The organism is Arcticibacterium sp. GJ41-1 (genome assembly GCF_055808875.1).
This window is the reverse complement of sequence record NZ_CM147888.1, coordinates 526,545-641,887: the sequence shown is the minus strand read 5'-3', so window position 1 is coordinate 641,887 and position 115,343 is coordinate 526,545. Positions and strand designations below refer to the sequence as shown.

At 38.0% G+C, this 115,343-nt stretch carries 92 protein-coding genes and 1 riboswitch (2 of these 93 cut by a window edge); of the genes, 42 read left to right on the top strand and 50 right to left on the bottom strand.

Going from position 1 to position 115,343, the window contains the following annotated elements:
* Positions 1–157, top strand: partial view of a pyridoxal phosphate-dependent aminotransferase gene (locus AC0L6O_RS02660; protein WP_473306120.1) — the end only. It extends 1,046 nt beyond the left edge of the window; only the last 157 of its 1,203 coding nucleotides appear in the window; its start codon lies beyond the left edge, outside the window; its stop codon occupies positions 155–157.
* A gap of 43 nt (positions 158–200) precedes the next feature.
* On the opposite strand, the gene AC0L6O_RS02655 is transcribed toward AC0L6O_RS02660, so the two are convergent.
* Positions 201–1,790: a phytoene desaturase family protein gene (locus AC0L6O_RS02655; protein ID WP_473306119.1), complete on the bottom strand. Its 1,590-nt coding sequence runs from the start codon at positions 1,788–1,790 to the stop codon at positions 201–203.
* 53 nt (positions 1,791–1,843) lie between these two features.
* Here AC0L6O_RS02655 and AC0L6O_RS02650 point away from each other — a divergent pair, with 53 nt between their 5' ends.
* Positions 1,844–2,530 carry a DsbA family oxidoreductase gene (locus tag AC0L6O_RS02650; protein WP_473306117.1) on the top strand — a complete coding sequence of 229 codons (687 nt, stop codon included), beginning with the start codon at positions 1,844–1,846 and terminating at the stop codon, positions 2,528–2,530.
* A 23-nt stretch (positions 2,531–2,553) separates the two neighbouring features.
* The gene (locus tag AC0L6O_RS02645; protein WP_473306115.1) at positions 2,554–3,786 is read left to right on the top strand and encodes a D-alanyl-D-alanine carboxypeptidase; all 1,233 of its coding nucleotides are present in this window, start codon (positions 2,554–2,556) and stop codon (positions 3,784–3,786) included.
* A gap of 350 nt (positions 3,787–4,136) precedes the next feature.
* Here the strand turns inward: AC0L6O_RS02645 and AC0L6O_RS02640 are convergent, their stop codons facing one another.
* The 5 genes from AC0L6O_RS02640 to rsmH all read right to left on the bottom strand — a co-directional run bounded on the left by AC0L6O_RS02640 (position 4,137) and on the right by rsmH (position 9,658).
* Positions 4,137–4,904: a peptidase associated/transthyretin-like domain-containing protein gene (locus AC0L6O_RS02640; protein ID WP_473306113.1), complete on the bottom strand. Its 768-nt coding sequence runs from the start codon at positions 4,902–4,904 to the stop codon at positions 4,137–4,139.
* A gap of 5 nt (positions 4,905–4,909) precedes the next feature.
* Positions 4,910–6,130 carry a M14 family zinc carboxypeptidase gene (locus AC0L6O_RS02635; protein ID WP_473306112.1) on the bottom strand — a complete coding sequence of 407 codons (1,221 nt, stop codon included), beginning with the start codon at positions 6,128–6,130 and terminating at the stop codon, positions 4,910–4,912.
* A gap of 2 nt (positions 6,131–6,132) precedes the next feature.
* Entirely contained in the window at positions 6,133–8,226 is a 2,094-nt protein-coding gene (locus AC0L6O_RS02630) for a peptidoglycan D,D-transpeptidase FtsI family protein (RefSeq protein WP_473306110.1), read from the bottom strand.
* 14 nt (positions 8,227–8,240) lie between these two features.
* Positions 8,241–8,612, bottom strand: coding sequence for an FtsL-like putative cell division protein (locus tag AC0L6O_RS02625; RefSeq protein WP_473306109.1), 372 nt, complete (start codon positions 8,610–8,612; stop codon positions 8,241–8,243).
* Positions 8,613–8,740: 128 nt separating this feature from the next.
* A complete protein-coding gene (rsmH, locus tag AC0L6O_RS02620; protein ID WP_473306107.1) occupies positions 8,741–9,658 on the bottom strand; it encodes a 16S rRNA (cytosine(1402)-N(4))-methyltransferase RsmH in 918 nt (305 codons plus the stop codon).
* A gap of 94 nt (positions 9,659–9,752) precedes the next feature.
* Between rsmH and AC0L6O_RS02615 the strand changes: the two genes are divergently transcribed.
* Together AC0L6O_RS02615 and AC0L6O_RS02610 are read left to right on the top strand one after the other, a co-directional pair.
* Positions 9,753–10,973 carry a peroxiredoxin family protein gene (locus AC0L6O_RS02615; protein ID WP_473306106.1) on the top strand — a complete coding sequence of 407 codons (1,221 nt, stop codon included), beginning with the start codon at positions 9,753–9,755 and terminating at the stop codon, positions 10,971–10,973.
* Positions 10,974–11,059: 86 nt separating this feature from the next.
* Positions 11,060–12,250 (top strand): MFS transporter, encoded by a 1,191-nt coding sequence (locus tag AC0L6O_RS02610; protein ID WP_473306104.1) that lies wholly within the window; start codon positions 11,060–11,062, stop codon positions 12,248–12,250.
* Positions 12,251–12,384: 134 nt separating this feature from the next.
* On the opposite strand, the gene AC0L6O_RS02605 is transcribed toward AC0L6O_RS02610, so the two are convergent.
* From AC0L6O_RS02605 to nirB, 8 genes are all read right to left on the bottom strand, one after another.
* Positions 12,385–13,122, bottom strand: coding sequence for an L-ribulose-5-phosphate 4-epimerase (locus AC0L6O_RS02605; protein ID WP_473306102.1), 738 nt, complete (start codon positions 13,120–13,122; stop codon positions 12,385–12,387).
* Between the two features lie 124 nt (positions 13,123–13,246).
* Positions 13,247–14,677, bottom strand: a complete 1,431-nt coding sequence (araA, locus tag AC0L6O_RS02600; protein WP_473306101.1) for an L-arabinose isomerase — start codon at positions 14,675–14,677, stop codon at positions 13,247–13,249.
* 19 nt (positions 14,678–14,696) lie between these two features.
* A complete protein-coding gene (gene moaA / locus AC0L6O_RS02595) occupies positions 14,697–15,677 on the bottom strand; it encodes a GTP 3',8-cyclase MoaA (protein ID WP_473306099.1) in 981 nt (326 codons plus the stop codon).
* Positions 15,664–16,779, bottom strand: a complete 1,116-nt coding sequence (locus tag AC0L6O_RS02590; protein WP_473306098.1) for a cysteine desulfurase family protein — start codon at positions 16,777–16,779, stop codon at positions 15,664–15,666. The genes moaA and AC0L6O_RS02590 overlap by 14 nt, the downstream gene beginning before the upstream one ends.
* Positions 16,780–16,788: 9 nt before the next feature.
* Positions 16,789–17,442 carry a response regulator transcription factor gene (locus tag AC0L6O_RS02585; protein ID WP_473306097.1) on the bottom strand — a complete coding sequence of 218 codons (654 nt, stop codon included), beginning with the start codon at positions 17,440–17,442 and terminating at the stop codon, positions 16,789–16,791.
* Between the two features lie 3 nt (positions 17,443–17,445).
* Positions 17,446–18,879, bottom strand: coding sequence for an ATP-binding protein (locus tag AC0L6O_RS02580; protein WP_473306096.1), 1,434 nt, complete (start codon positions 18,877–18,879; stop codon positions 17,446–17,448).
* A 70-nt stretch (positions 18,880–18,949) separates the two neighbouring features.
* The gene (nirD, locus tag AC0L6O_RS02575; protein ID WP_341226708.1) at positions 18,950–19,294 is read right to left on the bottom strand and encodes a nitrite reductase small subunit NirD; all 345 of its coding nucleotides are present in this window, start codon (positions 19,292–19,294) and stop codon (positions 18,950–18,952) included.
* A 27-nt stretch (positions 19,295–19,321) separates the two neighbouring features.
* Positions 19,322–21,850, bottom strand: a complete 2,529-nt coding sequence (gene nirB, locus AC0L6O_RS02570) for a nitrite reductase large subunit NirB (RefSeq protein ID WP_473306094.1) — start codon at positions 21,848–21,850, stop codon at positions 19,322–19,324.
* A gap of 238 nt (positions 21,851–22,088) precedes the next feature.
* Here nirB and cobA point away from each other — a divergent pair, with 238 nt between their 5' ends.
* The 5 genes from cobA to AC0L6O_RS02545 all read left to right on the top strand — a co-directional run bounded on the left by cobA (position 22,089) and on the right by AC0L6O_RS02545 (position 30,773).
* Entirely contained in the window at positions 22,089–22,865 is a 777-nt protein-coding gene (gene cobA, locus AC0L6O_RS02565) for a uroporphyrinogen-III C-methyltransferase (RefSeq protein WP_473306093.1), read from the top strand.
* Entirely contained in the window at positions 22,858–26,370 is a 3,513-nt protein-coding gene (locus AC0L6O_RS02560) for a molybdopterin-dependent oxidoreductase (protein ID WP_473306091.1), read from the top strand. The genes cobA and AC0L6O_RS02560 overlap by 8 nt, the downstream gene beginning before the upstream one ends.
* A 9-nt stretch (positions 26,371–26,379) precedes the next feature.
* Positions 26,380–27,807 (top strand): rubredoxin, encoded by a 1,428-nt coding sequence (locus AC0L6O_RS02555; RefSeq protein ID WP_473306089.1) that lies wholly within the window; start codon positions 26,380–26,382, stop codon positions 27,805–27,807.
* Between the two features lie 303 nt (positions 27,808–28,110).
* Positions 28,111–29,400, top strand: coding sequence for an alginate export family protein (locus AC0L6O_RS02550; protein ID WP_473306088.1), 1,290 nt, complete (start codon positions 28,111–28,113; stop codon positions 29,398–29,400).
* Positions 29,401–29,438: 38 nt separating this feature from the next.
* On the top strand, positions 29,439–30,773 hold the full coding sequence (locus tag AC0L6O_RS02545; protein ID WP_473306086.1) for an MFS transporter: 1,335 nt from the start codon (positions 29,439–29,441) through the stop codon (positions 30,771–30,773).
* Between the two features lie 57 nt (positions 30,774–30,830).
* Here the strand turns inward: AC0L6O_RS02545 and AC0L6O_RS02540 are convergent, their stop codons facing one another.
* The 8 genes from AC0L6O_RS02540 to AC0L6O_RS02505 all read right to left on the bottom strand — a co-directional run bounded on the left by AC0L6O_RS02540 (position 30,831) and on the right by AC0L6O_RS02505 (position 53,336).
* A complete protein-coding gene (locus AC0L6O_RS02540; protein ID WP_473306084.1) occupies positions 30,831–33,002 on the bottom strand; it encodes a PepSY domain-containing protein in 2,172 nt (723 codons plus the stop codon).
* Position 33,003: 1 nt separating this feature from the next.
* Positions 33,004–33,495, bottom strand: coding sequence for a DUF2271 domain-containing protein (locus tag AC0L6O_RS02535; protein WP_473306082.1), 492 nt, complete (start codon positions 33,493–33,495; stop codon positions 33,004–33,006).
* Between the two features lie 13 nt (positions 33,496–33,508).
* The gene (locus AC0L6O_RS02530; RefSeq protein ID WP_473306080.1) at positions 33,509–35,002 is read right to left on the bottom strand and encodes an ankyrin repeat domain-containing protein; all 1,494 of its coding nucleotides are present in this window, start codon (positions 35,000–35,002) and stop codon (positions 33,509–33,511) included.
* 288 nt (positions 35,003–35,290) lie between these two features.
* Positions 35,291–35,797 (bottom strand): lipocalin family protein, encoded by a 507-nt coding sequence (locus AC0L6O_RS02525; protein WP_473306079.1) that lies wholly within the window; start codon positions 35,795–35,797, stop codon positions 35,291–35,293.
* 212 nt (positions 35,798–36,009) lie between these two features.
* A complete protein-coding gene (locus tag AC0L6O_RS02520) occupies positions 36,010–41,634 on the bottom strand; it encodes a T9SS type A sorting domain-containing protein (protein ID WP_473306077.1) in 5,625 nt (1,874 codons plus the stop codon).
* A gap of 193 nt (positions 41,635–41,827) precedes the next feature.
* A complete protein-coding gene (locus AC0L6O_RS02515; RefSeq protein ID WP_473306075.1) occupies positions 41,828–46,993 on the bottom strand; it encodes a T9SS type A sorting domain-containing protein in 5,166 nt (1,721 codons plus the stop codon).
* A 19-nt stretch (positions 46,994–47,012) separates the two neighbouring features.
* On the bottom strand, positions 47,013–52,637 hold the full coding sequence (locus AC0L6O_RS02510) for a T9SS type A sorting domain-containing protein (protein WP_473306073.1): 5,625 nt from the start codon (positions 52,635–52,637) through the stop codon (positions 47,013–47,015).
* A gap of 39 nt (positions 52,638–52,676) precedes the next feature.
* Positions 52,677–53,336, bottom strand: a complete 660-nt coding sequence (locus tag AC0L6O_RS02505) for a phosphatidylserine decarboxylase family protein (protein ID WP_473306071.1) — start codon at positions 53,334–53,336, stop codon at positions 52,677–52,679.
* Positions 53,337–53,442: 106 nt separating this feature from the next.
* Here AC0L6O_RS02505 and AC0L6O_RS02500 point away from each other — a divergent pair, with 106 nt between their 5' ends.
* The 4 genes from AC0L6O_RS02500 (at position 53,443) to corA (ending at position 58,655) form a co-directional block, all read left to right on the top strand.
* Entirely contained in the window at positions 53,443–55,995 is a 2,553-nt protein-coding gene (locus AC0L6O_RS02500) for a hypothetical protein (RefSeq protein ID WP_473306069.1), read from the top strand.
* 131 nt (positions 55,996–56,126) lie between these two features.
* Entirely contained in the window at positions 56,127–56,861 is a 735-nt protein-coding gene (locus AC0L6O_RS02495) for an ABC transporter ATP-binding protein (RefSeq protein WP_473306068.1), read from the top strand.
* A gap of 149 nt (positions 56,862–57,010) precedes the next feature.
* On the top strand, positions 57,011–57,502 hold the full coding sequence (locus AC0L6O_RS02490) for a DUF2911 domain-containing protein (protein WP_473306066.1): 492 nt from the start codon (positions 57,011–57,013) through the stop codon (positions 57,500–57,502).
* Between the two features lie 106 nt (positions 57,503–57,608).
* Positions 57,609–58,655 (top strand): magnesium/cobalt transporter CorA, encoded by a 1,047-nt coding sequence (corA, locus tag AC0L6O_RS02485; RefSeq protein WP_473306064.1) that lies wholly within the window; start codon positions 57,609–57,611, stop codon positions 58,653–58,655.
* Positions 58,656–58,747: 92 nt separating this feature from the next.
* On the opposite strand, the gene AC0L6O_RS02480 is transcribed toward corA, so the two are convergent.
* Positions 58,748–59,689, bottom strand: a complete 942-nt coding sequence (locus AC0L6O_RS02480) for a D-2-hydroxyacid dehydrogenase (RefSeq protein WP_473306063.1) — start codon at positions 59,687–59,689, stop codon at positions 58,748–58,750.
* A 49-nt stretch (positions 59,690–59,738) separates the two neighbouring features.
* Here AC0L6O_RS02480 and murB point away from each other — a divergent pair, with 49 nt between their 5' ends.
* Both murB and AC0L6O_RS02470 read left to right on the top strand, forming a co-directional pair.
* Complete coding sequence (murB, locus tag AC0L6O_RS02475) at positions 59,739–60,758, top strand: UDP-N-acetylmuramate dehydrogenase (RefSeq protein ID WP_473306062.1); 1,020 nt, start codon at positions 59,739–59,741, stop codon at positions 60,756–60,758.
* A 31-nt stretch (positions 60,759–60,789) separates the two neighbouring features.
* A complete protein-coding gene (locus tag AC0L6O_RS02470; RefSeq protein ID WP_473306060.1) occupies positions 60,790–61,383 on the top strand; it encodes a DUF6962 family protein in 594 nt (197 codons plus the stop codon).
* Here AC0L6O_RS02470 and trpD read toward each other — a convergent pair.
* From trpD to AC0L6O_RS02430, 8 genes are all read right to left on the bottom strand, one after another.
* The gene (gene trpD, locus AC0L6O_RS02465) at positions 61,380–62,375 is read right to left on the bottom strand and encodes an anthranilate phosphoribosyltransferase (RefSeq protein WP_473306058.1); all 996 of its coding nucleotides are present in this window, start codon (positions 62,373–62,375) and stop codon (positions 61,380–61,382) included. The two genes, AC0L6O_RS02470 and trpD, sit on opposite strands and share 4 nt — an antisense overlap.
* A gap of 16 nt (positions 62,376–62,391) precedes the next feature.
* Entirely contained in the window at positions 62,392–63,468 is a 1,077-nt protein-coding gene (locus AC0L6O_RS02460) for an AbiH family protein (RefSeq protein ID WP_473306056.1), read from the bottom strand.
* Positions 63,469–63,539: 71 nt separating this feature from the next.
* Positions 63,540–64,106, bottom strand: a complete 567-nt coding sequence (locus tag AC0L6O_RS02455) for an anthranilate synthase component II (protein WP_473306055.1) — start codon at positions 64,104–64,106, stop codon at positions 63,540–63,542.
* Positions 64,103–64,558: a hypothetical protein gene (locus AC0L6O_RS02450; RefSeq protein WP_473306054.1), complete on the bottom strand. Its 456-nt coding sequence runs from the start codon at positions 64,556–64,558 to the stop codon at positions 64,103–64,105. The genes AC0L6O_RS02455 and AC0L6O_RS02450 overlap by 4 nt, the downstream gene beginning before the upstream one ends.
* A 54-nt stretch (positions 64,559–64,612) precedes the next feature.
* A complete protein-coding gene (locus AC0L6O_RS02445; protein ID WP_473306052.1) occupies positions 64,613–66,031 on the bottom strand; it encodes an anthranilate synthase component I family protein in 1,419 nt (472 codons plus the stop codon).
* A 226-nt stretch (positions 66,032–66,257) separates the two neighbouring features.
* Positions 66,258–66,572, bottom strand: a complete 315-nt coding sequence (locus AC0L6O_RS02440) for a hypothetical protein (RefSeq protein WP_473306050.1) — start codon at positions 66,570–66,572, stop codon at positions 66,258–66,260.
* Positions 66,573–66,591: 19 nt separating this feature from the next.
* Positions 66,592–67,206 carry a superoxide dismutase gene (locus AC0L6O_RS02435; RefSeq protein WP_473306049.1) on the bottom strand — a complete coding sequence of 205 codons (615 nt, stop codon included), beginning with the start codon at positions 67,204–67,206 and terminating at the stop codon, positions 66,592–66,594.
* Positions 67,207–67,267: 61 nt separating this feature from the next.
* Complete coding sequence (locus tag AC0L6O_RS02430; protein WP_473306048.1) at positions 67,268–67,726, bottom strand: nucleoside deaminase; 459 nt, start codon at positions 67,724–67,726, stop codon at positions 67,268–67,270.
* A gap of 125 nt (positions 67,727–67,851) precedes the next feature.
* On the opposite strand from AC0L6O_RS02430, the gene nadC reads away from it, so the two are divergent.
* The 3 genes from nadC (at position 67,852) to AC0L6O_RS02415 (ending at position 69,331) form a co-directional block, all read left to right on the top strand.
* Complete coding sequence (nadC, locus tag AC0L6O_RS02425) at positions 67,852–68,703, top strand: carboxylating nicotinate-nucleotide diphosphorylase (RefSeq protein WP_473306046.1); 852 nt, start codon at positions 67,852–67,854, stop codon at positions 68,701–68,703.
* 69 nt (positions 68,704–68,772) lie between these two features.
* Entirely contained in the window at positions 68,773–69,048 is a 276-nt protein-coding gene (locus AC0L6O_RS02420) for a hypothetical protein (protein WP_473306044.1), read from the top strand.
* A 25-nt stretch (positions 69,049–69,073) separates the two neighbouring features.
* The gene (locus AC0L6O_RS02415) at positions 69,074–69,331 is read left to right on the top strand and encodes a hypothetical protein (RefSeq protein ID WP_473306043.1); all 258 of its coding nucleotides are present in this window, start codon (positions 69,074–69,076) and stop codon (positions 69,329–69,331) included.
* On the opposite strand, the gene AC0L6O_RS02410 is transcribed toward AC0L6O_RS02415, so the two are convergent.
* Positions 69,328–69,909 carry an LOG family protein gene (locus AC0L6O_RS02410; protein WP_473306042.1) on the bottom strand — a complete coding sequence of 194 codons (582 nt, stop codon included), beginning with the start codon at positions 69,907–69,909 and terminating at the stop codon, positions 69,328–69,330. The two genes, AC0L6O_RS02415 and AC0L6O_RS02410, sit on opposite strands and share 4 nt — an antisense overlap.
* 95 nt (positions 69,910–70,004) lie before the next feature.
* Between AC0L6O_RS02410 and AC0L6O_RS02405 the strand changes: the two genes are divergently transcribed.
* On the top strand, positions 70,005–71,117 hold the full coding sequence (locus AC0L6O_RS02405; protein ID WP_473306040.1) for a Gfo/Idh/MocA family protein: 1,113 nt from the start codon (positions 70,005–70,007) through the stop codon (positions 71,115–71,117).
* Between the two features lie 89 nt (positions 71,118–71,206).
* Here the strand turns inward: AC0L6O_RS02405 and AC0L6O_RS02400 are convergent, their stop codons facing one another.
* The 3 genes from AC0L6O_RS02400 to AC0L6O_RS02390 are packed head-to-tail and all read right to left on the bottom strand — an operon-like array spanning position 71,207 to position 73,162.
* Complete coding sequence (locus AC0L6O_RS02400) at positions 71,207–71,869, bottom strand: SCO family protein (protein ID WP_473306039.1); 663 nt, start codon at positions 71,867–71,869, stop codon at positions 71,207–71,209.
* Entirely contained in the window at positions 71,850–72,413 is a 564-nt protein-coding gene (locus tag AC0L6O_RS02395) for a toxin-antitoxin system YwqK family antitoxin (RefSeq protein WP_473306037.1), read from the bottom strand. The genes AC0L6O_RS02400 and AC0L6O_RS02395 overlap by 20 nt, the downstream gene beginning before the upstream one ends.
* A 2-nt stretch (positions 72,414–72,415) precedes the next feature.
* The gene (locus tag AC0L6O_RS02390; protein ID WP_473306036.1) at positions 72,416–73,162 is read right to left on the bottom strand and encodes a YHYH protein; all 747 of its coding nucleotides are present in this window, start codon (positions 73,160–73,162) and stop codon (positions 72,416–72,418) included.
* Positions 73,163–73,913: 751 nt separating this feature from the next.
* On the opposite strand from AC0L6O_RS02390, the gene AC0L6O_RS02385 reads away from it, so the two are divergent.
* The 6 genes from AC0L6O_RS02385 to AC0L6O_RS02360 all read left to right on the top strand — a co-directional run bounded on the left by AC0L6O_RS02385 (position 73,914) and on the right by AC0L6O_RS02360 (position 79,587).
* Positions 73,914–74,525 carry a hypothetical protein gene (locus tag AC0L6O_RS02385; RefSeq protein ID WP_473306035.1) on the top strand — a complete coding sequence of 204 codons (612 nt, stop codon included), beginning with the start codon at positions 73,914–73,916 and terminating at the stop codon, positions 74,523–74,525.
* Between the two features lie 101 nt (positions 74,526–74,626).
* Positions 74,627–75,511 carry a glycoside hydrolase family 16 protein gene (locus AC0L6O_RS02380; RefSeq protein WP_473306033.1) on the top strand — a complete coding sequence of 295 codons (885 nt, stop codon included), beginning with the start codon at positions 74,627–74,629 and terminating at the stop codon, positions 75,509–75,511.
* Positions 75,512–75,695: 184 nt separating this feature from the next.
* Positions 75,696–76,547, top strand: coding sequence for an alpha/beta hydrolase (locus AC0L6O_RS02375; RefSeq protein ID WP_473306031.1), 852 nt, complete (start codon positions 75,696–75,698; stop codon positions 76,545–76,547).
* 43 nt (positions 76,548–76,590) lie between these two features.
* Entirely contained in the window at positions 76,591–77,109 is a 519-nt protein-coding gene (locus AC0L6O_RS02370; RefSeq protein WP_473306029.1) for a gluconate 2-dehydrogenase subunit 3 family protein, read from the top strand.
* Positions 77,110–77,123: 14 nt separating this feature from the next.
* Complete coding sequence (locus AC0L6O_RS02365) at positions 77,124–78,836, top strand: GMC oxidoreductase (RefSeq protein ID WP_473306028.1); 1,713 nt, start codon at positions 77,124–77,126, stop codon at positions 78,834–78,836.
* A 190-nt stretch (positions 78,837–79,026) separates the two neighbouring features.
* Positions 79,027–79,587 carry a hypothetical protein gene (locus AC0L6O_RS02360; protein ID WP_473306026.1) on the top strand — a complete coding sequence of 187 codons (561 nt, stop codon included), beginning with the start codon at positions 79,027–79,029 and terminating at the stop codon, positions 79,585–79,587.
* Positions 79,588–79,723: 136 nt separating this feature from the next.
* Here AC0L6O_RS02360 and AC0L6O_RS02355 read toward each other — a convergent pair whose 3' ends face one another.
* Entirely contained in the window at positions 79,724–80,371 is a 648-nt protein-coding gene (locus tag AC0L6O_RS02355; RefSeq protein ID WP_473306024.1) for a hypothetical protein, read from the bottom strand.
* Between the two features lie 279 nt (positions 80,372–80,650).
* Between AC0L6O_RS02355 and AC0L6O_RS02350 the strand changes: the two genes are divergently transcribed.
* The 5 genes from AC0L6O_RS02350 to tyrS all read left to right on the top strand — a co-directional run bounded on the left by AC0L6O_RS02350 (position 80,651) and on the right by tyrS (position 85,345).
* Complete coding sequence (locus AC0L6O_RS02350; protein ID WP_473306023.1) at positions 80,651–81,229, top strand: RNA polymerase sigma factor; 579 nt, start codon at positions 80,651–80,653, stop codon at positions 81,227–81,229.
* The gene (locus tag AC0L6O_RS02345; RefSeq protein ID WP_473306022.1) at positions 81,219–82,646 is read left to right on the top strand and encodes a porin family protein; all 1,428 of its coding nucleotides are present in this window, start codon (positions 81,219–81,221) and stop codon (positions 82,644–82,646) included. Before AC0L6O_RS02350 ends, AC0L6O_RS02345 begins: the two co-directional genes overlap by 11 nt.
* A gap of 48 nt (positions 82,647–82,694) precedes the next feature.
* Complete coding sequence (locus tag AC0L6O_RS02340; RefSeq protein WP_473306021.1) at positions 82,695–83,111, top strand: VOC family protein; 417 nt, start codon at positions 82,695–82,697, stop codon at positions 83,109–83,111.
* 224 nt (positions 83,112–83,335) lie between these two features.
* Complete coding sequence (locus tag AC0L6O_RS02335) at positions 83,336–83,986, top strand: outer membrane beta-barrel protein (RefSeq protein WP_473306019.1); 651 nt, start codon at positions 83,336–83,338, stop codon at positions 83,984–83,986.
* A gap of 48 nt (positions 83,987–84,034) precedes the next feature.
* Positions 84,035–85,345 carry a tyrosine--tRNA ligase gene (gene tyrS, locus AC0L6O_RS02330; RefSeq protein WP_473306018.1) on the top strand — a complete coding sequence of 437 codons (1,311 nt, stop codon included), beginning with the start codon at positions 84,035–84,037 and terminating at the stop codon, positions 85,343–85,345.
* A gap of 13 nt (positions 85,346–85,358) precedes the next feature.
* Here tyrS and AC0L6O_RS02325 read toward each other — a convergent pair whose 3' ends face one another.
* From AC0L6O_RS02325 to fbp, 4 genes are all read right to left on the bottom strand, one after another.
* The gene (locus AC0L6O_RS02325) at positions 85,359–87,893 is read right to left on the bottom strand and encodes a tetratricopeptide repeat protein (RefSeq protein WP_473306016.1); all 2,535 of its coding nucleotides are present in this window, start codon (positions 87,891–87,893) and stop codon (positions 85,359–85,361) included.
* 86 nt (positions 87,894–87,979) lie between these two features.
* Positions 87,980–88,189, bottom strand: a complete 210-nt coding sequence (locus AC0L6O_RS02320; protein WP_473306014.1) for a helix-turn-helix transcriptional regulator — start codon at positions 88,187–88,189, stop codon at positions 87,980–87,982.
* A gap of 1 nt (position 88,190) precedes the next feature.
* Entirely contained in the window at positions 88,191–88,592 is a 402-nt protein-coding gene (locus AC0L6O_RS02315; RefSeq protein ID WP_473306012.1) for a hypothetical protein, read from the bottom strand.
* A 76-nt stretch (positions 88,593–88,668) separates the two neighbouring features.
* Positions 88,669–89,676, bottom strand: a complete 1,008-nt coding sequence (fbp, locus tag AC0L6O_RS02310) for a class 1 fructose-bisphosphatase (RefSeq protein WP_473306010.1) — start codon at positions 89,674–89,676, stop codon at positions 88,669–88,671.
* Between the two features lie 249 nt (positions 89,677–89,925).
* On the opposite strand from fbp, the gene AC0L6O_RS02305 reads away from it, so the two are divergent.
* The 4 genes from AC0L6O_RS02305 (at position 89,926) to AC0L6O_RS02290 (ending at position 95,895) form a co-directional block, all read left to right on the top strand.
* Positions 89,926–92,589, top strand: a complete 2,664-nt coding sequence (locus AC0L6O_RS02305; RefSeq protein WP_473306008.1) for a DUF1553 domain-containing protein — start codon at positions 89,926–89,928, stop codon at positions 92,587–92,589.
* Entirely contained in the window at positions 92,589–94,088 is a 1,500-nt protein-coding gene (locus AC0L6O_RS02300; RefSeq protein WP_473306007.1) for a DUF1501 domain-containing protein, read from the top strand. Before AC0L6O_RS02305 ends, AC0L6O_RS02300 begins: the two co-directional genes overlap by 1 nt.
* A 230-nt stretch (positions 94,089–94,318) precedes the next feature.
* Positions 94,319–94,507 carry a hypothetical protein gene (locus tag AC0L6O_RS02295; RefSeq protein WP_473306005.1) on the top strand — a complete coding sequence of 63 codons (189 nt, stop codon included), beginning with the start codon at positions 94,319–94,321 and terminating at the stop codon, positions 94,505–94,507.
* Positions 94,507–95,895: a c-type cytochrome domain-containing protein gene (locus AC0L6O_RS02290; RefSeq protein ID WP_473306003.1), complete on the top strand. Its 1,389-nt coding sequence runs from the start codon at positions 94,507–94,509 to the stop codon at positions 95,893–95,895. Before AC0L6O_RS02295 ends, AC0L6O_RS02290 begins: the two co-directional genes overlap by 1 nt.
* Here AC0L6O_RS02290 and araD1 read toward each other — a convergent pair.
* The 8 genes from araD1 to AC0L6O_RS02250 all read right to left on the bottom strand — a co-directional run bounded on the left by araD1 (position 95,879) and on the right by AC0L6O_RS02250 (position 106,978).
* Positions 95,879–96,880: an AraD1 family protein gene (gene araD1, locus AC0L6O_RS02285; protein ID WP_473306001.1), complete on the bottom strand. Its 1,002-nt coding sequence runs from the start codon at positions 96,878–96,880 to the stop codon at positions 95,879–95,881. The genes AC0L6O_RS02290 and araD1 overlap by 17 nt on opposite strands.
* 99 nt (positions 96,881–96,979) lie before the next feature.
* Positions 96,980–98,650: a RagB/SusD family nutrient uptake outer membrane protein gene (locus tag AC0L6O_RS02280; RefSeq protein WP_473305999.1), complete on the bottom strand. Its 1,671-nt coding sequence runs from the start codon at positions 98,648–98,650 to the stop codon at positions 96,980–96,982.
* 12 nt (positions 98,651–98,662) lie between these two features.
* Positions 98,663–101,794 (bottom strand): SusC/RagA family TonB-linked outer membrane protein, encoded by a 3,132-nt coding sequence (locus AC0L6O_RS02275; RefSeq protein WP_473305997.1) that lies wholly within the window; start codon positions 101,792–101,794, stop codon positions 98,663–98,665.
* Positions 101,795–101,959: 165 nt separating this feature from the next.
* Positions 101,960–102,964 (bottom strand): LacI family DNA-binding transcriptional regulator, encoded by a 1,005-nt coding sequence (locus AC0L6O_RS02270; RefSeq protein WP_473305996.1) that lies wholly within the window; start codon positions 102,962–102,964, stop codon positions 101,960–101,962.
* Between the two features lie 138 nt (positions 102,965–103,102).
* Positions 103,103–104,032: a 2-dehydro-3-deoxygalactonokinase gene (locus AC0L6O_RS02265; protein WP_473305994.1), complete on the bottom strand. Its 930-nt coding sequence runs from the start codon at positions 104,030–104,032 to the stop codon at positions 103,103–103,105.
* A complete protein-coding gene (locus tag AC0L6O_RS02260; RefSeq protein WP_473305992.1) occupies positions 104,025–104,663 on the bottom strand; it encodes a bifunctional 4-hydroxy-2-oxoglutarate aldolase/2-dehydro-3-deoxy-phosphogluconate aldolase in 639 nt (212 codons plus the stop codon). Before AC0L6O_RS02260 ends, AC0L6O_RS02265 begins: the two co-directional genes overlap by 8 nt.
* Positions 104,664–104,668: 5 nt before the next feature.
* The gene (locus AC0L6O_RS02255; RefSeq protein WP_473305990.1) at positions 104,669–105,640 is read right to left on the bottom strand and encodes a polyprenyl synthetase family protein; all 972 of its coding nucleotides are present in this window, start codon (positions 105,638–105,640) and stop codon (positions 104,669–104,671) included.
* Positions 105,641–106,978 (bottom strand): APC family permease, encoded by a 1,338-nt coding sequence (locus tag AC0L6O_RS02250; RefSeq protein WP_473305989.1) that lies wholly within the window; start codon positions 106,976–106,978, stop codon positions 105,641–105,643.
* Positions 106,979–107,023: 45 nt separating this feature from the next.
* On the opposite strand from AC0L6O_RS02250, the gene AC0L6O_RS02245 reads away from it, so the two are divergent.
* The gene (locus AC0L6O_RS02245) at positions 107,024–107,386 is read left to right on the top strand and encodes a fluoride efflux transporter FluC (RefSeq protein ID WP_473305987.1); all 363 of its coding nucleotides are present in this window, start codon (positions 107,024–107,026) and stop codon (positions 107,384–107,386) included.
* Between the two features lie 243 nt (positions 107,387–107,629).
* Here the strand turns inward: AC0L6O_RS02245 and AC0L6O_RS02240 are convergent, their stop codons facing one another.
* Positions 107,630–109,858, bottom strand: coding sequence for a TonB-dependent receptor (locus AC0L6O_RS02240; RefSeq protein ID WP_473305985.1), 2,229 nt, complete (start codon positions 109,856–109,858; stop codon positions 107,630–107,632).
* A 100-nt stretch (positions 109,859–109,958) separates the two neighbouring features.
* Positions 109,959–110,051, bottom strand: a riboswitch (TPP riboswitch).
* A gap of 194 nt (positions 110,052–110,245) precedes the next feature.
* Between AC0L6O_RS02240 and AC0L6O_RS02235 the strand changes: the two genes are divergently transcribed.
* Genes AC0L6O_RS02235 through AC0L6O_RS02225 form a run of 3 tightly spaced genes read left to right on the top strand, consistent with a single transcriptional unit; the run spans position 110,246 to position 111,333 of the window.
* The gene (locus AC0L6O_RS02235; protein WP_473305984.1) at positions 110,246–110,464 is read left to right on the top strand and encodes a hypothetical protein; all 219 of its coding nucleotides are present in this window, start codon (positions 110,246–110,248) and stop codon (positions 110,462–110,464) included.
* A gap of 2 nt (positions 110,465–110,466) precedes the next feature.
* On the top strand, positions 110,467–110,829 hold the full coding sequence (locus tag AC0L6O_RS02230) for a guanyl-specific ribonuclease (RefSeq protein ID WP_473305982.1): 363 nt from the start codon (positions 110,467–110,469) through the stop codon (positions 110,827–110,829).
* 51 nt (positions 110,830–110,880) lie between these two features.
* On the top strand, positions 110,881–111,333 hold the full coding sequence (locus AC0L6O_RS02225) for a barstar family protein (RefSeq protein WP_473305981.1): 453 nt from the start codon (positions 110,881–110,883) through the stop codon (positions 111,331–111,333).
* A 59-nt stretch (positions 111,334–111,392) separates the two neighbouring features.
* Here AC0L6O_RS02225 and AC0L6O_RS02220 read toward each other — a convergent pair whose 3' ends face one another.
* Positions 111,393–111,917: a DUF2911 domain-containing protein gene (locus AC0L6O_RS02220; RefSeq protein WP_473305980.1), complete on the bottom strand. Its 525-nt coding sequence runs from the start codon at positions 111,915–111,917 to the stop codon at positions 111,393–111,395.
* Between the two features lie 131 nt (positions 111,918–112,048).
* Between AC0L6O_RS02220 and mutL the strand changes: the two genes are divergently transcribed.
* The 3 genes in view from mutL to AC0L6O_RS02205 are tightly spaced (at most 25 nt apart) and all read left to right on the top strand, a layout consistent with a single transcriptional unit that may run on beyond the window.
* Entirely contained in the window at positions 112,049–113,887 is a 1,839-nt protein-coding gene (gene mutL / locus AC0L6O_RS02215) for a DNA mismatch repair endonuclease MutL (RefSeq protein ID WP_473305978.1), read from the top strand.
* 14 nt (positions 113,888–113,901) lie between these two features.
* Complete coding sequence (locus AC0L6O_RS02210) at positions 113,902–114,573, top strand: rhomboid family intramembrane serine protease (protein WP_473305976.1); 672 nt, start codon at positions 113,902–113,904, stop codon at positions 114,571–114,573.
* Between the two features lie 25 nt (positions 114,574–114,598).
* On the top strand, positions 114,599–115,343 hold the 5' portion of the coding sequence (locus AC0L6O_RS02205; RefSeq protein WP_473305974.1) for a rhomboid family intramembrane serine protease. 173 nt of this gene lie beyond the right edge of the window; only the first 745 of its 918 coding nucleotides appear in the window; it begins with the start codon at positions 114,599–114,601; its stop codon lies off the right edge, out of view.

The following is a 115,343-nucleotide window of genomic DNA, read 5'->3' as shown; positions in this document are numbered from 1 at the left end:
TTTTAGCATGTACCTACTTCTTAATGCTCACGTAGCTACTGTAGCTGGTGAAAGCTTTGGTGCACCTAACTGTATCAGAATTTCTACTGCAGCATCTGACGAAGCATTAGAAGAAGCAATTGCAAGAATTAAAAAAGTATGTGCTGAGTTGAAATAATCTCACGCAGGACTTAGTATTTGATATTCATAAGCTCCCAAGTTCACGCTTGGGAGTTTATTATTTTTAGGGCTGCATTTCTACCAGGCACGCCACTTACAGCCCCACCTCTTTTAGCCCCTGAGCCACAAATAAAAATATCCGGAAACACTGTTTCCACACCCCAGTCTCCTTCTTCGCGTTCATTTTCAGCGAAAAACCAACTTAGGTCATTATGGAAAATATTGCCTTTGGGTAAACCCAAATCTTTTTCTAAGTCTAGTGCACTTTTACACTCAACACATAAATTCCCAGAAACATCTTTAGCAATACAAGACTCAAAAGGCTCATCCAAATACTTATTAATTCCTGTCAAAAACTTTCCCCAAACTACCTTTTTAACACCTTCATTATCTTCCACAAAGAGGTAATAAGGCATATCTAAACCAAAAACTGTAATGGTATGAAAACCTTTTTCTACCAATTCTTTTGACATAATAGAAGTATCTGTCAATGTATGACAATACATCTCGCATGGAAACTCTTCCGGAATATCACCATTTATGGCTTGCTCATAAGAATTAGCCTGCTGTCCATAGTTTTGATTAATATGAAATGTGCCGGCAAAAGCTTCTTCAGGCGTCACGCTCTTATCTTTCAATTTTGGCAATCGCTCTAACAAGACATTTATCTTAAATGCCGTCCCGTCTAAAGCCTTATACTGTTCCCCCGAAAACCCAAATTCACTTTTAACCTCTTCCGGTACTAGTTTTTCTAATAATTGTGGAGCTGCATTTAGTAAAATATACTCGGCATTTATTCTTTCTTCATTGGCATTGACCGATTGATTGTCAATCTTTTCTACTTCTGTGTTTGTTTGAAACTCAACACCTAAATCGACAGCCTTTTGATGAAGTTGCTTTGCCAAATTTCCCATACCGCCTTTTGGCACACGCCACTCGCCCGTTTTATTGCCAATAATGTGATAGATAAAGGTTTTGTTTTGTAGTAATGATTTATCAAAAGCATGAGTATAAGCTCCTATTTTACCGTCGGTCAATAATACACCACGGAGCACATCAGATTTGACGTATTTTTCTATCAATTCGCCAATGGGCTTCTCGACAAAAAACTCCCATATTTCCATTTTACCCTTTGCTTTGAAAAGAGACTTCCAATCGCTCCTTGACCGTAAGGGCTCCAAAAGAGAATCCCATACCAAATCAGCAAAATCAGCCTGCAATTCAAGTAACTTTTGATAGCCTTCCCATTCTTCTTCTCCATAGCCCAATGCTAAAACGGAGGCCTTTGAAATACTATTATTTTCATTGCTAAGTAACAAACCTTGATTCATATTGTAAGGAGTATATGAAGCGGTTTTTCTTGTCATTAACTCTAATTCAAGCCCTAACTCTTCCATTATTTGCTTTGGGAAAAGACTTATCAAATAAGAGTATCTTGACAAATAAGCCTCAAAATCCGGAAAGGTCCTCTGCGAGGTAGTTGCCCCGCCGATGTAGTTGTTCTTTTCTAAAACCAACACTTTTTTGCCAGCTTTCGCCAAATAAGAGGCCGCCACCAAGCCATTATGACCGCTGCCCACTATTATCACATCATAGTTTCTCATTCTGTAAATATCAAAATTTTGTTTCAAATAGTGCATTTGGACACAATTGAACTATTCAAATCTTAAAATGTTTAAGAGGTATGAAAAAGAAAATCAACATTGACATAGTTTCGGACATAGCTTGTCCGTGGTGTTACGTCGGAAAAAGACGACTAGAAGAAGCAATAAAATCATTAGACGAATACGACCTAAATATAAATTGGCATCCATTCCAGTTAGACCCAAACATTCCAAAAGAAGGGGCAAACAAAGAAGAATACATGGCCAATAAGTTTGGTAGCATGGAACGCTACGAAATGTTAGCAGAAAACTTAGTAAGTGCTGGTAACGGTGTTGGAATTAACTTTGACTTTATGTCAAGTAAAACTATTCCCAATACCATGAAAATGCACCAACTACTGCATGTGGCCACTAAGGAAGGTTTTGCGGACAGCTTAAAAGAAAGACTTTTTAAAGCCAATTTTGAAGAGGTTTTAGATTTAAGCAAAGATGAGACTTTGGTTAAAATCATGCAGGAATTTGATTGGTCAGAAGAATACACGCTTTCTGTAATAAACGACCAAGAAATAGCATACTGGGTAACCCAAGAAATCAGGAATTACCAACAAATGGGCGTCACAGGTGTCCCTTTCTTCATTTTCAATAACAAATATGCCTTTAGCGGTGCCCAACCTGCTCAGGTTTTTATTGATACTATAAAAGATGTAAGTCAAAAAATGGAAGTTACTCAGGCAGAAGCTTGCGACATTAACGATCCTAATTGCTAAATTAGATTTCATTTTAGCAGTTTATGAAGAACATCCTTCTCTCCTTTTTTTTAATAGCCTTTTTAGGGGCATGTCAGGTTCAAAAGATATCTAACAAGGTAATACGCCCAAATGATGTTTCTAATCATTTGGGCTATCTTTTTATTGACACAGCCACGGGTGACACGCTATTCCAACAAAACGCCAATAGATACTTCAGCCCTGCTAGTACCACAAAGCTATTTACCTGGTACAGTAGCCTAAGTTTATTAGGTGAAAACATACCTGCCTTAAAGTACTATGAAACCCCAGACTCTCTATTCTTTTGGGGAACTGGTGACCCTACTTTTTTAAGAGCAGACTTCCCTACCAACAGCACTTTAGCATTTTTAAAAAGTAAGTCAAACAAAAGGCTAATCTTTTCTGATGCCAATTTCCATGGCAAACATTACGGACAAGGCTGGATGTGGGATGATTATTCAGAAGACTATCAAACAGAAGTCTCTACCCTTCCTATTTATGGCAACTTGGCGACTTTCACTAGTGACAAAATTGAACCTAGTTACTTCAAAGCCTTTACTGAAAAGTCACCTAATTTAAAGTCAAAAGTATTTAGAGAAGAAAGTCAAAACCAATTCATTATTACGGAAAACACTAAGCTTCAAAATGTCAGAATTCCCTTCAAAACAGATGGGGAAACCTTGGCGTCTCTACTTTCGGATACGCTACACGTGCCAGTAACATACCAAAAAGAACAAGTGTATAATTATCGGTATGCAACCCTGTACTCTGAACCTAGAGGCAGCCTGATAATACCTATGTTAAAATACAGCGATAACATGCTGGCAGAACAATTGATGCTGATGGCTAGTAGTCAAATTTCTGATTCGTTATCTGTTTCTTCGGCTATTGCATATATGCTGAAAAATAAACTTTCTGACTTACCACAAAAACCACGATGGGTGGACGGCTCTGGGCTTTCTAGGTATAATATGTTTACACCGAATGACCTCGTTTTCTTGCTTCAAAAAGTCAAAAACGAAATTGGGCTTAGCAAAGCTTTTTTCTATTTGCCCAAAGTTGCTCAAGACCCAGAAACATACATTTGGGCAAAATCGGGTTCTATGAGCGGGGTTTATAATTTGGCTGGTTTTATAAAAACCAAAAAAGGAAGAACACTAACTTTTGCTCTTATGAATAATAATTTCACCAAACCTGTAAGTGCTGTTCGCAATGAAATGGCGGACTTTTTGGAAGGGATAAGAGAGGCTTATTGAAATGTTGTATAATTTTCAACCGATATTGTGTCCCTACGAGACAATGTATTTCGATAAGCGATATATAATTATTTCTTCCTGCATATTATCATATCGGACATCCTTATTTTGGAAATTCAACGATACCGATGTCGCGTCCCTAAGGGACTCACTATATTCACCAAAAAACCTATTTCTACCGATATGTCGTCCCTACGGGACTCAACTAGATAGAATTAAATTCCCAGAATCTGTTGTCACTGCGGGACAAAACATTGGTGAAAAATAAAACCGATACCAATCGCTTCGAAATTAATTCTAGCTATGAGGAAACCCCTAAGCAAATATTGGTAGAGAAAAATTATTGATGCTTAATTAGATTTTAAAACAGGGAAACTTGCGGTATTATTAAATTCCCTCAGGCAGACCATGATTTGATAGGTTAAATCATAATCGCTCGCGTTTAGGATAAACTCATCGCCGAGCTTACAATACTCCATAAACTCTGTGAGGTCTGGGTCTTTTAGATTGGTAATGGTAGCTACTTTACCCTTATTATAACGCAACTCTATATAAAAACGTCGTAGGTCTTGATACTCTAATTCGGCCGCCTTTCTTTTTGACTTGCCATCTTTACTCCATAAATCATAAAGTGCATCAATAGACAATCCCGCTCCACCGCCTAGCCCACCTGCCGCTGTAGTTTTCACCAAATTTCCTACTATGTCACGCTTCATGCTCTGGGCATTTCTAGGGTTTTCCAGAAAAGCCTTTATTTCCCGTTCAATGGTTTCGGAGCGTTTATCTCTTACTACTACTTCTTCTAAAGCAATGGCTTGCTGTTCCAGCCCGATGGTAGGATGCCCCACAGATTTGTCCCAATAAATGGCTGTTTCACCAAAACCAATACCCTTAATAATTAACGAATCACCTTCTGCGGCTCTTATAAAAAAGTCACCAGACTTATTAGTCACCACTACGTGTTCTGTTCTTTGATTAGTTACCGTAAGCGAAGAAAGCGGTCTTTGATTTTGACTATTTAAAACTTTGCCATAAACCGACCACAGTTTCTGCCCATTGCTTTGAAAAGCAACAAGAGAAATTAAAAAAACGAATAAAATTCTAAATTTGACAGTCAATATTTTCAGGACGGCACAGCAATAAATTCACCATTTAAAACCAAATAGCATAATTCACCGTTTTTCGTCAATGCGAAATTAGCCTTTTTCTCAAACTCTAAACGCCCTAAATCTTCTTTCTTGACTTTATAAGATGTTAATAATTGTGAAAACTCCGATAATGGACTTAGTACGAAACCTGTAGCATCAAACTCTTCAATGCCCCAAAAGGTTGATAAGTCGCCCATATCTTCCACCGTACTTTTAAATTCGAAGTCTGTAGCATTATCAATATTAACCTCGTCTTTATTGATTCCTATGTCTAGTATTTCACCATCCATTTTGATATTTCTAATCAGCAAGTCAAAAAGGTATTTCTGATTAGTAGGAATGGCATTATAGTCGGCCAATGTTCTGGTTTTATATGTATCGTTTTTGATACTTTCTAGAGCCTTTAAGATTATAAGAAAGTTAAGCTTCCTGAGGTACATTTTTTCATGGTCAGAGTCATAACCACCCGACTCTATCAAAATAAGGCTACTGCCCCATTTTTGAATATTGTCGCCAAAAGCTCTTGGTTCAAACTCATCAGAAAAACGTCCTACTTTGTTCGGTATTATGTCTTGCAAAACGGCATTCATTTCACAAATAACCTGCATCGCTTTTGTTCTATTCTCGTTCCAATCTGTGGCCTCGTTATAGGCTGTTGCCAAAAATGAAATAGCGGCTTGGTTCTTTGTGGCACCGGCAGAATACCTCACGTTTTGATCATGAAGATTGAAAGAAAAGGCTGGCTTAAGCTTCTCTTGAAGCTTTTTCAGGAGCTTGCTCTCTGGGCAAACCAAAGCAAGGGCATCCCTGTTCATGTCAATCTGTTGAGCCGTTCTTCTGGTAAATCTTTCCGCCCCATCAGGATTAAGCATGGGCACAAAGTGCAAAGTAAGCCCAGTCAAAATATCTTCTACAAAACTATTCGAAGAGGCTGCAAAAAAGTTTAAAATGTCAAAAATAGCCATGGTAGCCGTAGCCTCATTCCCATGCATTTGCGACCATAGCAGCACTTGTGTTTTGCCTGCCCCAAGCTTAATTTTATAAATAGCTCTTCCTTCAAAAGATTGACCTATTTCTTCTTTTTGAAAAGAACACTTGTCAAGCAATTTTACTAAGTCGGCATGTTTGAACCTTCTCTTTGTAAAAAAAGGCTCTTTAATACGTTCGTAGGCTAATAAAAGGTCTGATTCTGTCAATACTAATTCAATATTAAATTAACTACTCCACTATTAACTAAGCCATAGTCGGCCACTTTACCAAAGCCTTGATGGCGAACCACGTAGCCTTTATTTTCTAAAATAGGTAAGGCATCTTTAAGCGTCATTCCAGATACATTAGGTATGCCGTCTGTGGCTTTAATAGGTTTCCAATACACCGAATCATTATCGGTAACTCCAAACTTCACCATTCCATCTACCTGAATAGGTTCCATGTCAATAGAAAGTTCGTCTGCAATTTCTTGAAAATCTCCTGCCATTCCAGTCTTTTGCTGTTTAGCTATTAAATTCTTCTGCTGCGACTTCTTAGAAGCAGGGTGAATAGCCACATCATAAGCAAAAATCTTATCGGCAATGTCTCTAAAAACTGGTGCACATACTTGTGAAGCGTAAACCAAATTTCCTCTTGGCTCATCTATCACCACAGCAGCTGTGTATTTAGGATTATCTGCAGGAAAATAGCCAATGAAAGACGTAAAGTATCTTCCTTTATTATAGCCTTTGGCGTCTAGCTTTTGAGCCGTTCCAGTTTTACCAGCCACTTTACAAAAGCCACTGCTGATTCCTTTTGCGGTTCCATCTGTCACCACGCCTTTCATCATCTGCTGAGCTAGCTCAATAACATCATCTGGAGCTATTCGCTTTGATATTTTGACATTACTGTACTGTTCTATTTGCTTATTACCTTCTTTGATTTCTCTTACCAAAAAAGGCTCTACCCAATAGCCGTCATTTGCCACGGCATTATAAAACGCGAGCATTTGAATAGGTGAAATTTGACTTTCATAACCAATGCTCATCCAAGGCAAAGTAAACTTACTATAGGTTTTATCTGACCCGTTTTTGAAGTAAGGATTTTTCTCTCCTTTGAGCTGGAAGCCTATCGGTTTATCTAATCTGTATTTTGAGATATAGGTCAAATAATCATCAATCCCGTTTGAGCCAAAAACACGTTCTATTAATTTGTAAACACCAATATTACAGGATTTTTCAAAGACCTCTTTTACTGTAATGTTTCCATGTTCGTGGTCACAAGTAAACTTTTTGCCACGGTGCATAATAGTACCTGTACAGTTGGCTGCCCAATCGTTTCCACTCATGTTTCCTTTTTCCAAAATAGCCATCATAGAGGCCAGTTTAAAGGTAGAGCCAGGGTCTGTAGCAGCCAAAACCGCATAATTCATATCTTCAATATAAGACGTACTATTGTTTCTGGTTCTTCTACTAAGATTTGCCAAGGCTTTAATTTCGCCCGTAGCTATTTCCATCACTATAGCCGTACCGAAGTTTGCATTTGTTTGCGTTACTTTTTCTCTCAAAGCATGTTCTACAATGTCCTGAAAATTAACATCCAAGGTGGTCACCACATCTTGACCAGGAATAGCCTCTTCATTAATTTCAGAATCTAGTGGCTGGTTTACGCCTCCGGCCAATCTCTTAAACAAAGATTTACCATTTTTCCCTGCCAAATAATTATTGTAACTAAACTCTATTCCAAAAAGCCCTCTGGTTTTTGTGTCTCTATCTAAACTCCCGATAGTTCTTTTCGCCATATCATTAAATGGCAATGAGCGGGTTGATATTTTTTCAAAAACTCCGCCGCCTCTATATGGTCCTTCTTTAAAAAGTGGAAACTCTGAAATTTCCATCTTTTCTTGGTGAGATATTCTTCTACCCGTCAATCTTAAATAGCGACTTCTTTTCGACTTTCTTTTGCTTACAATTTGAGATTTGTACTCGTTCCAAGTTTTGTCCTGAAAGTGAGCCGATAGTTTTTTGGCTAGTTCATCTATTCCTGCATTAAAAACAGCGTCCGAAGCCTGCTTTACATCAAGACCAACATAATAATAAGGTACAGATGTAGCCAACAAGCTTTTCCCATCAGAGCCATAAATATTACCTCGCATGGCAGGTATTTCTTTCTCATAAATGAGATTTCTCTCTACGGTTGAATTCTTATATTTCTCATTGTTTTGGACACTTAATATTCCCCAAACAATAGTCACCGCTATAAGCCCCATGAATGCAAACATCCATAAAGACCTGTTCTGAATTTGCCCTTTTATACTGCTCATTTTCTTCTTCGGTTTTACTGGGCTACTACAATTTTGACTGGCGGCTCAATGTTCCTCAAAAGACCTCTTTTCTCTAAGGCTGTAGAAACCTGAGAATGCTTGCTTTTAAACATGTAAGAAGATTTGTGAGAGATATACTCTGCTCTTTTTTCTTTAATTTCCCGCTCGGCTTTATCCAAACCTCTGATAAGGGTTTCAAAATTATGCTGAAAAAAGATGTAGGTAAGAACTAGCAAAAACGCAAACCCAACCTTCTTAAGCATGGAAGTGGGGAGTTCTTCGGAAATGTTTAGGGTGTCAGAAATCCATTCTCCAAAATTGAACTTATTGGCCAATCTAGACATTAATGGCTCTTTCCGCTGACCTTTAGGTACGTTGAAAGACATGATTATTAGGAATTTTTATATTAAAGCACTTAATCAAAGTTAAGTATTACTATTCCAAAAAACCAAAATCATTTCTGAGATAAACTCGACGCTTTTTAAACCTTAAAACAAATCGGGTGTTTCGCTGCCTATTTTTCGGGTTTCTCTGCTATACGTAACTTTGCACTTCGTGACCTTGGGTTGGCTTGAAGTTCATCATCACTGGCGGTAACTGGCTTACGTGTGACGCCATTAATCGGCTTAAGCACATTACCAAAAAAGTCTTTTTCAAGGTGCCCATCTAGGTAACCACTTTTGATGTAATTTTTCACCATTCTGTCTTCTAAAGAATGATAAGACATCACCACCAATCTACCTCCAGGGTTCAGTAAATCAGGAACTTGGAACAAAAACTCTTCAAGAGCTTTCATTTCTTCATTAACCTCTATTCTTAAAGCTTGAAAAACCTGAGCGTAGTATTTAAACTCTTTAAATTTTGGAGCTACCGTATCCAAAACCTTCTTTAGTTCTTCTATGGTTTCTATTGACCCTCCAGTTCTGGCCATGTCAATAGTTTGAGCAGCAGTTTTAGCGTTTTTTATTTCACCATACATACCTAAAATTTTATGCAATTCGGCTACCTCATAGTTATTGATAACATCTTTAGCGGTAGGCCCAGTTTTTCTGTTCATTCGCATGTCAAGGTCTGCGTCAAAGCGTGTAGAAAAACCACGCTCTGGCGTGTCAATTTGATAGGACGATACGCCTAAATCTGCCAAAATGCCATCTACTTTTTTGACACCGTGCACTCTTAAGAACTTTCTTATGTGACGAAAATTAGCCTGAATGAATGTGAATTTGTTTTTGTCAAACCCCTCTGCATTCTTTTTTGCGTCCTCATCTTGGTCAAAACTGTATAGTTTGCCATTCTCAAGTTTATCTACAATAGCTTTAGAATGACCTCCGCCACCAAAAGTAATGTCAACATAAATACCATCAGGATTAATATTTAAGCCTTCCAAGCATTCAGGAAGCATTACAGGAACATGATAATCAAGATTTGACATGAACTTAAAAGCGAGTTTTTTGATTTACAAAAGTAGTTAATTGTCCGCTGAGAAGCGATTTTACATTCAGTCTTTAGAAATTACAATAACATAGATGAGAAAACTCCTTTTGATAGTTTCTGCCTTTTTGCTTTGGCAATGTGAAAGCGAAGAAAAACCATCGATTGACGGTATCTGGCGAGCAGAAGTGCCAACCCTTATTGGGCCTATTCCATTTAATTTAGAAATTGAAACTTCTGGCGACCTGATAAAAGTATTTGCCATAAATGGCGAAGAAAAGCTGGAATTAGACAACGCTTTTTTCAAAAATGACTCGCTGCATATTACGATGGAGGTTTTTGATGCCAAAATAGTAGCACATGTTGACGACAAAAAAATGACTGGGATTTATACCAAAAAACTGGACAACAACAGTAATAGGTCTGGTGTATTTTCGGCAAGCCTAGGAGACTCTTATAGGTTTATACCAAGCTCTGAAACTGCCGAGTACGACGTTTCTGGCAAGTGGCAGGTTTCTTTCACAGAACCAGAAGGCAAAGTTTACCCGGCAATTGGTGTATTTACGCAAGAGGGTAACAAAGTAAATGGAACATTTTTGACCAGTACTGGCGACTATCGATTTTTAAATGGAAACGTGGTTGGCGACAGCCTTAAGCTTTCATGTTTTGATGGTACGCACATATTTCTTTTCAAAGCTAAAATCAACAAAAATAGGTTAGAAGGAGGCCGATTTACTTCCAGTTTGCTCTACAAAGAAACTTGGGAAGGCGTAAAAGATGAAAACGCAAAACTTCCCGACCCAGATAGTTTGACTTATATAAAAGGAGGTTTTGACAAGTTTGAATTCTCTTTCAAAAACACAAAAGGCGAAACTATTTCACTATCAGACGAAAAATATAAAGGCAAGGTAGTGCTGGTGCAAATACTAGGAAGCTGGTGCCCAAACTGTATGGATGAAAGCAAGTTCTATGTAAAATGGCTTAAAGAAAATCCAGAAAAGAACGTTGAAATTATAGGCTTAGCTTTTGAAAAAAGCACCGACCCTGCCTTTGCTTATCCGAAAATTAATAAGATGAAAAAGCGTTTCGGAATGGAATACGAAGTACTATTGGCAGGAGCAATCAATAAAGAAGAGGCAAACAAATCACTTCCGATGCTTAACCATGTCATGAGTTACCCTACCACCATATACTTGGATCAAAAGCATCGCGTACGAAAAATACATACAGGCTTTTCTGGTCCAGGAACAGGCGAATACTATGCACAATTCGTAGAAGGTTTTGAACGTTTTATGGAACTGCTGACAGTCGAATAAGGGATTCTTCAAGAATTGTACTTTTTCAATAAAAAGGAAACTAAAGGCCTTGTTTCGTTGTAGTTATAGCTTACAACATTCTTTTAATGAGCTCGAAAGAAAGACTTCTTCTCATAATTTTAGCCTGTGTCAACTTTACCCATATAATGGATTTCATGATACTGATGCCGCTTGGCCCACAGTTGATTGAGATTTTTGACATCAATACGCAGCAGTTTGGTTTTTTGGTAGCTACCTATGGAGTATCAGCCGCTATTTCAGGTTTTACTTTAGCGTTTTTTGCAGATAGATTTGACCGAAAAAAGGTACTCCTATTCGCATATATTGGTTTTGTGGTAGGAACATTTGCCTGTGCTATTTCTCCTACATTTGCCATCCTAATCTCTGCCAGAACCATCACTGGGCTATTTGGCGGCATGATAGGCTCGCAGGTTTTATCTATTGTAGCTGATGCTTTTCCTTACGAGCGAAGAGCCTCTGCCATGGGAATTATCATGATGGCATTTTCTTTAGCTTCGGTCATTGGAGTTCCTGGAGGCTTATTTTTAGCCACTAAATTTGGCTGGCATGCTCCATTTTTCACGGTTGGTGGTTTAGGTATAATCGTCATGGTTTTAATCTGGCTTTTTGTACCAAATGTTACTGCCCACTTAGAGGAAAAAGGTGCCAAACAGAAAAAGTTAGAAGTGCTCACCAATATTCTTAAAACGCCTAATCAGCTTAGAGCCCTAGGTCTTTCTACCATTATTATGTTGGGGCATTTCAGTATTATCCCATACATAGCTCCTTCTTTGGTTTCGAATATTGGTTATAAAGAAGACCAGATATTCTTGATTTATTTGGTAGGCGGCTTGCTCACTATTTTCTCAGCTCCATTAGTCGGAAAACTTGCAGATAGAAAAGGCAAGTTCCCAATTTTTGTGACATTCGCACTACTTTCCTGTATCCCTATATTTTTAATTACCAATTTGGTGCCTGTACCCCTTTATGTGGTTTTAACTATTTCTGGTTTGTTTTTCATCTTTTCGAATGGACGACTTATTCCAACGCAAGCGATGGTTTCTGGTGTGGTTACACCAAAACAAAGAGGTGGTTTTATGGCATTTAATTCTAGCGTTCAGTTAATGGCTCAGGCTATTGCTAGTAGTATAGGGGGATTAATAATTATTCAAAGAGAAGATGGTTACCTAGACCACTACGACTGGGTGGGTTATTTTGCCATCAGTATGATTTTGCTAAGCATTTTGGTGGCGAAAAAGGTGAAGAATATTAATTAAAGGTCATTAATGAAATGTTTGTCATGATTTTTATTGAAAAATCACGCCAAACGAAATTAGCTTTTTGACAACCTGCCAGGGGCTTCACCCCTTGCTATTAACATTTCGCTCCTATGGAGCTATTCCTGTTATAATTAACAGCCCTGCCCGTAATAAGCATCTTTCCCGTGTTTACGTTGGTAATGCTTTTGTCTTAGAGTTTCCTTAAGCCTAGGTGTATCAGGGTTTATAGCAAGGGTTAATTGAGCCATTTTGGCTACTTCTTCTAACACTGCTGCATTATAAACTGATTTAGCCGCATCTTTTCCCCAGGTAAATGGACCATGATTTTGAAGTAAAACCATTTCCATTTCTAAATGTGAAAGTCCCCTTTCCTTAAAAACATTGAAAATCTGATTTCCTGTTTCAAACTCATAATCGCCCTGAATCATCTCATCAGAAAGCACTGGAGCACATGGAATATCTTGATGGGTATGGTCTGCATGTGTTGTTCCAAAAATAGGAATGTCCTTGCCGGCCTGAGCCCATGCCACAGCATAGGTGCTATGGGTGTGGGTTATTCCTCCAATGTCGTTCCATGTTTTATAAAGTAATGCATGTGTTTTGGTGTCTGATGATGGCCTCATTCTTCCTTCTACTAGCTTGGCATCAAAATCCATAACCACCATATCTTCCACCTTCAATTTTTCATAAGGCACGCCACTAGGCTTAATGGCAAAGACTCCTTCTCTTCGGTCTACGGCACTCACATTACCAAAGGTAAATAACACTAAACCTAGTTTAGGAAGCTCTAGATTGGCTTCATAACACTCTTCTTTTAAGTTTTTATACTTTTTCAAATTCTTGGTCTTAATGTACTGTAGCGTCTTCATCGTCGTGTAAATTTTTTGGGTATTAATAAAAGTCGGTGAACAAAAAATCTATATTGAGATTATTAATTCAAATTACCAAAAACACTCGACTAAGCGGGCTACTTTATAGAAACAAACTCCAAAATTAACTAATCACAACTAACTCTAAATCAAACATTCTAGCGAAATCTTCCATGTATTCTAGCGATAAGTTTTGACTATAAACGGTATGGTGTGCACCACCCGCTTCTAACCATTGCTTTAAGCCTTCTTTCATGCTTGGTTCTGGCTTCCACATCACTCTGGCCGTTGGCAGTTTTGGGAATTTTTCTGTTACTTCTAAACCTTGTACTAAATTTACAATCAAACGAAAACGGTCTCCCATGTCTACCAGAGATACATTCATAGCTGGGCCTGCATCGCCATTAAAAACCAATCTTACTGGGTCTTCTTTTCCTCCAATTCCTAGTGGGTGAATTTCGCAAGCAACTTCACCCGAACAAATACTCGGGCAAATTTCTAACATATGCGAACCCAAAACCATTGGATTTTCAGGATTGAAATGGTAGGTATAATCTTCCATAAAAGAGTTTCCTCCTTTCATGCCTGTAGCCATTGTTTTTAAGATTCTTACCATGGCTGAGGTTTTCCAGTCGCCCTCTCCACCATAGCCGTAACCTGCCGCCATCATTCTTTGCGAACCTATTCCTGGTAGCTGACGCATACCATGTAAGTCTTCAAAAGTGTTGGTATATGCTCCAAAACCGCCTTCTTCTAAAAAGGCCTTCATTCCTAATTCAATTCTCGCTGCTTCTACCAAAGAATCATACTTCTCTGCTCCTTCTGCCAAAGAAGGCATCATTTTATAAACAGACTTATATTCTTCAATAAGTGTCTTGATTTCGGCATCTGTAACCTTATTGATATACTCCACCAAATCTCCAACTGGATGCGTATTGACAGAAAAACCAAACTTCATTTGAGCGGCCACTTTGTCACCATCGGTCACAGCCACTTCACGCATATTATCTCCAAACCTCGCTACTTTTAGGCTTGTCATTTCTTTGGCGGCTACCGCTACTCTTGACCATACATTTATACTTTCCAAAACCTCTGGGTCTTGCCAGTGGCCTACTACGGTTTTTCTTTTGATATTCATTTTAGTCAAAATATGACCAAACTCTCTATCGCCATGAGCCGACTGATTTAGATTCATGAAATCCATATCAATATCTGCATAAGGAATATCTCTGTTAAACTGCGTATGAAGATGAAGCAATGGCTTTTGAAGGGCGTTTAAGCCATTAATCCACATTTTAGCAGGGGAAAATGTATGCATCCAAGTAATAACTCCCACGCAATTTTCTTGAGCATTAGCAGCACTCAACATACCCAAAATCTCCTCTGGAGTTTTTACTACGGGTTTGAAAATTACATTGACGGCTATGTTTTCAGATTCCTGAAAATAGTCTACTATTTCTTGAGAATGCTCATCTACCTGGCGTAGTGTTTTTTCTCCATACAAATGCTGGCTCCCTGTGATGAACCAAACTTCAAAATTTCCTAAATCAATCATGGTTAAACTTGTATTTTTTTTATCCTCCTATGGTTGTCATACTTTCCGTTACTATCGATTTCCTGTTGGCTTCTGCCTCAAATCCATCTTTATGCCTATTGGTAAACACTTGTGTCAATGTCTCTTTTATTGCCACGTCATCTGTGCTACTTCTTAACAAATCTCTAATATTTAAAACACCATCATCATAAAGGCAGGTTTTTAGCGTACCCGTTGGCGTTACTCTAATTCTATTGCAAGTTCCGCAAAATGTTCTGCTATAAGCGGCAATTACGCCCACATTTCCAAGATGGTTTGGGATACTGTAATTATACGAAGTAGAACTGGCTGCATCTTTTAATTTGGCTAATGAAGGATGTGCCTCTTTTATGATATCAATGATTTTGTGGTAGCTCATAAAGGCGGTTTCGTTTAGCCCGCTACCATTGAAAGGCATTTCTTCTATAAACCTTACCGAAACTGGCATCTTTTCGCTCAAACCAACCAATGGTAAAATGTCTTGGTCGTTTTTACCAGCCATTACTACAGCATTAATTTTAGTATCTATTTCATGCTCCAGCAAAGCGTCCAGTGTTCTTAAAACATTTGGCAACTCGTCCCTACGAGTCATTTCTTTGAATCTTTCTCTGTCAAGGGTATCTAAGCTGAGGTTGATAGAACTTATCCCTAAAGCTTTTAACTCCGGAACTAGGTGTTCGGTCAAAACACCGTTGGTGGTAATGTTAACTTTTTCAATGCCGGGAATCGCTACCAAAGCTCTCAAAAAGCTCATCAACTCTTTTCTCACAAAGGGTTCTCCGCCTGTTATCCTGACCTTCTTAATACCTAGTTCGGCCATCATTCTGACCATTCTCAGCATTTCTTCAAAAGTGAGTAAATGTGGTTTTGGCAAAAAGGAAATCCCCTCTTCTGGCATGCAATAGAAGCAACGGAGATTGCAACGGTCTGTAACCGCCAATCTTAAGTAAGTTATTGGTCTTCCGTGATTATCTATTAGCATAATTTTTTACTGTTTCTATCACATGACTCGCTGCTGCGGCCATGTCTTCTGCTGAAGTGAACCTGCCTAAACTAAAACGAATAGAACTAAAAGCATCTTGCTCTGAGAGTCCCATTGCTTTTAAAACATAAGACGGCTCCGTGGATGCCGAATTACATGCTGAACCATTTGAGACTGCTATTTTATTTAGTTTGATAAGCATCTCTTCGCCATCTAAACCTTGAAAACAAAGACTGCTAATTCCCCCTACTCGAGATGCCGAACTGGCGTTTACTTTGGCAAAAGGCAGTTCTTTTATTATCCTTTCTTCAAATGCACTTTTCAAAATTCCTAACCGCTCATTCTCTTCCGTTTTGAACATTGACACGGCTTCTGCAACACCAACAATACCCGGAATGTTTAACGTTCCGCTTCTTCTATTTCTTTGATGGCGACCGCCATGTATTTGAGCGGAAAGCTTTATTTCTTTTTTTGCCAAAAGTACACCTACCCCTTTTGGTCCATATACTTTATGTCCTGAAAAACTTATCAAATCAGCTTCTTTTGGAATGTCTAATTTTCCTAAAGATTGCGAAGCATCAATATGCACTAAAACGCCCTTTTTATGAGCTAAAGCTATCACCTCCGAAACTGGCATGATGACTCCTGTTTCATTGTTAACGTGCATGATGGAGATAAGTTTGGTATCTGACTGAATAGCTTTCTCTAATTCGTTTAAATCTATTTCACCATTTTCTGATACCCCAATTTCAGAAACCTTAACACCTCTACTTTCTAAATACTCCGCAGTATCTAGGGTCGCTTTATGTTCGGTCTCAAAAGTTATCAAATGTCCTTTAAAGCCCTCAAAAACTCCTTTAAGAGCTAAGTTTATTGACTCCGTGGCTCCACTGGTAAATACTATTTCATCTGAACGCCAATTAAGCTTCTTTGCTATTTTTGCTTTAGCTAAATCAACAGCCTCCTCAGCCTCCCAACCATAGGCATGAAACCTGCTGGCGGCATTGCCAAAGTGCTCCGTAAAATAAGGCAGCATGGTTTCTAAAACCCCTTTATCTACTGGAGTGGTTGCAGCATAGTCTAAGTAGATTGGGTAGTTCATAGGGCAATTTTACAGTCCTTCTGTACTGGCAATTCTTACTAGTTCCGCAGTGTTATTTAGGTTGGTTTTCTTTAGCATGTTCGCTCTGTGATTGCTCACGGTTCTGATGCTAAGCCCCAACTTTTCGGCAATATCTTTACTGCTTTTTCCGTCTGCAATAAACTTCAGAACCTCCACCTCTTTTTTAGACAAAACACCTAAAACTTTCTGATTCCCATTAAAGGTTTTCATGGTGGAGTTTCCCTGCATGGCAGAAACCAATATGGCAGAAACCTCTGGCGGAAAGTACTTCTCGCCATTATGAACCACATGCATGGCTTTCACTATTTCTTCTTTGTCAGCATCTTTAAGAATGTAGCCATCCACCTTACTTTCAATGCTTTTCAGAATATAATCTGGGTCGTTATGCATGGAAAATATCAAAACTTTGATTTTGGGAAACCTCTTTGAAATGTGTGCTGCGGTTTCTATGCCATTCATTTCAGGCATATTAATATCCAATAAAATTAAGTTTGGATTTAATTCTGGAATTTTCTCCAAAGCTTCTCTTCCACCACTAGCCTCGCCTACTATTTCTAAACTTGGTTCGTCTTCTAAAAGGAAACTCATTCCTTTTCGTACCACTTCGTGGTCGTCCACCAACAAAACTTTAATATCCGCCATTTATCAATCAATAGATTCAAACGGCAATTTAATGAAAATATCAGTTCCTTCTCCCTCTAATGTGGTAAGTCTAAAGGTCCCATTTAGAAGCGTTACCCTCATTTTCATATTCTCAAGACCATTATGAATCAAAGACTGCCGAGTAGACTTAAGCTTTTCTTGGTCAAAGCCTTTACCATTGTCGGTTATGCTTAGTTCTAAGAGGCCATTATTTTCATGTATTTTCACCTTGGCCACTTTGGCGTTAGCATGTTTAATGATGTTATTTAATGCCTCCTGAACAATTCTGTAAATGTTAATTTCCATGTTTTGCGTATACCGCTTCTCAGGGCTAGAAGCCTCTATGAAAATCTCCAAATCAGTTTCGTTTTGAGCTTGGTGAGCAAAAATCTTGAGAGCTGAAGCTATCCCAAAGTCATTAAGAGCCGTTGGCATCAAATTGAAAGAAATTGTTCTAGTGGCTTCTATGGTTTCGTTGGTTAGTTGTTTCATGTGCTCATAAGCCTTTCTGAGCTTTGGGTTCATGTCGGGTGAATTAAGCCTTCCCAAACTCAACTTAATACCGGTCAACATTTGCCCAAGTCCATCATGAATTTCACGTGACATTCTTTTTCGCTCTTCCTCCTGCCCCTCTAGTAAATATGCCGACCGAACCTGGTCTTGCTTTCTCCTATTCTCATATTTCTCTTGGGTGGCTTTTTGCAAATCATCTTGCGTTTTTAAAAGCATTTTATTTGAAACCGAAAGCTGATTATTGGCCGAAAGCAGATTCTGTTCAGAGCTGCTGAGCTCTTTAATTACCCCTTTAACATAATTAGCCAAAGGGTTAAAAATGAAGATAAACTCCACGAAAAGCGTCAGAAGCGTGAGGAACAAAATAAGGAACTCAAATGCCCTCAAAATAGCCACCCTCTGCGTGGCTTCTTGGTCATATTGGAAAACTATCTTATCCATAGTTTTCAGGAAGTCAGATTCACTTTTCAGAAGTGAAGAAACATCATAAGCTGCTAAAGAACCATCTTCTAAAATTACATTGAAAACTGCCTGCATGTTTTTATAAAAAGGAGCAATCTCCTTAAACATGTCGTCTATCAAAAGAGAATTATTGACCTCATATTTCTGTGTATCTCTCAGGTCATTATCTCGTAAACCTTCGTGTGTGCTTTGCCAATCGGCAAAACTAGATTTAAAGGTTTCTTGGTATTCTGCAGTCCATTTTTGAGGGTCGTACCTTTTTAATAAAAATAGTTTTGTGAGCCTTTGCGAAAGCATTCTTTGACGCCCCGCGAGGTTTACCACGTGGCTATTATCCGAAACATCAAAAAGTGAAATTTGAATAAGCGTATGACCAAAAATGGTCAATATAGCCACAATGGCCAAAGCCACTATATACTGACCTGTAAGCCTATCTGCTACCGTTTTATCTATTGAAATCATTTATAGGAACACCCTCATGAATTAAATATTCAAGATAGAGAAAATCTCAAGCTTATTAGCTAACAGCGACTTAAATGCCTACAAAAACATCGTCTCCTTCTACTTTAATTTCGTAGGTTTTTAATTGATAATCTTCTTCTCCCATGCAGGCTCCTGTTTTTAAAGAAAAGTTCTTTTTATGAAAAGGGCAGGCCACTTTGGGCTCATCTTTTGTGGCACCAATCATCCCTCTTGAAAGTACCATTTGCTGCTTATGCGGACAAAGATTTTGTGTAGCATACCACTCGCCTCTTCTTTCGAAATTGAAAATCGCGATTTGCTCACCATCTATCATCACACATGCTCCGCCATTGGCCGGAATGTCTTCTACTTTGCATGCTTTTACCCATGCTTTTGTTTCTAAAACTGTTTCCATCTTTTTAAAATTTATTCTGGGTAAATATCAATTCCAATCTTTTGCTTTAACCTGCTCTCTAAAAGGAACCAGCTCCACCGTAGGATCTTTCTCCTCAGGAGCATTCACAAAATGAGCAAACTGCTTACGGATTTCAGGATTATTCACAGCTTCTGTCCACTCGCATTTATAGTTTTTTACCAGTTCTTCCATGCCCTCGTCTAGTTCTTTACAAATCCCTAAAACATCATCCATAATGACCGTTTTTAGGTATTCTATGCCACCTTCCATTTTATCCATCCATGCGGCAGTACGCTGAAGTGGTTCCGCCGTTTGAATATAAAACATCAGGAATCTATCAATTAACTGAATGCATCTTTCGTCACTTAAGTCAGTAGCCAAAAGCTCGGCATGACGTGGTGTCGCACCGCCATTTCCTCCTACATATAGGTTCCAGCCTATTTCCGTAGCTATAATTCCAAAGTCTTTTCCTTTGGCTTCGGCACACTCTCTAACACAACCCGAAACGCCACCTTTTAACTTGTGTGGAGAGCGTAGGCCTTTGTATCTGTTTTCTACCTCGATGGCAAAACTCACGGCATCTTGCACACCGTATCTGCACCAGGTGGTTCCAACGCAGCTTTTCACCGTCCTTAAAGATTTCCCGTAAGCTTGACCTGTTTCAAAACCTGCGTCAATTAACTCTTCCCAAATATTTGGCAAATCGCTGACGTGAGCACCGAACATATCAATACGCTGACCTCCCGTTATTTTGGTATAAAGACCGTATTTTTTCGCTACCTGACCTATCACTATTAATTTATCTGGTGTAATTTCTCCTGCCGGAATTCTTGGCACTACAGAATAGGTGCCTCCACGCTGAATATTGGCCAAAAACCTATCATTAGAATCTTGAGCGGTAGCTCGCCCCTTTTCTAAAACATTTTCGCCCCATAAACTCGCCAAAATAGAAGCTACAGCAGGCTTGCACGTTTCGCAGCCATCTCCTGTACCTAAAGCATCCAAAACCTCATCATAAGTTTTAAGGTTTTTCATTTTTGTCAAACTCAAAATTTCTTGACGCGTATGGTCAAAATGCTCACAAATGACATTTCTAACAAACACACCTTGAGCGGCCAGCCCTGCATTAAGCAGGTCTTTGACCATTGGCGTGCAGCCACCACAGCCTGTACAGGCTTTTGTAGCTTTCTTAAGACCATCTAGGGTACTACAACCCTTCTGTACTTCCTCTAGAATATCACCTTTGGTAACGGCTTCGCAAGAACATATCAATGCGAAATCTGAAATAGCCATAACGCCTGCACCGTCATCTTCTCCGCCTCTTGAGCCCAAAATAAGCTCCTCTGCATTTTGAGGGATTGGCAACTTATTATTTACCGTTTGCAGAAGCATATTATACTGCTCCGCATCTCCAATTAGGATACCGCCCAAAAGTTCTTTCCCATCATTAGAAACATTAACACGCTTATATATTCCTTTAGCTCTATCTTCAAAAGTGATGGTTTTGCAATCTGGTGCTTCCGCAAAAGCATTCCCAAAACTGGCTACATCAACACCAATTAGCTTTAATTTGGTGGACATGTCAAAACCTGTAAACTCAGACCTTTTCGAAACTACATCATTAATTACTTTCTTCGCAATACTATTTAGAGCAACCTCCGCCATTTCATAGCCAGGAGCTACCAAACCGTAAATCATGCCTTCATAAAGAGCACATTCACCTATAGCAAAAATATCCGTCTCGGAAGTTTCCATGGCTTCATTTACTTCAATACCTCCTCTTAAGCCCGTTTTCAGTTCAGTAGCTTTGGCTAGTTCATCTCTTGGCTTAATTCCGGCAGAAATAACCACCATTTCAGCATTCAGGGTTTCGCCGTCATAAAATTTAAGACCGCTAACCGTATCATCTCCTAAAAATGTTTCTGTATTCTTATTAGCATGCACTTTTATACCCAGCTCTGCTAGTTTACTTTCTAAGACACCGGACCCTGCTGCATCAATTTGCCTCGGCATTAAACGAGGAGCAAACTCCACCACATGTGCATCAGACACGCCTAAATCAAGCAAAGCTTTGGCCGCTTCTAGTCCTAAAAGCCCACCACCTATCACCACGCCAGTTTTTGCTTTTTTGGCATGAGATTTCATCATGTCCAAATCTTCAATAGTTCTGTAAACAAAGACCCCATCAAGCTCTACCCCTTTTATAGGCGGAACAAATGCTCCTGAGCCCGTAGCAAAAACTAAGTAATCATAAGACTCTACCACACCTCTGTGGGAAGTAACTTTCTTATTTTCTTTATCTAGTTCTAAAACGGGGTCTCCTAAATGAATCTTGATATTGTTTTCTTCATACCAAGACAATGGTGCCATGGTAAGCTCTTCCAAAGTTTTCTCTCCGAAGTAAGAACTCAAGTGTACTCTGTCATACGCGGGCCTAGGTTCTTCACCAAAAACCACGATTTCTAATTGAGATCTTAGAGAAGAGGATACAGCTTTTTCACAAAACTTATACCCTACCATTCCATTTCCGATTACTACAATTTTGGACTTTTCCATTATTAACTTAAACTATTTTATGCAACAATTAACTAAATTGTACGAAACAAATATTTAGTTATACCTAAGTATATTTCGATAGTTCAAATGTATGGTTATTTTCTAATTTTAAAAACTTTTCTTCTTTATTTTAGACATATAGCAATATTATAGTTCTTTCGATTTGCTTTTTCTACTATATATACATTCATTTGTAATACAATATTTCAGAATACAATTAGGTATTAATACTCAGTTTATGAAACTATCACTTATAGGAGCAGGGCCAGGCGACCCAGACTTAATCACACTAAAGGCTATCAAAACCTTAGCTGTGGCTGATGTAATATTATATGACGCCCTCGCCAATCCATGCCTGCTCTCCTACGCATCTAAAGAAGCGGAGCTGGTTTATGTAGGAAAAAGACTAGGACAGCACAGCGTATCACAAGATGAAATCAATAGAATAATACTTCAAAACACACTTGCGGGAAAACATGTAGCTAGACTAAAAGGCGGCGACCCCGTAATTTTCGGAAGAGGTTTTGAAGAAATGGATTATGTACGTGCTTATGGTGTAGAAACTGAAATCATTCCAGGAATATCAAGCTCCGTAGCAGTACCTTCTTTAAAAGGAATTCCAGTCACAAAACGAGGTATGGCCGAAAGCTTTTGGGTAATCACTGGCCATACCAAAGACAGAGAACTACCAAAGGACATGGAACTGGCCGCAAAATCATCTGCCACCATTGTCATCTTAATGGGGATTAGTAAGATTGACGAAATCATGGCCATTTTTTCTGCCAACGGAAAAGAAGCAACTCCCGTGGCTATCATTCAAAATGGCACTACTCCTGAAGAAAAAACAATCACAGGAGAGGTGTTCAATATTGCCGAAAAGGTCAAAAAAAACAACATAAAAAGCCCCGCTATCATAGTTATAGGAGAAACCGTAAGGCTTTGCCCTGACTACATCAACAGCTATTTGGCCACAAACCATTTAGTAGAAAACGAAAAACAAGCAAAGCATGGTTAAGAAATATAAATCTACTTGTAGTTACTGCGGAGTGGGATGTGGCGTTGAAATCACAAAGGCCACAGACGGCAAAATAACCTTAGAGGGCGACAAAGACCATCCAGTTAATAGAGGAATGCTTTGCTCAAAGGGAATGAACCTGCACTACACAGTTAATGACAAATCTGACAGGCTACTTTATCCTGAAATGAGAATGCACAGAAACATGCCACTTCAGCGAGTAAGCTGGGACAATGCCATAGAAAGAACAGCCGCCGTTTTCAAAAGTTTAATCAAAAAACATGGCCCAGAATCTGTTGGCTTCTATGTTTCTGGACAGTGCCTTACAGAAGAATACTACCTCTGGAACAAGTTAATGAAGGGCTTTATAGGCTCTAATAACATTGACACCAACTCAAGATTATGCATGAGCTCCGCCGTGGTAGGTTATAAAAAAACCTTAGGAGAAGATAGCGTTCCGGTTTGTTATGACGACATAGAACTAAGCGACGTAATTTTAGTAGAAGGAGCAAATCCAGCATGGTGTCATCCAATATTATGGCGAAGAGTAGAGGCTCACAAAGCCGCAAACCCAAATGTCAAAATTATATGTGTAGACCCTAGAGAAACACAAACCGCAAGCAGCTCAGACCTTTTTGTGCCACTCATACCTGGCACAGATGTTTATTTCAATAATGCGATTGGGCGATTATTGATTGAAAACGGCTTTACAGATAGCAAGTTCATTGAAAACTATTCTGATGGTTTTGAAGCCTACAAAGAAAAAGTTTTTGAAAAAAGTATTGAAGAATACACTGAGATATGCGGCATTGAAACTGAAAAAATCATAGAAGTGGCTAAATGGATTGGCGAAGCAAAAGGCTTTCTTTCTATGTGGACTATGGGTTTAAACCAAAGTGTCATAGGTGTCAATAAAAACCTATCGCTTATCAATCTTTCCTTAATCACAGGAAAAATTGGCAAACCCGGCAACGGCCCTTTCTCTCTTACTGGCCAACCAAACGCCATGGGAGGGCGAGAAGTAGGAGGACTTTCAAATATGCTGGCCTCTCACAGAGAATTAAGCAACCCTGCCCACATAGCTGAAATGGAAGACTTTTGGGGCGTAGCCGGTATCTCAAACAAACCAGGACTATCTGCCACAGAAATGTTTGAGGCACTAGACAGTGGCAAGCTAAAAGCCATTTGGATTATTTGCACCAATCCACTGGTGAGTATGCCAGACGTCAACAAGGTGGAAGCTGCTTTGAAAAAAGCAAAATTTGTAGTGGTTCAAGATATTTCACAGAATGCCGATACAGTAAAATTTGCAGACGTTATACTTCCAGCCGCTGGATGGGCCGAAAAAGAAGGTACCATGACCAATGCCGAAAGGAGAGTCTCTTACTTAGAAAAAGTAGTGGACGCACCAGGCGAATGCCTACCCGATGCAGAAATCATTTGCAAATTTGCTACTCAAATGGGCTGGGGCAACCATTTCAAATACAATTCGAGTTCAGATATTTATGACGAATACGCCAAAAGCACTATTGGCACCAACATCGATTGCTCTGGGATAAATTACGAGCTACTAAAAAAAGAAACCAAACAGTGGCCATACCCAGCAGACAAAACATTTTCTGGCAATAACAGCCGCCTCTTTGAAGACCAGATATTTTATACGCCAAATCAAAAGGCTCAAATACATGCTGTGGACGGAAAGAACCCTTCAGAGCAAGTTTCAGAAAAATACCCCCTAGTACTGCTCACAGGTAGAATTAGAGACCAATGGCACACAAGAACAAAAACAGGAAAAGTAAATAAGCTCAATCAGCATATTGACAGCCCATTTTTAGAAATCCACCCAGATGATGCAGCGGCTAGAAAAATCAAAGACCAACAGGTGGTCATGGTCAATGGTAAAAGAGGAGAAGTAAAAGTAAAAGCGAAACTTACAGAGACCGTAAGGAGGGGAACTTGCTTTCTGCCTATGCATTGGGGTAAAATAGTCAACAATTCTTTCGCAAGGGCTAATAATTTGACAAGCGATTTGGTAGACCCAATTTCAAAAGAACCAGATTTTAAATATGCCGCTGTTGAGGTTTCTTTATATAAAAAACCTAAAGAGAAAATCATCGTTATTGGAGCTGGTTCTGCTGGGCTAGGATTCATATCGGCCTATCGTCAGCTAAACCAAACAGATGATATAGAGGTATTTTCAAAAGAAATATATCCATTCTATAACCGCGTGATGCTTCCTGACTATATCAGCGGTACGCAAAACTGGAATCAACTGGTTAAACTAAGAGAAGACCAGTTTAGCGAAAACAGAATCAAGGTTCATAAAGGAATCAGCATTGAAAGCATTGACAAAAAGAATAAAGTTGTCATTGATTCCAAAGGAAATGAGCACAGTTACGACAAGCTTTTTCTAGGCATGGGAAGCAGAGCATTTATGCCAAGAAATTTTCCGAAGATTCCTGGTATTTTCAACATGCGAAGTCGAATTGACGCAGACTCTATTGCTCCATTTTTAGCTAAAAACGGAAAAGCAATTATTGTGGGTGGCGGTCTTTTAGGACTAGAACTAGCCGCTTCTTTAAGAGAAATAAATGTACCCGTAACGGTAGTACAGCGAATTGGTAGATTTATGGATAGGCAACTAGACCCTATGGGAAGTGCTATTCTTCATGAAGAAATCCAGGCTCTAGGTGTTGAAACTTTCTTTAACGACGAAGTAGAACAATTTTATGGTACAGATGCCATAGAAGGAGTCAGACTAAAATCGGGCAGAAAACTTGACTGCAGCCTAATGGTAGTAGCGGCAGGAACCAGCCCAGCTATAGAAATTGCGAAAGAAGCTGGCCTAAAATGCAACAGAGGGATAGAAGTAAACGAATACCTTCAAACCTCCGACCCAGATATTTTTGCCTGTGGCGAAATAGCCCAATGGGAAGGACAAATGTGGGGAATTACCGCAGCAGCAGAACAGCAAGCCGAAGTGGTAGCTAAATATTTAACAGGCGACCTTGCCGCTCACTACAGAGGTTCACTCTCCATGAATATCTTAAAAATGGAAGGCGTGGAACTATGCTCTTTAGGAGAAATAGAAATTCCCCAGGGAGCGAAAGACTATGAAGAGGTCATATTTATTGACAAAGCGAAACGCTATTACAAAAAATGTTTGGTCAAAAATGATAGGCTCGTCGGGGCAATTTTGATAGGTGACAAATCGGAGTTTTTAGAATACCGTGAACTTATTTCAAAAGGTATTGAACTATCAGAAAAGAGACTTCAATTACTTCGCTCAGGTCAAAAAGCCGAACCAGTGAAGGGGAAACTGATTTGCTCTTGCAATAGCGTAGGCGAAGGAAACCTCAAAGAAAAAATTAAAGGCGGCTGCACCAAATTTCAGAATTTATGTGACACTACGGGTGCAGGCACTGGCTGTGGCTCATGCAGACCAGAGGTAAGAGGAATACTGGAAGAGACCTTAAGAGAACAAGAAATCTTAGTACTAGACTAGCACAAAACCATGACAGGATATTACACCATCAGAGTAAACTTTATAGGAGGAATAGCCTCCCCAGGTGAACTTCAAAAGATTCTTGCCATTGCCGCAGAATGCGACATCAAACAGGCACGCTTTGGGCTTCGTCAGCAAATGATTATGTACCTTTCTTATACGCATGAAAAGGCATTTATCTCCAAAATGAATGCGGCGAAAATTGATTTTTACATAGACGACAATCCTCACCCTAACGTCATAAGCTCTTACGTATCTGAAGAAGTTTTTCAAAGAGGAAACTGGCTGAGTGAGGGTATTTACAAAGACATTCTTGATGCTTTTGACTACAACCCAAGCTTAAAAATAAATATCTCAGACAGCCAACAGAGCTTCACGCCATTTTTCTCTGGGCATATAAATTTCATCTCGTCTGACCAACCAAATTTTTGGCATCTATATCTTCGTGAGCCAAAATCTAATGAACTCATAGCCTATGACAAGCTAGTTTTCAGCAACGAAATAGCCAAAATATCAAAACTGCTAGACGAACGAATCTCAGCAGGAAATACAAGTTTTGACGGCTTGCCGAACATCATATCTGTACCTGCAGAAAAGAAACTAAAGCTGCCAAAGTTTACCCTTCCTTACTATGAGGGCTTTAACAGGTATGGCAAAAAATCTTGGCTTGGCATATATAGAAGAGGGGAAGTGTTTGAAACTTCGTTTTTACAAGACCTTTGTAGGCTTTGCCTGAAAACTAAAATTGGAGAAATATGCCTTACGCCATGGAAGTCAATTATTATCAAAAATATTCAAGAAGAAGACCGAAACGACTGGAGTGGCCTGTTAGCGAAACATGACATAAACGTAAGACATGCGGCCAATGAACTCAACTGGCAAATAGAAGACACTTCTCCAGAAGCACTTGAGCTCAAAAACAAACTAGTGAGACACTTCAACAAAAAAGACTTAAGAACTTTCGGCATTTGCCTTGGCATAAAAACTTTTCCAAAGACAGAGGTTTATGCTTCCATTTTGGTCAAACAAAAAAAGATCAAAGCCCTACCCTTTCTTAAACTTTATGACATCACTTACACTACGGACTATGACCCAAATGGTAGAAAAGTAGCCTACTTCGCAAAAAACATCTTTGGCTTTTCACTACCAGAAAAGCTTCGAAAATCTGTCTTAGAATTTAACGAGCACATAGCCTACGAATCAAGATTCAAAGACATGCCTAAAAAAGACGAAGAAGAGGTCATAAAAGAGCAGCCAATACTCCACCAATGCTCAGCATGCCTAACCATTTACGACCCAGCCTATGGCGACGAAATGAACAACATACCACCAGGTGTAAACTTTGAAAACCTTCCAGAAGAATACTGCTGCTCTGTTTGCGAAAGCCCAAAAACAGCTTTCATACTGACCAATACAAAAGAAGTGGTTTTAGCGTAAAAACCAACAAAATTATTGATACTCATAGAGAACCCAATCTATGAGTATTTTTTTTGCCCAAATTTCTAATAAAAAAAAAGACAACACCACTTTTCGACATACTATTATTTTTTACAAATACTCATTATGCCATATTTTAAATGTTATTTCTGACTTTATTCGGAATATTATTGCACATTTCTAATATATATCGAGAAATAGTATAAAATAATTTCACCAAAGAATTCGTAGTTATACTTTTGAGTATCTAATAAGTATTAATACTCATTGGCATTAGCCAGCTATTCAAATTTTAATCAAACAATGATGAAAAGAATAAACTACCTAGGAGTTAAAATTCTCTGCGTTTTCCTACTGAGCTTAATTGCTTTTAAAGGTGAAGCCCAGTTTAAACTTTCTGCTGAAATAAGACCAAGGTCTGAATTCAGAAACGGATTTAAAACACCAAGTTCTGAAGGCTTTGAACCTGCCTTTTTTGTGGAACAGAGAAGTAGAGTATACTTTGAATACGCAGAGCCTAAATACAAGCTAAAATTAGCTCTTCAAGACGTGCGATACTGGGGTGAAGTTCCACAGATTTTTAAAGCTGATGTAGGTAATTCTTTTCTAAGCGAAGCTTGGGGAGAACTGATGCTCACAAAAAAAATATCGATGAAAGCTGGGCGTCAAATTATTTCTTATGATAATCAACGATTTCTTGGTGGTTTAGAATGGGCACAGCAAGGCAGAAGGCATGATGCATTACTCTTTAAAATGGAAGACCCTGCCCTTAAATCTAAACTTCATTTAGGTTTTGCTTTTAATACAGATGATGATATAGCTGAGCCTGCTTTTTTACAGAGAGATGGTGCCAACTTTTACTCTTTAGGTGGTCAGTATAAAACCCTGCAATACGCTTGGTACCACAAAGACCTTGATGGTGCAGCTTTTTCTTTACTCGCTTTAAACGCGGGAAGTCAAAATGCAGACAGTACGGTTTCAAACAAGCAAACCTTGGGTTTTATTGGTTCTAAGAAAGCAGGTAAAATAACCTTCGCTACAGATTTATATTACCAAACGGGCAAAATAGGAACCGCCAAAGTAAGTGCTATTCTAGCAGGAATTAATGCTACCATAAAAACCAAAGCCACTCCAATCACCATAGGATATGAATACGTATCAGGTCAAGACAACAATGACGCATCAGGCAAAATCACAAGCTTTAGCCCAGACTACGGCACCAACCACGCTCACAATGGCTTTATGGACTATTTCTATGTAGGCCCTGCAAATGGCAATGTGGGTGTTCAAGATTTCTATATCAAAACTAAATTCAAACTCGGCAAAGGAAGTCTGATAGCCCAAGGACATGAATTCCTCACTGGCTCTGAACAATCTAAAGAAGGCGGAGAAATATTGAAGGCTGCCATGGGCACCGAAATAGACTTGGTTTATGTACAAAAAATAGGGGCTGACATCACTTTTAACCTTGGTTTTTCTCAGCTTTTTGGCACAGACACCATGCTGGCTTTAAGACCTGGAAACCTAAAATCAAATAACTGGGCATGGGCTATGATAACCTTCAAGCCTACCCTTTTTCAATCTGACAAATAATCTCAAAATCGAATTTCTAATCTTTAAACAATACTATCATGAATACACTAAGCTCCGGAGAAAAAGCCGTTAAAATAGACTTATTTAGTCTTGGTACTATTCAAATGAGAACCTTCCATTTGACATGGATTGCCTTCTTTTTATGCTTTTTTGGTTGGTTTTCTCACGCACCATTAATGAATGCCTCCATAGGGCCAGACCTAGGCCTTACTGCCGCACAAAAAACCTTAGCCTTTATAGCTTCGGTAGGAATCACCATCATAGCCCGATTAATGATTGGCTCGCTTTGTGACAAAATTGGACCAAGAAAAGCTTACGTCTACCTTTTAGTTTTTGGAGCATTTGCGGTAGCCAGCTCGGCCTTTGCTTATGACTGGACTACCTACCTAATCTCAAGACTAGCCATAGGGGTTATAGGTGCTTCTTTTGTTATTACACAGTATCATACTTCCGTTATGTTTTCACCAAAAATAGTAGGTTTGGCTAATGCCACTACTGCTGGCTGGGGAAACTTAGGAGGTGGTGTAACTCAAGCTGTAATGCCATTATTAGCTTCTGGAATGGCTGTATGGGGCTTTTCAAATTCTGAGTGGGCACAGTGGCGTTCGGCTATGTTTGTTCCTGCTATTATTATGCTCGTGGTAGCTTTCCTTTACTGGAAATACACCACGGACTGCCCAAAAGGAAACTATGACGACTTACCGAATGACAGACCGCAGGTCAAAAAAGGCGAAAAAGGTCTTTTTGCCAATGCTGCCAGCGACTATAGAGTTTGGGTACTTTTCTTAATGTATGCAGGCTGTTTCGGCATGGAGCTTTTTGTGAATGGAAAAGCGGCTACCTATTACCAAACAAGATTTTCATTGGACGAAACCTCCGCAGGATTAATAGCTTCTCTATTCGGCTTGATGAACCTTTTTGCAAGGTCTACCGGCGGATGGCTAGGTGATAAATTTTCTGTAAAATCTGGCCTTACTGGGCGAGTTAGATGGCTGGTAGTGGTCATGGTGATAGAGGGTATGTTATTGATGATTTTCTCAAGAATGAGCCTATTACCATCAGCCGTAGGTATGATGATATTCTTCAGCCTTTTTGTTCAAATGGCAGAAGGAGCTACTTACTCCGTAGTACCATTTATAAACAAAAGAAGTTTAGGTGCAGTAGCAGGAATAGTTGGTGCTGGAGGAAATGTAGGAGCAGTTTTCTATGCTCAATACATGCTTAGAACAGGTACACCATTAGAAGATTGTTTCTTGATTTTTGGAGCAATAGTTTCCGTTATAGGACTAGTAGGCTTTAGCATCAAATTCTCTGAAGTAGATGAGAGAAATGCTGTAGAAGAACAATTAAGACTAGAAGCAATACCGGTTTAATTCAGTTTAATAGATTCCTTGAATGCTCCTCGACATTTGTTGAGGAGCATTTTTCCTTTAATAACAATCGCTTAATATTCTACCTTCTGCTATCAATTCATTGACCGAAGGTAAATCGAACTCCGCCAAAATTTGCTCTAAATTCTCATAAACACCTTCTCTCATTTTGAGTGAACCACAAAGCATTATTTGACCACCTGCTTTTAAGGTACTAGCTACCATAACCTTGTTTTGACGAACCACGTCTTGCACATAGGTCTTTGGCATTTCTCTGGAGAATGCCAAATGACACGCTTTCAATCCACCAAAATCATTAAGTAGCGGCTCATATAATGCGAAAGAATCCTGCGTTTGCCCTCCCCAAAGCAGAAACATTTCAGCTTCCTTATTGTTTTCGACAAAACCTAAAAATGGAGCTATGCCTGTTCCGTTTCCTATGAGCAAAACCTTGCTCGCATTCGCATCAGGGTAAAAGCTTTCGTTTCGTTTTAAAAAGGCTTGAATTTCGTCACCTGTGTTTAAAGCTCCTAAATAATTAGAGCAAAGCCCTGTTCTTTTGACACTTAAAACTATTCTGTTTAGGCTTTTAATAAAGGCTATGGAATAGTAACGCTCTATGTTGCTATCGGGTAAATAAACCCCTAACAAATCGCCAGAATTCACATTCCCTACCTCTTCTGGTATAGCTATTTCTAATAAAAAAGTATCGTCCAAAATGTTTTCAGACTCCGTTTTACTAACCACCCAAAAAGGCAAAGTATTAGAATCTCTTGATGGCTCTAGTTTATTCAAATCAACATCCAATTCCGATTTAGTTGTTTTTTTCCAGGCTTTTAGCCAATCCAAAAACTCGGAAATAGAAAGGTCATTGACGGTTTTGGTCTTTGTTGCTTCCTTTGCATAAGGTAAAGCCTTTAAGGCATTGGCCGTGTCAAAAGCAAATTGACAGAAATTTTCATAGCTCTTTGAGCCAAAACCTAAGACGGTATAAGAAAAAGGGTGTTCTGCAAATAAGCCTTTTTCTAACTTTTTGAGAAAAGCATCAGCATTTGACGGAGCGTCTCCATCACCATACGTGGATGTAAAAACCAACAAGTGTTTCATTTCAAAAGCCACAGTCACCTCATTCATTGGACATAAAAAAGCTTTCACACCCTTTTCTAAAAGTGCACTTTGAACAGCTGACGCAAACCTAAAAGTGTGTCCCGTTTCCGAACCTACTAAAATGACATGTGTCGCTTCTTTTATGCTTACCGTATTCTTTGGTCTCTTTTTAAGCTTAGACCAGCTCATTTTTATACCCGAATAAATAAAGAACAGGGTCACAAACGAACTTAAAAGCAACAAAATGGCATACACTATACCCAAGCCTTCGCCAGTGTGCCACTGAAAACTAATGTCATGAAGAGTGGCCGCTAAAGGCTGTTTTACTTCTGAAACTAGTGCTCCGTTTTCCTGATTTAACAACAACGTTTTTTGATGAAGCTTTAGCTCAAAAAACTCTTCTGGGTCTGGTGAAATAGGGAATAAAACCTCCTTTAAATCGCCCAGTTTAATTTTTTCAAAATGATTTTCTTCAGAAATAACCTGATAAGACATTTCTGGTGTTTCAGTTGCTTTTGAAGGGAAAAACCTATCAATAAACAGCCATGTAGCGGATAAAGAAATAACAACAATAGGTATCAAAAACAGTCTACCAAAGCGAGCATGATTATCCCTATAAAAGTCTAAGACAATGATTTTTGAAAAGAATTCTTTCCAATTTCCTACACGCTTTATCAAAAGAAAAACACCACTTCCTGCTAAGAAAAGAAGAGCCAAAGAGGCTAAACCAACAAAAAATCGGCCCGTTTGTTTAAGAAAAAGAGAACGGTGTAAGTCTCTACAAAAGTCAAATACAGGATGCTCGCCAACTACGTTTTTAAGCTCAGAACCATCAAAAGGATTTATGTAAAAAGTGCCATCGGCAACTTCTCCTATTGCCTCAATTTTAATATTCCCATAATTATCACGGGCAATACTAAACACCTCTAAGTAGACTGCATTTAAGGTAGCAATCAAGTCACTCAAAAGGATATCATCTGCTCCTGAGACTGCTTTTGGGTGCAATATTGGCTCAAATGACAATACGATACCCGTGCCTGCAGCTATAAACAAAAAAATGCCGGAGAAAATGGCCATCCCAAGATGGACATTCCTCCAGCTGAACTTTAAACCGTTTCTTCCCAACTTATATTTTGATTAGTTTGACATACCTGATGTAACCAGTTCCGTTTTTACTAACTCCCACATTAGCTGCTTTCAAATCCATTTGAAGGTCTTGCTCTACATACTTTTGATTTTCTACTGAGGATTCAAAACGTAGCTTATAGCCACTATCAATCTCCGATTCGTCAAAAGTTAATGAAATCACTTTTCTACTCCCTGCCGTAATAGATGCTCCTGAGATACCGTCTAGATTCTCTTTTTTCTTTGAGAAAAACACCCACCAACTAGGAATATCGTCATACCAGCGTTCTTCTTTCCCAAAAACATGCAATGTTCTTTGATACTCCCCTTTTGGGTTTAAAAGAGAAACTACCACATAGGCTCCTTCTCCAGTGTAATTACTAAGCTGCACCAAACACTTGTACTTTGATGGGGCTTTTGATGAAAAACCGCTTGACACAAAGAATGCGAGTGCCAAAAATGCCACGGTAAATATTGAATACTGTTTTCTCATTTTTCTAAATATTTTATTTACCGGCTTTTAAAAAGCTAATATCGGTGTTTTGTAAAGCTTCGTTTTCTGCTGCCAAATCATGTACAGACTCTTCAAACTCCGTTTTCTTCTTAGTATCGGCTCCATTATTTACCAAAAACTGAAGCATACCTGTGTCTTTAGAATTCATGGCCGCAAAGTGTAATGGCGTATAACCATCAGCATTTAATTGATTAATATCTGCCCCTGTTTCTAACAAATATTTCAACAAGTCAAACTCTCCTTTTTCTATAGCAATGTGCAAAAGAGCTTGTCCTTTAGTACTTACTCCTTTACTTTTCAAATACTCCAACTTCTCTGTATAATCTTTCAAATTTCCTCTAAAAGAGTTTGTAAGTAGGTAAGTCAAATTGTTTCCTTGTGCGTTTTCCCAATTAAGCTTGCCGCCTTTTTCAACTAATAAGTCGAGTACATCAGTACTGTTATTTCCTGCCACCGCTAATGCCAAAGCTGTTTGTCCTTTATCATTTTTAACATTTACGTCATTTGACTTTGCCAACCAATAAGCTACCACTTCTTTACTGCCCCTAGAAGCTGCTAAAAGCAAAGGTGTTTCTCCATCCGCATTAGCAGAATTTGCATCTAAACCTGCATCTAAAAAGAAGTCAAACACTTCTGTATCTTTTACTCTTCCTGCCAAATTGTGTAATGCAGACTGTCCTTCTTTTGTAACATTTGCAGGATTTAAGCCCAAACTTTTAAGATATTCTAATAGCTCAAAACTTACTGAAGCAGACCTACCTCCACCCACAAAATTGAAAGCATTTTCGCCCGTTTGAGCATTAGGCTCATAGCTTATTCCTTTTGCTACCAAACCTTTCAATGTGCTTACTTTACCGCTAGAAACGGCAGCATGGAATAAGCCATTCCCGTTTTTATCTTTCGTGTCTAAGCTTAGTCCTTTTTCAACAAAATAGTCTAAAAAAGACAAGTCTTTAAGCCTGCCTACAGCCACCTGAGCTACGTTTCTGCCATTTTCATCCCTATCATTTACAATGTCGGCTCCATTAGCAAAACAGAATTCATAAAGCTCCTTATCTGCCTTACCGCTTTGGGCTACATGCATGAGCAAAGACTGGCCATGACTATTGATAAGGTCTGTTCTTGAGCCTTTTTCTAATAACAACTCCATTACTGGCAAATTCCCTTTCATGGCTGTCCACATAAGGTAGTTATTGGAGTGGTGTGTCATTTGATTTACATCAGGTCCTTTATCTAAAAGGTGCTTAACGGTCTCAAAAGGAGCATCCGCCATAATGGCCAATAATGTTCCATCCCAGCCGCCAGGACCCATTTCTAAGATATCATTCCCTTCTGCTATTTTAGCTTCAATGGTTTCTATACTCGGCTTTTTAGCCCAAAAACCTCGGTCATGAAATACATTTTTACTCTGAGCAAATACGCTTCCCGTAAAAAGCAAAGCTGCTAGCAAAGAGAAGCCAACCTTAAGTCTGTTTTTTAAAATCATTGCAAATTCTGTTTAATATATTTCCGCTTTAAAATGCCTACTTCAATAAGCATTAGCTCCTGTCGGGAGAGTAAGAACCTCCTTTTAAGCTTTAGAACCCCAAAAGGCCCTTTCTTATTTGGACTAATTACAAATTGAGTCGCAAAGAAATGAAGCAAAGGTGTAGAAAGCAAGGCTTATTTAGAAAAAATCTAAACAAGGTCTACTCCCAGAATAATTAAGCATAAAAAAGCCGACTCTGAGATTCAGAATCGGCTTTTAGAGCGTAAAATTTTTCTTAGAAAAAGATTACTTTGTGAATTTGTAGTCTATTGATATAGAATCACCTTCACCTTCAATAGTATCCTCTTGGTCATAAGACAGAGATAAGAACTCAAACAGGAGTCCAGCTTCAACTTGTGTAGATGTTTCTTTATTTAGGTCAATACTTGGCGTACTTAAAACTAAGTTAGAACCATCAATTGCTACTAAGTAAGTATCCTCATAACCACCTTCCATCAATACAAGGGTACCAGCAGAGGCATCAAAAACGTAAGTGCCTTCATACTCATCTCCGTCAGAATCAGTATTGACAAAAGTTCCGTCTGACTTGAACTCGTAAGTTGAGTTAGTGTAATAATTATCAAGCAAGGCTTCTGCAGTTACAGGATAGGCTTTAGCATCAACAATTAAATCAACACCCGTCATAGACCATGTTCCTTCTAAGGAAACCGGGGAAACCTCGTCATCGTCTTTAGAACATGAAGATAAAATAACCGTGAATAAAAAAAGAATTGGCGTAATCTTACGTAGCATAATATGTTTTTATGGAATTAATAAAGTTTAAAATTAAACTACCCCATACAACTATTAAACCAAAAAAAGATTGCACCAAGAAACCTCTGTGATTTATACTAAAAGAACACTTTAAAATGCCATTATTTATAGGTGTAGATTGTTTAACAACATTTCCCTCACAACTCAAAAAAACACATTTAACATCCTTAAGACATGTACATAAGCTAAATTTATCTCTTAATGACTTTCTTAACTGTTCTCACTCCTTCTAGTTCTAAACTTAATAAATATATTCCACCTGCTACTCCGCTCAAGTCTATTCTCATTTTTCCATTAGAAAAATCATAACTGAACGAAACATTCTTTCCATCCATAGAGGTTAAAATAGGTAGAGGACTTTCTTCTGAACTATAATCAACAAAAATGTAAGTATCTGTTGGGTTAGGGTAAGTATTAAGGTTTTCTATACCATTTATTTCTGAACCCAAAATTATTAAGTTCACCGTAGCAGTTCCCTCAAAAATACCCGCTCCGCATTCATCTGTTAATGCAGTGATGGTATACTCCGTTGTTTGAACTGGAGAAACAGAATACTGAAATGGACTGTTTTCAATGCTTAATGCGGAGCCATCTGAAAGAGTGACTTGCCATGGGCCGGCATCTCCTAATATTTCAATGCTTATTTCGGCAGAATCGCCATAAGCAATCGTTGATGTTCCTGTAATTTTTGCTGTTGACTCTTCGTGATTTTTGACTTGAATGGTGTCTGAAAATGAAGAACAGTTATTTGATACTATTCGAGCAAAATAAGCTCCTGTCTCATCCACCGTAAGGAGGGGAGCATTATTTGACAAAAGCTCATTATCCTTATACCATTCGTAGCTTAAGCCTGCACGCTCCTCTTCAAAATAGAGTTGTGTTAAACTCCCTTCGCAAAATGACTTGGATTCAAAAAGCACTTCCCTTTCAAAATCTTTTCTTGTTAAGAACGCTTTTGAAGCAATGCTACAATTTCCTTTTTCGTAAAAAACTTTATACAAACCACTTTCTTTAACTTCATAAGCGGTATTTGACCCAGAATAAACAGTTGTTTCATTTTGAACAAATCTATAATTTAAACCTTCCTGTTCTTCAGCGGTAAGCATAACAGAAGTACCTGGACAAAAGACAGAATCTATCGGGTTATAATAGAGGGTATCAACTATATTCAGGTTTTCTATGTAAACTTCATCACTTGCTATCAAACAAGAGTTTCCTTCTAATAACCCAGCATAATTCCCTTCTGCTTCTACCTTGAGGGTTTTGGTAGCTAAAAAAGATAATATTTGCCCTTCTTTTAACCATAAATAAGGTCCATCGTCATCATTTAAATTTTTCAGTTCAACCGACTCTCCATTACATAGGTACTGATTGCTTTCTCCTAAGTTTAAATCGGATGAGTTTTTAAAATTAACGGTTAAACTATTCGAAAAACCTTCACAACCACTTTGAAGACCTTTTAATTTATAAACACCATTATCTGATAGTTTTAAAGCAACATTTTGAACACCCAAAGGCACATCATCCTTATACCACTGGTACTCATTTAGCCTTGAGAACGATTCTGCTAAAGTTAAATAAAAGTCATCTGGAATACATTCTTGGAAAATCCCTTCCGGTAATTTTTGAGAACTAAACCTTATCTCTGGATTTTCGGCTATTTCTACATTAAACACTTTTTTATATAAGCCTTTGTCTTTGACATCATAAACCGCTTCATAACTAGCAGATTCTGAAACCTCCAAGGAGGACTCATTATTCGATAGCAAAACCCCATTTTTATACCATAAAATACTTAAGGCTCTATATAGAGAGAGGTCAATTTCGTAAAAAGTTTCACCACATAAACTAATATTTGAAGTATCTACCCTAACAAATTCATTACCGTCCAACTCTAAGTTAAAAAGCTTAACTGTATCTGAAACTATAGGACAAACTTTGCCATCGTGCGTTATAACTTCTCCTTTCACAAAATAGGCCCCTCCGCTTTGAGGATAAATGTCGCCATTAAAGGAACTGGGGTTAAAGCCTCTCCCTGCATAGAGTTGGTCATTATTTTTATACCAATCAAGTCTAGAGACTCTATTAAACAAACCATTGTTTAATAGAGCGTTGGTATTAAAATTAACATATCCACTAAGATTGAAACTCACCTTTTCGGATCCAAACTGTCTTAATTTAGTTTTAATTGTATCAACATAGCTAACCTCTACAGCAGAACTTACTACACTACAATAACCTCTTTGCCCTGTCGCTCTGTAAACTCCCTCTTCTTCAAAAGTTTGAACAAGATTACGTCCTTCAATTAAAATATTATCTAAATACCATTTGACACCACTGTAAACTGCATTATCATCTTCACTGCCCAACCTTAGCTTAAATGAAGTTTGCTGACATAACTGGATAGTTTTTGAGTAATCAAAGTAGCCGTTTGACGCTGCACTACCTTTTTTATTATCTATCAATAATTGAGCGGAGATAATTTTGGTTCGCTTAAAATTAAAGGGTTCAGACATTGACTCACAATCCCTTAATTTGACCTGAACACTATATTCCCCATCTTCTAGCACATTTAGAACGGGATTATTCTCATTGGGTAAAACTAAACTATTTTTACTCCAACTATATTTAACATCAGAAGAGTAATTTGACACCTCCAGTTTACTAATTCCAGAATCACAGCTTGCTTCTTGATCATATGAAATTATAGGTTTATTTATTCCCCCTAAAAAATCATTGGCGTTAAAGCTTCTAATATTGCCAGCTGCACACGTTTTACTAGAAGCATTAACAGCTATAACATCATACGCTCCTTTATCAGAAGTAGTAAAGGACGAGGAATTTGCCCCTTCTATTAATTCATCATTTTTATACCATTTGAAACTTAAATCTTGGTCGTTAGATTTAGATAGCACCTCAAATCTAATGGAGTCACAGAACGGCTTTTCAAAAGAATCTAAAAACTGATTATACTGACCTGTAAATCTATATAGCTTGCTTCGATAGGGCTCGATAGAACCATCGGAAACCGATAATTCAAAAAATACCCCCTTTACACTGCTATACTGTTTAAAGAAACTTGGTGGAATGTAGGCTATTCTAGCTGTATCATTACTTACAATTGCGGTCAAGCTATCTTTCCTGTCTCCTGAATACATCCTAACTATAAAATTTTCACCCGTTGGTAAATTCATATTACTCGTCATAGGGATCTTTATTTCTGTATTTGGACACAAATCACTTTGAGCTAGCTCTTCCAATCTCATAAAATTACTCTCCCACAGCTTTACTTCGAAGTACTTCTCTGTCCTACATCCATACGCTCCAACTGCCATTATTCTATACAAACCTACAGATGTACTGTCAGCAGGTACAGTAATTACAGATTCCGTTGCTGTTAAACTCTTAAAAAATAATGGTCCTACATCCGATTCTACTTTGTTATAATAATAAAACGAAGGCACCTCCGTGGAATCCGAAAGCGGAGGATATGTTGGGTTGGGAATGATTAATTCCCCCAAAGCAACTTCCAAAACGGGCGGCACGTCAAACGCTATAGGGTCTTTTATTTCAATACTGAAATCGCTTTCATATTTGCATCCTGCAGGACTTTTTGACTTAAGCATATAGTAACCATTGTCTTGACTGGTTGCATTGAAAATGACCAAAGAATCTCCGCTTCCAATAACAGCTCCTAAGGGCGACAACCATTCAATGTTATTAGCTATGCTGCCTGAAGGTTTTATTGAAACAGTGTCATTTCTACAATAACTGAACGAACTTGGTAAAGACGGACCTATATCTACCGACTCAGTTGGTAGATAGCACTCATCTACTTTTGCTAGCAAAGAGTAACTTCCAGATTTTAAAGCATCAATTGAAGTTTCATCATCATGGTTTAGCTTTTCCCCATCTCTATACCACCGATAACTAACCTCTACATTTGAATCTGAAAGCACCGTTTCTAAATTACTACCAAGACCTCCTGGCAAGCAGGTTTCTGTAAGTGCAATACTAGGTATTTGCTTTAGGCTAATTTTTATTGTGTCAGAAAACTGTATGCAATTGCCAGGCCCCTCCACTTCTGCCCAATAAAGGCCTGGTTCATTTACTGTTAAATAAGGTAATTTAGTTTCCTTTATAATAACTCCATCCTTTTTCCACTTTTTAAAAAAATCAGGATTTTTTTCAACTAATGCGAGAGAGTAATACTCTCCTGAGCATATTTCAACATCCTTTTCTCCAACTATTTCCTGTGTATCATTACTTTCAAAAGGAAAAGTAACTTCTTCTGTTTTCCCAATACAACTCTTACTTGGGTCGTCATAGTAAATCCTGAATCTGCCATTTCCAGCAATATTGATAGCGTTAGTATTCAATACCTTTCTATCATCATATAAAAGAAAATAATTAGCGTATTTCAGCATGGGGCTTATTGGACTAGAAATACCTATGCCATTACCACAATTTGCACTTTTATCTAAAACAAGTGGTAAGTCAAAGGTGCTAGACTCTTTTAATATAAGTGTATCATAAACAGTGCATGCCCCTTGAGTTAACTTTAAAAAATAGCTTCCACTATTTACTTGCTCACCTGTTTTATACTTGTTCTCTTTATTATCAGTAATGGAATAATCACTATACGCACCAGCCAATGAGAGAACGTAATCTTGATCTGCGTCAAAACAGTCCTCCACTACCTTTTTCCCCTGAAAATCATTAAAATAATAAGAATAGTCTGGTGTAAGCCCAAGCTTTACATTAAATGGTTCACTTTCGCTCACACAACCATCCTCTTTAAGTAGTACAGAGTAATTCCCTTGTTCATTAACTTCAATAGCTTTGCCTGTTTCACCTACTAACTCCTGCCCATTCCGCTTCCATAAATATGACCTTTCATTTGCAAAAAAAGTCCCCCTACTTAATGACAAAAAACCTTCCCCACCATTTTCACAAATTGTCGTTTGTCCTTTTGAAGAAGTGCTTGATTGTACATAAACTGTATTTTGTAAAGCCTGCTTTACTTTTACCTTCTTGCTGGTATATTCACAATCGCCAGAACGTATTTTAAACGAAAAAGAACCTGCAGATGAATTGTTAAACTCCCATGACTTTTCAGATATTAAAGTGTCATTTTTATACCACCAAATCTCAACATCCTCATCCAAAACCAAGCTAGATTTGTTTATGCCAATGGTAACATAAGAGTTACTGCAAAAAGAAAGAGAATCTGTGCCACCCCAATACGCTGTACTATCATTAATACTTTTTAAATAACCATAAACCTTGTAGGGACAGTCTTCGTTTTCAACAGTAACCAATTCCTTATACTTTGTCTGACAGCCAAACATATCAGTGATGGTTAGAGTATACTCACCTAAATTTTCCTTAGTGAAGTTAGTAACTCTCGGACTCTTCTCGGTACTCTCAAAACCCTCTGGCCCTTCCCATTTAAATGTAGTGGTTGGCGTAGAATAGTTTGGATTTAAATTAATAGTCGCTCCAGAAACGAAATAAGTTAGTCTAGAAAATACAAGTTCTTCGCGTCCTATCTCAACAAAAGTGGTGAACGACAAACCTCCATCTATCACAACTTTATATATTCCTTGATTGTCCTTTGATACGTTAGGAATAATTGGATTTTGGTCATTACTAAAAAAACCGTTTGGACCTATCCATAAATATGAGCTGCCTCCACTGGCAGCTAACTTCAAGGTATCAGCTCCTGAGTTGCATATTGGACTATTTGAACTTATTGATTGTGAAAAGCCAATTTGGCAAAGCAAAAAAAGAGCAGATAGTAACAGTGTTCTCATTAGAAATATGTGGTTTATAAAAAGAGTATGCAACAAAGCTATTAAAACGAATATTATGAAATCCCTCTTCTTTCAAAGAAGTCTCCTCTAAATTAAAAACAAATACAATGGAGCATAAAGAAAACTAATAAGAAAAGGCTACAACCTTTTGCCAAAACAATTATCTTAAGGCAATGTGGGAAAGCTAATTTATTTATCTCTTAATAAGCTTCTTAACAGTTCTCACTCCTTCTAGTTCTAAACTTAATAAATATGTTCCACCAGCTACTCTGCTCAAATCTATTCTCATTTTTCCATTGGAAAAATCGTAACTGAACGGAACATTCTTTCCATCCATAGAGGTTAAAGTAGGCAAGGGATTTTCTTCTGAACTATAATCAACAAGAACATAAGAATTAGTCGGGTTTGGGTAAATATTAAGGTTTTCTATGCCATTTATTTCTGTGCCCAAAATTATTAAGTTCACCGTAGCAGTTCCCTCAAAAGTACCCACTCCACATTCATCTGTTAATGCAGTGATGGTATACTCCGTAGTTTGAACAGGGGAAACGTAGTGTTGATATGGACTGTTTTCAATGCTTAATGCGGAGCCATCTGAAAGAGTGACTTGCCATGGGCCAGAAGAGCTTAGTTCAATATTTATTTCTGCAGAGTCTCCAAGGGAAATAGAAGCCAAACCACTAATTAATGCTTTTGAAGCTTCCTTTTTCTTAATACTTAAGGTGTCAGAAATGGAATTACATTCATTGGAGATAATATTCACAAAATAAGCCCCCTCTTCAGAAACGTTTAATGACGCTTTGTTCGCTCCTGTCATTTCAACATTGTTTCGGTACCATTGATAACTGTTTGCAGGATTATTTACTGCCATTAATCCAACTGCCTCTCCTTCACAAAAGCCATCTGATTCAGCAAAAACATAAGTATCTAAAAGGTGTTCAATTAATATAGGGGCTGATTTTGAAACACAGCCATTTCTTTTATAAACAATTCTATAAATACCTTGGTCTTTCACTTCAATATTAGGCTTGGAAATGTTTTTAGGTTCAGTACCATTAAATTCCAAGGCATACTCCATCCCTAGTTCCTCCTTCCCTATTAATAAAGAGCTCTCATTCGGACATATCAACGTATTGTTTTCAGCCACTTCTATAAAAGTGGAAAGAGTATCAACAAAAACAACCCGCTCCTTAGATCCTCCTACACAATTTAAATCCTTTGAAACAACGGAATATGCTCCTGACTCGCTAACGGACAAACTAGGCATTTGATTTATAGCATAAACTTTTGAGTCTTTAAGCCATATATAATCGAAACTCCTGGAATCAATAAATTCTAATTTTGCCTCCTGCCCTAAGCATAGCACTTGTTCTTCTTTTGTGACCCACTCTACTTCATTTCTTTCAAAAAAATTAAAGTCGTTAGAAACAGTCTGACAACCCTCCTTTGATAAACTAAGTTTATAGGCTCCAGGTCTGGTAACCCATAGTATTTCATCGTTACTGATGAAATTATCGTCTATAAACCATTTAACATCGTATCCGCTTTTGGATAATTCATTTGATAAATCTAATCGTAAAAAATTTAATTCATTACGACAAATCTTAATACTGTCGTCCTTTCCCACATTTTCAGGTAGTCCACTAATTCTAGTTCCTATTTCCTTTAAATAAACCTTATAGATGTCTGACATTATAGAACAGCCTCCTTTTACATCTACCTTAACTCGATACTCTCCGGCCTCTTTAACCACTATTTGTGACTTATTAGCTTCTATAATTTGGCCATTTCTGAGCCAAGTATAATTAGTTGCCCTTGGCACCTCTAAAGACAATTCGCTTACATCTAAAAATGCACTATCCGAGCAAACTGAAATTGTTTTTATTCCATTGAGGCTAATATTCTTTCTAGACTCCTTACTTGACACTGAAACATTGTTTGTCTTAAAGGGGCAGCTCTGCCCAAACCTACTTGTTGTAGTTCCTACGGCATAGTAACTCCCTTCTTCGTCAACGCTTGTATTTAACACGCTCAATACGTCTCTTTTTAAGGGCTTATTGTTAAAGAACCAATCAGCAGGCTTAGAGACATCTACATCAAGAATTCCATTCTTTGAATCTATATATAAACTAACATTCGTCCTGCAGGCTTCGACATTATAAAGGTTTTGGATAATTGACAGGTTTTGCCTTACGGTATCCGTAAAATAGTATGAACTTTTATTAGTAATATATTGGCAATTACCATATTCAACAATGGCAAAATACTCTCCGTCCTCGGTGATTGAAATTTCATTAGATTCGAATTCTCCCTGAAGCTCTCCGTCTTTAAACCACATTGTCCTTCTGCCAGACAAACGGCTTCCTACATCATGTTTAAGAATGAATTCCTGATTTTTACACAATGGATAAGGCTCACCCAGATCTTCAGAAATTGGAATTGAAAGACCAAGACCAAAAGCGGTTTCTTTTGTAGCGATATCTGCAATAACTACCTCGTCAGAAATACCTTCGCAAGACCCCGTTTTTACAGAAACAATATACTTCCCTGGTTCCGCCCGTGACAGATATCCAGAATTAGCACCTTCTATAATTTCGCCATCTCTTTTCCAACTATATTCTGCATCTTCATAATAATCTGCATACAAAGTAGGTTTTTCTCCAAAGCAATGGCTTGAAGGAGGCTCAAACACGGTAGGTTTATTTATCTTTCCTATTTCAACATCTATTTCGTCAGCAGATAATGGACACCTATTGCTTCCACTATTAACACCAAACTCCGCAACACGGTATTCTCCCGACTCCTTAGCTGTGATTTCGTATAAACCCTTCTCCTCAAAAGGTTTACCATTAAAATACCATTGGATCTCACTCCCACGATAATTTGCAGAAGATAGATGCATGGAATCACAAAACACAACTTTACCGATCGAGCCCACAATACTCTCGGCTAATTCAAATGTGCCACTAACATGAAACACATTCTTAAAATTTGCTGATTCTATTTTAACGTAAATTTTTTTTCCATAAAAAGACTTTGGTAATTGTCCAAAATCCAAGACATCACCGAAAGTCTCTGCCAAAATAGTGTCTCCTTGAAAAGAAAAAGCATCTTTCCCTGTAAATATTAAGCCCCGAACCAGTAAATTACTTGAAAAGCCTGGCCCCTTTTTTATAACCTTTAACCTTACAGGCTTCCCATAACAAAAGTCAAGCATAGACATACCTTCATAATAAACAGTATCTAATAACGAAGAATCCTCTACCTTCAAATAGGTCTTCTTTTCTACGGTACAGCCATATTGACCCGAAGCTCTAATTACATATTCGCCTTCAGAATCACTGGTCAGATTATCGATTAAAAGACCATTGGCCGTATCTTCTCCATCTTTAGATATTACGGCAAAATAATTAGGGGTTTCTGTACTATCAGTAAGAACTCCGTAAGTGGGCTTAAACGTAAAATCATACCCCTCATAACCAACAGTAGTGTCAGACAGAGAAAAAGAAATGTCATCCTTAATCTTTAAAGAAATAGGACTTTCAAAAAAACAACCCTCTTCCTGTTGCCTAATAAAATGCGACCCGACCAAAGCCTCAATTACATCATTATTAATTAGCTGTTTTGAAAAGTTAAATAAGTCAACATCTCCATATAGTCGTTCTGTCTTTGAGTCAAGTAAAACAGAATCACCTTTGCAATACTCTAATTCATCCGCTATAGAAGATCCAATTGGAAGAGCATTCGTTTTGTAAGTACATTTTCCTACTGTATGCTCCACTACATATGTGCCCGGAACATCTACATGGAATGAATTAGCAGAAGACGACATATTTACAAATTCTCTAGAATTAACAAACCATTTAACTTCTCCTTTTAATTCAACGTCTGCTTCTAAACTAATTAGCTTTGAGTTACTTAAACTATCGCAGCTGTGAGTTAATTGAATTTTTGGATTATCTAAAACCTTTATATTAACTACATTTGAACCCCTACTACAGCCACCCTCTGAAAGAATCAGTTGATAACTTCCAGACTCTTCTGCCACATAAGAATAATTAGTTCCGTTTTCTATTGTTTCGCCATCTTTCATCCATTGATAAGCCCCAGAAAAAGATTGTCGGTTTTCATGGGACATTAGAAAACCCTGTTGCGAACATATTTCTACATCATTCTCTTTACTAATTCGAATAGGATACCCAAAGTCATCTTCATTCAAAACTATCCTATCTGACTTTCCAATACAGCTATTTTTTCTACTTTTAAAATGCAATTGATAAACCCCAGCTTCCTTAGGAGTATGAAAAGGGCTGTACGATGACGAGACTCTTTCGTCGTTTCTTGTCCAATAAAAATCGCCATTATTAAGTATATACCAATGGGATGAAGAAAGGGAAGGATATACCCCTTCACATAAAGAATGAACTACTTTATGCGATGATAAATCATAGCTGTCTGACTGCAACACTCTAAGAGTGTCCAGAACGCGACAAGAGCCCTGGTAAAAATCTAATGTATAAATCCCTGGAGAATCGGTCAATATAAAATCACCATAGAGAGATACTCCATCTTTTTTCACAAACAAGCCTCCCTCTCCTTCTTTTACTATTGGAATATTTGAGCCTTCTTCAAAATCACACACAGTAATTTGCTTTTTCTCTTCTAAGGTGGCAAAATCAAACCTATAACTTGGCTTTACACCTTTTTCTACAAATTTTTTACTAGATAAGCCAAGACAGCCATCCACCTCAATTTTTAGCTGGTAGGCTCCCTCTTCTCTGGCAGTATATCTTAGTGCATTTGCTCCTATTATCTCTTCTTCATTACGAAACCAGCTAAATTTAACTTTTGAGCCGCCAAGCCCAGATTGAACTCCAGAAATACGAGCATACCCTCCTATATCGCAAATCGTTATTTCATCTTGACTATTCGATAAAAAAGAGGATACATTTAAAGTTTCTCTCTCTTCTATTTCAATGAGCGGACTGATATATTCACAATTACCATTAAAGATCTTCACATAAAAGCTTCCTTCTCCTGTTACAACTATAGAGTCGACATTGCTAAAAATTATATGTTCTGCCTTATACCAATTTATACTATCATAATTTGGTATATCAATTTCAAGCTTTAAAACAGCACTGGAACCTTTACAGAGAGCAAAAACTCCCGACTCTTCAAAGGTCTTACTAAAATTAGGCGTAATTGCCTCTAGTTTCAATACAGCACTGCAGTCCAAAACAGACTCCTCCAAACCTAAAATACCCACTCTATCTGCATTAAGCCTATCCAAAAATTCAGTAGCGTACAACTGACTGGAACATATCAATGCAATTACTAAATAACAAAATCCTTTCATTTCGAAATGGTGAATTTATTTATCTCTTAATAAGTTTCTTAACAGTTTTAACTCCATTATTTTCTAAACTTAATAAATAAGTTCCACCTGCTATTCTGCTCAAATCTATTCTCATTTTTCCATTGGAAAAATCGTAACTGAACGAAACATTCTTTCCATCCATAGAGGTTAAAGTAGGTATTGGGTTTTCTTCAGAGCTATAATCTACAAATATGTAGGAATCACTTGGGTTTGGGTAAATCTTGATGTTTTCTAGTTCATTAACTTCTGTACCCAAGATGATTAGATTCACCACCGCAGAGCCTTCAAACACGCCTTCTCCGCACTCATCTGTTAAGGAGCTTATCGTGTACTCAGTTGTTTGGATTGGAGATACGTAAAGTTGATACGGGCTTTTGTTAATGTTTAACTCGGAACCATCTGAAAGAGTGACTTGCCACGGGCTGGCATCTCCTAATATTTCAATGCTTATTTCGGTAGAGTCGCCATAAGCAATCGTGGATGTTCCTGTAATTTTTGCTATTGACTCTTCGTGATTTTTGACTTGAATGGTGTCTGAAAATGAAGAGCAATTACTGGAACTTAACTGAGCAAAATAAGCCCCAGCTTCATCAACTGTTAATAACGAAGAACCACTCGATAAAGGCACATTATCCTTATACCATTTATAACTTAAGTCTTCGGCTGTTTCAAAACTCAAATCAATTGAGCTTCCTTCACAAAAGGTGTCGGATTCAAAAAGAATATCCGTTTCAAAGTCCTTCCTTATTAAGAATTCTTTTGAACCAATACTACAATTACTCTTTTCGTAAAAAACGCTATACAAACCACTTTCTTTAACTTCATAAGCGGTGTTTGCCCCAGAATAAACAGTTTCATTATTTCGGAGAAAACGATAATTTAAACCTTCCTGCTCTTCAGCGGTAAGCATAACAGAAGTACCTGAACAAAAGACTGAATCCATAAAATGGATAGCATTGTCAATTTTTAGTTTTTCTATGGAGACTACGTTACTTTCTATAAAACAAGAATTGTCATCAATTGCAGCAGAAAAGGTTCCTTCAGAATCAATTTCAAAAGAATTTGCCGGCGTTAAAGAAAGTATTTGATTCCCCTTCATCCAAATAAGCGATCTTGTGCTGTCATTTAAACTTTTAAGGGTCAGCGGCTTGCCATTACAGATATACTGCAAGCTTTCATCCAGCAAAACTTCTGGTCTATTCTTAAACTTTAATTCTAAGTCATTGGAAAAGACCTCACAGTCTTCCGAGACTAATTTTAATTTATAAATACCGTTGCCTAATGGCTTTATGCTAACGTCTTTATTATTAATAAGCGTATCATTCCTATACCAAATATATGTAGTAACTCCTTTAAAGGGTTTGGCTAGCATTAGACGATTACTTGAAGGGTTACATTCTTCATAAATATCTGTTGTGACTACTCCTGAATTTAACGTTATCTCTGGAACAGCATTTATTTCCACATTAAATATTTTTTTATAAAGACCAACATTCTTCACTTTAGAAACTACCTCATAAAGAGCAGACTCTGAAACAAAAAGTGACTCAACATTCTCGGCTATTTTTACTCCATTTTTATACCACACCGTATTAATGGCTCTAAATAAACTGAATTCCAACTCATATGGAGACCTACCACAAATACTTATATATGAGGTATCTAAAACCGTATTAATGGCTATGTCACCATAAGCTAATTCAGCCAACTTTAGTGTATCTGACTCCACTCTACATTTTTTGCCGTCATGGGCCACTACCTCACCTACTGCATAATAATCCCCTTCTGTTTCAGGATAAATATAGCTATCAAAATAATTGGGATCATTATTCTGTCTGTACTCATCTTCGCTAATGTATAATTGCCCATTCCTATACCAATCGGGGCCTAAAGTGTTAATAATTGTACCATTTCCCGTTTCAGCAAAACTGAATAAGTTAAGAACCCCTTTCATCGCAAAGTTTACTGAATCTGCACCCAAGTTTCGTAATTGTGTTTTAATGGTTTCGACATACTTTATCTCAATGGGCCTACTTGCCACGCTACAAAATCCCCTTGTGCCCGTTGCTCTGTAGACTCCCGAATTATCAAATATATTAGACCAGCTACTTCCATCAACTAACTCATCATTTAAATACCACCTAACATTACTATAAGCCCCACTCCCAAGTCTCAGATTAAAGGAAGTACCTTGACATAATTCAAGTGGCTTTGAATAGTCAAAAAAACCTTGGCTTGTATATCCATCAGGATTTACATTTCCAACCCAAAGATTAGCTGAAAGAATTTGTTTTGGTTCATAATCTAATGGTAATGAAACCGAAACACAGCTCCCTAAACTTGCCTGAACACTATATTTACCATCTTCCTTTATGCTTAAATATGGTTTATTTTCTTCTACCAAGAAAAGTTCTCCTCTTTTCCAACTATATAGGACATCCGAAGAGGAGTTTTCAATTTGAAATAGACCATATCCCAAATCACAACTTGCCTCCTGATTGTAATAAATAGAAGGCTTATCAATCCTTCCTAATAAATCATCTGCATGAAATGTGAGAATATCTCCCGTTGGACACTCTTTATTTGATGAACTAGTAACAATTACATTATACTCCCCATTTTCAGTAGCAGAAAAAATAGAATGAACGGCTCCAACTATTAGTTCTTCATTTTTATACCACTGATATGATGGATTTTCGTTTAAATATCCTGGCTGTAACTCATATAATACAGAGTCACATAGTGGTTTGATTATTTGATTTCGATAATAATTTCGACCAACAAAACGATAAAGTTTGCTTCTATAAGGTTCAATCGAGGCATCGGATACGAATAGTTTAAAAAATATACCACTGGTACTACTATAGTGTTTGAAAAAAGTTGGTGGTATATAGTTTATTGTTGCGATATTATTTCGGACAATAGCCGATAAGCTATCTTTTCCATCCCCAGAATACATCCAAACTATAAAGTTCACACCAACAGCTAGCTGCTTTGTACTTTCTATTGGAATTTTAACTTCGGAATTTGGGCACAAGTCCCCTTGGCCTAACTCCGCTAACCTCATTGCACTCTTTTTTACAAGCTTAACTTCGAATTCTTTTTCAGTAGAACACCCATAATTGCTAGTTGCCACCATTCGATAAATGCCTACAGTATTACTATCTGCCCTAACAGAATTTATGAGCTCCTGCTCTCCTAAACCTACACTGTAATAATACCCTGATTCAGTATCCTTTTTTCTGAAATAGTAATTTTGAGGCACTTCAGTAGTATCCGAAAGCCGAGGAAATGTTGGTTTTGGAACAATTAAATCACCGGAAGAAACATTCAAAAGAGAAGGAATATTAAAAACCACGTAATCTTCTACTGTTACCTTACCCTTACTTAGATATGTACATCCCGCTTGACTCTTAGATTCTAAAATATACTTCCCATTATATATTTTTGTAATACCAGTAATACTTAAAACATTCTGATTGTTAACTTCGTCTTTGTTTGGCAAAATCCATTTTACCACCTGACTATCATCACCAATTGGAATAACGTTTAGTGTATCTTTAGAGCAAGAGGTAATGGATTCGGGAAAAGTCAGGCCTACTTCTTTCTCCGTTGCTTTGATGTTACAAACACCCGAAATTAAAGAGACAGAATAGGTTCCAGGTGAATAAATTCTCAAACTCGAATTGTTTGCTTCTTTAATTTTACTCCCCTCAAAATACCATTGATAAGACACATCCTTCTCATAGCTAAGCTCAGCATTTAAAGTAGCTCCTTCCGAGCCCGAAACACAACTTTCTAGAATACTGACTTCAGGTAAATTCTCTTGTCTAATATTAACAGATTCTGTTTGCGATTGGCACCCATTATTGTCTGTAAACTCCGCCCAATACCTACCTGGTTCGTTAACACTAATTCGGGAAAGTCCTGTCACTTTTATTTTTTTATCATCCTTATACCAAGTAATTTCTGAACCGTAAAACAAATTCTCAATTTCTAAAGAATAATACTCTCCAGAGCAAATAGTTACATCATTTTCTCCTATTATTGGAAAATGCTCTTTAAGATCAAGTGGGTCAAAGGCAATCTCCTCTGTGTAGCCTACACAAGTACTATTAGCGGACTTATAATTTAATCTATAGGTTCCTAGTGAAGTTCCTCTATACGAGCCTGCACCCTTACTTAACAGAGAACCATTTTTAGTTAAAAAAAAATTCTGGCTGCTAAGAAAGCTGGTACTACCAATAAGATAAAGATAAGGTGAACAATAATCTCCAATTCCTTTATTTAAAGGCATGTCGAACTCTTCTGATAGAGTAACCCTTAGTGTATCATATATAGTACAAGTACCTTGAGTCAATTTTAAATAATAATTACCAGTTCCCACAGCGGTATTGCTTGAGTATACTTTGTTATTATCATCCACTACCCGAGAAACACTCGATGGGTTATAAAATCGTAAGTTATATTTCAAACCAATCTCTTCGCAAAAACTAAGCGTTTTTTTAGCCCCATATTCCGAAAATTCAAAATTATAACTGGGCTCTTTACCCACCCGTACCTCCAAAGGTTCTGATTCTATAATACAACCGTCATAATTAATCTCAGTAGAATAACTTCCGGGTTCAGAAGCATCAAAAAAAGTATTTTCACTGACCTGCACAACCTCTCCATCTCTTTTCAATGTATACGAGATATTACTTGAAAATAAGTTTGGTTTTATGACAGATTTCAACCTAACCTCCCCTCCTTCATCACATATTGTAAGCTGCCCCCTCTCATTTAACCAGGAATCTGTGTAAGATTCTATTTTAGTGTCCGATCTTAAATCCAATTGACCAGAATTATATTCACAATTACCTGTTCTAAGCTTAAACTTAAATCTACCATCTTTAGCATTCGAAAACTCAAAACTTTTTTCAGAGATCAATGAATCATTTTTAAACCAAAAAATTTCAGCCCCCTCCGTTAACACAACAGAAGAAGTGTCAAGCCCTATATAGGTAGCATTTCCTTTGCAATAATTAATAGTTTGGTTTGCATTATAAAAAGTACTATTAACACGATCTCCTAACCTGACATACCCTTCCGGCTTATAGGGGCACTCTTCATTTGCAGCAGTAACATTGGCCATCAATGGGGTTTCACAGCCATATTTATCCGTTATTACCAACCTGTACATACCAAAGTTCTCTGTTCCAAATTTTAGAATTCTAGGCGATGCCAGATCGCTCTCAAAGTTATCTGGACCAGTCCAATAGTATTTAGTCCCCTCTTCATAATAATTAGGAGAGAATAGTATAGTCGTACCCGATATATGAAAATTTAAATATGCATAGTTAACAGGTACCTCACCAACATCTACTAAAACGGAGGATGGCTCCTTTCCGTCGATCTTTACTTCGTAGCCACCTCTAGCAGAAGCAGTTGGGTTTATTATCTTAGGGTTTTGATCCCTTGAGGTGAAGCCATTGGGGCCAGTCCAAACATAAGAAGAACCGCCTTCGGCAAATAGCTTAAGCGTATCCGAGCCTTTAGAACAAACCGGGCTATTGGAAGAAATATTTTGAGAAAACCCGAAGAAACTTATAAAAGTAAATAGTGATATTGCCGCAAACTTCATGACTAAAGATTATTTGCAACAAATATAGAAAACTATCGTTTACCCCAACTCCGCAATAACAGTCTCTCCACCCACAGGCTTATCGTCAATTTTGCAAAGGATTCTAGCGTCAAGAGGTAAGAAGATATCTACTCTGGAGCCAAACTTTATGAAGCCAAATTCAGAACCTTGTGTGGCTACTTGACCTTCTTCGGCATAGGTAACTATACGTCTTGCCATCGCTCCAGCTATTTGTCTAAAAAGTACTTCGGTGCCATTTTCGTGTTTTACCACTACCGTGCTACGCTCATTTTCTGTACTTGACTTTGGGTGCCATGCTACCAAATACTTACCTGCGTGATATTTACAATAACTCACCACACCCGAAAGTGGGAAGAAATTTATATGCACATTAATAGGCGACATAAAAATAGAAACTTGTCTTCTTGGGCCTTTGAAATATTCTGTTTCTACCACCTCTTCTATTACCACTACTTTTCCATCTGCTGGAGCAATAATATGATTTGAATTCAAAACGGTATGTCTTGTTGGCTTTCTAAAAAACTGAAGAACCGTCACCATAATGAACAAACTAAAGGCCAACCAAAGTACTTGTAGCCAATCATTATCTGGCAGTAAAAATCTTATAATAAGATAAATAGCTACTGTGCCGAATAGCGAAATAAGTATGGTGGCTTTGCCTTCTTTATGAAGTGTCATCGTTTTGTTGGTAATTTTTATATGACAAATATAATAGGGCAATTCCGATTTATACGTTCCAACAATATTTTGGCGTTATTTGCAGAGCAAACACTATCAGATTTTGATGATTTCAAACGTGCAATTTTGGCGTACTTGGCCAAACTCCTTAAAAATAGCCCTCGGCATTTTCTTATTAATAATCATTGCTTTAGCTGGCTTAACCTCCTTCTGGATCCTAAAAGATATTGACAACCTTTATGCCTGGGATGTAGCCACGGAGCTACATAAAAAGTTTATTGCCTCTGAAGCTTTTACAGAAAAAGGGCTGCGGTTTACAAATAATGAGCTCATTTATTACCTTAAAGAATGGTATTTACCATCGGCTCAAAACATTAGTTCAGGTGCCTCCATGGTACTAATAGCTTCATTGATTTTGGGACTTAGTTTAATTAGCACGTCCCTTTCCTTTCAAAACAACCTTTGGTTTCTAGGAAGTCTAGTGGTCATTGCTGCTTTTTTGATTCTGGCAAGAACCGAAATCATTTTTCAAGCAACTAACAATTCGCCTTTCTTAATAGCCTTCTCCTTTCTCGGCTTAATTCTTTTCATGTTTAATTCGTTCTTAAAAAGAACTGGCTTTTGGCTACGCTTTCTTAGCATTGCTGCTATTTTCATAGGACTCTTATTGGCAGGAATTTCTTTCTCAAAGGTGAACCTTCCTATAGTTTCCCTCAGTAGTTATAGCCTTTTATTTGCTCTGATATGCCTAGCTATTTTCGTATTTTTCATTGCTCATGAAATTGTAGTTGGGCTTATTTATACGGTTGTTATTTCTTCCGAAAAAGGTAAAAACTCCTTTAAAACCTACCTCAGCATTGGCCTTATTTACCTCTTAAACTGCCTGCTGATTTATCTGGAGAACATCAAACTCATTGACGACAGCCTGATGGTCATTAGCCCGCTATTGCTATTTGCCATCTCTAGTATTTTAGGAATTTGGGGATTCAGAAAACAATGCGACGATATTGGCTTCTTTAGTTTTCAACGAACTGGTGCTTGGCTATACTTTGGCATGTTTATTATCTCCATGGCAACCATCGGCTATGTTTACGCTACCGCAAATGACCCACTCATTGAACTCATAAATGATTACATCGCCATAGCTCATCTATCGCTAGGCATCGTCTTTTTTGGGCATGTAATCTTAAATTTTATTGGCGTTTTCCAGAAAGGGCTTAACGCCTATTTGGTGCTGTACAAACCGAAATTCAGCAGTCTTATTTTAGCTAAGATATTGGCTATTTTCATCATGGGCTTCTTCTTGATTCAAAAGAACATTTATGCCTACAATCAACTACGAGCGGGTTTAAATAATGCCATTGCCGATTTCTATTTGGCCGAAGGCGACAATACTGCGGCCGAAACGTATTATAAGGAATCTGTCAACTATGATTTTTTTAACCATAAAGCCAATTACGCACTGGCGTCAATGGCAAAAAAAGTAGGAGATGGCGTTACCGCAGCCTATTTTTTCAGACAGGCCATTCAGAAAAACCCAAGTGAATTTGCCTATGTAGGTTTAAGTCAAAACCTTGAAAACGAAGACCTCTATTTTGATGCTCTTTTCACACTAAGAGAGGGTCTTGACAAATTTCCAAAAAGTGCAGTTCTTAAAACTAATTCTGCTCATCTTTTAGAAAAGGCAAACGCTAGAGACAGTGTTTATTTATACTTAGAAAACGCTCTTCAAGATTGTAAAAAGTGCGAAACAGAAAAAGTAAACCTTCAAGCTTTTTGGATTGAAAATGCTACGCCATCAAAGTTAGATTCGGTTAGTGAAAGGCTTATTGACCCATCTAATGGTTCTAATTTGGCTAATCAATTGGCCATTGGCAGAATGACAGGGTCTTTTCAAAATCAGCTAAAGAGTTTCCCTTTAGAAACTAGTCTAAACACGACGGAATTTGCTGAAATATATAATCAGATTAGCCTTCCCGAAAATGAATTAAGTAAGCCTGACACCGTTTGGGATTCGTTTGCTAACAACCCTGCGAACATTGGCGTTAGAGAAGATTTGATTTACTTAAAATCTCTTCAGCAATATAAGCAAGGCGAAAAAATAAAGGCCATAAAACAACTTACTTATCTGGCACAAGATAGCACAGAAACAGCTCTTATGTACAGAAGAAAACTTGGACACTGGTACCTCCAAGAAGGGCTTTATGATAGGTCGGTAGCATTTTTTGTAGCTTCTGGAGATCGTGCATCCGCTCAAGTGTTGGAAGAAAATAATTTCAAAACGCATTTGCAGCTAAAGCAATTTCAGCAAGCAGAAGAGTTGTTACAACTGGAGCTAAATCATGACACATACAAAACCATTTATCGCCAAGCTCCATTTAATCCGTACCTCCTTTCTGACATTGCCAGCTATTTGACCGAAAACGGTAAGACTTCAGAAGCTTATACGCTCGTTTTTGACGCCCTCGAATTCAATGATACTAATATTGAACTTTGGAAAAAATACGCTTTTCTTGCTCTAAAAAATGGTGTGCCTGATTATGCAGAGAATGGTCTTTCAAAATTAAGAGGACTCATGAGTAAAGACGACTACAGTGCCTTTGCCAAATCATTTAACGCCGAGAAAACACGTTTACAACTAGAACGAGATACTTTTTAGAAATAAGCACTCAGACCGCCTAAACAAGCTTCTTGACCTTCCATCACGACGCAGTAACATTGGTATAAAAACTTAAAAGGAAGCGGCACGAAAACTTACCTTTGTATCGGTTCAAAATCATTTTGCGAAGCATGAAAATAATCGAAACAGACAATATTTCTAAAAGGTATATCATGGGTGCTGAAATAGTAGATGCCCTTAAATCAGTCTCTATTTCTATTGACAAAGGCGAATACGTAGCCTTTATGGGGCCATCTGGCTCAGGAAAGTCAACTTTGATGAATATCATTGGCTGTCTAGATTCCCCTACGGGTGGAAACTACACGCTAAACGGAAAAGATGTTTCTGATATGAGTGAAAACGAATTAGCCGAAATCAGAAACAAAGAAATAGGTTTCGTTTTTCAAACGTTCAACCTTTTACCACGACAATCGTCTTTAGAAAATGTAGCCCTTCCACTTATTTATGCAGGGTATAGCAAGTCTGCCCGAACGGAGAAAGCACAGGGTGTTTTAGAAAGTGTTGGGCTGGGTGACCGCTCTCACCATAAACCAAACGAGCTATCTGGTGGTCAAAGACAGCGTGTGGCCGTGGCCAGAGCTTTAGTAAATGACCCATCTATCTTACTGGCTGATGAACCTACTGGAAACTTGGACACCAAGACTTCTTATGAAATAATGGAGCTTTTTGAGGAAATTCATACTCAAGGAAATACCATCATTATGGTAACGCATGAAGAGGATATTGCTCAATATGCTCATAGGATAATTCGTCTTAGAGATGGACTGGTAGAGTCTGATATCAGAAACGAGAACCCAACAAACCCTAGAGAAATGGCCGCCAAGCTTGCAGCGGAAAAGGAATAAGAGTGTCTTTTAATGGCATTCAAAAAATCTTAAAGAGATAAAGCTACGTTAATCAAGCATTGCGAAGCTTCTAAACATATTCTTAGGAACAGTTTTTTGTCTTTGCCCAATATTCACAGATGTATTCTTAACAATTCAAATTTATTAAAATGAAAAAATTATTGTTTTTAGCAGCAGCTCTACTTTTTGTAGGCACTACAAATTCTTTTGCACAAAAAAGCCCTAAAAAAACCTTTACAGAAGGTAATATCTCTGTTACTTATGGTGCACCATCAGTTAAGGGGCGTGTGATTTTTGGTGACCTAGTTCCTTATAAAGAAGTATGGAGAACAGGAGCAAACAATGCTACTGAAATTACTTTTGCAAAAGATGGCAGCATAGGTGGCCAAGCGGTTAAAGCTGGTACTTATACCTTATTTACCATCCCTCAAAAAGATGGTGACTGGACGGTAATCTTAAACCCTACTTTAAAGCAATGGGGTGCTTACAAATATGACAAAATTAAAGATGCGGATTTGCCACATGTAATGGCCAAAACCTCTAAAACTTCTGCCAATGTGGAGCAGATGACAATTTCTGTAGAAGGTGGTAATCTAGTAATAGCCTGGGCAGATACACAAGCAAGTGTGGCTGTCAAATAAAGTTTTAGTACTTATTCATAAGAGGGACTTCGTCAAACGGCGAAGTCTTTTTTTGCATTAGCTTTCCAATTATTCTTGACTAAATTTGACATACTAAAGTGTCAAAATGAAGCATAAAACCAAAGTCGGACTTCCTCCGGGTACCATAAAATATACAGGAAAAAAAGGTGGTACGCCCTTAACGCTGAACTACGTAGAGTATAATTTAGAGTCGTTTGCCTCAGAGACTTTTGAGGAAGTACGTAAGGCTCTTATTCATAAAGCTAAAGACAATTTCACCCAATGGTATGACATCAGGGGCTTGCATGACGAAGCCTTTATTCAGCGAATAGGCGATGTTTTTGAAATGCACTCTCTGGCTCTAGAAGACGTAGCGGATGTATATAAAAGACCGGAATATGCGGAATTTGTCAATGGGCATTTTATCTCCTTAAAATACCTGCAATACGTAGAAGGTGAGATTCATATTCAAAACGTTTCTATATATTTTGACCAAGGTTTTGTGTTGACCTTTCAGGAACATGAAGATGACATTTTCAAACCTCTTAGAACTAGAATCGAAAAATCGCAAGGACGAATTAGAGCCAAAAAAGCCGATTATCTAACTTATGCCATCATCGACTTTATAGTGGACAACTATTTCAGCGTTTTGGATGATATAGAAATCAAAACTGAGAAACTGGAAGAGTCGTTAATGACAGATGTCGACACTTTTGAAAGGGCACAAATTTTTCCCTTAAAAAAGGATTTACTGAAGGTTAGAAAGGTAATAGCTCCGCTAAGAGAAGCACTAAATATGTTTTCAAAATCGGACTCAGATGATATTGAAGAGAAAACGAAAATATATGTACGAGATGTTTACGACCACACTATTTCCGTAGTAGACAGTCTTGATACCTTGCGAGATATTCTTTCAGGATTGCAAGAAATTCACATCTCAGAAATGAGCATGAAAATGAATAAGGTCATGCAGTTTCTTACCATCATCACCGCCATTTTTGTCCCTATTACTTTCTTGGCTGGCATTTACGGCATGAATTTCCAGAACATGCCAGAGCTGCAGCACAGAAACGGCTATTTCATTTTACTAGGCGTAATGGCTGTACTTTCTGGCGGAATGCTGCTATATTTTAGACGGAAGAAATGGTTGTAGAAAGAAATCCTTATGTAAAGCTTTTTCGATTTTCTTTACATGAGGGAGTCGATGTGTAAAGAAAAACTCATTTTCTTTACATAAGAAAATCATCAAGCATTAACCACATTAACAGCCTCCCCTGCTTGCCAGGCCTTAATATTGTCTGTCACTATTTTAAATAGTTTCTTTCTGGCTTCTAAGGTAGCCCATGCTACGTGCGGACTTACAATTAGATTCTTTGCACCAAAAAGTGGATTGCCTGCTGTTGGTGGCTCTTGAGAAACTACGTCAATGGCAGCACCTGCTATTACACCTTCATCTAAAGCCTTTCTTAAGTCATCATCATTGACCAAAGGACCTCTACCCGTATTAACCAGAATGGCCGTTTTCTTCATTTTTGCCAAATTTTCCTTATTAATAAAACCCGCATTTTCTTCTGTCAATGGGCAGTGAAGACTCACAAAATCAGATTGACTCAATAATTCATCTAAGTCTACTGTTTTATATTTAGCGTGAGCTTTATTTGATTTACGATTGACCAAAACATTCATTTCAAAAGCTTCTGCGACCTTGGCAACCTTTTCTCCAATATCTCCAATTCCAACCAAGCCTAAAGTCTTTCCTGCTAATTCGGTCAATGTAAAATCATAATAACAGAAGTCTGGCGAAGCCACCCATTTGTCTGGATTATTGTGCTCGGCTATTCTGTTGGTAAAGCTTAAAAGCATAGCAAAAACATGCTGAGCCACAGACATAGAGCTGTAGTTTTTAGCATTAGTAACCGGTATTCCTCTTTTTGCGGCAGCATCTAAATCTACCACATTATACCCCGTAGCTGTAACACCAATATACTTCAATTTAGATAGTTGACTAATTATCTTTTCGTCCAAGACAGCTTTATTTGTCAAAACGATATCGGCGTCTTTTGCCCTTTCCACTATTTGGTCATAGGGTGTTCTGTCATACATTTTGAGCGTACCAATTTCCTCTAATTCTGATAAATCAAGCTCTGCTGGCGTGCTAGTAAATGCATCTAAAAAAACGATATTCATGCTTTATGATTAGTCTTGGGTAAATTGCATCGAAATACTACAATGCTCAATGCCAAATATACTTAAAAATACCTCTTTAAAAGCTTACAACACCTTTGGAATAGAAGCGTCTGCTAAGCTATTTGTAGAAATAAATTCCACAAACGAGTTGCTCTATCTACTTAATACAGATGAGTTTAAAGAAAATGAGATTCTGATTTTAGGTGGTGGTAGTAATGTTTTATTGACACAAGATTTTGATGGCTTGGTTATCAAAAACAACATCAAAGGCATTGAGTTAATAGAAGAAACCGAGAATGAAGTAACCATTAGAGTGGGTTCGGGTGAGGTTTGGCATGCCTTTGTGCTTTACTGTGTTGATAAAAATTATGGTGGCATAGAAAATCTGTCATTAATCCCAGGGACAGTTGGTGCTGCTCCTATGCAAAACATTGGAGCGTATGGCGTAGAAATCAAAGATGTTTTTGTGGATTTAGAGGCCATTGATAGAAAAACCCAAGAAATAAAGAAGTTTGATAAAGAAGCTTGTGCTTTTGGGTACCGTGAAAGTGTGTTTAAAAACATTAATAAAGACCAATATTTTATCACTCACGTCACTTTTAAGCTTCAAAAGAATCCAAAATTGCACCTAGAATATGGTGCGATAAAAGACACTTTAAAAGAATTAGAGGTAACAGAACCGAGCATCAACGACGTTAGCAAAGCTGTTATAAAAATTAGGCAATCAAAACTTCCTGACCCAGCCGAAATAGGAAACTCTGGTAGTTTTTTCAAGAATCCAATTATCTCGATAAGTGAATTTGAAAACTTAAAAGCTAAATACCCGCAAATTCCCTCTTACCCTGTGGACGAGACCTCTGTAAAAGTACCTGCAGGCTGGTTAATAGAACAGGCTGGCTGGAAAGGAAAAACTTTAGGCGAGATAGGCGTTCATAAAAATCAGGCTTTGGTATTGGTAAATTATGGCAACGGAAAAGGAGCTGATATTCAGGCACTCTCAAAAAATATTCAAGCTTCTATTCTTGAAAAATATGGCATTAATCTTCATGCCGAGGTAAATATTATCTAATTTGGTTTTAGTAAACCTGATAAAGTAAATAATGGAAATATCACATATAATTTCTGACGTAGTTTTAGGGCTAGTTGGCATATTTGTCTTCTTCAGATATCTTAGGAAGTTAGACTTGTTTGAAACTTTGCTCTGGGAGGCCTTTATTCTTTCTGTATCTGTAGCGGCCTTTGCGGGTGCAGCTAAGTTTGCAGGAATAGAAAAAGCGGGACTTATCTCCATTTTCTTTCAGAATTTATCTGTGACCGTAGGTGCTTTGGCTTTAGTGGTTGCTTCTTGGTTTAAAATCTGGGAAGACGACACCTTGGACGCCAAAATTGGCTCCATAGTCTTAGCCATTGGTTTTGCCATTTTTGCGGTACATCAAGCCATCGGTATTCCGCTGGTAGTGTCTATAATTCCAGTTATAGCTATGGTTTTAGTAGCCGCCGCAGGTGTAGCCGCTTTAATGAAAGGAAGGAAAACTTTAGGCATGTGGTTAATTCTAGGCGTGCTTTTTGCCGCTTTAGCTACCTTTAGAGGGAAGTTTGTTTCAGACCCGAGCGATTCTATTGACGTATACCACTACTTGCTTGCTTGTAGCGTTCTATGTTTTGGACTAGCGGCTTCTAGAAGAACGGATTAAGAAACCATTTTCTTCAAAACTTCTCTAGCTCTTCCGCTCTCCAAAGACTCCTTGGCCAGTACCATTCCTTGCTCTAGGGTGATGTTTTTAGCTACGCCTAGACCTATTGCGGCGTTTGCCAGCACCACAGAAGTTTGAGCCTCCGTGCCTTTATTTTCAAGAATATCTACCAACATTTTAGCAGAATCTTCTAAACCTCCACCACCATAAAGCTGTTCTGCCTTGAAGTTTTTCAAACCAAAAGCCGAAGGACTAAAAAGCTCTCCCTCATCCGCAGATGGATAATGAGAAGAAAACATAAAGTCTCCTGTCAAAGAAATTTCGTCATAAACTGCCAAATCGAAAATGATACCGAATTGCTTATCGGTCTGACGGAAAACTTGTTCGTATAATTCAAAAACGCAGAGATCGTAAACGCCTGTCAATTGTTTTTTCACTTCGCCCGGATTAAGCAATGGCCCTAACATATTGAAAAAGGTTTTCATGCCTAATTCTTTCCTAATAGGCCCTACATGACGCATGGCAGGATGAAAAAGCGGAGCATGCAAATAGCACATCCCAGCCGTTTCTAATTTCTCTTTCAGATAATCTGAGTCGTTGGTAAATTTAATGCCTAAATGCTCTAAAACCGTGCTGCTACCTACCGCACTACTTACCCCATGGTTTCCGTGCTTGGCTACTTTTTGTCCTGCTCCCGCAATCACAAAAGCAGATGTGGTAGAAATATTAAAAGTGTCTTTACCATCTCCCCCTGTGCCGCAAACATCCATGGCGTCAAAGTCGGTCAAATCTATTTTATTGGCAACCGCCAACATGGCATCTCTAAAGCCTGTCAACTCTTCTGGCGTAATGCCTTTCTGCTGAATTCCCATTAAAAAAGCAGCAGTTTGCGAAGGATTCACCTCGCCCGCAGCTATTTTAGACAGCCCCTGAAAAGCTTCTTCTTTTGAAAGTGATTGATCTTGGATTAATTGGTTTAGGTAGGTTTTCATAAAATCTAATTAATTCTTAACAGAGAGGTTTACTCTCCTCAAAGTTTACTACTCTTTCTCGAAACTGTCCTTTATCACTAAACAATCTTGAGATTTGCATCGTTTTTTTTAGGTGGTCATTCTCACTTATTGAACTTCCCCATTTGTGATAATGAATATGAATTTTTTCACAATTATCATGTTCAAATATTGTTTTCAAAAGTACCTTATCAGAAAAGCCGCAAGAATGCCCTAATATAAAAACATCAAATTTGGCATCCTTCATTTCGTTTAACAATTCCTGATAATTCCTTGCTCTTGAATACCCGAAAGATTTAAAATTATCAAAGTACTCATCTATCTGTAAGTCTTCAATACTTTTATAATATTCATCGTCTTCATCCCCATAACCAAAAATAATATGGCTATCCTTTTTTAATAAATCTCCATGAATAAAATTTACCTCAACACTTTTTAGACTATTAAAATATTTTTCAATCGTATTCGTGTAATTAAAATTCAAAAAGTAAACTCGTCCTTTTTCTTCACTAGATTCAGCATATTCCTCTAAAAAGCTTCGGATTTCTGGAATTGTTCTAATATTTAGGTTTTGTTGTTTTAAATATTCCAGAAAGACTTTCTTTATTTGGTTGAGTTCAAGATTAAGTTCGACTATTCTCCTTTTATGTCTATTTCTCCACTCTTGCTGTTCATCCTTAGGTTCCCTAAATTCCGATTTAGTTATATCAAAAACCTGCTTCACTTTTTCATAATAGAAGGCCTCAATATCTACCCAATTGTCATTAACATTTTCTATTAATTCCCTGAACAAAGCATTCCTAATTAGATACCTACCTTGAGCATTATTTAAAAACCTCTTTTTCACATCATCAATACTTGAAAAATCATTTATAGAAATTTCAGGACTAGAAATCTGAATAAGGTCATCTGAATAACCTTCATACTTTTCTAGAGCATTTTTTCGAAATGATTGAATGCAAGAAAAAAAATATCCATTCAAGAAGTGTGAATAGCTAGTTTTAAGTCCATGAGCCAAATCAAAGCCATTACCAATAATTATAAGTTTATTATTTGATGTGAATTTAGTTTTCATAAAGCCTTATTTCAAAATTATATCATGGTTCCCAAATAGTAGACATCCGGCACCTGGCACCTAACAAAATGCTACCCCTTCATCCAATTCTCCACCATCTTAACACCATGCTGTGTCAAATAAGCTTCTGGGTGAAACTGCACGCCACGCACGTCATATTTCTGATGTGCTTCTGCCATTACGTAGCCATTATCATCTTTCGCAGTTATTTTCAAGTCTGATGGCATAGAATCTGGCAATACTGTCCAGCTGTGATATCTACAAACATCAAAGCGACTTGGAATGCCTTTGAAAAGCAATTCGTTTTCATCTATCACCTCACATGGCGTAGTAACACCGTGAAGCACCTCACCCATGTTTTCTAACTTGCTACCAAAAGTTTCACCGATGGCTTGATGTCCTAAACAAACACCAAAAATGCTTTTTGTGGTTTTATATTCTGCCAATAAATCCATCATGATACCTGCTTCTTCAGGAATTCCTGGGCCTGGAGAAAGCATGATTTTATCGTATTTCTTAACATCTTCTACAGATATTTTGTCATTACGAAACACATCTACATCGCCACCTAATTCTTTTAAAATGTATACCAAATTGTACACAAAAGAATCATAATTATCTAGTACTAATATTTTCATTTCTTTGCTTTCTTTTTACCCTCTTCAGACATAATCCAGTTGGGGTTTCTTGTTATTGTCTTTATATGTTTGGCCTTCCTAAATCTCAGTGCCGACCAATCTTCGTCTATCGCTACCATTCTTACAGGTTCAAAACCTAAATCGCCTAAAGCTTGCCAGCCATTATCTCTGTTAAACTCGCAGCTGTATTTCTTAGAGCTTTTCTTAGGATACGCAAACCAGAACAAAGCATCTTCAGCTAATTTCTCGGCCACTTTTGGACCTAATTTTTCAATCTCTGCTAGCTTGGTACAAAATATCAAACTAAATGGAATCTCCGACGCATCTAATTCCGTTTTCACGCCTAGAAATTGACCAAAAGTCTTCATCATCTCCTGAAATTCATCCGGAGCATTCATTATCAAAATTGACTCTTGCGTCTTAAAATTTAGTTTTTTCAGTAATGTATTCATATCGCCTTATAACTAAGTCAAACCACTGTCAAATCTAAGGAGCGTAGTCGAGAACTATATCCCCTCCGCCATTTCCATGGCATCTCTTAATGCTCCTAACTTATTTCCAACTTCTGCCATTTCCAGAGCCACATCAGATTTTGCTACCACGCCCATTCCTGCTTGATAAAAAAGTCTGTTGCCCTTGCTCAAAAATGTACGAATGGCAATAGCGTGGTTAAAATTACCTTTGAAATCCATAAAACCAATGGCTCCACCGTAGATACCTCTATTGGTATTTTCCAGTTTGTTGATAATAGTCATGGCCATATGTTTTGGTGAACCCGAAAGCGTTCCTGCCGGAAAAGTGTCTGCCACTAACTGAAGCGGATTGGTTCCTTTCATCATCTTCCCTGTCACTTTTGAAACTAGGTGAAGTACATGAGAGTAAAATTGAACCTCTTTAAAAACCTCCACTTTTACCTGTTCTGAGCTACGGCTCAAATCATTTCTAGCCAAATCTACCAGCATCACATGCTCTGCAGACTCTTTAGGGTCGGCGTCTAGTTGCTTCGCCAATTCAGCGTCCTTTACATCGTCACCCGTTCTTTTAAAAGTACCCGCTATTGGATGAATCTCTGCCTGCTCGCCGTCAATATGAATTTGCTTCTCTGGCGATGAACCAAAAATGCTGTAATCTCCTCCATCAAAATAAAATAAATAAGGAGAAGGATTGATGCTACGCAATGCTCTGTAAACATTGAAATCGTCTCCCTCAAACTGCTTCGAATACCTTCTCGATGGTACTATTTGAAAAACATCACCTCGTAAACAATGTTTGATACAGGTGTTGATGGTAGCTTTCATTTGCTCGTCAGTCACGTTGCTTTCTTCTTCACTCGTGATTTTAAACTTGCTACTGCTCGACTTTGGGTTATTCACAAAAAGCTCAATGGTCTCTAAACCATTCTGAACAGGATTCTTTTCCCCACCATAGGTATGTTCAAAAATATTCAACTCATTTTTAAAATGGTTTATGGCTATCACATACCTGTAAACCCTGTAAATCAAAGAAGGAACCTTATTCTCTTCATTTTTTTCTTGAATATCAATGTCTTCAAAATACTGCACCGCATCATACGCCATATGTCCAAAAAGACCATTGCTTATGGAACCGCTCTTGCTCTCTGGAGCTTCAAATCTAGCCGCGAAGCTCTTCAAAACGCCTACCGCGTCTTTTCTGTTTTCTAGTTTAAAGTCTTCTTTGCTTCCGTCAGGAAAAACCTGCTTCACCTCGTCGTTATCTATCACGATACTCGCCACAGGGTCGCAGCCAATGTAGCTGAAACTGTTTTGCATGGCATGGTAATCTGCACTTTCTAGCATGACGGAGTACTTGTACTGGTCACGAAGACGCATAAAAATACCAACTGGGGTCAATGTATCTGCCAGTTGTTTTTTAGAACGGGTGGTAATATTAAATATCTTACTCATCTTAATTTTTCTAATGTTTTAAATTGGTCAATGGCTACGCTTTGACACAAAAAAAGCGGCCTTCTGTCAAACAGAAAGCCGCGTATATATTTTTAAGCATAGCAAACTCTGTTCAACTCCTTCGAGAAGAAAGCCACCACCAAGAATTTGTTCTGCTTTGATTGTTCATGCCGTAAAACTAGAAAGGAAAATTGAAAATGCAATTATAGATTCAAAAAAAATGGAATTAAGCATTAAGTACTTTGAAAACCTCCTCCCTCGAAACAAAGTCAGTTCTATCCACTTCTCTCATACTAAGCAAAAGACTATAATCAAGCTTTTCTTCTTCGTCTAAAAGATTGAAAGCTTCTTTTCTCGTTAATTCTTTAAAGCCATTCAAAAATTGTTCAATCTCCTCTCGCTTGCCCGTTTTGTCTAAGGTAGGAAGTTCTTTCAATTTAGAGCGTAATACGTCTATCAAATCTATGTCCATGAAAATAAAACTAGTAAAATTTTGACCATTTTTCAACAAAAAAGCCCGACCTAAGGCCGAGCTTTTCATATATCTCTAAGATAATTTCTTATCCTTTTGCAGCAGCGTAACGCTCTTCTACAGCGTTCCAATTTACTACTGACCAGAAAGCGTCAATGTAATCAGGACGCTTGTTTTGATACTTTAAATAGTATGCGTGCTCCCAAACATCAAGACCTAAAATAGGAGTACATGGGCACTCAGCTATATCCATTAAAGGATTATCTTGGTTTGGAGAAGAACATACACAAAGAGACCCGTCAGCTTTAACGCCTAACCAAGCCCATCCAGAACCAAAACGTGTTCCAGCAGCTGCTTTAAATTTAGCTTTGAATTCGTCAACAGAACCAAATGTTTCAATGATAGCCGCCTTTAATGGTCCAGAAAGGTTTCCACCAACTCCCTGAGGAGCTAAGATTGACCAGAAAAGAGAGTGGTTATAATGACCTCCACCGTTATTTCTTACCGCAGCACCGCTAGTACCAGCTACAGCTAAAATTTCCTCGATAGTCTTTCCTTCTAAATCTGTACCTGCAATGGCGTTATTAAGATTGTTCACATATCCGTTATGATGACGGTCGTGGTGTATCTCCATAGTCATTGCATCAAAATGAGGTTCTAATGCATCGTTTGCAAATGGTAATGCTGGAAGTTCAAAAGCCATAATAATATTGTTTTAAGTTTTCTAATTTACTGTTCTAATAGGGTAACGGATTCACTTGCCATTATGTTCGCAATTGTTCAAAAAATTGCTTTATCAGCTGTTCTGACTCCGTAGCTAATATGCCAGAAGTAATCTCTTTTTTTGCATTAATAATATCCTTGGAGTACTTACTATAGCCTCTTTTCACGTCATTAGCCCCAAAAATAATGTGGTCTACCTGACTCCAAGCCAATGCCCCTGCACACATCACACAAGGCTCCAATGTTACATAAAGCCTGCATTCTCTTAAATACTTGGCGTCCAAATTATTTGCCGCCGCTGTTATGGCCAGCACCTCCGCATGAGCTGTTACATCTTTTAGGCGTTCGGTTTGATTATATCCTTTACCTATAATTTGATTTTGCTCCGTAACCACAATGGCCCCTACAGGAACCTCGCCTTCTTCAAAAGCCTGATGGGCTAAGTCCATCGCTTTTGACATAAAATACTCGTGCGAAAAAAGAGGATAGGATTGTTTCATGGCTCAAAAGTATTTCAAGTCGTTTAAGAGACAAAGCCTTTGCCTTTTTTTCGCAAATCTATAATTGACAGAAATGGTTCTTTGCCTTTTTTTTTGTCAATTTGCGAAGCAATAAAAAATACACAATGGAAATCAAACCAGAAGAAGTAAAAACATTTATTCAAGCAGCCTTAAAAGAAGATATAGGTGATGGCGACCACACCTCTCTATCTACCGTGCCAGCCGATGCCCAAGGAAAAGCAAAACTCCTTGTTAAAGACGATGGCGTTTTAGCAGGAATAGAATTAGCCAAAGCTATTTTTAAGGAGGTAGACCCTGAGCTAGAAATAGAAGTTTTACTGAATGATGGTGATGATATCAAATACGGCGACATTGCTTTTTATGTCACAGGCAAAGACCAATCTATCTTAACTGCCGAAAGATTAGTGCTTAATTGCATGCAACGCATGAGCGGAATAGCCACTACTACCAGAGCCATTGTCAAAAAACTAGAAGGCACCAAGTGCAAAGTACTTGACACCAGAAAAACGACTCCTAACTTCCGATTGCCAGAAAAATGGGCGGTTAAAATAGGTGGTGGTGTAAACCACAGAACGGGGCTTTATGACATGATTCTCATCAAAGACAATCACGTGGACTACGCCGGTGGCATCAAAAACGCCATGCTTTCTGCTCAGAAATACTTAAAAGATACTGGAAGAAACTTACCAATAGAGGTAGAGGTAAGAGACTTTGACGAGTTAAAAGAAGTTTTAGAAATAGGTGGCGTGGTGAGAATCATGCTAGACAACTTTAATTACGAACAAACAAGAGAAGCTCTAAAGATTATTGACGGACGTTTTCCTGTAGAATCTTCTGGAGGAATTACTCCTGAGACAATAAGAGGATATGCCGAATGTGGCATAGACTACGCCTCTATGGGATACTTGACACACAGTATTAAAAGTTTGGACTTAAGCCTAAAAGCCATAAAATAAAACACTCAGGTTTTATTTGGAGATGGGATTCGTTTTAGGATAAATTTGACTTCAAATCAATTCAACTAAATGAAAACCAAACTACTCTCGCTTCTTCTAATAGGTACCTTAACGCTTGCTTTATCAAGTTGCAAGAAAAAAGGAGGTCCATTGTCATGTGCTGCCGATACTGTAAGGTATTCTGAAGACATTAGCACATTTATTAATAACCAAACAAAAGGAAACTGCGAAGCGGTAAAAAGCTCTATAGACAAACTATACAAAAGCTGTACCGCACTGGCCGTAACCGACAGAGAGGCGTATGAAGAGTTTCAGAATGATTTTGACTGTAATGATTACAACTAACTTATCAGACTAAACTTTATTTGTCATGAAACCAGTTTTACTTTTAGGCTTATTAGCCTGCCTTTCTTTGGGCTGTAAAAAAGCTTCCGTTTTAAACCCTGCTAACAATTGTGATAAAAAAGCAGAGGATTATAGTAACGCCATATCCGTTTTTGTGAGTGCACAAACTCAAGCAAATTGTGAAACAGTAAAATCAACCTTAGAGGCTGCTGTAAAAGGCTGCACCATAGGTTTAGGTGTTGACGCTTCTACCTATGAAGATTTAGACTGTTCTCAATTTTAAATATTCTCCCGATCTAGCCATTTTGGACTTAAATCGGGAGTATAAGCATACATTAATTCAAAAACCCCTTCAATCGAACCTGAGATTTGAACAATATCTCGGTTCGTTTGTTTTAAGAATCCTTCCCTCACCATTAAGTCTAACTGGGCTATTAAAGGCTCATAAAAGCCATTGACATTTAAAAGGCCAACAGGCTTTTTGTGCAAACCTAACTGAGCCCAAGAAAGTATTTCAAAAAGCTCATCCATACTACCAAAGCCTCCGGGAAGTGTAATAATGCCATCACATATTTTTTCCATCAAAGCCTTACGCTCATGCATGGTTTCTACCACATGAATTTCTGTCAAATCAGGATGGCCTACCTCTAGCTTATCAAGAAATGAAGGAATTATCCCAATTACCTCACCGCCATTTTCCATAACGGTGTCGGCTATTGCTCCCATCAAACCCAAACTACCTCCACCATAAATAAGGCGAATACCTCTTTTGACCAACTCCTTTCCTAAAGCAATAGCAGTTTCTTTATAAATGGGATTTGTTCCTGGGTTTGCACCACAATAGACTAAGACAGATTTCATCAAGCGTTTTCTTTTAATTAATCCTCAGTTGCCCAAAAATAGGAGATTATTTTTACTAATTTGGAACAGAATTGAACCAAAACAAACCCTTCGAAATGAGTATTGAAGAAAACAGACGGTCGTTTATAAAAAAAATGGGTGGTAGTGCAATAGCCCTTCCCTTCTTATCAAACAAAAGACCAGCACAGCCTAAAGAAACTTATGACGGTAAAAAGCTAGGTATAGCTTTAGTAGGATTGGGATATTATGCTGTAGAAAAAATCCTTCCAGGTATTGATGAATCTCCCTATTGGGAATTAAAAGGCATTGTAACAGGAACTCCTTCAAAAATTCCTGCCCTGAAAGAAAAATATAATTTAAAGGATGAAAACATTTTGAACTATGACAACTACGCTAATCTGGCAAATTGCCCTGATATAGACGTGGTTTATGTTTGTCTTCCGAATGGCATGCATGCCGAATACTCCATTAAAGCCGCTAATGCTGGCAAACATGTAATCACTGAAAAGCCTATGGCAAATAGCGTTAAAGAGTGTGAAGATATGATGGAGGCTTGTAAAAAGAACAACGTAAAATTAGCCGTAGGATATAGATGTCATTTTGAGCCTTTTAACCTAGAGCTTATGCGATATGGCCGAGAGAATACTTTTGGCAAAATAAACTATATACAAAGCATGTTTGGCTGGACTGCTGGCAACCCAAAAATGTGGCGTTTAAATAAGGAACTCGGTGGTGGTGGCCCTCTTATGGATGTAGGAATTTACAGCATTAATGCCGCTAGATACACTAAAGGAATGGAGCCTCGCTCTGTGGTAGCTCACTTCGGCCCGGTAACCGATAAAACTCGATTTAGCGAGGTTGAAGAATCTGTGTCATGGCATATGGAATTTCCTGACGACACTGTCTTCACTGGCTTCACAAGTTATAATACTAACGTAGAGAAATTTCAGGCCTATGGAGATAAGGGTTGGGTAGAGATGGGACCTGCTTTTAGTTATGGCCCTATTGTAGGAAATACCTCAAAAGGTAAAATGGACATGGAAGTGGTGTACCACCAAACTTATCAAATGAACGGAATGGGTGCTCTGTTTTTAAGCCCTGACCCTATGCCAGACCACTGTTCAGGTGTAGAAGGTTTAAAAGACATGAAAATCATTACAGCCATTTATGAGTCTGCCCGAACTGGCGGAAAAAAGATTATGCTTTAAAATTCCTTTCAAAAAAATACGGTAAAGGTCAATTTGGCCTTTACCGTATTCTTAATAATAGCAATAAAATTTAGAGATAAGGATAATTTTTAAACCTCTGCTTTAAGTGTTTTAATATCTGCAATCAATTGATTTACCGAAGTCTTATTTAAGCCATTATAAATGCCTCTAATGTGCTTGTTTTTATCAATCAGGACAAAGTTTTCGGTGTGTAGAAAATCGTCAACCGTTTTCTCAATTCCCATATTTTCTTCAATGAAATAAGCGTTTCTTCCTAGGGCATAAATCTGCTTCCTGTCACCTGTTAGCAGGTTCCATTTTTTACTTTTTATCCCTCTCTTATTGGCATAACCTGCCAACTTCTCTACAGTATCTCTATCTGGTGTGACAGAATGAGAAACAAGCATGACCTCATCATCATCCATAAAGGCTTCTTGGAGCATACCCATGTTGTCGCTCATTTGAGGACAAATACCTGGGCAAGAGGTAAAGAAAAAATTTGCCACATAAATTTTCCCATCTAAAGACTGTTCTGTAATAGTGTCTCCCTCTTGATTTACTAGCGAAAAACCTGGGATGGTGTGAAAGTTAATCAGTGAATCACTATCGGAACTTAACCATTGTGGCGTAAAAGATGCTTCGTCAAAAAACGGAAGTTCTTCTACGCGGCTTTCACTTTCACTTTGACATGCGTTTAAAAACAGCAAAGCCAAAACCGCAAAAAAGGAATAATTATTTCTGAACAATTTCATTTTGTAATTCATAACATAAAGCAGAACGTTTCAATCCAAAAATTCTTCCATTTTTAGCTTCATAATTCACATAAAGTTTCCCGTTTTCCCACCAAGTTTGCTGAATACCTTCCTCTTTTCCATTGACAATGTTCATCTTTTTGAAAATCTTACCACTTGGGTACCATTTCCTTTGAACACCGTGTACCACACCATCCACAAAGTTAGACTCAGAAACTAAAACGCCATCAGCAGACCATGCTCTGGACGCACCTTCTCTTTTATTTGAGCTAAATTTAGCTTCATACCTAAGTGTACCTGCCCCATCCCACTTTTGTGCCAAGCCTTCTTTTTTTCCTTCATAAAATGATTTTCGCTCTCTTACCTTACCATCTGGAAAGTATTTAACAGCAAAGCCACTGAAGGCTTTGCTGTCTAAAAACCATTGACCGGTATTGGCATTCAGTACCAGCTTGTCTTCTTCAATTTCAATGTTCGGAATTGAAATGCTAGAAGATAAACTTTGGCATCCAAAAAGTACCCACAATGAAAATATTGAAAACATAATTATCTTATTGAACTAGGTGTACCTTGGTAAGCTCCAGGGAAAATGATGTAGTACTTATTAATGTAAAGTTCGTTTTCTATATGGTAGTGATAAACAGCTTCTGTAGAGTGCTGTGTAGTGCTAGTATGACCACCAGATTCGTCTAAGTCTGTAGGATAAGTGCCTGTAGAGTTACATTTCCTTCCGTATATAAAGAAACCGTCTGCAATAATTCCAACAAGTTTTTCATCATCTTTTGTCCAAGCTTCTGGCTCTGTATGGTAGTGATATTCTGCTGGTCCAATATGAGCTCCTGAATAATCTAAACTTACAGCAGCCTGACTTAAAGCACCGTTTCCTTCTTGATCATTAAAAATAGCTGCACCACTTACCGCAATTCCAATAGCACCTAAACTCGTTGCTGTAGTTTGAGACGCTTTAGTTGGGTTAGCAGAAACAGTTAAAGTAGCATAACCATCATATCCTGTCAATAAACTTGGCGTAGACACAAAACCCTCTTGAGGTTCTACGTATAAAGCATTTCCTTCACCCCAGTAAGGTGTGGTATGATTTGGCAAGCCATTAGTTTCAATAACCACATTAGAACCATCTAAATAAATGTCCGTATTGTCTTCATCGAATTCGGCAAAGGCAGCACTTAAGTTACTTGTGACATCGGCTACTGGATCTTCACTATTGTCATCACAGCCCGAAAAAGTAAACAAACCCGTAAGGGCAACAGCAGTGGTTATTACTAAATTTCTCATTCTCTTCTTTATTGATTTTTTATTCTCTTCTTAGTTAGAGTCTTTTCCAGAAAAAAACTTGCGGCCGATTCTAAAATAAAACCAAAAGAAAGGCACAAATCATCACAAACAATTCACTACAAGACTAATACATGAAAAATATTTTTAAATATATTTTATGAAAGAGTATGATTTAAATAAAGCTGTTTCACGAAATCAAGGCCCTGTTTTATTAAAATCAATAAGGAGACCTAGGGCAAAACGGTTTGAAGTCAAACCGTTTCTATTGTCTTTTTGGTTTGAATCCGAATCATTCCTAAATTTAGAAAATATTATTTCCTACAATTTGTAAATGAAAAACCACAGCGAACCAGGCATATATTTGACTCCAATATATGGTTTAGAAATATCTAAAGAAATTAGAGGAGAATTTCAAATTGGGCGAGTTCAATTTTTCAGAAGAGAGAAGGCTCCATACCTAAAAAGGAGATTTGGGATACCCATTGTTTTCCACAAAGACAATCCTTTTAAAAAGATCTTTGATTCATGTAGGACTTTTGCACTAGTTTATTTTAAAAATTCAAATAGTAACACAGAAAAAGATGGTAAAAGGCTCGTTAACGAAGCAATTGAAATACTTTCCTACTCACAAGTAGTTTTTTGTGCAAACCCTTACGAGTTTGGTAACATTGAAAACACTACACGCTCAACCTATTCCGTTTTGCACAAACAGCCTGTACGTTATAATTCTAGTTTTCAAAGAGAGGGAAGAATGAGAGGCTTTACTCTTAATAAGGAATGGGAGGGATTTCATAAGAACTTTTTCTTTTTCAAATTATGCAAACTTTTAAGTCAAAATAACGAATTCAAAATTAGCCCCTCGTGGAAAAAGACAATTAATGAATCCGTAAGAATAATGGGAAAAGCTAGTATGTCAACTGATTATAAAAATGGATTTCTACTAAATATGATAGTTTTAGAAATGCTTCTTACAAAAAAACAAGACAAGTATTCGAAAATTTTACCAGAAAGAGTAGAGGCGTTTATTGGTTGGACAGAAAATTGGAAGACAGAAAAAATCCATAATAAAATAGGCACTTTTTACAGAAAAAGGTGTGAGATTGTTCACGACGGAAATTTTGAAAATGTCTCAGAAATTGATTATAAGTCTATTAAGGAATTGAATTTTATATTATTATGGAATATTGTAGAACATATAAACCATTTTACCTCCAAAGAAAAAATTATTGAATTCTCAAATAAATTACAAGCCGAAAAAGTATTAGGACTCAAAGACACAGTTGAACCAAAGTCCCTAAAGTTTATGAAAACTCATACAGAAAAAATAACCTCCTTTGAGCAAATGGTTGAATATTTCAAGTAAAAGATAATAACTCAAACCAAAATCGGACGAAGCTATCCTTGGCTAAATTATTGCTTAACTAAATTCAGGTATACACTATTTGACAACCTAAATTCAAAAAATTGCCAAGACTTTCATTATTCCTAATTCTTGTTCTTTTCGGCTGTGCTGAAGAAGATGGCATAAATGCCCAACAGGCCAAAATAATGTTTGATGATTTCAACTATGAAAGCAGTACAGACCCTGTTTTAGGAAATTTTGGATGGACTGTAAGGACGGGCCGTGGCGGGCCAGGAGAAGCAGGTACCACTTGGCTAGAAGAAAACATTGATTTTATTGATGACGAAGTCATTCCTGACAATAAACTACTTCGGCTTACATCCACTACCAATGGAGCAGGAAGAAATACCTATCAAGCCGAAATTTACCATACTCAAACCTATCTTGAAGGAACATACGCAGCTAGAATTCATTTTTTTGATAGCCCATCAGAAGGCATAGATGGCGATGAAGTGAATCAAACTTTCTTCGCAATTTCTACTTTAGAATACCCTTTAGACAGTAATTATAGTGAACTAGATTTTGCAGAATACCTTCCAAATGGTGGATGGGGTTCTGGTGAGCCTACTTTTTGGATGACTTCATGGGAGACCTATCAATCTTCACCATATATACAAGATTCTAAAACGGATGAAATAGACGAGAGTTTTGAGGGCTGGCACACCGTTAGTGCTACCGTAGGAAATGGTGAAATCAAATATTATGTAGATGGCATTTTAAGAGCCATACATGGTGGTGAATACTATCCAGAGCAAGATATGAGCATCACTTTTAATCTTTGGTTTATTGCTGGTCGCCTCCTTGGCGACACTAGCACCAGAAGCTACCAAGAGTTAGTAGACTGGGTTTACTTCTCTGAAGATTTGGAGATAGACCATACTCAGATTGAAACTAAAGTAGAAGAACTGAGACAAAAAGGCATTACTCGCATAGACGATTTTAAATAGCTTTTTGCGAAGGTTTCTTTACCCCTGCCAACAACAGATTTTCTACTCCTGACGTATTTTATCCACTTCATGCACTCAAAAGACTACATTCGCCTACTTAATAGCTAATGCAGCTGTTTTCTTCTTAAATTTGGGTAGAACAATTTTGACGGACACGCCGTCTTGAATTACTACAACCTACCCTATGAAAAAATTAACTTTTCTAATCGCTTTACTTTTCCCCGTGCTGCTTCATGCACAATCAGGGAAAGTGATGGACAACCTAAAAATGGACAGCAAAATCCTGAAAATGGAGCGAAACTATGCCGTCTATTTGCCACCAGGTTACGAAACATCCGAGCGTTCTTATCCTGTTTTGTATCTCCTTCATGGTGCTACCGATAACCATACAGGCTGGATACAATTTGGTGAGGTTTTACACATTACCGATAAGGCCATTCAAGAAGGAATAGCTACTCCAATGATTATCATTATGCCAGACGCCGACACCAAGGTGATGGGCTATTTCAATGTTCCCGACTATAATTATGAAGACTTTTTCTTTGAAGAATTTATCCCACATGTGGAGCAAAAATATAGAATCAAAGACACTAAAAGATTCCGTGCAGTAGCGGGACTCTCTATGGGTGGTGGTGGCTCATTTATGTATGCACTGCGTCATCCTGACATGTTTTCTTCGGCTTGCCCTTTAAGTGCTTATGTAGGCCCATTGACTTTAGAGCAGGCAGACCAAAGCATGAAAAGACGGAATCCGAACATTACGGATGCTCAGGTAAAATCTTACTTTGAAAACTATAATGCTCTAAACCTTTTGGCAAAAGCTGATGTAGAAAAAGTCAAAAGCGTAAGATGGTATATAGACTGCGGTGATGACGATTTCCTGTACGAAGGAAACTCACAAATGCACATAGAAATGAGAAAGAAAGAAATCCCTCATGAATACCGAGTGAGAGACGGTGGCCACAGGTGGTCCTACTGGCGTTCTGCATTGCCTGAGGTACTAAGATTTATTTCAGACTCGTTTCATCAAAATTGACCTACACTCTCTCCCGATGGAGAGGGAACTTAATATAAACATTATGAAAAGAAGAGATTTATTAAAAAACTTGACCCTAGGAACAGCTGCCATGGTAGCCATACCTGCTTGGGCGAAGAATTGGTCGGCAAACGACCTCCCAATGGGGAAAGTATTGGCACCAGCCGATGAAGCTTTGCTTACCGACATAATTGACACCCTTATTCCGAAAACAGATACACCTGGTGCTATTGAACTTGGGGTAGAAAAATATGTAAAAGCCATGGTTGACACCATGCATACAGCAGAAGAGCAAAAAGCTTTTTACGCAGGAATTCCTAGCGTTGATGCTTTTGCCAAAAGGAAATACGGCTCAGCATTCTCTAGCCTATCGGCCAATCAAAAAGTAGAATGCTTGGGCATGATTGAGAGAAATGAAGATACCACACTTCAAAAATTCTTTAAAACACTAAAGAATTACAGCATTCAAGGCTATACCGGTTCTGAATGGTACATGACCGAAAAAGCAGGCTACGAATATGCCCCTGGATATGGCTTCGCTTGTGTGGATGTTGAACAATAATTTGAAAAAGAAAAATGACTAATAAAGATAAATCATCAAAGAAAAGAAAGTATGACGCTATTGTCATAGGTTCTGGAATTAGTGGCGGCTGGGCCGCAAAAGAGCTAGCAGAAAAAGGTTTAAAGACCTTAATATTAGAGCGTGGGCCAGATGTAAAACACATTATTGATTACCCAACCACCACCATGCAGCCTTGGGACTTTGAGCATGGCCTTAACCTGCCTCTCAAAGAAAGAGAAGAAAACCCAATTGCCTCTAAATGTTACATTTTCAAAGAAGATGCGAAACAATTTGTGGTAAAAGACAAAGAGCACCCTTATGTACAAGACAAACCTTTTGATTGGATTCGAGGCTATCAAGTAGGTGGAAAATCATTGCTTTGGGCTCGTGAAACTCAGCGTTGGAGTCACCTTGATTTTGAAGGTCCTGGCAGAGATGGTTTTGCGGTAGAGTGGCCCGTAACATATGACGAGCTAGCCCCATGGTATAGCTATGTAGAGAAATTTGCTGGTATTACAGGAAATAGAGATGGCCTAGAAAGTTTGCCTGATGGTGAATTTATGAAACCTTTTGAGCAAAGCTGTGTAGAAGAATACTTTGATAAGTTTCTTCAAAAAAACTATGAAAACCGTAGAGCTATTATTGCCCGTAAGGCACATATCACAGACCCTCAAGATATTCATACGCAGCAAGGAAGAGCAAGATGCATGCACCGTAACCTTTGTCAAAGAGGTTGCCCTTATGGTGGCTATTTTAGCAGTAATGCTTCTACCATTCCGTGGGCTTTAAATACTGGAAACTGTACGTTAAGGGCTGACTCGGTAGTGCAGTCTATCATTTATGATGAACAAAAAGGAAAGGCTGTAGGTGTAAAAGTAATTGACAGAGTATCTAAAGAAGAGATTGACTTTTTTGCCGATATTATCTTTGTGAATGCTGCAGCAATGAACACGACAGCTTTATTACTAAACAGTACTTCAAACAGATTCCCGAATGGCATAGGAAACGATAATGAATTGATGGGAACACACATTGCTTTCCATAATTACCGTGCTCGTGTAAGTGCTTCTTATGAAGGTTTTCCAGATAAAACCACCTCTGGTCGAAGAGTGGGCGGTAGTTATATGCCACGATGGAGAAACCTTTATGAACAAGAAACTGACTTTATCCGAGGTTATGCCGCAGGTTTTTCAACCGGGAAGGGTGAGTATTTTGGAAGAGATGGCGTTGGTGCTGATTTGAAAAACAACCTCTTAAACCGTCAAATGGGTGATTCTTGGTATGTAGGCTCTCACATGATGGGCGAAACTATTCCTAAGGCCTCTAGCAAACTTACCCTAGACAAATCTAAAACAGATGATTGGGGTATTCCATTAATTCATTTTGACATGGATTATGACGACAATGATGAGAAAATGGTCAAAGACTATTTGGAAAACACGGTAGATATGTTTGAAAAAGCGGGTTTCACTAATATTCGTACCTCAGATTCTAAACAAGCTCCCGGCCTTGACATTCATGAAATGGGCGGTGTAAGAATGGGTAAAGACCCTAAAACATCATTATTAAACAAGTACAATCAACTTCATGAATGCAAAAATGTATTTGTAACCGATGGTGCCATGATGACTTCCACCTCTACGCAGAATCCATCATTAACCTACATGGCTTTTACAGCCCGTGCCGTAGATTACGCTGTGAAAGAAATGAAGAAGGGGAATTTATAAAACTGAAAATCTCTCTTATTTATAGCAAAGCCCAAGTCTTAATCGACTTGGGCTTTTATCTTTGCCAACGTCGGGCTACATCCCTATAAATCAGATTTTTGTATATTATTTTTGACCATTACTGGCGTCCACTATATCTTTACTACAAGAAAGTTTAAACAAACTTCACACACATAACATTTATCCAAAAATGCGGTTTCTATTAAAACTCCTCCTTGTTTTAAAAACTAAACGAAAGCACTTACTCTTCGTAACCATCTGCATTATAAGTTTAAGTTCGTGCATTAAGGAATATGTATTATCCAGTGGAGAAATTTCTTATGACATTTTCGGAGAAAAAAAGATGTTTGTTGGAGATATTCAAGGACAGTTTTATACGGATAAAAACATTTCCAATGATGATGAGAAGTACCGCTACTTGTTTACGGGGTCACATTTTGATGGTTGCTGTTTGATATACATAAGAACAGAGTCTTTTGAAAAGGATGCTACTTTATTCGATAAAGAGAGCCTAGCACTTTCCGCCTTTACCATTTCTGATAGTTCTGCCAAAAGTTTTGGGCTTAGTGGAGGGAATTACCTTTTTGACAATGGCCATCTAGAGATTAAAAGCTTATCCAAAAATGAAATAAAAGCTGAATTTGACTTGGTTTTTGTAGAAAAAACAGCTGGTTTAGATACGCTCCGTCTTAATAATGGGAATTTAGTGATTCATGATTTAGAACATCATTTTGGCACGGCTAATTTTTAAATATTAATCAAAGCCCAAGTCTTAAATGATTTGAGCTTTTTTGTCATTAAAGTGCCTCTCAAAAAAAAGACCTCGAAAAAAATCGAGGCCTTTTGCTAAACTATTACAACATTTCAAACGCCAGAATTATAAACTCTTAGTGGCCTCCTCTTTTACCTGGACCATGCTTATGTCCACCTTTATTTTTCATGCTAAACTCTGCTACAAAAGCACCGTCAGCATCAAAACCAACACCCTGATAAGTCTCATCAGCTAAAATTAGCAGTACACCGTAAGAGCCATCAGATTGAAGCATTGCCATTTTAACTGTAGCTCCATCATAATTAGCCGCTATGTAATCTGTAATAGCTACTGGCAAATCAGCTTCTGCTACACTCGTGCCCTTTGAACGGCGTGTTCTCTCCGCCACAAAAGTGCCTTCGGCATCAAAAGCCAAACCAGTTCCTGTACCATCACTTAGCGTGATTTTTACATAAGTATTTCCTGTATTATCATTTGTACCCGCTCTGTTTATGGTAGCATCTGCATAGTTTGCAGTAATATAATCGGTGATAGTCGCAGAAAGATCCTCTACCGCTACCTCGGTTACGCTACATTTACCTTTGTGACCATACTCCTCTGATGTAACGGTAGAGTCGTCAGCGGTAGCCAAAAACATCATGTCTACTAAAGCTGAGGCTTGATCAGAATCTGTTGATGAAATAGCCACATCTTCTTTATCGCATGAAGTCATGAAAGCCACCATTCCAAGAGCAAAAAGCCAAGTAAGTTTTAAGTTTCTCATTTTTTTAAATGTTAATTTTTATGAAAAGATTAATAGTAAGCAGAGCTTACAAGTAGATTTATTTCATATTCGTTTCTTTAATTTTTAATAGAGTTTAACGCTAATTTTGATTTTGATAGACTCAACCATCCAGTTCGTGTTTTCAATTATTTAATACGTCGCCTCTGTTGTGTTTCGTTGCCTAAGAATAAAATAAAAATTAAAAGGCAACGCCCATGGCATAGTTTTGCGTATTATTAATCAGGAAGGCGTTTAATTCTTTTAACCAAACCCCTTTTCGTGTTTCACAGAAAGAAGAAAAAATTAAACTTAGATGAGATCTTGGACGGATGCCTCAAAAAGAGGCCCTCTGCCCAAAAGCAGCTCTATGAGCAATTCTACGGATTTGCCAAGAGCATTGCTATGCGTTATGCTTCCAGTAGTGATGAAGTTCAGGAAATGATGAATGATGGTTTTTTGAAAATCTTTGCCAAACTGGAATTATACGACAGAAATCAATCATTTGAGGCTTGGTTTAAAACAGTAATGGTCAGAACCTGCATTGACTATTACAGAAAAAACCATTCTAGGGTTGGTATGGTTGACATTGACGATCTGCACTACCTTTCCTATGACGACCATCTTCTTGAAAAACTATCGGCCGAAGAAATTTTAGATTTAATGAAACATCTTCCGCCATCATATAGAGCCGTATTTTCTTTGTTTATTGTGGAAGGATATAGCCACGCCGAAATAGGGAAAATGCTAGGTATAAACGAGGGAACATCTCGGTCAAACCTTTCTAAGGCTAGAGTAAAAATGCAGGAATTAGTAAAAAGATATTCATCAGACATAAATAATTACAGAAATGTCATTTGATAAAAAAATACGGGAAAAACTCGTTAATCATATTCCCAAATATGATTCTGGAGCTTGGGAGGACTTTAGTAAGTTACTCCCCGCACCATGGTACACCACGCTGTTTACCACAAATTTAGGGTGGACAGTAAGTGGACTAAGCACCGCAGCACTACTCTTCACTGTATATCTATTTAACACTAAAACCGAAACACTGAATGGCGAGATTTCTACACTTACAAATCAAATAGAATTACACAAAGAAGAAACTAAGCAGCAAAACCTTTCTAGTTTAGATAAGGCTGACACTGTATACATTACCAGAGAGGTAGATAAATATATTCGTGTAGAAAGACCCGAAAATGAGTCTTTCCAAAAAGGCTTGGAACAAGGTTATGCTGACGCATCAAAAGATGTAGCCTACTTACAAACTGAGCTAGAAAAGCTAAGGAAAGAAAATCTTGCTTTAAACGCTGAAAGGTCAAAAGAAACAGGCCTCAAGACGGGTAGTATTATTGAAAATTCTGAAACAATTATTGTTCAGTCTCCAGTTGAAAACGAAAACTCTTTGAGCACTAAAAATGAGGAAATTACAGCAAATGGAGCTGCCTCAAAAGAAAGCCAAAGCACGGCAATAAATGCTAATAATCAAGGTTCTGGAGAAACGAAGAATAGTCTGAACCTTAATGATGAAGAGACTTTGGTAGCAGATATTTCTAAGCAAGAAAGTAAAGAATTATCTACAGAGAACTTAGACAACCTAAAGGACGACGAAGCGGTAAAAGAAGAAGAAATAGCATCTACAGAAAGAACAGACCCAGAAAAGCCAAAGAAGAAAATCAACTGGCCTAAAATGCGTTTCGGAATAAATTCTGACTACTTGGGTTTAAAGGTTTTGGCCACAGGCCCAACAGCCGAAGTTTTCCTTTCCGATAAATTAAGTTTTAATGCTTCCGCCATTTTTTCCGGTCAAGTAGAAACTAAACATCCTTTTGCGAAGGATTTTAACAAATTTACAGGCAAAGAGTTTGACAAAGAGTTCCAAAGTTTTGTCAATCAAAGACCGGAGTTAATAGAAGATATCTCTATTAAAACTTCGTTCATAAAACTTCCGTTATACTTTAATTATTACATCAATACTTGGAGTAGGTTTAACTTTATGATTTCCGCAGGAACAAAGCTTGACTTATCTGTTTATCAAAACGTTGACTACGCCAGTGGACCACTGGGGCAGCAAATTCAAAACAGGTTTGAAGCTAAAAGAAAACCAAAAACTTTCAATAACCTTTTCTATGGAATGGGTGTACAGTATAAATATGGAAGTTTTGTAGGTCAACTTACCCCTTACTTTGATTTTGCATTTAGACAAGCTGATTACTTTACGCCTTCTAAAAACTTTGGTGTAAACGCTAGTTTAAAATTTGAGTTTGGAAGTTAATATAGTAGGGTAATTAAGTCGTAAATTAGACGATAGAAAGATATTTTTATGACAAAAGTTAATACCTACTTGTACTTTAATGGCACCTGTGAAGCGGCTTTTAATTTTTACAAAGCCGTCTTTAAAAAGGAGTTTCAATACATAGGACGCTATAAAGATGTTCCCGAGGCAGCTAGAGTAAACTTCCCAAACTGTACCAATGAACAAATTATGCACGTAGCTTTACCTATTAGTAAAGAAACCGTTTTACTGGGAGCCGACATTATTGAAATCAATAAAAACGAAACAAAAAATAACTTCTCGCTATTTCTAAGCACAGATAGCAGAGAAGAAGCAGATAGATTATTTAGTACATTATCAGAAGGAGGAAAAATAATATTACCGCTTTCTGACCAGTTTTGGGGGTCTTATTATGGCATTTGCCTTGACCAGTTCGGCATTAACTGGAAAATCAGTTACTCCTGAAACAGCATTGACAACTACTAAACACGCAGAAAAGGAATAGCTAAATGAACTTTCGGTACTAGATTAATAGGCAATAGAGAGCAAAACGGCTTTTAGCGAATGTCTAATTAAGTAAATTTAACCAACTGAGTCTAAAGGAATTTTTGACCTGACTAAGCCTTTCTGTATTTTTGCCCCTCTTTAAACTTAACCGGCTCTCGGTTACGTTCTAGAAATAAAAAATAATGAAATATAAATTACTCTTAATAAGCCTCTTAATTTCGCAGGCAGTCTTTTCTCAAATGAAGACTGGACCATTTGTTTTTGGGCCAAAGATTGGAATTCAGGCTAATAACCTTAAGATATATAATAACACTGACGACATAACTAACAAGTTACAGTTGCAGTATCATGCTGGCCTTTTTGCAAGGCTAAACATGGGAAAATTTAGCCTTCAACCTGAAGCTATTTTCCAAATCAAGGGTTCTTCACTAAGTTCTCCTGACGAAAAACATACTTACAGATACTTAAGTACACCTATTCTTTTGGGTTTTCAGCCACTTAAAGGCTTGACTTTTGAAATAGGACCGGAATTTAGCTGGGCTTTAAACCAAGGCTGGAAAAAAGAAGGAATTCAACAGTTTGGGCCTGACGCTAAAATGGACAAAGCCTTAGTTTTAGGTACTAGAATAGACCTACTTGATATGTTTTCTATGTTTAGCGTAAACATCAGATATATACAAGGTATGGACGACGTTACCACCAGGGGCACAGACTTAAACAGTGCTACCACCTTCAGGAACAGGACGGTTCAGCTGGGTATCACTTATAATTTCTCTGAATATTATAAATGGTACAAAAAGCACGGTGTTAAGAAGAAGAAAAAGAAGAAATAATCTAAAGAAAATGGCTTCCTGATAGCTATCGGAAGCTAACAGATAGTAATGAATTTCATAGAAGAATTAAAGTGGAGAGGCATGTTTCATCAGACCATGCCAGGGACAGAAGAGCAACTTCAAAAAGAAATGACCTCCGCTTATATAGGTTTTGACCCTACAGCAAAATCACTACACATAGGAAACTTAGCCACGGTAATGCTTTTGGTACATCTTCAAAGGGCTGGGCATAAGCCTTACGCCTTGGTAGGAGGAGCCACGGGTATGGTGGGAGACCCTTCTGGAAAATCTGCCGAAAGACAGTTTTTAGATGAAAAAGTATTAAAAGAAAACCAAGAAGGCGTTAAAGCACAATTAGAAAGATTTTTAGATTTTGACTGCGGTGAAAACTCTGCAGAAATGGTCAATAATTACGACTGGTTCAAAGAATTTGGTTTTCTAGACTTCTTAAGAGAAGTAGGAAAATACATCTCTGTGAACTATATGATGAGTAAAGACTCTGTCAAAACAAGATTGACAACGGGTATTTCTTATACCGAGTTTACTTATCAATTATTACAAGGGTACGATTTCTACCATTTGTACAAAAACAAGAACATTCGTCTTCAGATGGGTGGCTCTGACCAATGGGGAAACATTACCACGGGTACAGAACTTATCAGAAGAAAAGAAAATGCAGATGCAGAAGACCCAGAAAAGTCAGAATATACTGCTTTTGCCTTAACCACGCCTTTAGTAACTAAAGCCGATGGTGCTAAGTTTGGTAAATCTGAGTCTGGAAACGTATGGTTAGACCCTGAACTAACCTCGCCTTACCAGTTTTATCAATTCTGGATTAACCAAGCCGACGAAGACTGTAAAAGACTGATTCGTGTTTTCACACTTCTTTCTCAAGAAGAAATAGAAAAACTAGAAGCAGAACAAGCCGAAGCTCCTCACTTAAGAGTGGTGCAGAAAGCCATAGCCAAAGACGTAACCGTAAGAGTGCATGGCCAAGAGCAATACGACTTAGCCGTAAAAGCCTCTCAAGTGCTTTACGGAAAAGCTACACTAGAACTGCTGCAAGAACTAGACGAAAAAACGTTTACTAGCATATTTGACGGCGTACCGCAAACCAACATCTCAAAAGCCGATTACGACGCCTGTGAGTCGCTGTTAGATTTAATTTCGGTTACTACCAATGGTGACATTTACGCCTCAAAAGGCGAAGCCAGAAGAGCTCTAAAAGGAAACGCCGTAAGCGTCAATAAAACAAAACTGCAAGACGAAAAACTAGCTGTTTCTGAATTGACTTTGTTAAACGACAAATACCTTTTGATAGGTAAAGGCAAGAAGAATCATATTGTTAGGGTGGGGTGATTAGAGCTTAAAATTAAGTGGCTCCATTGTCAGGTCGAGCGGAGTCGAGACCCTCCACATGTTTCAATAAGTCTTTGTCCCAAGCCTTCCATATTTGAATAGATTGTTGGCAATATTTCAGAGTAGTAGGCACTTTCTCAGCCATTGGAGCCACCGATAAAAAGGCTTCCAATGACGTACCCAAAGACTTTTCTTTATCCTGAAAACTGTAAAGATAGAATATAGCCAAATTATTCAGCGTCATCGCGACATCAGACAGATACGCCTGTGGATTGACTTCCGCTAATTTCCTGTAGATTTCTAAGGCTTCCTGATAGCTCTTTTCAGCATTAGAAAAATCCTTTTGTTGATTTTGTAAAACAGCCAAATTACTCAGCGTGCTCGCCACTATTGATGAAAAGGCTTTTGGGTTCTCCTTTGCAAGTTTTCTTCGAATCACTAAAGCTTCAACAAAGTTATTTTTTGATTTGGCAAGCTCCTCCTTTTTTAATTGTACAATAGCTATGTTGTTCAACGTCTTCGCTAAATCCGTCAAATATGCCCATGGGTTCTCTTTTGCTAATCCCCTTCTAATATTTAACGATTTCTTGTAATACCTTTCTGCATTGGCTAAATTATTTTTTGCTTGCTCTAAGTTTCCGAAATTATTTAAAGCACCTCCGACATATTTCAAATAGGCTTTAGGGTCCTGTTTCGACAATAATTTGTAGATATCTAAGGATTCCTTATACATCCTCTCGGCTTCAGCAAATACCTTTCTTTTCGCCTGTAAAGCCCCCAAATTATTTAGAGTCAGGGCCAAATTAGGCAAATAGACTAAGGAATCCCCTTCCGTTAATTTCCTTTTTATTTTCAAAGACTCCTTGTAATACTTTTCCGCATTGACCAAATCTCCTTTAAATTCTTCTAAACTTCCGAAGTTATTTAAAGTCTTCGCCATATCTAACAAATAACTTTGAGCCCCTTCTTTTATCAATTTTCCATAAATTCCCAAGGCCTCCGCAAAGCAACTTTCTGCTTTGACCAACTCACTATTAATACGATATAAAACCCCCAAATCATTTAATGTATTAGCTCTTTCAAAAGAGAAATTAGCAAATGATAAAGCCTTTTCAATTTGTATAATTGCACTCTTGATTTTACCATGCCCTTGAAGAAAATAAGCGTAGCTGGAATGGCTATTGTAAGAGGAAAAAAGTTTTGCAGAATCTGAAAAATAACTTTTAGCGTTATTGAACCAATTAGATTCTTTTTTTGCCAAGGTATCGTTAGCCAAAAAAATAGATTTTTCTGATAATGCCTTATCCCGGTCAATATCGGCTTTCTTTATTTGAAGTCTTCTTTTTACATTTTCATTGTGCCTTTTCGCATTTATGACGTTTTCAGCGTCTTCATATTTGCCCGATATATAAAGTTCACGTATTTGCCTTAACTCCACGTCATTATTAACTTCATTCTGTATAAAGTCAAGGTAGTTTTTAGTAGAATAATTGATAAAGTCTTCAATTTCATTGAGCTTAGATTCCTTTGAAGCACCAACCTTAAACAACTTCTTTTCTACCTCATTCAATTGTTCATTTAAAAAATCATCATCAGGCTTCGATTTCAAATGTTCTTGAAAACCTTTTCTTTTCTTCTGTTCTTTTTGAATTATAAGATGGATTTCGTCTAATTCACCAAATAGTTTTAACAAGTCAGTTCTTCCATAAAAATCCTTGGGAACTTTTGAGGATACTACTTCTGCAAGTTTTTTTAAATCCTCTTTAGTTTCAGAACTAAATTTTTCAAACTTGTCATGTAAACTGATTAGAGAGTTTTTAATCTCTAATAACCCCTCTTTAAGGAAATCCTCGAAGCCTCTAAATCGCTCTTCTCCAATACTCTCAACGCACTTTTTAGCATATTTATCTAGTTTAAGGTTTATCTCAGCAAGCGTTTCATTTTGAAAAGCATCTTTAGCTTTGTTATTATCTCCTTTTAATAATTGATTAAAAAAAGCTGTCATCAACTGAAACCAGTTTAGGTTTTCCTCTCCCCAGCCATCTTGTATTAATTCCCTTAGCTTTTGATAATCATTTAAGCCCTTTACCCTTCCTACTTTTTTATCTAACAGCTTTAAATGAAATTCAAGAATGTCTTTCTCTATCTTTTTTAGAACATCCTCTTCTTTTGGTAGTTTAATAAGTTTAGTAACATCATAAGTTTCTGAACTAAGTTCTTCAGCCTGACACTCTTCGTTCGCTAATTTCTTAAGCTCAGCTTTAATGATTTCGCTAATATTAGTATGAGAATCTTTAAGTAAATTCTTCTTATGCATTTGCTCCACAAAAACCGTGGTAGCCATCCAGTGTGCAGAAAGAATGGCTTTTTGTAAATGTCCGTTAACCTCAGGCTTTGTATCACTAAACTGCTTTTTTAGCCTTTCTGCTAACTTTGGAATTGATTTATACATAAAACCTGGACTATTGCCCACGGCATTAGAGATTATACACTCTGTTAAATAAGGGAGCGTGAGAGAGGCGAGTATAGTTGTGGTTATTAGCGGCATAATTTATATATCAATAAGCTAATATATTAATTTACACTTAAAACAACCTTATTAAAAGAAGGGCGATAAAATCAATGAGAATTCCGTTAATCTTCCCAATCCTCCTCTTCTAAAAAGAAGATATTATCAACCTTTTCTTCAAAAACTGCCGCAATTTTAAGAGCGAGTAATGTTGAGGGCACAAACTTCCCCTTTTCAATAGAATTGATTGTTTGCCTTGATACGCTTACTTTATCCGCCAAATCGGCTTGAGTAAAGTCTTTTTTTGCTCTTTCTACTTTTATGGTATTCCTCATCTTAGTTTCTATACTTCATATAGTAATAATGAGCAATAGCAATCAGCAACATAATACTAAGAGACTCAAAAGCTGAAATAGAATACCATGAATCCGAATTTATAGAATAGCCTTTAAAGTTCTTAGTGTAGTTATAAGCTGAAACCAAAACAGCCGTGATAGGAACAGAAATAGCGATAGATTTAAACTTAAAGTAGATATTACGCTCATCCATAACTCTTTCTTTAGAAAAAAATATCATCATAAGTCCGAAAGCTAGAGGCGTACTAAAGCCTACTAGGTCGGTAATTCCAAATTGCACTATTCTTGACACAAAAATTCCAATGGCAAATACTATCAATACCATGCCTGTATACTTCATCCAAGAAGGATAAAAAAACATTTTAGATTTAACTGAATTCATAATTTTAGACTTGTTTATAAGACTAAAAGTAAAACAAACTTTACTTTTAAGCAAATAAGCTTGTCAAAAAACTATTTCATTCCCCCTCCAAAAAAGACTCTAACTTTTTAACCATATTCTTACTTCCCGTGAAGAAAGGCACTCTTTGGTGTAGTTCGGTAGGTTTTATGTCTAATACAGACTGCTTTCCATCGCTCTCCCCTCCTCCTGCTTGTTTGGCTAAAAAAGCCATAGGATTGCACTCGTAAAGTAATCTTAATTTTCCCTTTGGGTCCATGGCAGAGCATGGGTACATATAGATTCCTCCTTTTATAAGATTTCTATGAAAGTCGGCTACCAGCGAACCTACATACCTAGCCTTATAAGGCGATTTGTCATCATTTCCAGCTTGACAGTAACGTATATACTTTTTCATGCCATCTGTAAAGAAATCTCGGTTACCTTCATTTACCGTGTAAATCTCTCCATCTTCTGGCTGCTGCATATTTGGATGCGAAAGGTAAAATGTACCAATAGCAGGATTTAAAGTAAAACCATTTACACCATGCCCTGTAGAAAAAACCAACATAGTGGAGCTACCATAAATCACATAACCTGCTGCCACTTGCTCACTCCCTTTTTGCAAGAAATCTTCTAGCTTAACTGGTGAACCCTCAGGTGTAACTCTTCTGTAAATAGAAAAAATAGTACCTACCGAAACGTTGACATCAATATTGCTAGAACCATCTAGTGGGTCTATCAACAACACATACTTGTTTTTATTTTGAAAGTCTAAGCTATTTATACTGATAAAACTCTCCTCTTCTTCAGAAGCAATTCCGCAGACAATCTCCCTTTTAGTAAGGGTATCTATAAACATGTCATTAGCTACTAAATCGAGTTTTTGCTGTGCTTCACCCTGTACATTAATATCTCCTACCCCGCCAAGAATGTCTACTAAGCCTGCTTTATTAATCTCATGGTTTACCAGTTTTGTGGCTAAGCCTATGCCATTTAATAGTTTTGAAAATTCTCCTGTGGAATTATGAAAAGCTGTTTGGTTTTCAATGACGAATTCGCCTAAGGTCTGGTGCTTAAGATTCATGGCCTTCTTTAAGTTAGTTTTGTTATTTAGGTATTATTTTTCAAAGCTATCCTCTAAATAGCCCCTCACCATCCTGCACTATCCTTCTATACTTACCTAATAAACAGACAAATAGGGTTTACAGACAAATTATGTTTGTTTATAACAAGCAATTCTTGAAATGCTTATACCAGAACATCTTCCAAGACAGCCTTTTCTTTATGAATCAATTCATTTAAATTCGAGAAATATTCAACCCATAAAATTATAATGTCAAAAAGAATCCTGTTTGCTTTCTTAACAGGTGCATTGTGCTTCACCATGTACTGGGTCACTTCCTGTAAAACACAAGAGACCGTAGACTATAGCACACAGATAAAACCTATTCTTAATAAAAAGTGCATTGCCTGCCATGGCGGCGTCAAAAAACAAGGTGGTTGGTCTTTACTTTTTGAAGAAGAAGCCAAGGCTAAATTGAAATCAGGGAAATATGCGATTGTTCCGGGTGATGTAAAAGCCAGCGAAATGATTCGCCGCCTTACTTTAGAAGACCCCGAAGAGCGAATGCCTTTTGAGCATGAAGCCTTACCGCAAGAAGAAATAGAACTGCTAAGTCAGTGGATTAAAGAAGGTGCCAAATGGGGAGAACACTGGGCTTACCAAAAAGTAGAAAAAGTGACAGTTCCTTCTACAGAATCAGATTGGGCAAAGAGCGATATTGACCATTTTATTCTTCAAAAAGCGACCGAAAACGGCCTAGAAATGTCGCCAGCCGCAAAGCCTGAAATATTGGCAAGAAGAGTTTCTTTAGACCTTATTGGTTTTCAAAAGGACTCTCCTACTAAAACGGAATATTTGAAAAGCCCAACGCTTGCCAATTATGAAAAACTGGTAGACGAACTACTCGCTTCTTCTCACTACGGTGAAAAATGGACTTCCATGTGGTTAGACTTAGCCAGATATGCCGACACCAAAGGCTACGAAAGAGATGCAGGAAGGAACATTTGGCGATACAGAGATTGGCTTATCAATGCCTTTAACGCTGATATGTCATACGACCAGTTTTTGACCGAACAGCTAGCAGGAGATTTACTACCGAACCCTACCGAGGAACAATACATTGCCACGGCTTTTCATAGAAATACCATGACGAACGATGAGGGCGGCACCGACAATGAGGAGTTTCGTGTGGCGGCCGTTATGGATAGAGTAAATACCACTTGGGAAACCCTCATGGGAACCACCTTTGCCTGTGTGCAGTGTCATAGCCACCCTTATGACGGTTTTAAACATGAAGAATATTACCAATTCATGGGTTTCTTTAATAATACGCGTGATGTAGATTCCTATGAAGATTATCCTTGGATTCGCCATTTTGACGCAAAGCAGAAAGCGGAATTAAATCAATTGGCCGACAGGCTAAAACAAAAAACCAGTGAAGCGGAAACGCAAAAAATTGTTCGATTTATTAAAACCCTTCAGCCCTCTATCGCTTCTTTGGAGTCTGACAATTTTGTGAATGCAGAGCTTAGTGACACCAAATGGCTGGCAATGCGGAATAATTCGTCGGCTAGAATTCCGAATGTACCATGGAACGGCGTCAATAATCTGGTGATGAGTTACTCTTCAAGACTACCCGGAGGTAAACTTCTCTTTCGTCAAGGGAGCCCAAAAGGTGCTGTTATTGGTCAAATGCTTTTGAATCATAAATCGAAAGGTTGGGAGCTTACCGAAGTTAGTCTTAAGCCAATAAATGAAACGGACGAACTTTTCATCACCTATTCAAACCCGAACCTTAAAGACAATTTGACCATGGGCGTTTCTTTCAATTTCTTTCATTTCACCAATACTTTCCCTGATAATAGCAGCAAGAAAGCCTATTGGGATTTGCTAAACGCCAAAACAGAAAATACACCTATCATGGTTGACAATACTGTTTCCATGAGTCGTGAAACTAGAGTTTTTGAAAGAGGAAGTTGGCTCTCATTAGGCGACCAAGTAAACCCTGGTACGCCTGCATTGTTAAATGAATTCTCTGAAGAATATCCAAAAAATAGGCTTGGCCTTGCCAAATGGATGACGGCAGAAGAAAACCCATTGACAGCCAGAACTATTGTCAACAGACTTTGGGAGCAAATTTGGGGAATTGGTATTGTGGAGACTTTAGAAGACTTAGGAACACAAGGAGAAACACCGTCCAACCAAGCTCTTTTAGACCATTTGAGTTGGGAATTGATGCATGAGTATGACTGGAAATTGAAACCATTATTGAAAGAAATGGTCATGAGTGCAGCGTACCAACAAGACTCCAAACTGAGTCCAGAAAAAATTGAACGCGACCCAAGTAATAGATGGATGGCTAGAGGACCAAGAATAAGGCTAAGTGCGGAGCAAATTCGTGACCAAGCATTGGCAGCTACCGCCATATTAAACCCAAAAATGTATGGGCCACCAGTGATGCCCACACAGCCAGAAGGTATTTGGTTTTCGCCTTACAACGGTGCTAAATGGGTAGAAAGTGAGGGTACAGAAAAATACCGAAGAGCTCTTTACACCTACTGGAAAAGAACCAGTGCCTATCCATCTATGCTGAATTTTGATGCTGTAGGCCGTGAAGTTTGTTCTTCAAGAAGAATAAGAACGAACACGCCTTTACAGGCTCTCACCACCTTAAACGACGAAGCCTATATAGACATAGCCACACAAATGGCAGAACAAATAGGCTTTGAAAAACCTCAAGAAAACATAGCAACAGCCTATAAAAACCTAACAGGAAGAACCATAAACGCTGAAAGAACAAACGCTCTTTTAGAATTATACGAAACAGCCTTTAAAGGTTATCAAGAAAGCAAAGCGAGTTTACCCCAAAAGGATGCCATGATACTGGTATTTAGTGCTGTTTTAAACTTAGACGAAGTCTTAACCAAAAGCTAATGAGCCATAATAACGAAAGAATATTTAGAGAGGCCGTTCAAAAGAAATTACTGAACCATACCCGACGAAATTTCCTGAAAGAATCTTTTATGGGCTTGGGTGGATTGGCCATGGGTTCTATGTTAAGTTCTTGTGGCAGTTCTCCTGAAAAAGTAGCACAAAATTTCTTTGACCCTGCTAATCCTTTGGCGGCTAGAGCACCACATTTTGCACCAAAAGCAAAGTCGGTTATTTACCTGCACATGGCAGGAGCCCCATCTCAGCTAGAGCTTTTTGACTTTAAACCTGAGCTTCAAAAAATGGATGGCCAGGACTGTCCACCATCATTTTTAGAGGGGAAGAAGTTTGCGTTTATACGTGGTGTACCTAAAATGCTTGGGCCTCAGGCCATCTTTAATAGATATGGTGAAAGTGGAAATTATGTAAGCAATTACCTTCCTCATTTTCAGTCGGTGGTAGATGAGGTCAGTTTCTTAAAGGCCGTAACAACAGACCAATTTAATCATGCTCCTGCTCAATTATTAATGCAAACCGGAAGTGCCAGACTAGGAAGACCAAGCATGGGCTCTTGGGTAACCTATGGGCTTGGAACAGAAAACTCAGATTTACCTGCTTACGTAGTATTGACCTCTGGCGGAAGTAATCCAGATGCAGGAAAAAGCATTTGGGGAAGTGGTTTTTTACCGTCTGTTTATCAAGGTGTGCAGTGCCGCTCAGTAGGCGACCCAATATTGTTTCTTGACAATCCTGAAAATGTAAGTAGTGATTTAAGAAAAGCCTCCATAGATGCTATTAACAAGGTAAATCAAACCGAATTTGAGGAATATGGCGACCCAGAAACACTAAGTAGAATTAGCCAATACGAAATGGCTTTTAGAATGCAGACCTCTGTGCCGGAAGTCATGAATATTAATGACGAACCTGCCTACATTCATGAAATGTATGGTACAAAACCGGGAGAAGGTGCTTTTGCTAACAATGCTCTTTTGGCTAGAAAACTGGTGGAAAAAGGCGTTCGTTTTGTTCAGTTATTTGACTGGGGATGGGATACTCACGGCACCAGCGAAGGCGGTTCCATAGATGTAGGTTTGGTGAATAAATGCCGCCAAACAGACAAAGCCGTTACAGCACTTTTATTAGACTTAAAACAGCGAGGACTTTTAGAAGAGACTTTGGTGGTTTGGGGCGGAGAATTTGGAAGAACGCCAATGGCAGAAAACAGAGAAGGAAAACCAAACGCTTTTAAAGGACGTGACCACCATGCAGAAGCCTTCACGATGTGGATGGCAGGCGGTGGCATCAAAAAAGGAGCGAGCTATGGAGAAACTGACGAAATAGGTTATGGTGCCTTAAGCGGCAAAGTGAGTCCATTTGACATACAGGCCACTATTCTTAACCAATTAGGTTTTGACCACGAAAAATTAACGTACGATTTTCAAGGCAGGCCATTCCGACTAACGGATGTGGAAGGCCATGTTATAAAAGATATAGTAGCTTGATTTTACTTAATAAGACTTTTACCAAAAAAACTAATTCTTTGGTTTGCTTGCCAGTAGGGCCATCATTTTTTTCAAAAAAAACGACGCAAAAAAAACACATCAAAATAAACTTGTACTGTCAAATTTGTTTTGACCGACTACTTGTAAATGTTTCATGTAATTCAAATTTGACTGTACTTCAGACAGCATTTTGATTCAAAGGAATTTAATTTTAAAGGACACCATTTCATATGGAGAAAAACATAAATTATAGCGAAAAGAGTTTCTTAGAAAACGATACTAAAAATACTCTTTCCACAGATTATAAAGTAATGATAAATGACCTGCTCGAAAAACATAAAAACGGTCATTTAGAATATTATAGTGAAGAGATGTTTCGCATAAAAACAACCCGTAAAACAACATTTTCAAAATCTTAATGAGTCAGCTTTTTGGTCAATTTCACCCGCTCATTCTCCATTTGCCTATCGGAATCTGGACTATAGCCTATTTATTTAAATGGCTTTCTCTGAAAAATAAGGAGTCGGTTTTTGAGAAAACACTGCCGGTTTTACTTCTTGTCATTTTTGTCAGCTCTTTTTTCACCTCGCTTAGTGGCTATCTTTTATCGCTCTCTGGGGCTTATGAAGAAGAGCTTGTCAATAATCATAAACTAGCAGGAATAGCCCTTACCATAATTTCGGGTCTGCTTTACTGGCTTATCAAAAAGGATATATCGCTAAAGTTTCAGCATGGGCTATGGATAGCCTCCGCTCCTATTCTTTTCATCACGGGACACTGGGGCGGAAGCCTTACGCATGGAGAAGATTATCTTAGTTTTAGCAATAAAACGTATGAGAAACCCATCATTGAAAACATTGATGAAGCACTGGTTTATACCGATGTAATAGAACCCATTTTTGCAGAAAAATGCTGGGCCTGCCATTCGGCTAAAAAACAAAAAGGAGAGCTTCGACTGGATGGAGAAAAGTGGATTCTGAAAGGTGGAGAAACGGGAGATTTGCTGATTCCGCACAAAAGTGCCGACAGCGACCTTTATCAGAGATTAGTGATGGATACCAGCGATGATGACCACATGCCACCTTCTAGAAAACCTCAACTGAGCGAAGATGAAGTGAAGCTAGTAGCTTGGTGGATAGATGCGGGCGTTTCGTTTGACAAAAAAGTGAAGGAGTTAGACCAAAGCCCAGAAATCAAATCCATTTTAAAGCGATTAGCAAATAAGGAAACGGAAGTTAGCGTCTCTGATTTACCTGAGACAGAAATCAAAGCTGCCAATGCTGCGACACTTGAAATGATTAAAGAAAGCCGTATCACGATTTTGCCTGTGGCACAAAACTCAAATTACCTTACGGTCAATTTATTAGGAAAAACATTAGCAGATAGCGTTTGGCAAAATTTTGAAAGTGTTTCTGAAAATATAGTTTCTATAAAAGCGGCAGAGACAAATTTCACCCCCGAAAGATGGAATTCCTTAGCTGGCTTTAAAAACCTAAGAACCCTAAATATTAGTGGAACCAATGTGGATAATGAAGCTTTAAAAAGTATAGCTCAGTTGGCTGAGTTATGCGTACTAAACCTTAACAATACTAAGATTACGGAAGTAGGATTGGAACATCTTAAGTCACTACAAAAACTAAGAAGCCTTTATCTTTTCCGAACGGAAATTGACCTAAACAAATGGGAAAGCATTCAATCTCTTTTTCCAAAGATAGTTTTAGATACAGGAAACTATCAAGTTCCTACCTTGAAGTCTGACACCACTATTTTCCGTAAGGAAGATTTGGCAGCTACTTTATCGGAATAGCTTTAATGAGTGCTTCAGGAGCATTATGCTCCGCCAATTTATTGACTAGTGGTTTGCCCATTTGAGGCCAATCCACCAGCATTTCGTCTCCGTCTTTTAGTTTGATGCCATCACCAAAACTAAAAGCCCCAGTCCCAAAAAAGTGAATATGTGCTTGACCAGGCACACGGTGGTTGAGGTATTTGAAATGATGGTATTCCAAGTTTTCTAAACTATGAGCCATGTTGGCTTCACCCGTTTTTACGGCTTTCTCCCATAAAGTTTTTCCACGTCTTTTTATCTTCACATTTCCAGAAATGTCTTGAAAAATAGCTTCATCTATAACTAATTCAGGCCCAATGCTACATGAGCGAATTTTAGAAGGTGCCAAGTAGAGGTAATTGATTTTCTCCATCACATGGTCAGAGTATTCATTGCCGGTGGCAAAACCAACTCTTACTGGAATTCCTTCTTCATTTATCACATAAACACCTGCAATTTCAGGCTCCTCTCCCCCATCCAGGGCGTAAAGAGGAACATCTAATTTATCTAAATGCCCTTTTAAAACAGTGCCGTTTCCTTTATAAAACCATTCTGGCTGTACGCCAATTTCTCCTTTTGCGGGCTTCCCTTTTTCCTCACCCATAAAGTATATTTTCATGCTATCTGTCTGGCTGTCGCCGGCAGCATTCATTTTGTCTCTATTTTCGGCACTGGCTTTATGTGTCAAACCTGTTCCAGAAACCATGCAAGCGTTCACATCTTTAGGATGGTCAAAACATGGAAGCCACTTCCAAGGTGTTTTTCCCTCCCAAACCTTTTGATAATCGAGCCATTCAAAGCCTACACCCTCCTTAACCAGAGCGGCCAGTTCTTTTTGATTTTTAACAGCATCCATAACAAGGTCATAAACCGTAGAATAATTAGTCAAAAGCAAAAGCTTGTCTCCCTTTACTTGAGCTACTTTCCTGTCATTGTTTGGGTTTAAAAGCTGAACTAGACGCATATTATTTTAAGGTTGAATTGTTTCTTAAATATAACAAGCTTATAGCAAAAAAGGCCAACCGACAAGCGGTTGACCTCTTTTTCCTTTTCTATATATTGACTAGTAATTGGCATTTTGAACCACTTCTTTGTCTTTTGTATTATCTAAATACTCTTGCGGAATAGGGAAATATTCGTTTTTCCCTTGTACAAAATTGGCATTTGTTAAATGCGTCCTTCTTGTTTTTTCTACCGCTAGGTAATCATTCATAACCTTATCTGCGACTCCCCAACGAACCAAGTTGAAGAATCTGTGGCCTTCCATGGCTAGCTCTAATCTGGTTTCTGTTCTTACCGCTGCTCTTGCTGCTTCTGCACTAGTCCATGCTGTTTCATAGGTAGAAATAGCATATTGACCAGCATCTGCAGAGCCGTCTAAGGTTTTGACATAAGTAGAGTTTTTCGCACGCTCACGAATCTGATTTACTAAGCCTCTAGCTTCTTCTAATTTACCTAATTCTACAGCAGCTTCAGCTCTCCATAAAATTACCTCCGCGTATCTTATCACGTAGTAATTCATGGCATTTACATACGGCCAAACCAAAGTATGGAAAGGCGATTTGGCAGAAACAATTCTCTTTTTAGGAGAAAACTCACCGTAGGTAGACAAATCTCTCGCCCAGTTTTCTTCATAGTTTACACCTAGGTCTTTGTAAGGAATTCCTGGACGAGCAACCGTGATGTCTAATCTTGGGTCTACTTTATCTTCCGCCGTTAAGTTTACATTGCTTTCCGCTGGAAGCCCTGCTTCACTTACTTTATAAGCATTTACCAAATTCTGAGATGGTCTGTGAAAACCATATTGCGAATAAAATGGTCCACCCGGAGCAGTCAAACGGTCGCCAATGCTTCCGTTATAATTACTCGGCTGGCCATCTAAAACAGAATATTGTATTGCAAAAATAACCTCTTCACTATTGTCATTTTCTGGAAGGAATACACTTTGAAAATCTGGTAATAAAGCATAATTACCTCCCATTACTTCTGAAGTCAAATCATATACTTTTTGCCAATCATTTTGAAACAATACCGTCTTAGCTAAATAAGCTTTTGCGGCAGCTTTAGTAGGTCTACCCAGTTCAGACTGCGTCTCTGGCAATCCGCTGATAGCTAACTCAAAGTCCTTTTCAATTTTATCCCAAAGCTCTTCTGAAGTAAACTCCACATTAGACTTTGCATAGTCTTCTGCCGTTTCAGCAGTCTCGTCTATGTAAGGAATTTGGTTATACGTCTTCTTCAATTCGAAATAATAGTGACCACGAAGAAAGTGCAACTCGGCAGTACGCTGAGCTTTTAATGTGGCATCAAAATCTACTGAATTATTAAGCAATTTCAGAGCTTCATTACTTCGTTTTACACCTTCATACAAAGCCATCCATTTACGCTTTACGTCAAACGTAGTGGCTGTGGTATTGAAAATTTCCATCTGGTGAATATTGTTTTGGTCACCAGTACCTCCACCACCTTTATAGCTATCGTCAGAGACTACATCACCAAAACTCCAGTTTGAAGCGGGTGAGTTATAAGCATTACTGGCTCCGTCTATTTGACCATTTAGTACACTGTAAGCAGAAACTATTGCTCGTTCTACATTCTCTGCTTTAGTTATTTCAGACGGAGAAACTTCTCCGTAAGGCACCTCCGTTAAGAAGTCTTCGCTACACGAAATACTTAGGGCTGCCAAAGAAAAAAGGCTAGCCGTTTTTATTAAATTCTTTATCTTAAAAGTCATTTTTTCTGTTTGTTAGAAGTTCAAATTACAACCTAGCATGATGGTTCTTGATGGAGGATAAAGCCCTCTATCTACTCCGATATCCAAGTTTCTATTACTAGAAGAATAGCTCTGAAGTCCAATCTGAGGATTAAGACCAGTGTACTTTGTAATAGTAAATACATTGCTCATTTGCGTGTAAATTCTAAGGCTGGCACCTTTTATTTTTGCTGCAGGAAGCGTGTATCCTAATTGAAGATTATTAAGCTTTAAGTAAGAGCCATCTTCTATGAAATAAGAAGAAGGTCTGATGTTATTATTCGGGTCATCCAAAGAAAGTCTTGGAATAGTAGCATCCACATTGCTCTCTGTCCATGCATCTAAAACGCTCGCATCTTTGTTATAAGCTGCTTGGTTAAAAAACTCTCCGTTAAACTTGGTCAAATTATAGATATCGTTGCCCAAACTTGCATTGAAGAAAAGACCTAAATCAAAGTCTTTATAATCGAAGTTTAAGTTTAATCCTAATAAAACAGATGGGTGTGGCGTGCCAATGTAAGTTCTGTCCTTATCGTCTAAAACACCGTCATTGTTCACATCTTTGAAACGAATATCTCCAGGAACAGCATTTGGCTGAATGCCATGGCTTTCTACTTCTCCAGTATTTTTGAAAAGACCATCTGCTCGGTAGCCAAAGAATGCACCTATTGGCTGACCTACGGTACTTCTAGTAACCTCTTGGTCAAAGTTCACAGAGTGAAGGGTAGAGCTAGGAATTCCTAAATAGGTAACATTATTAAGCTCTGTCAATTCGTTTTTTAAGCCTGTCAAATTGAATCCAACGCTATAGCCTAAATCGTCGATTTGGTCTGCATAGCTCAAGTCAATTTCAATACCATGGTTTCTCATTTTACCATCGTTAATCCACTGACCGTCATTAGTACCACCGTAAGTCAAAGGCACCGAGTTATACACCAAAATGTCTTTAGTTACCTTGTCAAAATAGTCGGCAGTAATGTTCAATTTGTCATTAAAGAATCCTAAATCCACTCCAATAGAAAGCTGATTTGTAGTTTCCCATTTTAGGTTAGGGTTAGGAACTCTAGACTGCGTCAAACCTGAGTAAACAGACCCCTGAGAACCGTCAAGAGCGTAATCCGAGTTGGCGTTATTGTTTGTATAACTATCCACAGTGGCGTAAGAAGAGATGCTCTGATTTCCTGTTTGACCCCAGCTTCCTCTCAATAAGAAAGAAGTGAAGGTGTTACCAAAGTCAAAGAAAGCTTCTCTATCTAATCTCCAACCAGCAGAGAATGCAGGGAACGTACCATATTTATTATTTGCCAATCTTGAAGTACCGTCTCTTCTTACTGTAGCACTAAAAAGGTATTTCAAATCGTAGTTATAGTTAACTCTTCCGAAGTAAGAGTTCAATGCCCAGCTACTTGCAGAACCTGAGTTCAACTGATTTTCAGAACCAAAAGAAAGATACTTGAAGCTATCGTCTTCGTATGCGAAAGTACTTCTAGAAGCAGAAAAGCTCTCTCCGTAATATTTGATAGCTTCTTGACCTAGCAAGGCGTCAAAATTGTGCTTTCCAAAAGCATTGTTATAGGTCAATGTATTTGAAAAAGTAGACTGATAGTTGAAGCTGTTTGAAGTACTTAGAGAGTTGGTATTATTGCTTGCCAAAATCTCATCATACACCGGAGAAAAACTTCTTCTGTTATAATTCTGAAAGTCAAGACCGATAACAGATTTGAACACAAAATTGTCAACATTGATGCTTGCAAAAGCACTTCCTAAAGCCTGAATTCTTTTTTGGTTATTTCCTTTTCCTCTATCTAAAGAACCCAATGGATTTCCAATATCATTTAAAGTGTTACCAGCAAAATCTCCATTTGTATTTTTGACAGGAACTATAGATGGGAATTTGTAAGCATTGTAAATAATACTACCCAAAGCACTGTTCGTGTTTACAGAAACTTGGTCTCTGTAAGAAAGACCTAAATTCTCTCCGATAGTTAAGAAGTTAGTTAACTTATAGGTAGAGTTAAACCTTGCTGAATAACGCTCAAAACCAGTATTCTTAATGATACCTTCTTGATTGAAGTAACCTAAACTTAGAGAGTTTTGAGCTCTTTCACCACCTTTTAAAAGAGTAACATTATAAGAATGAATAGGTGCCGTTTGCATTATTTCCTTTACCCAGTCCACATCTGCACTAGGAATGGTTTGAGCAGCATCTAAGAAAGCAGGTATGGTAGGATTGTTTGGGTCGTTACCATAAATATCGCTTGCCGGAACCTGACCGTCGTTCTTAGTGGCTTGCCATAAAGCATCACCATACTGCTGAGCATTAAGCATTCTTGGCTGATTAAATGGAGCCTGTACACCAGAATAAGCATCAAAGCTCACCTTGAAAGCATCTTTTGTTCCACCTGTTTTGGTAGTAATAATTACCACACCATTAGCCGCTCTAGAACCGTAAACAGACGCAGAAGCGGCATCTTTTAAGACCTGCATGGTAGCAATGTCATTTGGATTAATGCTATTCATGCCATTAGAAACAGGAATACCATCCACAATCACCAATGGGTCGTTATCATTAATGGTACTAAAACCTCTTACTCTTAAAGAAGCTCCGCCACCAGGAATGTTATCACTCATCACCTGTACACCAGGAAGCCTACCATCTAACATTTCTACCACGTTAGATTTTGGCAAAGCTTTAATATCGTCTGGGTCAATAGAAGCTACAGCAGCAGTAATGTTTCTTCTGCTTTCTGTACCGTAACCTACCACCACAAATTCCTCTAAAGCCTGCGTATCTGGAAGTAAAGCCACTTTGATATTTGACTGATTACCTACCAACACTTCTTGGCTAAGGTAACCCACAAAAGAAAAAACCAAGACTGCATTTTGGCTCTCCACATTTAAAGAAAAGGCTCCGTCTCCGTCAGAAATAGTACCAACAGATGTTCCTTTTATCACTACAGAAACACCTGGCATGGGTGCACCTGTCTCATCACTAACCGTCCCTTTTAATGCTCGCACATCATAAGTAAACGGCTCTCCCGCAAAAGCATGTTGCTCTAAGAATAAACAACTCAAAACTGTGAATCCAATAATGAATTTCAGTTTTACCACGTAATTTTTAAGCATAGAATTAAAGTGTATTAATTGATTTCGTTCAAGCCGCAAAAGAACGATTCACTTATTACCTTTTTGTTCGCTAAATATTAAGCTATGGTTAAGAAAGAAGTATTGGCGTTTAGCCTATAAACAGCATTTATAGCTCAGAAAGAGCGTTTTTGCGTCAAAAAACAATCACCTAGGCTGTGATGATTCTCTTACCTTTAAGACTGTTGGTAAGACTATTGCATCAGGAACGAAGGGCTCGTTACTGTTGATCATTTTCAATAAATTTTCCATGATCTTTTCCGCCATTATTTTCACGGGTTGACTAATGGCTGTAATGCTTGGTGTGAAGACCTCATAAAGCACATGGTCGTCAAAACTTATCAAACCTATCTTTCTATCTAACTTATTAATGGCTCCAAGGCCACTAAGAGTAAGCAGATTTGTTGAAAAAATGACCGCATCTATCTCAGAATTCTTGTTTATAAACTCAAGAATTTTATTTGCATTTCCTGTGTAATCAACATCAAAAGGTATTTTTAAAACACTTGGCTTCAAATTATTTTCGGTAACAAAAGCTTGATATCCTTTTAATCTATCCTGACGACTGCTCTGGTTTGATTGAAAAGTTACAAAAGCAATGTTTCTATACCCATTTTCATAAAGATGTTTAGTAGCTTCAAAAGTGCTTTCCGTATTATTCACCACAATACTACTGCAAGCCAAGTTTTCCAAGTATCTGTCATATAACATCACAGGCACCTTATTCTCTAATAAAGCACTTATTTCACTCTCCAAACCTTCTGTAGATGCTACGGCTATACCGTCCACTTTCCTATCTGCCAATAACCTAATAGCCCTCAGGGCCTTCTCTAGTTCGTCATTAGAACTAGTTACTATCAAAGAATAACCTGCTTTTGCAGCCAGTTTTTCTATTTCACTAGAAATATCGGAGAAGAAGGGATTTCTTAATTCACCTACCACTAAACCTAAAGTCATACTCTTTCCTGTCCTTAAGCTCCTGCCAATAAAATCAGGAATATAGCCGACCTCTTTGATATACTTTTCAATGCGATCGATAACCTTCTGACTAATTCTCTTTTCTCTTCCTTTGCCATTTAGGACATAAGAAATTGTAGTCGTTGAAATTTTCAACTCTCTTGAAAGGTCTGCTATGGATTTTTTCTTAGCCACTTAAGATTTAGGATTGGTACTTAATGAGATATAACGATTTTGAACTAAAGCTCTTATACTCGCTCAAACCGTAAGTGTGTTGCAACACTATTTGATGCAAAGATATAAAATGTTTGATTATTTGGTTCAGCGTCCGTTTTACCTAAGACTTTTATAAAGTCTCAAATGACCATTAACAAAGGCTTCACCGGAATTTGTAGACTTTATTGTTGCAGATGCATTCAAAACCTTCAATGCTGAGGTGTAAATTTCTAACAGGTTTCCTTCACTTACTAAATGAACACATGCGATATTTTCAGGAATACTTTTTAACTCAGCACCAATAAGCAAACCACTCAAATAGTGATAACAATCTTCTTTAGCCACAGCCTTTAGCAAACCCAAAGTTCTGGTGTTAAAAGCGAGGTTTAAAAGGTTACCTACAAAGCCTTCTTCTAAACCTTTCTGATAATAAGGATTATCTAAACGCATAGATTCAGGCTTTAAAACGGTGTTTGCTAGAATACTATTGGTGCTTAAAATGTTAAAAAACTCTCCAGTCATAAAGGTCTTAAAATCTATGATTGAGCCATTTTTTACCTCCACATGCTTACTATGTGTTCCTGGTAAAATTATCAATTCCTCTTCATTAGAATCACAGCCAAGAATAATGGTCTCTTCACCACGCATCACATCAAGCTCAGAACTTAAACCTGAAAATATATAGATATCTCTTTCGTCATAAAACGTTGAGTATCTTAAGTCTAAATCACTTACTGAAAGAGGTGTATTGGAATATTTTAATTCTTCAACCCCAATGGAAGACGAAGCCATTCCAGAAATCAAAACAGGCGTTTGCTCTCCGTTTTGACCAACTAGGCTTCTAATTTTCTCTTTTAAAACAGAAAGGAAAAATGCTTTTCGTTCTGAATCTGGCTTGTTCATTGAAAGCCAGTTGGCATTGACCACACTAATTCCTTCGCCGTCTTTTACTTCAGAAAGAACCTGCCCTGTATGTATATCAACAAGTCTTAATCTAAAAGAGCTTGTTCCCCAGTCGCAGCTTATAATGTTTTTTATATCAGGCATGACTCGTCTTAATCAATGCTCTCACTCCTTCTTCTATGGCTTTAAACTCTTTATTTCTAATAAGCTCTTTATTCACCATCCAGCTTCCACCAGCAGCTATTACGTTTCCTACTTTAATATACTCTGCAAAGTTTTCTTGATTTACACCGCCCATAGGAATGAACTTCAAATCGAGGTGACCATATGGTCCAGAAATAGCTTTTAAATACTTTGTACCGCCCAATTGACCGATAGGAAATACCTTCTGGACTTTGATGCCAAATTCATAGGCTCGCTCAATTTCCGACGGACTGAATACGCCCGGAATGTACGGTAATTTGCTCTTTGCTATTTCTTCTACCAAGTTTTCATTAAAACCTGCACTAAGCCCAAAATCAACGTCAATATCTACCAGAGCAGCTATTTGTTCTTTTCTTAGAATAGTACCTGCTCCTATTTTCATTTCAGGAAATTCCTTTTTAATAAGGGCGATAGCCTCCAAAGCGGCAGCGGTACGTAAAGGCACTTCCATCACATTAAGCCCACCTTTTAGTAAAGCTTCCGCCACAAAAAGTGCGTCTTGACTAGACTCCAAAGTGACCGCAGCCAAGATTTTGTCTTTTAATAGTTCCTTGAAAAATATTTCTTCCATTTGTCTTATCTGTCTCTTTTTAAAAGATACTTCCCAAACTCCCTTAGCGTAGTTTTCCTTTCTTCTGCTACCGGAAAGCCATCTATGCCATCAAAACCTTTTTGGAAGTAGCTGTTCATTTCAGCTTCCGCCAGCTCATGTATTCCAAGTTTATCATATATCGCAGTAACGGCCGCTACTTTCTTTTCAGAGTTGAAAACTTTCTTATCTATCCACTCCTTTAATTCTTTTTCTTCTGGTTTTCCTTTGCTCTTTTCTATCGCTTTCAGCATGAGCCAGGTTTTCTTATTCTCTATGATGTCACCCCCTACTTGTTTGCCAAACTTCTTTGGGTCGCCATATACATCTAACATGTCATCTTTGAGCTGAAAGCCTATCCCAAGATTTTCGCCTATTTCAAACAATTGATTGGTCACCACTACATCTTGATTGGCGGCCATACCGCCCAATTCTAATGCAAAACCTAATAAGACTGAAGTTTTCAAACGAATCATCTCTATGTACTCGGCCTCCGTCACATTATTTCGCGTAGCAAAGTTCATGTCATACTGCTGCCCCTCGCATACCTCCGCAGCTGTTTTGTTAAAACGCTTCAATATTTGCTTAAACCTAGCATCTGGCACTTCTGAAAGCAGTTCATAAGCCGCCACTAACATCACATCACCAGAAAGAATAGCCACATCTCTATTCCATTTTTCATGCACGGTTGGTTTTCCTCTTCTTAAAGGAGCTTCATCCATGATATCGTCATGCATTAGGGTGAAATTATGAAAAACCTCAATGGCTAATGCTGGTTTGGTAGCCGTTTCCCAATCCTCTTTGAAAAGATTATAAGCCATTAATGTTAATGCAGGTCGTAAGCGTTTACCGCCCAACTTCATTAAATATGAAATGGGTTCGTACAGCTCTTTAGGTTTTTCACCGTAAGATAATTGAGCTATTTCAGACTGAATATGAGCGAGAAATTTATTTAACATCTAAGACTTATTCTTAACTTTTATTAAACGATAAACTGGATAAGTAAGCAGTAGTACAATTACGGCGTAAAGGCTGTTTTGGCTGTCGCTAATTACTGCCCCTACTAAAAAAGCCATAGACAAAATAAGCATAAACCATGGCAAGAATGGATATAGAGGCACTTTATAAGGTCGTGGCAAATTGGGTTCTTTTTTGCGAAGCATTAATAAAGAGGCAAAACCCATGGCATAGGCGAAAACAAAATAGAAGGTTGCAATATCTAAGAGCCTGCCTGAGGTTTCTTTGCCAATAAATATCAACATTACAGAAAGTGAGCAGGTCAATAGCAGAGCAAATGCTGGCGAACCTCCTTTATTGACTATTTGAGCACGCTTAAAAAACAGCCCATCTCTAGACATCGAAAATAAAGTTCTAGGCGTCATCATCACCTGAGTATTCATAATTCCTATGATTGACACCAAAAGGAAGATGGTAATAATTTTACCCGATTCTTCTCCAAAAACATGAGCCATAGCATCTGCGGCAGCTAATTTAGAAACCTGTAAATCTTCCATAGGTAACACATACAAAATGGCCAAGTTTACTAAGAGATAAATCACAATAATACTAAGCACACCCGAAATCATAGCCTTTGGCAAATTCTTGGTTGCGTCTGTGTTTTCCTCTGTGAAGTATGCCGCAGTGTGCCAGCCATCAAAGGTGTAAAATATGCCTTGCAATGCAGCTATGATGCCTATCAGTAAAGAACCTTCGGTCAGTCTTTTAATTCCTCCTGTGCTTAAATGACCTCCATTTTCGCTGCCATACGAGAAACAAACCAGCACAAAAGCAAGCAAACCGACTGCTTTTATAGCCGACATTATCTCTTGAGAACGCCCGCCTATAGCGGTTCCCACTAAATGAAAACCCGTAAGTATTACTAAAACGACAATGGCTATTGGAACAATAAATGCATTAAGCGAAGGAAAAATAAGAGCTAAATATTCGGCTATGGTGTAAGCACCAAAACCCAAAGAAGCGACCGTCCCTAGCCAACTAGTTATACCTGTTAGAAATCCTAAATAGTCTCCAAATGCACGCTGAGCATACACATACCAAGACCCAGCTTTAGGAACCGAAACGCCTAGTTCAATGGCACATAAGACTCCTAAAAAGGCGTATAAACTCACAGCCACCCACACCCCCATTATAAAAACAGGATTTCCTAGTTCTGCTGCTATAGTTCCTGGTGTTCTTAAAATTCCTGTTCCGATGGTTCCACCTAGTGTAACCGCAATACCAAAACCCACACCTAGGATTTTCAGTAGTTCGTTTTGTTTAGAGCCTTTGTTTGTCAAAATTTGGAATAATGTATCTTTGACAACAAATATCGTATAAAAACATTGGCGAAAACACTCCTTTACATCTTTTTGGGCGGCGGATTTGGAAGCATTAGCCGTTATCTTGTTGCAAAATTTAGTATTAACACTTTTGGAACAGGCTATTCTGTAGGCACTTTACTTGCCAATATTCTTGCGAGTCTTATTCTTGGTTTTGTAGCGGTAAAGACTTTTGAGTCGGAACAAATTTGGAAACCTATGATAGCCGTAGGCTTCTGTGGTGGTTTTAGCACTTATTCTACCTTTAGTTTAGAACTCTATAATCATCTTCAAAACGCAGAATACGGTTTTGTATTAATGCATATTGGCCTAAACTTGATTCTTTGTTTGCTGGCAATAGGTTTAGGAATGATGCTGGGCAGATAAAACGAAAAAATCCAGCTGAGTTGCCTCAACTGGATTTCTGCGGCCAAAATATTTGTCACAGTTTTGGCTTTTTATGGCCAAAACTCCGCCAAATGATACTCCCTTATCTCGTATTCAAGACGGGTTTCACCCGTCTCTATTCATACTTATACCCCGCTGGGGTATGCTACTTCGCTTGAATCGTTTGTCATGAATTCGGTTCGATTTGAGAAAAACACGACAAACGAATATATGTTGGCTAAATTATAACCTCAATTTCAAAGCAGCCAAAAAGTTGGTTCCTGCCTGCGGGTAAACAAAGTTCTCTGTGATTAAGCCATAGTATAAATAGCTGTATGTGTAACCATTTGACTCATACTCTACATTGAATAAGTTATTTACCAATAAACTTAAGGTTACATTTTTCAACCCTTTTGGCTTAAAACTATAATTCACTCTCAAGTCATTCACAAAGAAAGCGTCTAAAGCTCTTTCCTCATTTGAGGTATTATCAAGATACTGTTTCCCTACATATTTAGGCAAAAGAGCTAATTCTAAACCTTTTGCTGGTTTGTATGTCAAACTTCCACCTGCGATAATGTTTGGAGAAAAAGCGATATCGGTATCATTAAATGCATTGACAGCGTCAGGTGTTTCACCATCATAACTTGGAATAAACTCTGTGAAAGCGTCAATCTTATTACTACTCAGTGTGGTATTGACTGAAAGCAACATTTTCTCACCTAGTTTTTGAGCCACCTGAAGCTCTATACCCGCTCTATAACTTTTTGGCACATTTACTCTTACAGCTTCGCCAACATTATTAATAGCTCCTGTTAAAACCAACTGGTCTTTATAATTCATAAAATAACCGTTCACTTCAAACTGTGTATTTAGGGCCAAGTGTCTAAAACCTAACTCAATGTCTTGAAGATTCTCTGCTTTTGGCTTAACAGCCGAAGAAAAAACAGCATCTACAATATCCTGACGGCTTGGCTCTTTATTACCAACTGCATAAGAACCATAAACAGAGTTTGCTTTGTCTATGTTGAAATTTAAACCAAACTTAGGATTGAAAAAGCTATACGTATCATCGGTACTTAATGGAGCTAAAATCTCTGTAGTTCCGTCTATTTCTAATCCTACATTTCTGAACTGAACATCTAGGTAGGCATTCAGTTTTTCAGAAAACTGATAAAACCCTTTTCCATAAATATTGAAATCGGTTTTGACACCTGTGTTATCATACCACCTTTCTCTAATGTTTCCGTTAGAAGCATATTGAGCCCAAATAACTTCGCCAAAATGGTCGCCATCATACTTGTTTAGACCACCACCAAAAGAACCCGTCAGTTTTCCTTGACCTTCATAGTCTAAAGACCAAACGGCTCCGTAGAAATCATTGTCTAACCATTTTCTTTGAATCAAGTCCGTTTCGTCAATCACCTCACCACCTATCACCACATTCTCTAAACCATAATCTTCAAAAGACCTACCGTCTTTATACTGCTCATAATAACCTCTTCCTTTTGTATAATGTAGGGTTGGATTAAATCTCCAGTTGGCTCCTATTTTGAAAGACGTAATTAGTTGGTAATGGTCTTGCTGATAATTATCAACCTCGTTTTCGTATTGATACCAGTTATATGTTCTTCCGCTGGCTAAAAGCTCGCTTTTGAAGTTTTCGTCGTAATAGTTTCTATCAATAAAGTTCTGAAAACCATCCGCATCGCCTGTAGCTAAACTTTGAGGTATTCCGTACCAAGATTGATACGTTTTCTCTTTTCCTGAAAAAACATTAAATCGAACGAAGTTGTCTTTACCATAATAACCGCCCGAAACATAAAAAGACTTTAAGTCAGACGAGGCTCTGTCTACAAAACCATCAGAAGCAATTCTGGACAAACGAGCATCTAGGACAAAATTATTATCCATCAAGCCTGTAGAGGCCATTACGTTGGTTTTTAAAGAATTGAAAGAACCTACCGATGTGTTAATTTCAGCAAATGGCTCGGCTGAATACTTTAAAGTGCTCACATTAATACTAGCACCAAAAGCTCCTGCACCATTAGTAGAAGTACCCACCCCTCTCTGAAGCTGAATACTGCTTACCGAAGAACTAAAATCTGGCATATTAACCCAGAAAACGCCTTGCGACTCTGAGTCGTTAAAAGGAATTCCGTTTACCGTCACGTTCACTCTGGTAGCATCAGACCCTCTTACTCTAATTCCTGTGTAACCAATTCCAGCACCTGCATCTGAGGTTACTACTACAGACGGCATTTGATTTAATAAAAATGGAATGTCTTGACCTACGTTTTGCTTTGCAATTTCTCCTTCGCGAATGGTACTGTAAGCCATTCCTGTTTTTGCATTTGCTCTGGTGGATTTTACCACAACCTCGTTAAGGTCAAGTGTGTCTGACTGAGCAAAAGCAGCTCCGCTCAATACAGAAAGTAAAGTTAAAATGGAAAGTTGAACTAATTTTTTCAAGTTTTTACTTATTTGTACAAAGGCAAATAAGGGGTGAAATCACCATTGAATGGTTCTTAAAAAAAAGTCCATAGACAGCGTTGCTTCCTGTTGACACACAGAAGAACTGGGCTCAAATCCCTTCGTCGGTACTAACCGCATCAGGTTCTATGGGTATAATCTCAGCCTTAAAAAGGCACCCCTTTTGATAATTATTTGACAAAGTTAAACGGATTCTTATTGGATTACGTTAATTTGGTAGAAAGAAATATTCAATTCGGCATTCTTATTGAAGTTTTCTTTTAAAATTTTTAATTTAAGTAAGATTCTATGGCCCAGTTTATGGTCGAGTTTGATCTCCCAACGCCTTTCCCGCCTAATTTTGTGGTTAAGATACCTATGCAAAAAATGGCGATAGACGAACTTATGGACGATGGAAGAATATCTTCTTATGCTCTCTCTATAGATAGAGGAAGATTTTGGGCAGTTATAAATGCCGAAAACGACTTTGGTGTTTTAGATGTTATCAATCAATTTCCACTGATTGACCAAATGCCATACGTAATCACCGAATTAATGTTTAATCATGCAGGGGCTATCCACGTTCCTGGCTTCTCCTTAAATTAGGAATGTATCGTTTAATTTTTCTGTGCTTTTTTCTTCTTACAGGGCTTTCGTCTTGTAAATATGTTGAACAGCAGCTTCATGCTGAAAAAACAACAATTCCCACTGCAGCTTACGACACATGGGAATATGTCAAAAAATACAATAAAGCTCAAAAAGGCTATGTGGGTGGTAGACGGTTTGGCAACTATGAACAGTTGCTACCTAAAAAAACAGCCAACAATAAAAAAGTCAATTACCGCGAGTGGGATATCCACCCAAAGAAAAAAGGGCAAAACCGTGGAGCTGAAAGGTTAGTTACCAGTTCTGACGGAAAAGCCTATTACACTGCTGACCACTACGCCAGCTTTGTCAAATTAGAACCTTAATTTTCTTATTTTTATAAACAATCTAAACATGAAATCTCTTTTGTTTCACTAATGAACAATCTTTTTATCACTAAAAGTCCAGAAGAATTAGCGGACTACTCTCTAATTACAATTGATGGTAAATTATGTAAATCTCTTGCCCAATTTTATGAGGCTATAAAAGAGAAACTACATTTTCCCGAATATTTTGAGCCGAACATGGACTCTCTTGACGAGGTTCTTAACGACTTATCTTGGATTGAAGACGAACGTCTGTTGATTTTCTTCAAAAACTCCTCAGAGTTTTTGATAAATGAGCGTAATGAAAAAAATGTCACATCGCTGTTAGACCTTTTTGATATTACCTGCGAAGACTGGAAATATATGGATGCTGAAGCAGAAGAGGAGGCTCTGGTTACCAATACAGAAGAGGAGGAAGAAGATTATATTATTCCAAAAAAAGAGCTTCTTATTGGATTTTCTCCAAGCGAACGCATGGAAGATTATTTAGCTGAGATTAATTAAAAAAAAATAGCCTGCCCTATCCTAAAGATAACGGCAGGCTATTTTATGTCTATTCCTTTTTAGTTTATCGGAACCTGTACTAAGGTTTTATCCCACTTAAGGTTCATGCTAATTCCTGCAGAATCTACATCTACAAGACTAATTTTAAGTAATTCTGTAGACTCATCTGTCTGAATAGCCGGCACGTCCACTCTTAATACATCTGTTTCTTCATCATAAGACGTTCCCCACTGGCCTGTTTGTGAATTAAACACAATACTCCAATTGTCTTCTCTTGGAACTGTCCATAAAGAATATTCTCCTGCAGCTAGAGCTTTACCTGCCACTGTTACATCTTCGCTAAAAGTAATTACTGTGGCCTCATTGGCTCCAGTTCTCCAAACACGGTCGTAAGGTACCAATTCACCAAAAATAGCTCTTCCTTTTACAGCAGGTTGGCAATATTCTATCTTAATATTCAACTCACCAACGGTGATTTCGGCGGTGTCTTCTGGGCTATGACTTTTAGTCCAGTTCTTAAATACAAAATACGCTACGCCCAATACCGCAGCTACGATAATTAGAATTTTAACCAGTTTTTTCATTTTGAAAGGATTAAAAGGTGTTATTATATGAACAGCTTATCAACATATTTAGTGTTGAAAAAATTCACACCTCATTCGGTCGGAATTGGATAATTGATTAGCCACCTTTGTACGCAAATCATTCTTTTCCTATGGACATTATACACCTTCTTTCTGACACCATTGCTAACCAAATAGCGGCAGGTGAGGTAGTACAACGCCCCGCCTCTGTGGTTAAAGAGCTTATGGAAAACGCCATTGATGCAGGAGCATCTATGGTCAAACTTATTATCAAAGACTCCGGCAAAACACTGGTTCAGGTGGTGGATGATGGAAAAGGAATGTCTGTAACAGACTGCAGAATGAGTTTTGAGCGACATGCTACTTCTAAAATCAGCAAGTCAGAAGACCTTTTTGCCATTAGAACCATGGGCTTTAGAGGGGAAGCTTTAGCATCCATAGCTGCCGTGGCCCAAGTGGAGGTTAAAACCAAAAGAGAAGACGACGAGTTAGGTAACTTATTAGTTATTGAGGGTTCTGAGGTTAAAAACCAAGAGCCTATCTCTACCGCAAAAGGGACCAGCATCATGGTCAAAAACCTTTTCTTCAATGTGCCTGCACGTAGAAAGTTCTTAAAATCGAACCCGGTAGAAATGAAACACATCTTAGATGAGTTTCAACGAATTTCTCTTGCAAATCCTGAGGTGGCTTTTGAAATGTATCATAACGACACTGAAATTTATAAGCTTCCTTTGGGAAAACTGTCAAAACGAATTGTAGACCTTTTTGGAAAAAGCTATAGGGAGCAATTAGCCGCTTGTGAAGAAGACACTCCTTATGTGAGTATCAGCGGTTTTGTAGGAAAACCAGAATCTGCCAAGAAAACGCGTGGCGACCAATACTTCTTTATTAACAATAGATTTATAAAAAGCCCTTACCTGCACCATGCCGTCACTATGGCTTTTGAAGGTACTATTCCTGAAAGGCATTATCCTTTCTATGTTTTAAATATTGCTATTGACCCTGCTCATGTAGATATCAATATTCATCCGCAGAAAACCGAAATTAAGTTTGAGGATGAAAAAGCAGTATATAGTATTTTACGTTCGGCCGTGAGGCAGGCAATAGGTGTTTATAATCTAACGCCAACCATCGATTTTGAATCTGATATTAACTTTGGCAACCTGACCAATAGGCCCATGCCTGAGAAAGCTCCATCGGCTTTTGACAAAATGGGTTCGTCTGTTTCTAATTTTGAGAATTATTCAAAGCCTAAAACGCCAGAAAACCAAGACTGGCGTAAATTATACGAAGGTTTAGAAAGTGCTGCCAATTTCACAAAACCCGAAGAGACTCTTTCAATGGGTTCTAAAGTTAATGAGGGCATTGAAAACACACTGAAACCAGACTCTGAGGAGGTAGATGCGGTGCAAATACATCTTCGCTACATAGCCTTGCAGGTCAAAAGTGGCATGCTACTCATTGACCAAAAAGCAGCTTGGGAAAGAATACTCTTTGAGAAATACGAAAAAAACTTAGCCAACAAGTCTGGTGCTTCGCAGCAATTACTATTTCAAAAAACACTAAACTTAAGACCAGAAGAATTTGAATTAGCCATGACTTTAAAAAGTGAAATTCATGCCTTAGGCTTTGGCTTTGAGGTATTTGGCAAAAGCAGTTTGGTGATAAGTGGAATTCCGACTGAAACTACTGACGAAGAGGGTTCACAGGTATTAGAAGACCTCATTAAGGAGTCTCTAGAACATGATACGGACGTCAAACTAGACAAAACCAAGAAATTGGCTAAGACTTTGGCTAAAAGAACTGCTAGCAAAAACCTTAAAAAGATGAACAAAAAGGAAATAAATGTCTTAGTAAACCGTCTTTTTGAAACCAGTATGCCTTCTTACACGCCAGACGGAGCCAAAGTAATGAATGTGGTAACCTTAGAAAAGCTTGGCGAACTCATTTCGAGTTCAGCGGGTTTTTAACAAAAGAAAAATATATGTTTGACAGAATAACACCCGTAGTAAAACAGCTCCTTATAGCTAATGTAGTTGTATTTATACTATCGAATCTTGCAGATCAATTTTTTTACTCAAATTTTGCATTCTTCAACCCGATATTACCTAATAACGAACAACTTTTCAATCCTAACTTTAAGGTTTGGCAGGTGTTAACCTACATGTTTATGCATGGTGGCGTAGGACATATTTTCAGCAATATGTTTGGGCTTTTCATCTTTGGTTCAACCCTTGAAACCTTCATGGGTTCAAAGAAGTTTTTGACGTATTACATAATTACAGGAGTAGGTGCAGCCTTATTAAACTCGATGCTTAATACATATGAGATGTCGCAGCTGATAGTAAACTCTGAACCATATTGGAGACAAGCCGTCACACCAATGGTAGGGGCATCAGGAGCTATTTTCGGAATACTAGTGGCATTTGGCGTTCTATTCCCTAATGTAGAACTGATGCTTTTATTCTTCCCTATGCCTATTAAAGCAAAATATTTTGTAATTTTATATGGTCTCTATGAACTTTATGCTGGTACAGCTGGTCTTCAGCAGGGCGTAGCACATTTTGCACATATTGGTGGTTTAATAACTGGCTTCGTGTTATTAAAATTTTTCGGATTCGACGAGCGTCAGGGTCATAATTTTCGTAGATGGTAAAGGGTACTGTTTTATATGAAAGAAAATGGGAAGTATAAAAGATGACATAAGGCAAGCTTTTAGCAGAGGAAATGGTACCGGCGTACAGCTGATACTGATTAATGCTTTTGTGTTTGTGGCTTATTTTTTAGTCAAACTCATCCTATCTATGACGCCAGAAACTAGTCAACTAGTGGCTGGCATCAATCAAAACATTTATCTTAATGCAGAGCTGCCACAGCTCGTTTTACATCCATGGAGCCTTTTCACTTTTGGTTTTGTCAATGCTTCATTTTTCTCCTTTCTCTTTAATTGCATTGCCCTATATTGGTTTGGCTCTTTAATTCAAGATTTTATAGGAAACCGAAAACTGGTCAATATTTACCTACTAGGTTACATTTTTGCCGGAGTTTCTTATATCCTTTTTTATAACCTAATTGGCATGTCAAAAGCCACCATTAGTATGTCGGCTTTGGCTCCTGGTGCCACAGCCGCTGTATACGCGGTTATGTTTGCCACCATCACACTTATACCTGATTATGAACTGTTCCTCTTCAGAAGGTTCAGCGTAAAAATAAAATACTTAGCTGTCATCTTTTTGGTGTTCTCGTTTATGACACCTGATGCTGGCTTGATGAATTTGGGCGGAGCATTTCTGGGCTACTTATATATCAAATTGCTCCGAACAGGTGTGGATTTAGGTTCTCCTTTTGAAGCTTTCCAAGAATGGTTAAGCAGCTTAACCAAACCGAAGGAGACTAATAAAAACTTCAAAGCCAAAAAGTTTAGCC

What these genes read in the sequence shown, in the direction of transcription:
- AC0L6O_RS02505 (WP_473306071.1), bottom strand. Translation starts at nt 53,336, where the DNA reads ATGACACTTCATAAAGAAGGCAAAGCCACCATACTTATTTCGCTATTC.
- cobA (WP_473306093.1), top strand. Translation starts at nt 22,089, where the DNA reads ATGAAACTATCACTTATAGGAGCAGGGCCAGGCGACCCAGACTTAATC.
- AC0L6O_RS02455 (WP_473306055.1), bottom strand. Translation starts at nt 64,106, where the DNA reads ATGAAAATATTAGTACTAGATAATTATGATTCTTTTGTGTACAATTTG.
- AC0L6O_RS02420 (WP_473306044.1), top strand. Translation starts at nt 68,773, where the DNA reads ATGAAAACCAAACTACTCTCGCTTCTTCTAATAGGTACCTTAACGCTT.
- AC0L6O_RS02255 (WP_473305990.1), bottom strand. Translation starts at nt 105,640, where the DNA reads ATGTTAAATAAATTTCTCGCTCATATTCAGTCTGAAATAGCTCAATTA.
- AC0L6O_RS02545 (WP_473306086.1), top strand. Translation starts at nt 29,439, where the DNA reads ATGAATACACTAAGCTCCGGAGAAAAAGCCGTTAAAATAGACTTATTT.
- AC0L6O_RS02225 (WP_473305981.1), top strand. Translation starts at nt 110,881, where the DNA reads ATGAACAATCTTTTTATCACTAAAAGTCCAGAAGAATTAGCGGACTAC.
- AC0L6O_RS02355 (WP_473306024.1), bottom strand. Translation starts at nt 80,371, where the DNA reads ATGAGAAACTTAAAACTTACTTGGCTTTTTGCTCTTGGAATGGTGGCT.
- AC0L6O_RS02305 (WP_473306008.1), top strand. Translation starts at nt 89,926, where the DNA reads ATGTCAAAAAGAATCCTGTTTGCTTTCTTAACAGGTGCATTGTGCTTC.
- nirD (WP_341226708.1), bottom strand. Translation starts at nt 19,294, where the DNA reads ATGGAAACAGTTTTAGAAACAAAAGCATGGGTAAAAGCATGCAAAGTA.
- AC0L6O_RS02470 (WP_473306060.1), top strand. Translation starts at nt 60,790, where the DNA reads ATGGAAATATCACATATAATTTCTGACGTAGTTTTAGGGCTAGTTGGC.
- AC0L6O_RS02490 (WP_473306066.1), top strand. Translation starts at nt 57,011, where the DNA reads ATGAAAAAATTATTGTTTTTAGCAGCAGCTCTACTTTTTGTAGGCACT.
- AC0L6O_RS02530 (WP_473306080.1), bottom strand. Translation starts at nt 35,002, where the DNA reads ATGATTTTAAAAAACAGACTTAAGGTTGGCTTCTCTTTGCTAGCAGCT.
- AC0L6O_RS02405 (WP_473306040.1), top strand. Translation starts at nt 70,005, where the DNA reads ATGAGTATTGAAGAAAACAGACGGTCGTTTATAAAAAAAATGGGTGGT.
- AC0L6O_RS02370 (WP_473306029.1), top strand. Translation starts at nt 76,591, where the DNA reads ATGAAAAGAAGAGATTTATTAAAAAACTTGACCCTAGGAACAGCTGCC.
- AC0L6O_RS02615 (WP_473306106.1), top strand. Translation starts at nt 9,753, where the DNA reads ATGAGAAAACTCCTTTTGATAGTTTCTGCCTTTTTGCTTTGGCAATGT.
- AC0L6O_RS02275 (WP_473305997.1), bottom strand. Translation starts at nt 101,794, where the DNA reads ATGCTTAAAAATTACGTGGTAAAACTGAAATTCATTATTGGATTCACA.
- AC0L6O_RS02430 (WP_473306048.1), bottom strand. Translation starts at nt 67,726, where the DNA reads ATGAAACAATCCTATCCTCTTTTTTCGCACGAGTATTTTATGTCAAAA.
- AC0L6O_RS02210 (WP_473305976.1), top strand. Translation starts at nt 113,902, where the DNA reads ATGTTTGACAGAATAACACCCGTAGTAAAACAGCTCCTTATAGCTAAT.
- fbp (WP_473306010.1), bottom strand. Translation starts at nt 89,676, where the DNA reads ATGAATCTTAAGCACCAGACCTTAGGCGAATTCGTCATTGAAAACCAA.
- AC0L6O_RS02325 (WP_473306016.1), bottom strand. Translation starts at nt 87,893, where the DNA reads ATGCCGCTAATAACCACAACTATACTCGCCTCTCTCACGCTCCCTTAT.
- AC0L6O_RS02415 (WP_473306043.1), top strand. Translation starts at nt 69,074, where the DNA reads ATGAAACCAGTTTTACTTTTAGGCTTATTAGCCTGCCTTTCTTTGGGC.
- AC0L6O_RS02360 (WP_473306026.1), top strand. Translation starts at nt 79,027, where the DNA reads ATGCGGTTTCTATTAAAACTCCTCCTTGTTTTAAAAACTAAACGAAAG.
- AC0L6O_RS02320 (WP_473306014.1), bottom strand. Translation starts at nt 88,189, where the DNA reads ATGAGGAATACCATAAAAGTAGAAAGAGCAAAAAAAGACTTTACTCAA.
- AC0L6O_RS02495 (WP_473306068.1), top strand. Translation starts at nt 56,127, where the DNA reads ATGAAAATAATCGAAACAGACAATATTTCTAAAAGGTATATCATGGGT.
- AC0L6O_RS02375 (WP_473306031.1), top strand. Translation starts at nt 75,696, where the DNA reads ATGAAAAAATTAACTTTTCTAATCGCTTTACTTTTCCCCGTGCTGCTT.
- tyrS (WP_473306018.1), top strand. Translation starts at nt 84,035, where the DNA reads ATGAATTTCATAGAAGAATTAAAGTGGAGAGGCATGTTTCATCAGACC.
- AC0L6O_RS02610 (WP_473306104.1), top strand. Translation starts at nt 11,060, where the DNA reads ATGAGCTCGAAAGAAAGACTTCTTCTCATAATTTTAGCCTGTGTCAAC.
- murB (WP_473306062.1), top strand. Translation starts at nt 59,739, where the DNA reads ATGCCAAATATACTTAAAAATACCTCTTTAAAAGCTTACAACACCTTT.
- AC0L6O_RS02585 (WP_473306097.1), bottom strand. Translation starts at nt 17,442, where the DNA reads ATGGCGGATATTAAAGTTTTGTTGGTGGACGACCACGAAGTGGTACGA.
- araD1 (WP_473306001.1), bottom strand. Translation starts at nt 96,880, where the DNA reads ATGCGTCTAGTTCAGCTTTTAAACCCAAACAATGACAGGAAAGTAGCT.
- AC0L6O_RS02315 (WP_473306012.1), bottom strand. Translation starts at nt 88,592, where the DNA reads ATGAATTCAGTTAAATCTAAAATGTTTTTTTATCCTTCTTGGATGAAG.
- nadC (WP_473306046.1), top strand. Translation starts at nt 67,852, where the DNA reads ATGGAAATCAAACCAGAAGAAGTAAAAACATTTATTCAAGCAGCCTTA.
- AC0L6O_RS02265 (WP_473305994.1), bottom strand. Translation starts at nt 104,032, where the DNA reads ATGCCTGATATAAAAAACATTATAAGCTGCGACTGGGGAACAAGCTCT.
- rsmH (WP_473306107.1), bottom strand. Translation starts at nt 9,658, where the DNA reads ATGTCAAATCTTGATTATCATGTTCCTGTAATGCTTCCTGAATGCTTG.
- AC0L6O_RS02550 (WP_473306088.1), top strand. Translation starts at nt 28,111, where the DNA reads ATGATGAAAAGAATAAACTACCTAGGAGTTAAAATTCTCTGCGTTTTC.
- AC0L6O_RS02650 (WP_473306117.1), top strand. Translation starts at nt 1,844, where the DNA reads ATGAAAAAGAAAATCAACATTGACATAGTTTCGGACATAGCTTGTCCG.
- AC0L6O_RS02630 (WP_473306110.1), bottom strand. Translation starts at nt 8,226, where the DNA reads ATGAGCAGTATAAAAGGGCAAATTCAGAACAGGTCTTTATGGATGTTT.
- AC0L6O_RS02290 (WP_473306003.1), top strand. Translation starts at nt 94,507, where the DNA reads ATGAGTCAGCTTTTTGGTCAATTTCACCCGCTCATTCTCCATTTGCCT.
- corA (WP_473306064.1), top strand. Translation starts at nt 57,609, where the DNA reads ATGAAGCATAAAACCAAAGTCGGACTTCCTCCGGGTACCATAAAATAT.
- AC0L6O_RS02295 (WP_473306005.1), top strand. Translation starts at nt 94,319, where the DNA reads ATGGAGAAAAACATAAATTATAGCGAAAAGAGTTTCTTAGAAAACGAT.
- moaA (WP_473306099.1), bottom strand. Translation starts at nt 15,677, where the DNA reads ATGCTAATAGATAATCACGGAAGACCAATAACTTACTTAAGATTGGCG.
- AC0L6O_RS02560 (WP_473306091.1), top strand. Translation starts at nt 22,858, where the DNA reads ATGGTTAAGAAATATAAATCTACTTGTAGTTACTGCGGAGTGGGATGT.
- AC0L6O_RS02410 (WP_473306042.1), bottom strand. Translation starts at nt 69,909, where the DNA reads ATGAAATCTGTCTTAGTCTATTGTGGTGCAAACCCAGGAACAAATCCC.
- AC0L6O_RS02525 (WP_473306079.1), bottom strand. Translation starts at nt 35,797, where the DNA reads ATGCTACGTAAGATTACGCCAATTCTTTTTTTATTCACGGTTATTTTA.
- AC0L6O_RS02220 (WP_473305980.1), bottom strand. Translation starts at nt 111,917, where the DNA reads ATGAAAAAACTGGTTAAAATTCTAATTATCGTAGCTGCGGTATTGGGC.
- AC0L6O_RS02385 (WP_473306035.1), top strand. Translation starts at nt 73,914, where the DNA reads ATGAGAGGCTTTACTCTTAATAAGGAATGGGAGGGATTTCATAAGAAC.
- AC0L6O_RS02230 (WP_473305982.1), top strand. Translation starts at nt 110,467, where the DNA reads ATGTATCGTTTAATTTTTCTGTGCTTTTTTCTTCTTACAGGGCTTTCG.
- araA (WP_473306101.1), bottom strand. Translation starts at nt 14,677, where the DNA reads ATGATTGATTTAGGAAATTTTGAAGTTTGGTTCATCACAGGGAGCCAG.
- AC0L6O_RS02555 (WP_473306089.1), top strand. Translation starts at nt 26,380, where the DNA reads ATGACAGGATATTACACCATCAGAGTAAACTTTATAGGAGGAATAGCC.
- AC0L6O_RS02335 (WP_473306019.1), top strand. Translation starts at nt 83,336, where the DNA reads ATGAAATATAAATTACTCTTAATAAGCCTCTTAATTTCGCAGGCAGTC.
- AC0L6O_RS02500 (WP_473306069.1), top strand. Translation starts at nt 53,443, where the DNA reads ATGATTTCAAACGTGCAATTTTGGCGTACTTGGCCAAACTCCTTAAAA.
- mutL (WP_473305978.1), top strand. Translation starts at nt 112,049, where the DNA reads ATGGACATTATACACCTTCTTTCTGACACCATTGCTAACCAAATAGCG.
- AC0L6O_RS02365 (WP_473306028.1), top strand. Translation starts at nt 77,124, where the DNA reads ATGACTAATAAAGATAAATCATCAAAGAAAAGAAAGTATGACGCTATT.
- AC0L6O_RS02460 (WP_473306056.1), bottom strand. Translation starts at nt 63,468, where the DNA reads ATGAAAACTAAATTCACATCAAATAATAAACTTATAATTATTGGTAAT.
- AC0L6O_RS02435 (WP_473306049.1), bottom strand. Translation starts at nt 67,206, where the DNA reads ATGGCTTTTGAACTTCCAGCATTACCATTTGCAAACGATGCATTAGAA.
- AC0L6O_RS02590 (WP_473306098.1), bottom strand. Translation starts at nt 16,779, where the DNA reads ATGAACTACCCAATCTACTTAGACTATGCTGCAACCACTCCAGTAGAT.
- AC0L6O_RS02625 (WP_473306109.1), bottom strand. Translation starts at nt 8,612, where the DNA reads ATGTCTTTCAACGTACCTAAAGGTCAGCGGAAAGAGCCATTAATGTCT.
- AC0L6O_RS02480 (WP_473306063.1), bottom strand. Translation starts at nt 59,689, where the DNA reads ATGAATATCGTTTTTTTAGATGCATTTACTAGCACGCCAGCAGAGCTT.
- AC0L6O_RS02510 (WP_473306073.1), bottom strand. Translation starts at nt 52,637, where the DNA reads ATGAAGTTTGCGGCAATATCACTATTTACTTTTATAAGTTTCTTCGGG.
- AC0L6O_RS02515 (WP_473306075.1), bottom strand. Translation starts at nt 46,993, where the DNA reads ATGAAAGGATTTTGTTATTTAGTAATTGCATTGATATGTTCCAGTCAG.
- AC0L6O_RS02345 (WP_473306022.1), top strand. Translation starts at nt 81,219, where the DNA reads ATGTCATTTGATAAAAAAATACGGGAAAAACTCGTTAATCATATTCCC.
- AC0L6O_RS02445 (WP_473306052.1), bottom strand. Translation starts at nt 66,031, where the DNA reads ATGAGTAAGATATTTAATATTACCACCCGTTCTAAAAAACAACTGGCA.
- AC0L6O_RS02645 (WP_473306115.1), top strand. Translation starts at nt 2,554, where the DNA reads ATGAAGAACATCCTTCTCTCCTTTTTTTTAATAGCCTTTTTAGGGGCA.
- AC0L6O_RS02235 (WP_473305984.1), top strand. Translation starts at nt 110,246, where the DNA reads ATGGCGATAGACGAACTTATGGACGATGGAAGAATATCTTCTTATGCT.
- AC0L6O_RS02260 (WP_473305992.1), bottom strand. Translation starts at nt 104,663, where the DNA reads ATGGAAGAAATATTTTTCAAGGAACTATTAAAAGACAAAATCTTGGCT.
- AC0L6O_RS02280 (WP_473305999.1), bottom strand. Translation starts at nt 98,650, where the DNA reads ATGACTTTTAAGATAAAGAATTTAATAAAAACGGCTAGCCTTTTTTCT.
- AC0L6O_RS02580 (WP_473306096.1), bottom strand. Translation starts at nt 18,879, where the DNA reads ATGATTTCAATAGATAAAACGGTAGCAGATAGGCTTACAGGTCAGTAT.
- AC0L6O_RS02520 (WP_473306077.1), bottom strand. Translation starts at nt 41,634, where the DNA reads ATGAGAACACTGTTACTATCTGCTCTTTTTTTGCTTTGCCAAATTGGC.
- AC0L6O_RS02450 (WP_473306054.1), bottom strand. Translation starts at nt 64,558, where the DNA reads ATGAATACATTACTGAAAAAACTAAATTTTAAGACGCAAGAGTCAATT.
- AC0L6O_RS02300 (WP_473306007.1), top strand. Translation starts at nt 92,589, where the DNA reads ATGAGCCATAATAACGAAAGAATATTTAGAGAGGCCGTTCAAAAGAAA.
- AC0L6O_RS02440 (WP_473306050.1), bottom strand. Translation starts at nt 66,572, where the DNA reads ATGAAAAGCTCGGCCTTAGGTCGGGCTTTTTTGTTGAAAAATGGTCAA.
- nirB (WP_473306094.1), bottom strand. Translation starts at nt 21,850, where the DNA reads ATGGAAAAGTCCAAAATTGTAGTAATCGGAAATGGAATGGTAGGGTAT.
- AC0L6O_RS02400 (WP_473306039.1), bottom strand. Translation starts at nt 71,869, where the DNA reads ATGAAATTGTTCAGAAATAATTATTCCTTTTTTGCGGTTTTGGCTTTG.
- AC0L6O_RS02395 (WP_473306037.1), bottom strand. Translation starts at nt 72,413, where the DNA reads ATGTTTTCAATATTTTCATTGTGGGTACTTTTTGGATGCCAAAGTTTA.
- trpD (WP_473306058.1), bottom strand. Translation starts at nt 62,375, where the DNA reads ATGAAAACCTACCTAAACCAATTAATCCAAGATCAATCACTTTCAAAA.
- AC0L6O_RS02390 (WP_473306036.1), bottom strand. Translation starts at nt 73,162, where the DNA reads ATGAGAAATTTAGTAATAACCACTGCTGTTGCCCTTACGGGTTTGTTT.
- AC0L6O_RS02605 (WP_473306102.1), bottom strand. Translation starts at nt 13,122, where the DNA reads ATGAAGACGCTACAGTACATTAAGACCAAGAATTTGAAAAAGTATAAA.
- AC0L6O_RS02535 (WP_473306082.1), bottom strand. Translation starts at nt 33,495, where the DNA reads ATGAGAAAACAGTATTCAATATTTACCGTGGCATTTTTGGCACTCGCA.
- AC0L6O_RS02340 (WP_473306021.1), top strand. Translation starts at nt 82,695, where the DNA reads ATGACAAAAGTTAATACCTACTTGTACTTTAATGGCACCTGTGAAGCG.